This window comes from Nitrospiraceae bacterium (assembly GCA_020632595.1).
Lineage (GTDB): Bacteria > Nitrospirota > Nitrospiria > Nitrospirales > UBA8639 > Nitrospira_E.
In genome coordinates, this window is the sequence record JACKFF010000002.1 from 1 (window position 1) to 115,343 (window position 115,343).

Genomic DNA, 115,343 nt, shown 5'->3' on the forward strand with positions numbered 1-115,343 from the left:
CCTTTCAAAATTTTACAGCCGGTGCAATTATCGTTAGGCTACGCTACAGAATTCGTTTAGCCTTTGTGCCCTCTTTAGGCATGATCTGAAAATGGGCTGTGTTGTGAGCAACTAAAGTCAATGGAGCGTTATCGTGGCTGTTCAATTTCCAGAGCTGAGTGATGAGTTAAGCCAATTTATTAGTGACCAAAAAGTATTTTTTGTGGCCACGGCTGCGCCGGATGGAAGAATCAATCTCTCCCCGAAGGGCCAGGATTCGCTTCGTGTGCTTAACTCTCGCGAGATACTCTGGATGAACTTGACCGGCAGCGGAAACGAAACGGCAGCCCATCTGGCCGAATTCAACCGAATAACCATGATGTGGTGTGCCTTTGACGGGCCGCCACGCATCCTTCGCGTTTACGGGACGGCCCAGGTCTTTCATCCGAGGGATGCTCGTTGGGCGGAGTTTTCGACTCAATTGCCTTCCACGACAGGAACGCGACAATACTTTTTGGTGTCTATCGAATTAGTCCAAACCTCCTGCGGATATGCCGTGCCTTTCATGAACTATGTTGAGGACCGTCGTGTGCTTTCAACGTGGGCTGAGAAGAAGGGCGAGGAAGGGATCTCGGAGTATTGGCAAAAGAGGAACCAGCTCAGTATCGACGGGAAGCCGACAGGGATTCTGGGATCGTAGTGGGGGAAGAGGACGCATGCTTCTCCGAAATTCAAATGAAAGATGAGTGAGAGTTTGCTCTATTATTTGGCCTATGGTTCGAACCTCCACCCTGTGCGGTTGCGGGAACGCGTGCCATCTGCCGAATTGGTTGATGTGGTTGAGTTGAAACACTATCGCCTAACTTTCCAGAAAAGGGGGCAGGATGGGTCGAGTAAGTGCAACCTGGCCCGCACGGGAGAAGCATCGGATGGAGTGTATGGAGCCATCTATCAAATTGATTCAGTCCATAAAGCAATTCTCGACCGTTTCGAGGGGAATGGTTATCATGATAGCCAACTCACGGTAGCATTCCATGGTCAAGAGTACTCCTGTCTTACCTACCTGGCTCGGCCATCCTACATTGAGAATAGCCTAAAGCCCTTTCATTGGTATAAGGAGCTGATTGTCCTGGGCGCCAGGCATTTACGGTTTCCCCATGCCTACGTTCGTTTCATCGAATCGATTGAATCGGTTGAAGATCCGGACGAGGAAAGACAGATCCACAATCAAAGGTTGATCGACCGAATCCTTCAATACTCCAACTCATAACTTAGGAAATTCGACGCCTGCCGTCCGGCCCCATGATCGGGCGCTCTTGTCCCTGACGGGCTTGTTTGAGCGCAGCGAGTTTGCCCGTCTCCCTGCTTCGCGACCGATCAATCCAATGAGGCCGGACGGGGCGTCCATGGTTTTGGGTCCTTTTGCCGAAACAAAAGGACCTCGGCTGCCGGGACGAAACCCGGCAATTTTTAGACAGCACGAAAAGTATTTCAAAACAATACAAGCTTTTTGCTGATGGTAGATCCTACGCTGTATTCTAAAGCCAACGAGACGTTGTCTATTGTGGACTCTTGGACATAGATGAAGGATGACCCTATGACTGATCTATCGAAACCACATCCTCGTGGTGACCAGACAATCATTGGCAAACTGTCCGGAAAATCGATCACCATCCCCGACGTGAATGTCCCGCCCATGCCTGCTCTGGCACCTCCCGGCGTGATTCACAATGGCATTAAAGCCGAAAACTTCGATGAGATCGACCCATCCACCGGATATCCCGATGTGCGGAGTTTTAGACGAAAGTTCGGGCTGATCATTCCTGCCACCAATACCAGCATGGAGCACGAACTGTGGAGCATCATTTTTAAGAATCAGGGACCGGACGGGTTACGTGGGGTCGGCCTTCACACCGCCACCGTCATGACGCCGAGGCCGAGATTGGAAACGGAAGAGGATTTGCGGGCGTATAAAAAACAGTTCCTGGGCGGTTTGAGAGCGGCGGTGGATGTGGCGTCGATGGCGGAGCCCCAATATATGATCATGGGCATGAGCCTGGAACATATCCTGGGCGGCATTGAAGCCATTCGAGCTCCGATGGAGGAGATTGAAGAATACTCCGGTCTTTCCTGGGCCACCTGGCATGATGCCGTTCACACGGCGCTGGGGAAGTTTGGCGCAAAGCGGATCGGCCTCCTGACGCCGTTCGACAAGAAAGGGAATGAGTCTGCGACACAGATGTTCGAAGACCTGGGATACGAAGTGGTGTCAAGCGTGGGGTTTTCCTGCGCGAACGCGCTGCATATCGCGCATGTTCCGGACCCGGCCAAGGAAAGGGCCATTCAGGAGTTGTTGGCGACTGAAGAACATGCATTGGACGCGGTCGTCCAGTGTGGCACGAACATGAGCTTGATCAATGTGACGGAGCAATTGGAGCCGGTGCTAGGGATTCCTATCCTGGGGATTAACGCAGTCACTTTTTGGTATGCGCTCCGGGAAAACGGGTTTGAAGGCCCGTTGGCGGGTGGGGGAAGATTGTTTCAGGAATTCTGATCCGGCCTTCAGCCGCATGACCATTCCCTGCAGCCCACGAGCAATCTGAGTGTTTGTGTCAGTCCCTAGTTTCATGAGCCACGCTTTCAATTGGAACCGAAGTGCCTAAGTCTGCCCCTCAGCCACGGATTCTATCTAGTTCTATAAAAACGTTGTTCCGAAAATAGTAGGGGTAAAAATCGAGGCTGATCGTTCTTAAGTTCCCCTCCTTTGTAAGGAGGGGCGGAGGGGAGGTAGCATCATCGCCTGGAAGTGGTGGTGGAAAACATCAATGCTGTTAGATATTTCAGAGACTCTACCCCACCTAGCCTCCCCTTACAGAGGGGGGGAATCACGAGGAAGCACCCTCTGGCAAATATCTCAGAGGGTAATGGGTGCACACACAGAAAGCTCGGAAGAACCATAAAAAAATACAGGGACAATCCTTAGGAGCGACTTATAGGAAAAGCTCCAGGATGTGTCCAACCCCACATTATGAATGCTGCTTGTCGGGCTTCGCAGAGGATAGAATTTTGGGATGGACGTGAAAGCGCTGCAGAGTCGAATTGAAGGCAAAGTGATGGTGGCAACCGACGCCGGGTACGAACAACTCAGGCGCTCGCTCATTTGGAATCAGCTGACGCCGAAGCGCTATCCGCAGGTGGTCGTGCAGGTGGCGAGTGAACAGGATGTCGTTGAGGCCGTCCGGTTTGCCCGCACGCAGAACATGAATATTGCCGTGCGTGGCGGGGGACATAGTTGGGTGGGATTCCCGCTGTGTAACGGGAGCCTGTTGATCGATCTTGGACGCCTCAATCAAATCTCGGTTGGTCACCAGACTCGCACGGCGTCGGTTCAACCGGCGGTCACCGGGCAGGCCCTCAACCAGCAGTTGGTCCCGCACGGGCTGGCCTTTCCTGTCGGGCATTGCCAGACCGTTCCCATGAGCGGCTATCTGCTGAATGGGGGGCTGGGCTGGAACTGGAACACATGGGGGCCGGCCTGCTTTAGTGTCGAGGCCGCCAATGTCGTGCTGGCTGATGGCAATCTCGTGATTGCCAATCAAGCGCAACACGCTGATCTGCTCTGGGCGATCCGCGGAGCGGGGCCTGGCTTCTTTGGCGTCGTCACACAATATCTTCTCAAGCTGTATCCGATGCCGCGTGCCATCATGACCAGTACCTACTTTTACCCGCTGGAATGCATTGAAGAAGTTGGCGCGTGGGCAGCGGGTGTTGCCGGACAGTTGCCGCAAAAAATAGAGCTGACGATTTTCTGTGCCCAGGCGCCCCCCGCTTTTGTCGAGCGGTGCCGGTCCGGCAACGGCCTTGTCTGTGTCTTGGCGGCGACGGGTTTTTTCGACACACCCGATGAAGCCGTCGCCACACTGAGTCTTCTGGAGACCTGCCCGGTTATTCCTAAATGTCTGGGAAAGGATGTGAATCAGCCCGCCACAATGGACGCCTTGCTCGACATGGGCGGCAGGTTCTGGCCGGAGCACCATCGCTGTCTGGCCGATACGCTGTGGTCAAACTCCTCACCGGGGCGACAACTGGCGGCTGTGCGCAATGCCTTCCTGCAGGCACCCTCACCGAAGTCACTCGCGCTGTGTGCATTTTCCACCGGATTGGAAGGCCGTCTGGCCGTGAGACCCGACGCGGCCTTTTCGATGACAGCCTCCACCTTACTCTTGAGCTATGCCATCTGGGAGCGGCCGGAGGATGACGAAGTGAATGCCGACTGGCATCGGGCGACTGTCGCGGCTCTGGACTCGTTTGCGGTGGGCCATTACGTGGGGGAGTCGGACATTGTCGCGGAACCGGGGCGTGCCGAGCGGTCATTCGCACCTGCCAACTGGCAACGGCTTCAGGCCCTCCGTCGTATCTACGATCCTGGAGGGTTTTTTTATCGTCACGACAGAGGAAGCTGACCACCAGGGTTCTGTCATAGTATTATCCTCCTGCCACTTAGTTGAGGTACAGGGTTATCCTACCATTCAGATGAGCGAATACGTTGCATTTCTCGAAGAGGTGTTCGCGCAATTTGGCCCGATTCATCCACGACGGATGTTCGGTGGCTATGGCCTGTTCCACAAAGGATTGATGTTCGGGCTGGTGGCGGATGATGTGTTGTATCTGAAAGCCGACGAGACCTTGGCTCCATTTTTTGAAGAACGGGGATTAGAGCCGTTCCAATACGAAAAACAGGGCAAGACGTTGAAGATGTCCTACTATATGGCCCCGGAGGAGATCTTTGAGGATCCTGCGGAGGCGAAAGGCTGGGCTAATCGATCATATGAGGCGGCCGTGCGTGCAAAAAAGCCGGTGAAGAAAGCAAAGCAGAGAAACTGATTGTCAGATGGACATCATGACCCGTAGAGCGGGAGAGATGACTGGCTCGGTCTTTATTGCCACAAGCCTGGATGGATTTATTGCCCGCGAGAACGGAGGGATCGACTGGCTTCCCGGGGTGGGAGAGGCCGGGACGGAGGATTACGGATATCACGAATTTATTGATTCCGTTGATGCGATTGTGATGGGGCGAAAATCCTATGAGATGGTATTATCCTTCGGCACCTGGCCCTATGGAAAAATGCCCGTGGTGGTTCTCAGCGGTGGAACCCTAGCTATTAGAAAGGACATCGCAAGTACGGTCGAGCCCATGCATGCCCCACCGCATGAGGTGGTGCAACGCCTGGCCGCGCGTGGATGGAAGCATCTCTATATTGACGGGGGCAAGACCATTCAAGGGTTCCTTCGCGAAGACCTGATTCACCGGATAATTATTACGACGGTTCCGATTCTTCTCGGGACAGGCATTCCGCTGTTCGGACCGCTTTCTCGCGAGATCCACTTGCAGCATCTTGAGACACGACCGTATGCGAATGGGTTGGTGCAAAGCCACTATGCGGTACGACGGCATGTTGTCGAATAGGAGACTGCTTCCGGGTGGGTTGCAGCCAGCCACTCACCAACTTGGTAGGATAGTTTTTTGCTGTCGGCCAAGGCGTGTAACATGTCATGCAAATATTTGACTCACACGAAGGACGCCTCATGCCATATGTGAATATTCAAGTGACGAAGGGTGTTTCCAGAGAGCAGAAGGCGGAATTGGTGAAAGACGTCACGGATTCCCTGGTTCGCGTGTTGGGGAAAAACCCCGACCACATCCATGTGGTGATTCAAGAGATTAATGAAGAAGACTGGGGATTTTCCGGAGTGCTGACGGATGAATGGAACACGCAACAGGGCCGATTGTCCTCGAGCGAATGACGATTGACGATTCGGGGGGTAGTGAAACCTATGAACCTTAGATTACGAAATGGTGGTCCTGCAGATGCAGAAACGTGCGGGTCGATTTGTTTTAACGCGTTTACGGCTATAGCCAAACGGCATAATTTCCCTCCTGATTTTCCCGCCCCGGAGATAGCCGTTCAATTGTTTTCCCACCTGTTCTCGCGTTCTGATATCCATTCCGTTTTGGCCGAAATGGACGGGCGGGTCATCGGGAGCAATTTCCTCTGGGAGCATACCGTCATTGCCGGGGTCGGTCCGATCACCGTGGACCCGGCGGTCCAAAACGGGACTGTGGGCAGACGTTTAATGGAGCATGTGGTGGAACGGGCGCGGGAGAACCATTTCGCCGGCATCCGGCTGGTGCAAGCGGCGTATCATAATCGGTCATTGTCTCTTTATACCAAACTGGGTTTCAACTCCCGTGAACCGCTTTCGACGATTCAAGGACCGGTTCTCGGAATCGGGATACCCGGTCATGACGTCCGTCCGGCGCTTGAAGGGGATATGCCGGACTGCAATCGGCTGTGTATTCAGGTCCATGGCCATGACCGGAAATCCGAGCTGCTGGACGCCATCAGACAACAGACGGCCACCGTGGTCGAATGTGAGGGCCGCATTACCGGATATGCCACCGTGGTTGGTTTTTTCGGCCATGCGGTCGCCAAGGACAATGAAGATCTGAAGGCGCTCATCGGGGCGGCTCCCGCTTTTCCGGGACCGGGTTTCCTGCTGCCCACACGCAATAGTGAGTTGCTGCGCTGGTGTTTGGAGAAAGGCCTGCGCGTGGTTCAGCCGATGACCTTGATGAGTATGGGGCTGTATAACCAACCGGATGGAGCATTTCTGCCTTCTGTGGTGTATTGAACGGCTTCTTTCCCTTCTGAGGGTGATCTGAACATGCTTTCCGTCGTGTCGGAGTCCATGTGAACGAAATCAGCCAATTCGTCTCCCAGTATGGGGGAATCATGCTGTTTGCCATCGTCTTCGCCGAGCAGGTCGGTCTTCCGATTCCGGCAATTCCGGTCTTGTTGGCGGCCGGTGCTCTGGCGGGTGCCGGGCAGATGGATCTGGGTGTCGCCATCGTTCTTTCTCTTGTCGGCTGTTTGGCCGGCGATGTGGTCTGGTACGAGGTGGGCCGGCGTCGAGGCCGGCAGGCTCTCAGTCTTCTCTGCCGCATTTCGTTGGAACCTGATTTTTGCGTGCGGCGGACCGAGAATTTTTTTACCCGTTACGGGATCCGCGCGCTGATTCTCGCCAAGTTCCTGCCGGGCTTGAGCACGCTGGCGCCGGCGATGGCCGGTCTTTTTGGAATCAGGTTCAGTCGTTTTCTCGGCTATGACGGACTGGGTGCCGGGCTCTGGGCTCTGACATTCATATTGCCGGGGTATGTCTTCAGCAACGAGATCGAAGCCATTGCCGCGCAACAGTCCCGCGCGGGCATGTACTTCCTGGTGGCACTGGGTATCGGCCTCGTGGCCTATATCGCCTTCAAGTTTGCCCACCGGCAATGGGTGTTGCGCGAGTTGCGAATGGCCCGCATTACCGTAGACGAGCTGAAAGGAATGATGGACAACGGCCAGGAGGTGTTTGTGTTGGATCTGCGCGGGCCGTTGGATCACGAAGCAGACCCTTACACCATTCCAGGCGCTCTGCGCATGACCGCGGATGAATTAGAACTGCGGCATGGCGATATCCCGCGACAGAGTGACATCATTTTATTCTGTGCCTGCCCGAACGAGGCGACGGCTGCCATGATGGCGTTAATGTTGCGGAGACGGGGAATCAGGAAAGTGCGGCCCCTGGCTGGCGGCCTCGACGCCTGGCGCGAACGGGACTTTCCGCTTGAAGCCATATCGGCCCCCGTCGCCACTGATCTTGTTGCCGGGTGAGTCTGGTTGTCCTGATGATTGAGACGTTATGAAGGAGAGAAGCCTGCAGCGTGATAAATGGTTCTCTTTTCCGATTCATGCACCGCCATGAATAATGCGGACTAGAAGAAAACAGTATGGTCGTCCCTGACTTTACCGCTATGCTGCTGCCTCGCTGCTCTCAAACCGGGATCCGGCCGACGACATCGGCATCCGCCATCTCTTTGCGCAGATGCTCTTTTTGAACTGACGGGTTTTGCTTATCTGCTCAACTGCAAACACAGAACATTCCATTCACATGGTTCTTCGAATTGTCTCGGGAGGGCAAACTGGCGCTGATCGCGCAGCCCTTGATTTCGCATTGCACTTAGGAATCGAGTGTGGCGGATGGGTTCCGAAAGGGCGGATGGCGGAAGACGGCGTCATTCCCGCACATTACCCGAACCTTGTCGAGACAGACTCCGACGATCCGAATATCCGGACTGAGCTCAATGTGCGGGACGCCGACGCGACGATACTGATTACCCGTGGGGCACCGACAGGAGGATCGGCATTCACGGTTGCAGTCGCCATGCGTCTGGGCAAGCCTATTCTTCATGTCGATCTCCTTCGAAAATCGATGGACCAGGTTGTGCCGGAGGTCTGCCGATGGATGCAAGATCTTCACCCGGCAATCCTGAATGTGGCTGGCCCCAGAGCGAGCGACGATCCTGCCATCTATGATCTCACCAAAGTGCTGCTGGAAGAAGCTATCCTTCCCGGGGACAGAAATCGCTAAGGGGATACTGGCTTTATCTTGTGAGTTGCGCCGATGACGGTCAGTGCCCTGGCTTCTGGGAATGCCTTTCATTTCCTCTGAATCGCCAATCGGGATGAGGCTCGAAGATTTCCGGGTGGTCAGTCCGGTGTAAACGTTCTTGTCTTTGCAATGGGTGACGAACCCATCTTCACCTTTTCCTTTCGGGTCTGTTGAAAAAAGCCGCCAGCGGCGTTCTCGCCATTTTCCCGTGCTCACGTACTCAGCGTACGCTCCGCGCGTAAAAACGGCTGCGGCCTTGCTGGACGGACCCTTCGAGAAGACTCAGGGCATGGTTTTTTGAACCGACCCGGAGCCTTTGATGAGAAATCTAATCCTGGGCAATTTTGCCCTTGAACATCCTTATTATTCAACACTCCCCTTTCACAAGTCCCTCAGTCCTTCAGTTCCTTCTGCTCAGGTGGCGTTAATTTGTTTGAAACAGCTTAGGCACACTTTTGTGTTTCATTCTGTGACACTGGGATTCTCGGAAAAAGGAAATTTCCCTGGTCTTAAATGAAAACAAGAGGTTCCGGCCATGAAAAACAAGAGAATTTTCTTAATGATGCCCTTTGGCATAGACCTTGAGTTACTCAAACTACGTCCATTCAATTCTTATGGGAAAAAAACACAGGATCTGTATCCTTTCTTGTCATCATGCACTGGATCATCACCAGACTTGATCGGAGAGAACATTATGAAAAACCGGCAGAATCACTTCATGGTGGCTTGGGTATTCCTCTTTGTGTTTTTAACGGCCCTGGCAGGGTGTTCCAGTAGCAGGACGAAGGTCTCTCCCAATGTTCATTTCCAGGAAGTTGGTGAGGAGCAGGCGGAAAAGGACATTGTCGCCTGTGAAAAACTCGCTGACGACCAGGTCCCTCACTCCAATGCCGGAGAACACGTTGCCGGGCAAACGGCCACTGGCGCGGCCATCGGGGCTGCCGGCGGTGCAGTAATAGGGCTTCTAACCGGCGATGCAGGAATTGGAGCAGCTTTTGGCGCTGCTGCTGGAGCGGCACAGGGATTTGTACGAGGGCTCTTTGGAGCAGCCAGTTCCGAACCAAATCCCGCGTATCAAAATTTTGTGAACCGATGCCTTAAGGAGGCAGGATACGAACCAACCGGATAGCCTTGAATAGCTGGAAATCTTTGAGATGTTGCTGGTTGCCTGCTGCAATCAATTCTTCAGTCTGTAAAATAGGAGGTCAGGAGTTGGAATGTTCTCTTTCATGAATGATTCTGTAAAGTTTTCCGAAACATTCCCGTCTTAGATGACTTTCCAAATCACATTCTACAGGAAGACGACTTTCTTTTCGCTCTCTAAAACGTGCGGTTTTGATGAGGCTCGAACGCGCCTCATCCTCCCGTCGATAGGTTGTCTTCTATTTTTTCATCTTGTCCTCTGGCTGAACCAAAGCCGGAGGACGTTGGGAGACCAAATCGGCATAAAAATCCTTGCCTTCGTGATTGATGACGATGAAGGCCGGAAAATCTTCCACTTCAATTTTCCACACCGCTTCCATCCCGAGATCTTCGAATTCCAGAACCTCCACTTTTTTAATGCTATGCTCGGCCAGCCGTGCGGCGGGGCCGCCGATGGATCCCAGATAAAATCCGCCGTACTTTCCACAGGCCTCGCGCACTTGCTTGGAACGGTTACCTTTGGCCAGCATGACCATGCTGCCGCCAGCTTCCTGAAACTGATCGACGTACGAATCCATCCGTCCGGCCGTGGTGGGGCCGAACGATCCCGATGCATGGCCTTGTGGTTTTTTTGCTGGTCCGGCGTAATAGACCACATGATCTTTCAGGTATTGGGGCAATCCATTTCCAGCATCTAATTGTTCTTTGAGTCGGGCGTGCGCGATATCCCGTGCCACGACGATGGGGCCGGTGAGGGAGAGACGAGTGGCCACGGGATGCTTGCGCAACTCAGCCAGAATTTCCGACATCGGCCGGTTGAGGTCGATCTTGACAACATGCCCTTCCAGATCTTCGTCTGTCACATCTGGAAGGTATTTGGCTGGATTGGTTTCAAGCTGTTCCAGAAAGACCCCCTCCTTGGTGATTTTTCCGAGGATTTGTCGATCGGCTGAACAGGAGACGCCCAAACCGACCGGACAGGAGGCCCCATGTCGTGGCAAGCGGATGACTCGGACATCGTGGGCGAAGTATTTTCCGCCGAATTGGGCGCCGATCCCGGTTTCGGCGCAGAGTTGAAGAATGTGTTTCTCCAGGTCGAGGTCTCGAAAGGCACGCCCCTGGGTGTTGCCTGAGGTGGGCAAATCATCCAGGTAATGACAACTGGCCAGTTTCACGGTTTTTAATGTGAATTCTGCGGATAGTCCACCCACGACAAAGGCCAGATGATAAGGCGGGCAGGCCGAGGTGCCCAGGGTGCGGATTTTTTCCGCCACAAACGCGAGCAGGGACTTGGGATTTAGGAGAGCTTTGGTCTCTTGATAGAGAAAGGTTTTGTTCGCGGAGCCGCCGCCCTTGGCAATGAATAAAAAATGATACTCCGATCCGGGTTTGGCGTAGAGGTCGATTTGTGCAGGAAGATTCGTCCCGGTATTTTTTTCGGTGTACATGTCGAGTGGCGCCATTTGAGAATACCGCAGGTTACGCGTGTTGTAGGCTTCGAAGATACCGCGGGAAAGGGCTTCGGCATCATCACCGGTGGTGAGAACATGTTGCCCTTTGTACCCCATGGCAATGGCTGTTCCGGTATCCTGACAGCCTGGGAGCACGCGGGCGGACGAAATGTTGGCATTTTTGAGCAGTTCTAACGCGACAAACCGGTCATTCTCAGAGGCCTCGGGGTCTTCCAGGATTTTGGCTAGCTGCGCAAGGTGGCTTGGTCGCAACAAGTGGGCAATGTCATCCATGGCTTCTCTCGCCAGAAGTGTGAGAGCCTTGGGTTGGATCTTGAGGAGTTCCCGGCCGTCACAGGTCGTGGTGGAGACATAGTCCGACGTGAGTTTTCGATAGCTGGTCATATCTGCTTGATGTTCAAATATTGCCTGGTACTGGAATTCGCCCATGTTTCTCGTTCCCCTTTTCGTCTATGACCTTAAAGATCTGATGATTGGTCCCAATGGCTGTCCGGTCTGCTTGCGATCTCGTGTTCATTTGAATCTCAATTGTGCGTTTTCTTCCATTGAAACTTCAAGTGAGTCTCGAGTTTTTGGTCTCCCGGACTTTAGAGGATTTCTCCGCGATTTTGAAAGGGACCTGTGAGAGTCACAGCCTGCAGTCATCCCGGTGGCGCGTTGTCTGGAGCAGGTCCTTCCATTTTTCTCCGTACGTTTTTTTTGAAAGGAAGGTGACATCGTATGAATTTTCTTTTAATGTAGCAGGCTGCTGGAAGTCTTCACGATCATAATGGAGTGTCGTTGCCCATGAAAGTCTTGATGTTCACCAATGAATTTCCCCCTTACACCTATGGTGGCGCCGGGGCGCACGTGGAGTATTTGAGTCGGGAATTATCACATCTTCTTCCCATCGAAGTCCGCTGTTTTGGTGACCAACGCCTGGAACAAGGCAATCTGAAGGTGCATGGGATTCCCTTAGGAGACACTCCGTTTACGGCTCCCAAACCCTTGCATTCCGTTCTTGGCGCGGTGCAGCGCTCCTGGCAAATGAATGCCGAAGGGGTGGGCGCGGATCTGATTCATTGCCATACCTGGTATACCCATTTGGGTGGCATTCTGGCCAAGCTCAATTACGGGATTCCGCTGGTCATCACCACGCATTCATTGGAGCCCCTCCGGCCATGGAAACGGGAGCAATTAGCCGGCGGGTATGATTTTTCTCTGTGGGTTGAGAAAACAGCCCTCGAAATGGCCGATGCCATTATTGCCGTTTCCGAAGGCACCAAGAAAGACATTCTCAAATTGTTTCAGGTTCCCGAAGAGCGGGTTCATGTCATTCATAACGGCATCGACCTTCAAGAATTTCGAAATGTCCAAAGCCAGGAGGTGTTAACCCGATATGGAATTCCTGCCGGACAACCCTATGTGTTGTTTGTAGGGAGAATGACCCGGCAGAAGGGTATTACCTATTTGATTCAGGCTCTCTCTTATTTAGATGAGGAGTTTCCTGTGGTGTTGTGCGCCAGCTCCCCTGATACGCCGGCCATGGCCGCTGAAATGAAAGAGGCGCTCGACCAGATTTCAGCCCATCGAAAGCATATTTATTGGATACCCGATATCCTCGACAAGCCGAGTCTCATTGAGTTGTATTCTCATGCCGGGGTTTTTTGTTGTCCGTCCATTTATGAACCGTTCGGGATCATTAATTTAGAGGCCATGGCTTGTGAGGTGCCTGTGGTGGCTTCTGCTGTCGGTGGCATTCCTGAGGTCGTTGTGGAGGATGAGACGGGATTTTTGGTGCCGGTTGACCAATTGGAGGAAGCTCCCTTCAGTCCGAAAGATCCTGAGCGGTTTGCACAGGACTTGGCCGATCGGTTGAATCAACTCATGCGAGACCCTGAATTGCGGGCGCCCATGGGGAAAGCCGGGAGACGGCGGGCGGAAGAACTTTTTGGCTGGGACAAAATTGCTAAACGCACGAAGGCGCTGTATGAAACCGTTCTTGGGGAGAGCTAGGGCGTGGGGCGGTATGGCGGATTCGGATGGAAGAGCATAGAACGGGGCCTAGTGGAGGGAGTAGAACAGGGAGTCCGGGTGAATGGGCATTCCACGTGCACGCGTGGGGGCGTGAACCCGGGTCTCTTACCCGGGATCGTGGCCGGTTTGAAACATGGCCTCAAGGCGCTGCACTTCCTCTTTGCGGCGGTGACGTTCTTCCACCAGCATGGAGATCACGGAATTCCAAAAGGAGACTTCAGCCTGTGACCCGTCGGTTAATCGTTGGTCTCGCCATTCCGTCGCAAATCGGGTATACACTCGAATTTCGCAATCGTTAAAACTTCTGAGCGATTCAAGCAGTTCGTCTTCAGCATGCATAAGTCAACTGGCCTTCCTCAAGTTGGAGATGAAAATAATGATTATTAGTCACAGCGCGCATGAGAATGTGTATCGGCCGTTCTTTACGCGTTCCTTAGTGTAAGAGGAATTCTTGGGAGGAATTTTCTCGATGAAAAACATGTCATCCAGTGTGTGCGCCTGCTCCCGGTGGATCGGGCTTGGTGTGTTGTGTGTCATGGTGTGGGGTTGCGGGGAAGATCCTCGACAATTATTTGAAACGGCCCAGTTTGAGGAGCAACAGCATAATCGCGCCCATGCTCAAGAATTATATGAACGGGTTATTCAACAACATCCTGAGAGTGAATTTGCTGAAAAAGCCCGGAAGCGATTAGAGGCCTGGAAGACAGAGAATCCGGAAGAGGGAACGTGATATGTGTGAACCGTTCAGGGGTTGTGTTCCGGATCCACGCCGGTTCGATACATATATTCTAATCGCTTAATATCCTGGTCCCGCCGCAATCGTTCATCAATACACAGGTTCACGACGGCATTCCAAAAGCCTGCTTCGGCCATGGCGCCGGCTTCCATCCGTTGATCGCGAAATTCGCTGGAGAAACAGGTATAGCGCTGCAAATCACTATCGTCGAATTCCCGAAGGAAATTCGGTAAATCTTCCGAATGAGGCATGGGTTCGTGGCGATGGCTCATGATGGAATCTCTTATGGAAAACATATCGGAGCGGGCCCCCTGAACTCTTGAGGTTTTCGGGAGAATTTCTTGAGAAACCCGATGGGGATTCTGCCATCGACACAGGCTGTCTGGTGGAGTATTTGTTCATTGTGTACCATTCCTGAGCGTTAGTTTCTGCGAGAAGAAGATGCCTCGAATCCACGACAAAATTATGGAAATCCCACCGAAGGAGGCAAGCCGAGGGGGTTTACCGGACGTCCCGGAAAAAAGCAGGAGAAAATGTGGGTAGCCCAAATTCCACATGCAGGATAATCAGGAGGACGCGAATAAAACTTCGCCATATCCCCATTTTGACAAATTTCCGGGAATCGGTGATGACCGTCAACGGCAAAAGACGGGGAGTCGTTTTCCTCAGAAGGGTCTGTCCAAACACGACATCTTCCAGAACGGCTTGCATAGGGAATCCTCCCAATTGGGCGAACAGGCCCTGCCTCACAAATAAGGCCTGATCCCCATAGATGATATGTGAATGTGTGCATCGGAGATTATCCAACCAGGAAATCATCCGTAATCGCCAATCCTTTCCAGAGAAGCGATGGCGGAATCCGCCTGCTTGAGAGGAAGGGTCTGAGGCAAGATGGTGTAATTGCTGGAAGGCCCCGCGAGGGAGTTGGGTGTCTGCATGGAGAAACAGGAGCCAATCATCGGCAGAGGCCTGCTGCTGGATCACAAATCGGGCGCCTGCATTCATTTGTGATGCGCGTCCTTTGGGGGCGGTACACCAAGAAATTTGAGAGGTCTGCCGGAGGACTTCAAGAGTGCGGTCGGTACTTCCTCCATCCACGACGATGACCTGGTAGGGTGTTGATTGCGACAACACGGAGCTGATGGTGTGCGGTAATGCCTTCTCTTCATTGTAGGTGGGAATGATGACCCAAATCATAAGACTATTCTGCGCGCCCCGTTTACCGGTCCATGTGATGACCAATCGGTAGTGAGGAGCTAGCCTGAGAATGTTCTTTTAACCATACGGGAAGGCCGCGTTGAAAGTCTTTCCAATATTCGTGAGGATCTTCCTGAATGCAATGGAAGGAGTCCTGTGCCGAAAACAAAAGCGCTTTTCCCAATTCCAAATATGCGGGGGCTAATTCCCTTAGGTGGTCAATGGATGTGCAACCGTCGTCCAACATCCTCTGCAATGTGCGAAGTCCAAAACCGTGATGGGCCTCTTCCTGTTGGAGGAGTATTTGGCGTAATTTTCGAAATGGGGCGCCTCGTTTAAGAAGACCCGTTTCCAGCCTTTGCAAAATAGCTTGCCCTAACCCCTCCAGAATAATTTGTTCCGCCAGAAGAGATTCCGCAACGTCCCCCTGTGTCAGGGCGGTCATGATGAGCCGGCGGTACTGCTTCATCTGGTGAGGAATGACAAGAGACTGCGGGCTCCGTGGAACCAGCCATCGGATCGCCCATTGAAAGACCACAGCATGTCGTCCCTCCTGCTTGGCCTGGCCGGCGAGAAAACGTTGCAGACTTGGCTCCCTTACCAAGGTGGCCTGCGCTTTCGCACAATCGTGGGCCAATTGTTCGCCCAGAACCATAAATTGGAGTAATTCCGCCAGGTGGGCGTGCTCGCCATATTTCACCAACATGCCGACATTTTCTCCAAACTATTGAGCCCTGCAACATTTAGCCGGACAAAAGCGTTCTGTCCAGAGTTTTCCACTTGGATCAGGCAACGTTTCTTCACTTAGGCAGTCTCCGAGGGGTATTGGATGTTACAGCTCATCAGCAAAATTTCATCGAAAAAGAAGGCCTAGGATGAAATGAGACGGGAATGGACCACCAGAATTTTTATGTAGGGGGGAGAGGAGGGAATCCATTGAGGCTCCAGTCATAGTCGAGAAATTCAATGGTATACGTGTTCCGGCGGATTTCGTTCGCGAGCTCAGGATCTGTGACGAATTGTGCGACATAGCCCAGCAATGAACCTGAATGATTGATGAAATCCTCGGAAAACCAATCGAAGATTTTTGACAGATAGGCGATGTGGCGTTGCCGGTCGAACCGGTTGCGTGTGGGATCGTTCAAAAACTGTCGGGCACTTGCCGTGAGTTGTTGATCGAGTGACTCCGGAGTGTAGGCGGCCGATTGAAGTTTTGGACAGGATTGTGAGGCACAGACAATAGCAAAATGTATCCGGGGTTCTTTGAAGTCGGGAATCAAAATGTGCTGTTCCAGGTCATACAAATTCAACAATTCCCCTCCCACCTGGTATGTCCGGCCGATAAAAAACGTGTATCGCCCGGTCAGCGAGGTTGGAGCATACCCATCAATGATGCCTTTGATGGCAAAAGCATTATAGGCATTAATCCAAAAGGCCAGACGATGGTTGGGAGTCGAAAGTTGCTGGGGGGCGATATGTTGAAGGAGCTGAAGGTAACGAGTCAAGTGTGGATCGTGAGCGAGCTGGGGGTAGTCCACCACGCCGTTCTTTACATGAGCCATGAGTGCTTGATGAAAGTTTTCATGGTTGAAAATCTCCGGAGAAATGGGATGAGAAGGAGTAAAGGTTTTGGGGATAGTCGAGCAGCCCATGGAAAAGACGAAGGAGATGAAAAGAATGAGGGGCAATCTCCCCTGGCTGGAAAATCCCGTGATCCATTGCATAATGTTGGCAGGGTCCGGTTTTTAGATTATTGAAACGATTACCTCTTGCAATCCCGACGCTCCGTCGGGAAATGGCGGATCTTCCTGCGACGATTGTTGTTCCCCTGTTCCATCAGTCGCTCGAGCCAAAATGTGGCAGTCACCGGGTTTTTGCGGTTCCCATGGATAACTCCACATAACCCATGAGTAGGCAGAAAGTGACGGGGCCAGGGTCGCGGCCGCCCAGGATGCCCCTCCGTCGGTGCTGATGTCCACCTGCCGAATCCCCCGGGATCCGGCAAAAGCAAAGCCCTGCATGGTGAATAGGTTTTTGGCGGGCAAGGTATCTCCGGTTTGCGGATCCGTGATCCAGGACTTGGTTTTGACGATGGCCTCATCCGACCAGTCTTTACGTTGATAATAGCCTTTGTAATCCGAGGGCACGAGCTCGATTCCCGTGAGCCACTGGACATGCTTCATGCCGTAATGCCCAGGTACAATCATTCTGGCTGGAAATCCATGTCCCAAAGGCAGGGGCACCCCGTTCATGCGATAGGCAACCATGATGTCATCCATCATGGCCCGTTCCATGGGGAGGCTGTCGGAGTATCCATCGGCGGCGTGAAAGACCACGTCTTGAGTGTGTGAGGTGACCCTGGCCTTATCCAAGAGCGCTTTGAGCCGGACTCCCTGCCATTCAGCCGTGCCGATCGCTTCTCCCGCGACCCCATTGCCGACACATTCCAACGTGACGATTTCTGTGATCGCCGGTTGGGCGAGCAGGTCCCGGTAGGTAAGGGTAAACGGGGATATGACCGTTCCTCGAATTGTCAGCGCCCATCGATCAGCAGGTACAAAGGGAGGAGTACGGTAAGACGTGATATAAAATTCATCATTGGAGGTGATGGGACTTGTGGTGCGTTTGGTGGAACCAAATAGTTGGCTCCACATGCCGGCCCCGGCCGAATGGGTGGCCAAGAATAAGGGAGCCACGGCCAGGGTCCCGCCTAATTGCAGGAACCGGCGGCGGGACATCAATGTCTGGGTGAAGTTTCCCATGTTGGAAATATGGTCTCTTTTTAAATGAAGACGTTACAGTGAAGTCGTGCCGGAAAGATGTTCGAGGTTGATTGGTCCGGTCTGAACAGTGCGAAGGGTCGGGTAATGCGTTCAGGGATTAATGGGGTTGGTTTCTCGAAAAAGCTTCATGGTGCCGGCAATCTATCGGAGAGCAAGGGCCTGCTCGGGGAACTATGGTGAGGAGACGAAACAAAGAAGGCCGATTCCGGATTTCCCTGCTCGCTGTTCCAATGCAAACCGAACATGGTCTGTGAGACAATGAAATCCGGTTCGCGCCTGGGGTTTTTTGAAGGAGATTATCGAAGGAGCAGACGATGAAAGGGCACCGAAAAAAACGATCCAGTAAATCCGGACTGCCGCCCGGGACACCGGTGCATATTGGTGAGCAGAAACTCGAGGAGATGTCCCTGACGGCGTTGACCTACTCAGAGCAGGCATTTCACGAAATTCGAACCCATCGAGTGGAAGAGGTCCTGCCGCTGGCAAACACTGCAGAACATGTCTGGATCACCGTTCAGGGCATCCACCACATCGAAGGGCTTCAGCAATTGGGTGCAGCCTTCGGACTGCATCCTTTGGTCATGGAAGATATCGTCAATACCCATCAGCGACCAAAAATTGAAGACTATGGCGAGTATCTATTTTTAGTCATGAAGGCCGTGTCGAGGAGTGACCCTGCTCAGTCACTTATGGTTGAACAGATCAGCCTGATTGTGGGAAAGAATTTTGTGTTGTGTTTCCTCGAAGGGAAGGACGACCCTTTTGGCGATCTCCGGGGACGTCTGCGCAATGAGAAAGGCCGTTTGCGAAAAATGGGGTGTGATTATCTCACTTATGCCCATCTTGACACGATCGTGGATCAATACTTTCCTTTATTGGAACAGTTGGGTGAGGATATTGAACAGCTTGAAGAACGACTTATCACGCAGGCAGATCGGGAAGCGCTGAGGAGGTTGCATTCCTTTAAACATGAGATGATTCTCCTTCGTCGAGCTATTTGGCCGCTTCGGGAGGTGCTCAGTCATTTGGAACGAGGCGACTCAACGCTGATTCATTCGTCCACGCATATTTATCTTCGGGATGTGTACGATCACGCCATCCAGTTGATCGAGACCACCGAAACCTATCGTGATATGCTGGCGGGAATGATGGATATTTATCTCACCAGTTTAAGTAATAGGCTGAATGAAACCATGAAGGTGCTGACCGTGATCGCGACCATTTTTATTCCATTGACGTTTATCGTGGGGATCTATGGGATGAATTTTGAAGTGATGCCGGAATTGGAGTGGCCCTGGGGCTATCCGCTTGTGATGAGCCTCATGCTCGTTCTTGCGATCGGCATGTTGTGGGCTTTTCGAAAGAAGCATTGGATTTAAGAGCCGGGGACAGACGCCCTATACCCGAACGGTTTGGGAAAAGGCATGAATGACAATCACGCCGGCGATGATCAATCCCATTCCAATGACTGCCGGCGTGTCTGGAATTTCCCGAAAAGCGACTGCACCTACGAGCGCCAGGAGAACGATGCCGACCCCCGACCAAATAGCATAGGCAATGCCGACCGTCATACTTCTCAACACGAGACTTAACAGAAAAAATGCCGCGAAATATCCAATGACCACTAAAAGGCTTGGGCCTAATTTGGTGAAACCGTCGGCGGCCTTGAGTGAACTGGTTGCAATCACTTCTGCCACAATAGCCATAAACAAATACAAATAGGTCATCGTCACAATCCTTTCAATGTCTGCAAGAGGCTTTCTTCCATCAACCGACTTAGCCTGCGAAAATTTTTCCGGCTTGGTAGCCTAACGAAAATGCTGGTGAAACACTATATGGAGCAAACCGTCGAGTGTCGTCAATCAGAAATGTGGAACAGAAGTCCAAATCCCCAGGAAAAACACGTTGCCCATAAAATGTCAATTGCGATAAGGAAGATCTATAATACGATCGCTGGTGCGGTCCCTGAGGATGAGGAGAACTAATAATGGACATTCATAGGCATTCAAAGGTGTTCACGATCCTGGGTATTATGGCTCTGACCGGAATGGGTATGCCCTTCCCGAATCAGGCTTTGGCAGAGTCCGTCCTACTTCAAGAGGGATTAGGGAGACATCACTTTCCGATATCCTCCAATGGAGCGATGGCACAACGGTACTTTGATCAGGGACTCATCTTGTCCTTTGGGTTTAATCATGCCGAAGCAGCCAGGTCTTTCCAGGAAGCTCAAAGACGCGATTCAAACTGCGCCATGTGTTATTGGGGTGAGGCGTTGGTGCTCGGTCCGAATATCAATGCGCCGATGGATCTGTCGGTCGTTCCTCAGGCCTTCTCGGCACTGGAAAAGGCGGTCGCGCTGAAAGACCAGGCCACCGAAAAAGAGGCCGCGCTCATTCAGGCGCTGGCGATGCGCTACTCCAAAAAGGTGATGACCGATCGGTCCCCACTCGACGTGGCCTATGCCGAAGCGATGCGCACTGTCGCACAGCAGTTTCCCGACGACCCGACCATTGGGGCTTTATTCGCTGAAGCGCTGATGGACCTGCATCCCTGGGATTTTTGGAGTAGGGGTGGAGATCCTAAACCCTGGACACCGGAAATTGTATCGAAGTTGGAGTCCGTGTTAGACCAATCTGCCAGTCATCCGTTAGCCAATCATCTCTACATTCATATCATGGAAGCCTCGTCGCATCCCGAGAAGGCTCTTCCCAGTGCGGAACGATTACCAGCCCTTGTCCCTGGCTCAGGACATCTCGTGCATATGCCTGCGCATATCTATATTCGTGTGGGGCGGTACCGAGATGCCGTCTTGGCCAATCAACATGCTGTTAAAGTTGATGAGCACTATTTGAAGCATGCTCACGAGAAAAGTCTGTATACAGCGGCCTATGTTCCCCACAATTCACATTTCCTCTGGGCAGCGGCGATTAAGCTCGGGCAACAGCAATTGGCGATGCAGGCGGCTCTCGATACTGCGGCCTCGGTCAAGCCTGAGATGATGCGCGCTCCCGGCATCGCCGGTACCATCCAACATTTTTGGATTATTCCCCTCTACACCAACATTGCCTTCGGGCAGTGGTCCAACATTCTCGCCGAGCCCCCGCCCCCGGTAGATTTACGGTATCCCACCGCTATCTGGCATTATGCCCGTGGATTAGCATTGGTGCGTCAAGGGAAACTGGAGGCTGCCCAACAGGAATCCATGAAACTCGCGGAGATTGCCCGTGACCCTGCGGTGGCGAAACTGACGATTCTTGATCTGAATAATATTGCCGAAATTCTGGCCATTGCGGAGGCGGTTCTGAGAGGAGAAATGGCGACAGGTCACGGAAATTATGAGGAGGCGGTTCGACAGTTGCAGCGTGCCGTCGAACTTGAAGACGGATTGAATTATACGGAACCGAAAGATTGGTATCTCCCATCGCGCCAGGTGTTGGGTGCGGTGCTCCTGGAGGCCGGGAACGTTGTCGAAGCTGAGCGCATATTTCGAGAAGATCTCCAGGATCATCCTCAAAACGGGTGGGCGCTTTTTGGATTGGAACAGAGTTTACGCGCCCAGGGCAAAACCGATGCAGCTGACAGCGTTCTTCAGTCGTTCCGCCAGGTATGGAGCGATGCCGATGTGACCTTGACGGCTGCCCGTTTTTGAGTTCTTCAGTCTGGGGGCAGGGGTTAGCGTTGTCCGGATTGTGTCGCCTTTTTCGAATTTCAGGTAAGTGTGGCTTTTTAGTATGTGTACCCTCCCTTGATTGTGGTAATTCGGAAGAGGACCGGTATCCGCACCGGCTGTGTGAGCCGCCGGGTGATTGTTCCGAACCGGAATCCGGCTTGAAAAAAGATTCTTCATTGGAAGACTCGTGTTTTCCTTCTTGCATCATGGGGCATAGGCAGGAAATGCTTCAGCCTTCATGGCTCCAGTGCTTTCTGCGGCATCGTGAAAGTTTTCTTCGTCGTCCCCATCTGTTTATTTAAGTTTCTTCTTTCACACTCCGACAACAGTTCAATAAGATCATTCGTAGCGGTAGCGGGGCATCAAGCTCCGTGAGTTGTGGCTCCCTTCCACGCTGTCGGTAGGGGATTTTACATCGCTGCATAACCTGGTCCACGGAGTACACCTTGAGTCGACGATCTATCGGCATTCCTTGTACGACTGTTCCAAAATCCACACAGGGAAATGGTCTATCCCGGCTCCAGGAAATTGCCGACCGGCGATCAATTCCCGGAGTATTGCTTTTCTCGGGATCCGGGGACGTTCTGTTTATGAATGCCGAAGCAGAGACCTTAAGTCGCCAAATCATGGGAGATGCCTATGATGCCGAGGCGCGAGGTGTCTGGCCTGCCGATGTCTTGGAGTTATGTGAATCCCTTCGGACACTATTAGCCAATCCCGAGAACCAGTTGGTGGAGGGCCAGCATGAGTTGAGACGAGTGACAGGTGATGTGAAATCGCCTGTATTACTCAGGGGTTTTCCATTGGCGGCCCATACCGAAAAAGATGAAGCCTGTATGCTTATCATTATGGAGAAAATCGGACGTGAACGGCGGATGGTGTCTACCCAGGCTAAGGAGCAGTATCGGTTGACCAGTCGGGAAGTAGAAATTGTGAAATATATCAGTGAGGGATGGACCAATAAGGAAATTGCTCGACATTTGGAGATTAGTGAACATACGGTCAAAGAACATGTTCGCCATCTTCTCAAGAAAACGAAAACCACTACTCGAACGGGCATCCTTGCCCAAATCTTTCAGGATACTTAACGGATCCAGGCGTTTGCCCGGCTGTCCCTTCTCTCTTTTTCCCTTCTATCCTGCCATCATGTCGCAATCCGGTTGACTGTTCATCTGCAGTGCCTGCCTATTTTTTCCTGTTGGTTCCTTGTGTCGGATAAAAGTATGGATCCGTCATACGAAATTTCTATCGGGGAAACCCTTGATTGTGACTATCAGGCTAAGGATAATTCTCTGGTTTGTGTTTGGCGGATCTTGAAATTTTCTGAGGTTGCTCATTTCTCTCTCTTCCCTCAATGTGCCCGATACGCTCAAACTTGATGAGCCGGGGCTGGTTCGGGCACTTCAATCTGGTGATGACCAGGTGTTCGCGGCTGTGATGAATTGGTATTCCGGTTCGTTATTGCGGTTAGCCATGTCCTATGTCCCAAGCCGGGCTGTAGCCGAAGAAGTCGTCCAGGAAACCTGGATGGGGGTATTTGAAGGCATTCATCGGTTTGAGAGCCGGTCATCCTTTAAAACCTGGCTTTTCCGGATTTTGACGAATCGGGCCAAAACACGAGGAATACGAGAGAGTCGCTATGAGCCGTCCGGGCTGAGCACGGCTTCTCCGGATGCCGATGAGGGGCCTTCTTTGGAAGAATCGCTTTTCGTGGCAGAAGGGTCCAGAATGGGGCATTGGAAAGATCCACCTCACGACTGGGAACCGGATACGCCTGAACGGGTATTATTGTCAAAGGAATGCCGAGCAGCTATTAAAACCGCAATTGAAAACTTGCCGGCTATGCAGCGGCAGGTGATGACTTTGCGTGATATCGAGGGTGTCAGCTCTGAAGAAGTCTGTAACATCCTTGAAATCAGTGAGACCAATCAACGTGTGCTGTTACATCGGGCGCGCACCAGAGTACGCCGCGAGCTTAATCCCTATGTTCACGGAAAGAACACCTAAAGACAATGGATACAAATCTGAAATACAAACTTACGCGGTATTTGGTGGGAAATTTTTCCTGCCAGGAAATATCCCAACTCATCACCGATTACCTGGATGGGGCGCTGACTTTTACGGAGCGAATTCGATTTCAAATGCATTTGGGCCTGTGTTTTGCCTGCCGTAATTATTTACGTCAGATGAAATATACCATTGCGACTTTGCGCCAATTGCCTCCTGAACCCGTTCCCCAACATGTGAAAGATGAGCTGCTTGAGCGGTTTCGAGCCTGGAAACAGCGTTCCCCTCAGTCTTCCGTCAACTCTGAAACCGATTGATTTATTTCAGTGATGACCTGTGGACCTCTTCTCTCTTTCCACCCGATGTGGTAAACAGGACTTCAAATTTTCCGATTGTACTCATTCACGCCAACTCATCGGTCTTAATTAGCCTAAAGGAGTGGATCATGGCCTTGAAAGATTCGACGATGCTCCCGCTGGGGACACCCTTGCCTCACTTTGACCTACCGGATGTTCGGACTGGTCATATGGTGTCCCATGAAAGTTTTGTCGGCAAACAGGCCATTTTGGTGATGTGTATTTGTCGACATTGCCCTTATGTCGTTCATGTGCAAGAGGAATTAGCCAAACTCGGTCGAGATTATCAAAGGAAAAATGTTGGCATTGTGGCGATCAGTAGTAATGATTCGAAACGTTACCCTCAGGATTCTCCTGCAAGACTGAAGGAAATGGCGGAGGAATTGGATTTTCGTTTTCCCTATTGTTATGACGAATCTCAAAAGGTGGCGAAGGCCTTGACTGCGGCTTGTACGCCGGATTTTTTTGTGTTTAATGAAGAAGGCAAACTGGTGTATCGGGGACAATTGGATGATAGCCGACCGGGAAACGGGAAGCCCGTGACCGGCCGGGATTTACGAATGGCGCTGGAGGCCGTTCTGAATAAGAAACCTGTTTCCGTGGTGCAAAAGCCGAGTGCGGGCTGCAGTATTAAATGGAAGCCCGGGAATGAGCCGGATTACTGATATGTCATGCGCGAGGAGGGGACAATTGATGCGTGAGAAGTAAAGTGTAACAATTCCCTCCTGTTGATGGAGTCAAGAAATTTTTCCTTCTGACGTCTTCTTTTCACTCTTTTCCTCTTATTCCTTTGCCGTTTTTTTAAACACAATATCCCCGTAATAGGCGATCGCCGACTCTTTGGTGTTATCCGTGTCGGTCATAATGGCGACTCCTGAGATGGTTGGGGGATCTTCTCCGAAGGCTTTTTTATAATCTTCATAGATATTACGTTCCTCGCTTACCCATTGATTCAATTTGGCACTTCCGCTTTCCGTGACGAACATGTAGACCCGATCGGTATAAGGATTGGGAACCATCGTGCCAATGGGGCTTTTGCTTTCCCAAATATAATTGACAGCTCCAATAGGGGGATATTGCCCATAAAGCAATTTGATGGTTTCAAATTTTGCCTTTTCAAAAAACCCGACTCGACTGCTGTCATACTGGAAGGTAATGTAGAGGCGTGCCGGATAGTCATCTCCTGATTTTTTCGTGACATCCCCTTTCTGAAGAATATTTTCGATTTTCCATCGCCATGAAATCACGGGATATTCCTTGGGGTCAATCGAGATCTCCCGTGTCAGGCCGGAGGATGATTGACGACTGATAGCCTTCATCACGACCTGCTGTTCGTCTTTGACCAGATCATATAGGGTTTGTTCGGGGATGTTGTCAAAGGTCAGCGGCTTCCACCCTTGGGGAAATGGCTCTCCCGGAGTAGCCATGGAGAAGTTGCCGACGACGAGGTGATCGGGGCTTGCGGAGATGACCGGGTTCGAATGGGTCATGTTCAAGAGTCCGAAGACGAGTGTGAGGACAAAGGAGAAAGCGGGTCGGGGTGTGAGACGTGTCATGCCTGATTGCCGATTAAACCTGAGTGGTGTTTGAATCATGTGTTGACCGACTCCGTTTGCCCTGAGCAGGTCAAAGGGCCACAACATACGAGCCTTGGGTGATTGATGGGACATGACATTACCGTGTCCATGCAAAAAGTTTCCGGAGGAAATGTTTTTTTCCTTCGGTCAGTGTGGTTTTTCGCCAGGCATTTGCCGACTTTTTGACGACTTCTGCTTGGGTCGGGTAGGGGTGAATGGTGCCGGCGATGGTGTTGAGACCCAGGCCTCCCTTCATGGCCAACGTGAATTCACTAATGATATCGCCCGCATGGGCGGCTACGATGGTGGCTCCGACTATTGTATCGGTCCCTTTTTTTACATGTACTCTGGCAAAGCCTTGGTCTTCTCCATCAAGAATAGCCCGATCGACCTCATTGAGAGGAAAGGTGAAGGTGTCGATCGGGATGTTCCTATCCTTTGCATCCTGTTCATATAGACCGACATGGGCAATTTCCGGTTGGGTATAGGTCGCCCAGGGAATGACTAGGTGTTCCGTGCTGCCGTACCCGAAGCCGAACGGATGAGGAAACAAAGCGTTCTGAATGACAATCTGTGCTTGTGCATCAGCCGTGTGGGTGAACTTGAATGGGGAGCAAATATCTCCTGCCGCAAAAATCCTGGGGTTGCTGGTTTGAAGCCGGTGGTTGACTTTGACTCCGGTTTTGTCAAATTCGACCCCAACGGCCCCCAGTTCCAAGCCCTCAATGTTGGGACTGCGGCCGACCCCAACCAGAATTGCGTCAACCGGGATGTCATACTGGGTGCCATGTGAATGAACTACAAGGTGCTTGGCGCCATTGGCTGACTGAATATTCAGGTCCTTGCCGCAACAAAGCAGTTGCACGCCGTCCCGTACAATCGATTGTTCCACGATGTCGGCGGCGTCGCGGTCTTCTTTGTGTAGAATCCCATGCATGGCATCGACCAAAAATACCTGGCTGCCGAATCGGGCAAATGATTGGGCCAACTCACAGCCAATGGGACCTGCACCGATGACCCCCAACCTCGGTGGAAGCTCCGTCAGAGAAAAAATGGTTTCATTGGTAAGATATTCGGTGTCTGCCAAACCTGGAATCGATGGGGCGGTGGCGCGGGCTCCTGTGCAGATGACCGCTTTGGCAAATTGCAGTGTCGTTCCATCCACATCGATGGTGCTTGAGCTGGTGAATCTCCCGTTCCCGATAAAGACATCCACGCCAAGCTTGGCATAGCGATGAGCTGAGTCGACATGACTGATCCGGGCCCTGAGTTTTCGCATGCGGGCCATGGCTGCACCGAAATCCTGCTTGACCTCACCGGAAATATGTATACCGAATTGCTCGGCTTCCCTGACGGCATGCCAGGCTTTAGCGGCCCGTATGACGCCTTTGGAGGGCACACATCCTACGTTCAGGCAGTCTCCGCCCATCAGGTGTCGTTCAATTAACGCGACTTTGGCTCCGAGAGCTGACGCAATTGCAGCGGTGACCAACCCGGCAGTGCCGGCTCCGATGATGACGAGGTTATATCGTCCGGATGGCGTAGGATTGCGCCACTGGGGCGGATGCACATTGTTGACCAACTCGTGGTTGTAGTGGTCCTGGGGAAGAACTAAACCGCTATGGGCTGGTGATTGTGGGGTGTCCATCTGAGGCCTCTAGTTTAGGAAAGGGTTCAGTCATTTACGATTTAGGATTGATGATTCCGCTTTGAGTCTTCTTCCATTTCTGATAGGCCACCGGCATGAGGGCTAACAAGCCAAGGAGCGTAAAGGCGAGTAAGACCGGTGGGCTGGCAATTTCGCTCAAGGAATTGATTGTGCCCAATTGGCGGCCCGCAAAGGCAAAAACAAAACTGCCGGGAATAATGCCAATGGACGTCGCCAGCACATAGGTGCCGAGATTGACACGAGTGAGCCCCGAGACCAGGTTCACAAGAAAAAATGGAAAGGCCGGAATAAGTCGAAGCGTCATGAGATAATTAAATGCATTGTTGGCAAATCCTTCTTGGATGGTTCCAAGCCGGTCGCCAAATTTGTGCTCCACCCAATCGTGCAACAGATAGCGGGCGGCCAAAAAGGCGAGCGTGGCTCCGGCGGTGGCTCCGATATTGACGAATAGAGTCCCCATCAGGCTTCCAAATAAGAATCCCCCTGTCAACGTGAGGATCGCGCCGCCGGGAAGTGAGAAGGCTGTTTGGAGAATATAGACGAGAATAAATACTGCCGCTGCGATTTCATAATGCGAAGCGGTGTAGGCTAATAAAGTGTCTCGATTTTCCTTTAATGACTCGAGCGAGAGGTAGTGCCCAAGATCAAAATAGAAAAATGAACCGATGCCCGCTATCAGAATACACCCGATGAGTATCTTGCCAATCAATGGATTGGGTGAGTCGGCTGGGGTGGTAGACGAATGGGACATGTGAGGCTCCATTATGTGGGTTTTCATGTCAATTCTCCAGTTATTGTTTCGGCAACGAATACCGGGTATCGCCAATATTCCAGTTGGTCAGGGATGGAGATTGTTGATTCTCTGGCCGATTGTCTCCTCGCGTATTGGGCAATATTGAGTTGTAGTCCTGATTTGGTGCTATTTGTTACGAGGAAATTTCGAGAGGCAAAGGCGGCAGTTTCCTTCTGATCTGACGACTGTGCGATTAATCTCCGGCACAGGGAAAGATCTTGAATGTGCAATGCCATCTTACATGCGCGGCAACTTCCCAATAAGCTCCTCAGCAGGATAGGTAAGAATTTCGGCGAGAGTGGGATGGTAATGGGGTATGCGGAGAAGATCGTGGACTGTGCCACGAAAATACATGATGGCAATCAGTTCATGGATGAGTTCAGAGGCTTCGGGTCCGACAATATGGCCACCGAGAATCTCACCGGACTGAGGATGGCAGAGCACTTTAACGTGTCCATACGTTTCTCCCAGGCAGAGAGACTTGCCATGATCGTTAAAGGGATAGGAAGCAACAAGATACGGGAGTTGACGGTCCAGACATTCCCGTTCGGACAATCCCACGCTGGCCACCTGGGGATCGGTAAAGACGACCTGAGTTTTGAGGCGATCAGAAAAATGTTTGGGAGGGAGATTGGGATGGACGGCGTTCCATCCGGCAATTTCCCCCTCTTCGATGGCAATATGGACAATTTCATATCCGCCATTGACATCTCCAATAGCAAAAATATGTGGTTGGGATGTTCTCATGTCCTTGTTGACTAAGATGGCATTCGTTTGATGGGCTACCTGAGCGGCTTCTAAGTTAAGTCCGTCGATATTTGGGCGGCGGCCGAGGGCTTGGAGGATTGAGGTGGCGGTGACCTCTTTCTTCTGTCCTTGATGGAGGAAGTGAAGCGTTTTCTGGCCTTTTGACCTATCGACATATTGGATTTGAGTGTTGGTATATATTTTCATGCCTTCGGCCTGAAGGTGTGCTTCAACCGGCCGAACAAGGTCTTCATCCGAGCCCGAGAGAATGTGGGCGCTTCGTTGAATCAGGGTTACCACGACTCCGATACGGGAAAAAAATTGGGCGAGTTCCAATGCGACCGGCCCGCCGCCCAGCACAATCATCGATTCAGGAAGCGTTTCCAGTTCCAATGCCTCATCGCTGGTAAGGTATCCGGCTTCTTCCAATCCTGGAATGGGAATGTATGACACCACAGATCCGGTGGCGATGATGTAAGCCTTTGCGGATAGCCGGTGTGGGCCGGCTTGGATGGTCGTTGGCGAAACAAAATGTGCATGTTCCTGGTAGAGGGCAAATCGAGGGTGCTGGAGTGCTTGAATGCGATCTTTAGCAAATTCCTTGATTAACCGGTTTTTTCGCTCAATGATGGCTGCGAGGTTCACCTGAAGGTTCGTTGAGTGAAGCCCGAATTCCGGAGCTCGACGGATTAGCGCTGCGAGATCGGAGGAGCGGAGAATGGCTTTGGTGGGCATGCATCCTCGTAAGATGCAGAGACCTCCTAACGGACCCTGATCGACGATGCCGACATCGGCTCCTTCCGCTTGGGCTGTGCGAGCGGCCGCATAGCCTGCCGATCCCCCTCCAATAATGATGAGGTCATGAGAATAGGTCATGTGGATGCCTTGCACTTATGGATGAATTGAGAAAATCCGTATGGTCACATTCCGAGTAGGAATATGTAGCATGAACAGTTTTCGGGAAGAAAGGCAGTTGTCGGAGGCGGTCTGCGCTCCGTGTCCTTCGGGGTTGATTGGGGTTATGAAGTGTCTGTGTCGCGACATCCGTGCCTCTGGCTTTCCTGCAAATTCGAACAGGTCCATGGCATTCATTTGACTTCGTCAGGTATTGATTCCAATCGGTCTGGATATGAGATGGAAGCTGTTGAGTCGATTGACTAATCCTTATAGATTGATCCGGATATTTGGGGGACGGCATTTTACTGCCCCATGAGCGCTGCACAGGACGGATCAACATGAGGAAGAGGCTCGACAATTTCGACAGGCAGGAGAGGTGGATTCTCAGAATACGACAATTATCAATTCTGCCTTGTATCGGAAAAATCCGGAACAGTACCCGATGTTTGGACGCCGCCTAAGCGGAGGCAGTCGTTTTCCGCATTCATGCCTGTTGGAAGATGGCGGAGCATGGAGGTGGCATTTCCTACAGACCAGGTTTGTTGGAGGATGTCATTAGTTTCTGTCTGATCTCTTCCACTTTTGCGATGAGTGTTTCCACTTGATAGGGTTTTTGAATGAACGCTGCCATGTTCGGGTTGTCAAATCTTTTCATTGCTTCCTCTTCCGAATATCCACTCGACAGGATCACCGGAATCGTGGCATTAAGTCTTTGAATATGTTCGACGAATTGTTGGCCGTCCATCTTGGGCATGGTGAGATCTAAGAGCACGACCATAATTTCGTGTTGATGCTGCTCGAAGACCTGAATGCCGATTTGTCCATCCGAGGCGACCAAGGTTTGCAATCCCATTTCTTCGAAGATCATCGAACATGCCACCCGCACGTCTTCTTCGTCATCAACCACCAACACCATGGGTTTTTTTGGCAGGGAGGCATGCTGAGTGGGTATGGTGATGACCGGCCCTTTCTTGGTTGAGGGGGAGGGCGTGGTGGCGGGAAAGAGTAACGTAAATTCTGTCCCGACATCTGGTTGACTTCGGACGGCAATGGTGGCGGCATGAGCCTGAGCGAGTCCAAGAAGCGCTGCGAGTCCAAGCCCTCGCCCAGGAAGTTTGGTTGAAAAAAACGGGTCGAAAATTTTTGGGATTGTGTCCGAGGTCATTCCGCACCCAGTGTCCTGAATAGTCAATGCAACACTTCGGTTATCCGGCAGCTCTCCAATCACATACCAACTCTGAAAATTCTCTCTTGTAGGCTCCCATTCGAATGCACGGATGGTGATGACCCCATCTCCTTCTCCATAGGCTTCGGATGCGTTAATCACAATATTCAAGATGATTTGCCGCAATTGAGCTTGGTCGGCTCGAATGGGGGGAAGGGAGGGGGCAAGATCGTATTCGAACGTCAATCGTTTTGAAAGAGTTGCCCGGAGAAAAGGGGTCATGTTCTCGATGAGTTTTGGAAGATTGATGACTTGAAAGTTTAAGCGTGTCTGTCCGGCAAACGCCAACATTTGATTGGCCAATTCTCCACCGCGAAGACCGGCTTTTTCAATGAAGTCCAGGTGTTCTCGAGCCGGGGCGTCAGGCGGAAGAGCCCGAAGGGCGAGGCCGGAGCGGGCTACAATAGTCATCAGGAGATTGTTGAAATCATGAGCGATTCCTCCGGCGAGGACTCCCAGGCTTTCCAGCTTTTGTGAATATTGACGTTCGATTTCATGACGGCGTCGTTCGTCTTCGGCCCTTCGCTGTTCTGTCACATCTCTGAGAGAGGCCAAATAGGCGGGTTCTTCATCCCATTCAATAGGGACAACTCGCATTTCTACTGGAGTAGGCTGTCCGGATTCGGGCATGATGTCGATTTCCGTCGTCTGGTTTGCAGAAACAGCGAAACCAAAGGGGAAACCAGTGAGTTGTTCGGATGTCTTTTGGAAGAGCTGCTCTGCGGCAGGATTAGAATAACGGATCAGTCCGTCATGTCCGACGACAAGGATTCCATCGCTGGATGATTGCAAAATGATGTGGGCCTGACGTTCAAGAGAGCGTATGCGAGGTATGGTGATAACCTGCTCGATTGCTTGTTCTATATGATGCCAGAGAAAATTTTCCGTGAGGGTGTTTTTGTTGAAATACTCTTGAGCCCCCATTCGAATGGCTCGAGCTGCAATTTCCTCATTACCATATCCGGTGAAAAAAATGATGGGAGTATGTGACGGTGCATAGGTTCCTCGTATTTTCGCGAGCCATTCGAATCCGGTCATATCCGGCAATTGGTCATCCACCAGCAGGCAGTGAGGAGGGGAAACTCTGCAGGATTCCCATGCCTGGGTTCCCGTTTCCATTTCCTGAATGTCGAGCCGAAATGAGGCTGTGCGCCGGATCCATCGAATATAGGTGGATCGGTCACTTGGGTTATCACCAACGATAAGAATTCGGAGAGTGGTGAGTCGCGGTTTTTCATCAAGGCTTGACATGGTTGACAACAATCCCATGAATGAAAGTGAATCAACTGATATTGAGAGGAAATACAAAAATGCACTCGTCAATCAATATCACGGTCCTCCCTGTCCCCGCAGAAGTAATCAGTTGGTGTTCTCTGACCAGTTAAGCATAGACGTCAAATGTAAACCGGAATATTTAACTGTACCATGGCTTTTAACGGGTCAATGTTTTCAAGAGTGTCACAATATAACTGGTGGCCTCTTCCAAATTCTAGGCTTTAAACTCCCATTGGTCAGATGAGTGGAGTGGCATGGTGACCATAATCACTTGCAGGGAATACGTCCTTCCAGTACGTTCGGCAAAATTTTCCAACGGTGAGGCCGGGACCTTTCCCGGCTCCAAAATTTTGCGGCCCTGCAATCGCTCCAATATTCGAAAATATGCCGTCCTGGTGGTCTGAGTAATACATCCCATTAAGAGTCGCCGCGGTCATAAAATATAGAGCGTTCCGTTCCGACGCCGGGGGGGTATCTTGAGCATTAGAGGGCCAAGTTTCCCTTGTTACATCGGCCCTCAATCAGGGCTGGTAGGAAAATCTTTATGAAAACAAGAAACTTGAATGATCTGCATTCAAGATAACGTTATCTGATTTCTGAGAGAAGAATCTATTCCGCAAAAACCTCATGAAAAGTGGGTGATGGGAGAATAGGGATGAATGGGAATGCCGGGTACTAAATTGATTGATAGACAACAACTGATTGGGAAATTCAGAGTGAAGATGGAGGACAGAAAATTAGAGAAGGGATGCCCGAAGCGTAAGCCTAGAGAGAGGAAGGTGTGGGCCGCCTGTCCTTATGCCATGTGCACCATGTGCTGGGTGCTTTCATTGGCGGGGAGTGGCGGTGCAATCCAATACCCTTGCATCGCATCGCATCCATATTCTTCCAGGAAATCGACCTGTTCCTGTGATTCCACTCCTTCGGCAATGACTTGTAGCCCAATGGCTTTGGCTAGAGAAATGACGGCCATGACGATAGCGGCGTCGTTAGTGCTGTGTGGGAGATTTTGAATGAGACTTTGGTCGAGTTTGATGCCGTCTATGGGAAATGATTTCAGATATCGAAGCGAGGCATAACCTGCTCCAAAATCATCAATGTACAGGTGTATGCCCATGGCCTTGAGTTCACGGAGCGTCTGGATAGTTTCTTCTGTTTCATGAATCAGAAACGTCTCGGTCAGTTCCAGTTTGAGATGTTCCGGATCTAGATGTGAATGCTTGAGGATATCTTGCATGAGTGCAGGGAGATTCCCCTGATGAATTTGTCTGGCTGAGAGATTTACGGCGACATGAGGAGCCGGAAATCCCTGCTTTTCCCAGTATTTGGCTTGTTTGCTGGCTGTACGTAAAACCCACTCACCTATGGGAATGATCATGCCATTTTCTTCGGCTTGAGGAATGAAATGATTCGGCCCAATGAGGCCTTGGTAGGGGTGATGCCAGCGCAATAAAGCTTCCATGCCAATGACTTGCTTGGTGCACAGATTCATTTGCGGTTGATAGTGGAGGAGAAATTCTTCTTTGGACAAAGCTCGACTGAGTTCCATCTCAAGCGTGGAGCGATCGAGGCCAGCTGTTTTCATGCCGGCCGTGTAAAATTGATGGGTATTGCCTCCCTGAGCTTTGGCTCGATACATCGCGGCATCGGCATGAGATAAAAGTTCCTGGGGATTGGCGCTATCCCAAGGATAGATGGTGATTCCGAGGCTTCCGGTCACATGCAGTTGGTGCTGCTTGATGATGACGGGTTGTGCCAGTAGTTGAAGAATACGTTGTGCAATAGAGGCCACATCTTCAATCGACACAATTTGTTCCAGAAGAACGGCAAATTCATCTCCTCCTAATCGGACACCTGTGTCAATTTCTCTGATACATTTTTTGATCCGTGCGGCCACGGTTTTGAGTAGTGAGTCCCCACAATCATGGCCGAGGGTGTCATTGATATCTTTAAAATGGTCCAAATCTAAAAACATCAGAGCGATCGCCGTGTCGTTCCGATGGCAGCGGGCCACCGCACAATTTAGTCGTTCATAAAAAAGACCTCGATTTGCGAGTCCTGTCAGATGGTCGTAATGAGCCAACTGGGTAATGCGTTGGGTGGCTCTCTGGCGTTCCATGGCATAGCGAACGGCCCGGCAGAGAGTCGAGCTGCTGGTCTGGCCTTTGATTAAATAATCCTGGGCTCCGCTTTTCACGGCTTGAATCGCCTGGTCTTCTTCCTCCACGCTGCTTAAAATCAGAATCGGGGCATCAGGGCAAAACTGAAGGAATTGAGGAATGGATTCAAATGATTTGCCATCGGAAAGATGGGAATCCAGAATAATGGCTTGAAACTGATTTTGTTGAATGAGGTCGAGCGCGTTGCCGAGAGAACGACTATGCGTCAAGGTAAATTGGTTTTGGAGTCCTTCTTTCAGCATATTTTTAATAACCGACGCTTCCTTGGGATTATCTTCAACCAACAAAAGTGAAATCATAATTGCGGCGTTCTCCTCATTTCAGCTCGTTACTGTGTCCAGAGACTTTGTAGATTCGAAAAGAGGGTCCTAATTTATCTTGTCGGACATAACCGTATATTCTTGATAGTTTCTGGATATTTTGCCCATTTCGTAAGGTAGCCCCATCAATCGCTTGCCTGATCGTATCTGTTAGAAAATCCAATAAAAACAATCTGTTGTCTATGATGTGAGGGCCGCAAGATTCGATAAATTTTTTAGATAAGATGATAGGTGCTATGATTTAGGTTAAATTACTATTTACTTGGAAAATTTAGCTTTACTTTACAGGCCAAAATTTTATATAGTGTTATCAAATTGCGCCTTGTATTTTTACCTTCGTTTTTTTTTAACAATAGGTCTTTTTCCTGGTTTCGCCTCAAAGAGGATATCACGTACTTAGTCTATAGGCTGAGGAGCGATTTTTCTCTAAATCTTTATAAAAGATAGCACACCATTCTGCATTCTAATTTGGTCCATTAAGAAAAAGGACGAGAGAAGAGGGACAGGTTCCTCCTATTTATTGCTAGGAACACGCTTTGGTCCAGTTTTAAAAGTGGTATGATTTGGTTTAGCTATTAATCTTGAAGGAGCTATGTTAATGGGGAAGACAGCGTCATTGCCGGAGGTGATTCAGCGATTAATCGAGATTGGCAAGCCCAAAGGGCATGTCACCATAAAAGACCTAACGCACATTCTTCCTGCCGATCAGATTACCTCTGATCAATTACATACGATTTTAAGTGAGTTGCACGAAGTCAATCTTCAAGTCATTGATCCTTCAAAGCGGACGGCCTCGCAGTTGGCAGCGTTGAAAAAGAACGCGGGGCAGGAGGACTCAGATGATTCCGATGAGGAAACGGATTCCTCCCTGGATATTGATTTGACCCCAGGTGAACCTACCCGTATCGATGATCCCGTCAGATTATATTTAAAAGAAATGGGACGGGTCCCATTGCTCACCCGGGAAGGCGAAATTGAACTTGCGAAACACATTGAAGAAGGCAAGCGGGAGTTGGCCTGTGCCGTCTATGGCATGCCGCTAAATATCCATTACCTGGAATCACTCCACGACCAATTAAAGCTTGAGGAGATCCGTGTTCGAGATATCGTGCTCCTTCAGGAGACCCTGGAGGAGGAAGAAGTCGAAGAAGAGACTATGGCCAGTGAACAGGAGGATGAGGAGCTCCGAGCCCGAACGCTGGAGAGCCTGGCAACGGTTCGAAAGCTTGGGCGTGGGTTACTCTCTCTTTACACCCAAAATCGGGACGGGCAAACGACGAAAAATACAAGGACACAACTTGAGAAACGCCGGATTGGCCTGGCCGATCAATTTGTGGATCAAATCGAAGCCCTTAATCTGCATCAGCGGGTTAAAGACCAAATGTTAAGGCGTGTGAAAGACATTGGTCAGGAAATTCGATCAGTCGAAATGATGACTGCCCGTCATACGAAAAGGCTTGGGCTCGCTGGGCAGGATGGTATTCAGGTGATTGGGAAAAAACCACGTGCCACCACAAAGGGGAGTTCCCTGAGGCGCAGACAACAATTGACTCCGGAAGAAATTGAGAAATTAAAACAAGAAGTTGAAGCGGGAAAAGCTACCCTCTTGCGTCTTCAGAATGAAGTGCTGGGGATGCCGATGGAAGAATTTATGGCTGCTTTGACTATCTTGGAGACCGCTGAGGAAAAGGTGAAGAGAGGGAAGGCCCAATTAATCGAGGCTAATTTGCGATTGGTTGTCAGTATTGCACGAAAATATACGAATCGAGGGCTGCAGTTTATCGATTTAATCCAAGAAGGCAATATTGGATTAATGCGGGCTGTCGATAAGTTTGAGTATCAGCGTGGCTATAAATTTAGCACCTATGCAACGTGGTGGATTCGGCAGGGTGTCACACGTGCCATCGCCGATCAGGCCCGCACCATTCGTATCCCGGTACATATGATTGAGGCCAACACTAAATTAGCACGGACGGCAAGGCAGTTGGTGCAACAACTAGGCCGTGAACCTACCCCAGAGGAAATTGCCGAACGTATGGGCTTAACTCCTGAGAAGGTCCGCATGATGTTGGATATTTCCAAGGGAACCATTTCTCTTGAAACGCCGATTGGCGAAAAAGAGGATAGCCAATTAGGGGACTTGATTGAAGACAAAAATGCAGTCTCTCCTATGGATGCCGCAAACCGCTACGATCTGCAGCGTCAGATTGCAAATGCCTTGGGTGTGCTGACTCCTCGCGAAGAGACCGTGATCCGCAAGCGGTTTGGGATTGGTGACAGTACCGACCATACATTAGAGGAAATTGGCCAGGACTTTGACGTGACTCGTGAGCGGATTCGCCAGATCGAGGCGAAAGCCTTAAAAAAACTTCGTCACCCGAGTTGCAGTCACAAACTTCGGAGTCTGGTGGACCATCTCTAATCTAAGTTTATTGTGAATGGATAAGGCCCCGTCATGTAGATGACGGGGCCTTTTTTTTGCCATATCCTTTATTCTCTATTCCTCAATTTGTCTTCCCCTTCTCGGTCCGGGTGTGTAGATGGTATGCTTTTCCTAAGATGCGAATTCTAGTCGTGGAAGATGAACCTAAGGTGGCTTCCTTTATCCGGCGAGCGCTGGAGGAAGAAAGTTATGCGGTCGATGTATGCGCAGATGGGCCAGGAGGGTTGGATTGGGCTCAAGCTGTAAATTATGACTTAATTGTTTTGGATTTAATGTTGCCTGGATTACCTGGATTAGAAGTGCTGAAACGTGCTCGGGCTGCAGGTGTCAAAGCTCCGGTACTTATTTTAACGGCACGTTCAGAAGTGGACCAACGGGTTAAGGGTCTCGATGCGGGGGCTGACGATTATTTGACGAAACCCTTCGCGATCGAAGAATTGCTCGCCAGAGCTCGAGCTCTCCTTCGTCGAGCTGGAGGGGCACCAACCGGAATTCTTCAGGTGGATGATGTGATATTAAATCCTGTTACTCGGGAGGTGACTCGTGCCGGCCAACGTCTTGAGTTCACAACTAAAGAATATGCGCTGTTAGAGTATTTAATGCGAAATGCGGGTCGGGTATTAACCCGATCCATGATTACGGAACATGTGTGGGACTTGGATTTCGATACCTTTACGAATGTGATTGATGTCTATATTAGCTACTTGCGAAACAAAATCGATAAAGGAAGAGAACGAAGTTTAATCCAAACTGTTAGGGGGAGCGGATATATGATGAGGTCGGACGGGTGAAAACGACCTCGATTCGAGTTCGATTAACTTTGTGGTATGGATCTGCATTAGCTCTCATTCTGGTTCTTTTTGCCGTGGCCTTATATTTGGTGATGTCCCGGGCACTTCGGGAACAGGTGGATGCCTCGTTGGATGAGGCTGCCGCTGTGGCGATTCGAACGTTGGGAGAACATCGGTTTGGTCCGTTCTTGATTTTTGAAGATTTATCTCAGGACTTTCCAGAGATTGCGCTTTTGGATAAGTTTTTTCAAATTTTTGGGCCAGCGGGGCAAGTGACGATTCAGTCGGCTAATATTCAAAGCCGAGAGATTCCATTGAGTCAGACATCGTTCCGTGCTTCTCTTGATGGAAAATCAACGTTTGAATCCGTCCAATTTGAAAAAGGGGTTCCACTCCGATTGCTGTCGGTTCCTATTCGTCAAGATGATCAATTAGTGAATATTTTACGCGTGGGGACATCCCTTTACCCTACGGAACGAATGCTGCATCGGCTTTTAGCCGGTCTCTATATCGCCTCTCCTTTGGCCTTGCTTGTGTCTTTGGTCGGAGGGTGGTTTTTGGCAGGACGGGCGTTGCGTCCGGTTCATGCTATTACGCAAGCGGCCCAACGTATCGCGGCCGGGGATTGGACCCAACGAATTCAAACTCCACATTCCAACGATGAAATTGGGCAATTAGCCTCGACATTCAATGACATGATTGGACGTTTGGAAGTGTCGTTTCGGCAAATCCGGCAGTTTAGTGCGGATGCGTCCCATGAACTTCGGACGCCTTTAACCATTACAAAAGGGGAGACTGAGCTGGCATTACGGCGGCCGCGGCAAGCAGAAGATTATCGGGCGGTGCTCGAGAGTAATTTGGAGGAGATCGACCGCATGAGCCGGATTGTGGATGAGCTCTTGTTTTTATCACGAGCCGATCTTGGAGAAATTAAGCTCAAGATGTTTCCAGTTCAGTTGGACGATTTAGTGCGAGAAATCCAGCAACAGGCCCTGGTATTGGGCCAAGAGCGAAATATTCACACAGTGCTCGAAGCCATTGAGCCCGTCGTTGTCCAGGGAGACGACCTGCGTTTGCGGGAATTACTGTTAAATCTGGTCGATAATGCGGTGAAATATTCTCAAGAAGGACAAACGGTTGAACTCTCTTTGGTTGTTGCCGGAAACAAGGGGAAGCTGGTGGTTAAAGACCACGGTATTGGCCTTGCCCCTGAGGATCATGGCAGAATTTTTGATCGGTTCTACCGGACGGACGAAGCGCGTGCTCATGCGGCAAAAGGGACAGGATTGGGTTTGGCGATTTGTAAATGGATTGTGGAAGTTCATCATGGGACCATTGAGGTTCAAAGTGTTGTTCATGGTGGTTCCTGTTTTACGGTTTTCCTTCCTTTGGCTCCCACCGCAGCGAAAGTGTAAGACACAAACACTTCTCGCTCTATTAAAAAGTTTTAATTTTCCCCTAATTTCCCCTTCATCTCTGGATGGTATACCTACCCTACATTGAGCAAATTTTAAGACAGGCGACTCTTGACCAGGCATGACGGAAAGTTAATTTCTGGTCCCCAAAATTGAGTTGGTGGTTGCAGTGAAACTCAAAGTCTGGATCCTTTCGCATCCTGGTTGTTCTGTCTGGACAATTTCATGTACCGGTTAAGTCTCGCTGGCTCTAACCCTTTAATGTTGGGAGGGGGAATCCATGATCACACTTCAGACGGCTTCACCATTCAGCGAAACCCAGAAGAATCACTCATCGTCTTTGCATAAGGGGCGATCTAGAAAGCGGGCTCCGGCAGGGTATCGAAATTCCATAAATCAAGTGGATATGGATCAGGATCAGGAGGAAAGTTCAAAATCCATTGCTGAACCAGGATCGGTAAATTTAGAGTCCATGTATTTTCGAGGGTTTCGTTCGCGCCCGCTTCTGAACGCTCAGGAGGAATTAGCCCTTGCCACGCAGCTGTATCAGGGGACGGCTGATCTTCGCTCATTGTTACAGCAGGCTCTAGAGCTCTCCAGGGGGCTGAGTTCTCACCTGGAAGTTAAGGCGTTTCAAGAAGAATTAACGAAATGCAAAGAGCTAAACGGGTACTCAGCTCCTGTGGTGGACGACATCCTGGAGTGTGTGTCCAACCTCGAGTCTCTCTCGGCGAGGTATGGCAAGGCAGGTCAAAAGCTCAGTCTGCGGTTTGGAGAAATTCGTCGTTCCATTGGTAAAGTCCGAATAGATATCGAAAAACCAAAAGATGCCTTAGTGCAAAGGAATCTTCGTCTGGTTGTCGATGTGGCTAAGCGATACTTAGGGCGAGGGATGAATTTTCTGGACCTTGTGCAAGAAGGAAATATCGGACTGATGAAAGCGGCAGAACGCTTTGATTACACTCGTGGGTTTAAATTCAGTACGTATGCCACGTGGTGGATTCGCCAGGGCATTTCGCGAGCGGTTGCCGATCAAAGCCGGACCATTCGTGTGCCGGTTCATACGAATGAGGCATCCACCAAAATCGCCAAAACTGCGCAGCGTCTCGCGCAGCAACTTAATCGAGAACCCACATTTGAAGAAATTGGACAACATCTGGAGATGAGCGGCGATAGGGTGAAAGAAACCATTGAAGCGTTTCAGGAACCGATATCGCTAGATGCTCCGTCTGTTGATGGAGAGACTGAATTAGGAGAATTAATTCCTGATCTGGCATGCCAATCTCCAGACGAAGAAGTGTCCCGTAAATCAAATGCCCAATGGTTAAATCAGATTTTTCAGGTTTTGACTGCTCGCGAGGAACAAGTTATTCGTTTGCGCTTTGGCATTGGAGTGGATGAAGCTTGGACTTTAGAGCAAGTAGGGCGCTCCATGTCCGTGACTCGTGAACGAATTCGTCAAATCGAGGTTGTGGCCTTAAAAAAGCTTAAGGAGTCCCATGTCAAGGCCATGCTGGCTGAAATTCAGTGAGTTATTTTGGTTGCGAAGTCCAAATTGTACAGGATACAGTTGACCATGCAAATAAAATAAGTTAGAGGTTCAAAGGGTGGAGGTTTTCGAAAAGCAGGAATCTGAAGGTTCCTGCTTTTCTTTTTTTGCCTAAGGCTTTCTCTTTATGGGTTCTCGAACTTCTTTAGGAAATGGCATCATTTCGCGGGGAAATATTTAAGGTAGTGAATATTGAGGGCGTTAAGCTTAGCTTTTAGGAATCAGCTGGGGCTCGGTGTTTTGTGGATATGCCCCGACCGAGGCACAAAGGAAGAAAAACAGATTTGTTTTTGACTGGAACCAGCATGCCAATTGTGATCACTTCCCATCTTTGCATTCCTGATTCCGATGTGCGATTTTCGGCTGCTCGAAGCACAGGTCCTGGTGGTCAGCATGTTAATAAGGTAAATAGTCGGGTCATTTTGGAATTTGATGTTAAGCGTACTACCGTTCTGAGTACCAAGCAAAAACGAAGAATTGCCGAAATGGTTGGACAACGAATGAATCAAGAAGGGATTTTAAGGCTGCAAGCTCAACGGCATCGCTCCCAGTCGGCCAATCGTGCTGATTTATTGGATAAATTTGTGCAAATTCTGCAGGACGCTTTGCGTCCTGAAAAACCCCGGGTTGCGACCCGAGTGCCGAACCGAGTGCGTGAGAAGCGTTTGGAAGAGAAAAAAAATCGTACTCGTGTGAAGCAGGTACGACAAACCCCCAAAAATTTTGACGAAACATAACGAGCTGAAAATTTTGACGATAAGGGAAATTCATGGCGATGCGTCCCTCCCAGTCCAGACCATTGATGCCCGATCCCCCTCGTGCTAAGCGGGTCCCGCACCGGCTAGAACATCACGGTCACGTCCGAATCGACGAGTATTATTGGCTCAGAGACCGTGAAAACCCCGAAGTCTTGGCCTATTTACATGCTGAAAATGAATATGCCGCCATGTTGAGGAGCCATACCAGAGATTTGGAGCAGACACTATTTGAAGAAATTTGTGGACGCATTCAGCCAACGGATTTATCTGTTCCGTTTCGGCTTGGAGATTTTTGGTATTACATTCGATATGAAGAGGGGAAGGAATATGCCCTCTACTGCAGGAAAGAGAAATCCTTAACGAATCCTGAATCCATCATGGTCGATGGCAACGAATTGGCTCGGGGACATGAATATTTTTCTTTGGGGAATTGGGCGGTAAGTCCTGGCCAAGATATCCTGGCCTATGCCATTGATACCCAAGGGCGGCGGATATTTACCATCGGCTTTAAAAATCTGACAACAGGCGAGACAATTGATGAATGTATACCTATGGTGACTGGGAATATGGAGTGGGGAAATGACAATCGTACACTCATTTATTCCAGGCAGGATCCTGAAACGTTGCGATCAAATCGGATTTTTCGTCATCGGTTGGGAACGAATCCGGCCCTGGATACGTTGGTTTATGAGGAAACAGATGAGACCTTCTCGGTTTCTATCGAAAAAACAAAATCCAAACGGTATCTGATGATCGGATCGCATCAGTCCATCACGAGTGAGTACCGGTATGTGAATGCGGATCACCCGGAAAACGATTTTCAAATATTCCAGGCACGGAAACGCGGACATGAATACGATGTGGATCATCTTGGCGACCATTTCTTTATTCGAAGCAATCATGAGGCTAAAAATTTTCGTTTTATGAGGACTGAAACAAATAAGACGAGCCTCGCACAGTGGGAAGAAGTTATTCCTCACCGCCCGGAAGTATTTTTGGAAGGATTCGAGCTATTTGAAAATTTTCTGGTGCTAGAAGAACGAAGGCAGGGGCTCATCCACCTTCGAATGATCCGGACCACGGATGGCTCTGAGCATGAACTGGATTTTGGAGAGCCGGCTTACCTGGCAACCTTGGGGGATAATTTGGAAGCCGATACTTCATACCTACGGTATGGATATACCTCAATGACCACTCCCATGACCATCTATGATTATCACATGGCAACACGGGAAAAAATTCTTCTCAAACAAGAGCCGGTCCTCGGGAATTTTCACATTAGCCACTACCAGACGGAACGTCTTTTCGCTCCAACATTAGATGAAATTTCCATTCCTATATCCCTGGTCTACCGAAAAGGTTTTGACCCGAATGGCACACATCCCCTGTTATTGTATGGCTATGGTTCGTATGGCGCGAGTATGGATGCAAGTTTTAGCTCTCCCCGTCTCAGTTTACTGGATCGTGGATTTGTCTATGCGTTAGCCCACATTCGAGGTGGGGAAGAACTGGGCCGACAATGGTATGAAAACGGTAAGTTATTAAACAAGAAAAATACCTTCACGGATTTTATCGCCTGTGCCGAATTTCTTATTCAGCAAGGGTACGCCGCACCTCAGAAATTATTCGCTCTCGGGGGAAGCGCTGGTGGGTTGTTGATGGGGGCGATTATGAATATGCGGCCTGAATTGTTTCATGGGGTGGTGGCCCAGGTTCCTTTTGTAGATGTGGTGACCACGATGTTAGATCCCAATATCCCATTGACAACCGGAGAATATGATGAATGGGGGGATCCCAACCAACAACAGTTTTATGAGTACATGCTTTCCTATTCGCCTTACGATAATCTTCAGCCCCAGTCCTATCCTCACCTTTTGGTGACTTCAGGTTTGCACGACTCACAAGTACAATTCTGGGAGCCGACAAAATGGGTGGCCAAACTGCGAGCATTGAAGACCGACAATCAACGTCTTTTGCTCCGAACTAATATGGATGCAGGGCATAGCGGAGCCTCAGGTCGATTTAAACGTTATGAGGAAACCGCAATGATCTATGCATTTTTATTGGATCTCGCCGGTTCCCTTGATCTGTGAGGCTCCCATTTTTTTCCGGACTCTCATTAACCTCCACATTGTTCTGAGGCTCCAGACAATAATTCCCAAGGGAGTTAAAGCGAGCGTCAGGAGCATCCGAGTGTTGCGTTCTCTGCCCTGCTGGGAGCTATCCTTTTCATACAGGTTGCGGTGCTGTCTGTGAAGGGGACCTGTGCCTTTGGCAGGATGGAGATAACCTTGATGCTGGGCTCTTGCCAGATCACACAGGATTCTCTACATTCCTAGGCATGACCCCCAGACGATTCCGGGCCAAGGTTCTTCGCGTTCGGCATTTGACTCAAGATGTTCGAGAAATGATCTTGGAGTTAGTCGATATCCGGACCTTAGAGTTTCTACCCGGACAATCAATTTCCCTGACCATCCCGGATGGAGTGTCGGGTCTCTCGTATCTGAGATACTATTCGCTGGCTTCCCTGCCCAGTTCCTCTCATCAGCTCGTACTACTCTTTAATGCCGGAGAAAAAGGAAAGGGCGCGACGTTTGCGTTGGAGCATTCGGTTGGTGAAGAGCTTGACTGTTGCGGTCCTTTCGGTTCATTTCACCTTCATGAGGACCCCGAACGAGATCTGTTGTTTGTTGGGACAGGTACCGGCATTGCGCCACTATGGTCTATGCTGTCCAGTCTCTTTGAGCAATCTTGTTCCCGGTCCGTGACCCTGCTGTGGGGACTTCGGAGTGAGTCGGATATCTATTATTTGGACGAGTTGCAAAAGTGGGCCGATGGCTATAAAAATTTTTCTTTTATCCTGACTCTGTCTCAACCTTCCCATCATTGGAGGGGGAAAAGAGGACGCGTGACGCACTTGCTCCAGGAGTTTCCCCATGTGGATCATCTGGCGGTGTATGTCTGTGGCAATCGAAAAATGGTTGCGGAGGTCACCAGCCTTCTTCAGTGCAAGGGTATGTGTCCTGTCTATCGAGAACGTCATCATGACGGAAAATAGGGTGTTGGTTTCTAATTGCCATATTTGTCCATTTCCGGAGTGGGGCTCCCGTTCTTTATCTTTGCCCGTTCTTCATATTTTCTAGGCGATGGTTCTCGGATGGAATTGGTTGAACCGTAGGTGGAGGTCAAGATGAGATGAGTGTTATGGAGCAGAAATGTGAGTGCTCAGGGGAGCGCAATGGCCTTACCGCCGATCTGGGTATTTATCTCCACGTTCCTTTTTGCAAGAAACGATGTCATTTTTGTGCTTTTTATCTTGTCCTTCATGACAAGCAGCGGGTGGAATCATTTCTACAAGCCATTGAACGAGAAATCTCACTGTATGCAAGCCAACCCGGAATGCGTGAGCGAACCGTGTCTACGGTGTATATCGGGGGGGGAACTCCCACAGTCTTAAGTCCTGGACAGTTGGCAGCAATCTTTTCCCGTATCAGATCCGGATTTTCACTCTCGCAACAGTGTGAAATTACCGTCGAAGCGACACCGGACTCTCTCACGGATCAGTATGCTGATTTTCTTCAGCAGGCGGGCGTGACCCGTGTGAGTATTGGAGTCCAATCCTTTGATCAACAGGAACGGACGATGTTGGGACTTTCAGGAACCGTGGCGGAAGCCATATCCGGTGTACAGATAGCGAAACAGGCCGGATTCACCAATATCAATCTTGACCTCATCTATGGGATCCCGACCCAAACCGTACAGTCATGGGAAATGACTCTGACCCAGGCTCTGGAGTTGGATCCTTCTCATTTGTCCTTGTATGCCCTTTCACTTGAAAAAGGGACTCGATTTTATACCGAATTCCGGCGAGGGCTATTTGAGGTGATGGACCCGGATTATGAGGCGTGTTTTCTGCAGCAGGCTGAAACCCAACTGGAGCCGCTCCAGTTTTCTCGATACGAACTTTCCAATTGGGGGAAGCCGGGGTATGCCTGCCAACATAATCTTCGGTATTGGAAAGGATTGGAGTATTTGGGATTAGGCCCGAGTGCCCAATCGTATGTTTCAGAAAGCCGCTATGGCAATGTGTCCAGTATCGAACATTATTCGAAGCGCCTGGGGGCTGGGCAGCTGCCCATTGCCAATAGAGAAATATTGTCACGGGCTCAGCAAGATAAAGAACGTATTGTGTTCGGATTGCGTCTGCTTGAGGGTGTGCCAATTGATTGGGTTCAGCGGGCATCTCAAGACGATGTATGGGCAAAATCTTTTGAATCTATGGTGAAAGAAAGGTATCTTTTTGAGACGGACACAGGTGTGCATTTAACGCAAAAGGGGCGGCGGTTCGCTGATACGGTTGGAATGCGGCTATTGTAAAACGTGTTGGAATTTGAATCCAAACCTTGAACTGAGAGTTCGGGGTTCTTGAGAAAAAGTGCCTGCTATTAAGGCGTTTTGCTGAGAGGGGCGTAGATGGCGGATTTGGTCGGGTTATAAACAGTCTTATGCAGAGATCTTCCACAGCTTTTGTGGATAAAATACCTTCTTGAATTTTTAAATTGCAATGAATTAAATGTTTATCGGTATGTAAAGTCAAATGCAATTAATGGTAAAAATAATATTGAAAGGTGAAATAAAACAATTAGTTATACGATTGTATGGGGTAATCAACCGCTAGAGATCACTATAGAAATATCGTCTATTGGCGGCTAATAAAAGGTGTTTTTCCACAGGATATGGGGATAAAGATAATCTGTTCAGATGAAATGTGCCGGGGAGGATAAATAGCCAGGCCTGTTGCATGGGATGAAAAATTTGAGCAGTATGCTCTCATCCATGACCCCGAAACCGGGGTGGGGTCAAAAATGCCTAAAAATGACGTTTTAGAACGGAAGATTTCTCTTTATGCTGGCGTGCCGTTGTTAATGCCGTGAACCCAATTTCTCCTATCCCTCTCGTTTCCGGAGCAGAAAAATTGAACCGATCTGTTTCAACGCATCGTTTATCCAAAAGCCGCTTTCTGGCGGGTTTGCAATGTGCCAAGCGGTTATATTTGGAAATCCATTCGCCAGAATTAGCCACTCCGCCCACGCCGGATCGCCGGGCCATCATGGATATGGGTACCGACGTTGGGGTCGTTGCCCGTCAATGTTTTCCTCATGGTGTTCTGGTTGAACAAACACACCGTCAAATTCCTGCAGCGCTCCTTCGCACCAGTGAGCTTGTAAAGGATGAAGCCATCCCCTCACTCTTTGAAGGGGCTTTTGTCTGGGAAGGCATTTTGATTCGGGTCGACATCTTAGAACGAATTGATGCCACACGCTGGCGATTGATTGAAGTGAAGGCGACATCGAAGGTGAAAGCCACGCATCTAGACGATCTGGCCATTCAAGCTGCCGTCCTGGAGGGTGCGGGTATTGAAGTCAGCGGGTGCTTTTTGATGCATCTGAATACTCAGTATTCGTTTCTTGGCGGAGACCTGAATTTAGAAGAAATGTTTGTGTTGGAAAATAAGACCGAGGAAGTGGAAGCGCGTCGGCCATTGATTCAGGCGCAGCTTGAAGATATGTGGATGACATTGGAACAGGCGACGCCACCTCCCATTGCCCCTGATAGCCATTGCCATCAACCGTATGAATGCCCCTTTTGGAACCATTGTACAAAAGAGAAGTCTCAGCGTTGGGTGTTTCATCTTCCTGGCAGCTCGAAATTGCAATCCCTCCTCCTGGAGGAGGGGATTGAAACCATTGATGAGATTCCCGATCATATTCAGTTGTCTGCAACTCAGCAACGAGTAAAGGATAATGTGGAATGGATCTCACCTCGGCTTCGGCCTCGGCTGCAATCGGTCAGGTTCCCGGTTCATCATTTGGATTTTGAGACTTTCATGCCGGCGATCCCGGCCTTTCCTCATACTCGTCCGTATCGGCCCATTCCCTTTCAGTGGTCTAACCATATTGAATATCCTGATGGCACGGTTGTCCATCATCATTATCTGTGCACAGATGGCCGGGACCCTCGAGAAGAAGTGGCCCTGAGTCTGCTGGAAAGCGTAGGAGATGCCGGAACTATTTGTGTCTATTCGGAGTATGAACGATTTCTGCTTTTTGCGCTGGGTGATGTGCTGCCTCACCTGAAGCCCGTCCTCTCGAAGGTGGTTCGCAGGTTGTGGGATCTCCTTTCGGTCATCCAGGAGCATTATTATCATCCGGATTTTCACGGATCCTACTCCATTAAAACCGTCTTGCCGGCTTTGGTGCCTGCCTTGGCTTACGATGATTTAACGATTCAAAATGGAGCGGTGGCTGCCGTCATGTATCAGAAAATGGTCTTTCATGAAACGGACTTAATGGAGCGTGCTCATATTGCGCAAGCATTACATGAATATTGTGGCAGGGACACATGGGCAATGGTTGAGCTGAGACGGGTCCTTCTGGATCGTGCCGGAGGTCGCCTGACTTAGGAAGTAGGTCAAATTCCGTTGACCCATTCATCTGTCGCTGCTAGAATTTCACCCATTCTGTCTTTCCCAGACTCCACCAGTCCAACGGTGCCTGTGTCCTAGATATTCTGAATCCTCGCCAACGAGCTTTATTTATGGAAGATACCTAGTGAATATCCTGGTATTACATGGGCCTAATCTGAATTTACTTGGAACGCGTGAGCCGACCATTTATGGAACCATTACCCTGGAAGAGGTGAATGCGTCACTGAAAAAATTGGGTATGGACTTAGGGGTCTCGGTTGAGACCCGGCAATCCAATCTGGAAGGGGAATTGGTCACCTGGATCCAGGAAGCCAACGCACAATTTGAGGGGTTGGTGTTTAATCCTGCTGCCTATACCCATACCAGTATTGCCCTGCGAGATGCGGTTGTGGGCGTGGCAATTCCTATGGTCGAAGTGCATTTATCGAATATCCATCGCCGGGAAAGTTTTCGTCGCCGGTCCTACCTTGCCCCGGTTTCGCTTGGGCAAATCTCTGGGTTTGGACCACAAAGTTATCTGCTTGGGCTGAGAGCGTTGGTTGATGCGCTTCAGCGGACTATCCCAGCACACCGTTAACATTTCTGTTCACGTTTATTGTAAGAGGAGTTTGATGCCGTGATTACGACTGCAGATTTTCGAAATGGGTCGCGATTGGAGCTAGATGGGCAACCCTATTATATTGTGGAATTTCAACATGTAAAACCCGGTAAAGGCGGAGCCTTTGTTCGAACAAAATTGAAAGGCTATAAAACGGGGAATGTCATTGATCGTACATTTCGTTCAGGAGAAAAATTCGACGAACCCAATCTTGAAGAATGCGAAATGCAGTTTCTCTATAATGCTGGCGAAGAATATGCGTTTATGGATATTAGTAGTTTTGAGCAGTTTACCTATCTTAAAAATCAATTGGGCGAAAACGTCGATTTGCTCAAGGAAAATACCGTCGTCAAAATTTTACTGTATCATGATGAGCCGATCGCGGTAGAGTTGCCCGTGTTTATGGAGTTGAAAGTCGTGGAAACTGATCCCGGTATTCGGGGAGATACGGCATCCGGTGGGACCAAGTTGGCGGTTGTCGAGACCGGGGCCTCGGTAAAAGTGCCTCTCTATCTGGAATCCGGAGAAGTTATTAAAATTGATACCAGGACGCGCACCTATGTAGAACGGGCTCGGTAGGCCGTGATTCCTGTCCTGCAGATATACACGAAATAGGAGATTATGGCTGATTCATCCAGAAGAGAAATCGAAGACCTTGTCGAAGTGTTAAACCGGTACCACCTGACCGAGCTTGAACTCGAAAAAAAGGGAGTGCGAATACGCATTAAACGCGATCATGTGCCGGCTTCTTCCCACTCGGTGGACGTATCAAAGACCGTAGAGGCTGGTTCTCCCCTGGAAAGGCCGGTTCCCCTCCTCTCCTCCGAACCCGCACATTTCTTGACTGTGACCTCGCCTATAGTGGGGACCTTTTATCGCTCCCCTTCTCCTGATACGGATCCCTATGTCGAAGAAGGTGATATCGTCAAAAAAGGGCAGGTGCTCTGCATTGTCGAAGCGATGAAACTGATGAATGAAATTGAGGCAGAAACCGATGGGAAAATCGTCAAAATTCTTGTGGAAAGTACGACTCCGGTTGAGTTCGGCCAACCACTCTATTTAATTGATCCATTGTCAGGATCGTGAGCTCTGGTTTTTTAGGGGAAAACGAAAAGTCGGTTGCTCTTGAGGATTAAGATGGTTCCCTCGAGTCTTTTTATCTAAGGATACGATGTGTTTAAGAAAATATTGATTGCCAATCGTGGAGAAATTGCCCTGCGGGTGAATCGAGCGTGCCGTGAGTTGGGCATTCGCACCGTTGCGATTCATTCCGACGTTGATGCTCATTCACTCCATGTCCGCTATGCAGACGAGCATGTGTGCGTCGGACCTGCCGAAGGCGGACTGAGCTATCGAAATATCCCGAATGTATTGAGTGCTGCCGAAATTACCGGAGTAGATGCGATTCACCCGGGGTACGGGTTTTTAGCTGAAAATGCTCATTTTGCCGAAGTCTGCGAATCGATTGGGATTACCTTTATTGGGCCCACCTCCGAGCATATTGCTTTGCTCAGCGATAAATCAAAAGCCCGGGCCCATATGAAGAAGCGCGGAATTCCTGTATTGCCGGGGAGCGATGGTGAAATAGACGATCCCAAAACCTGTGCCGCTATTGCCAAAAAACTTGGGTTTCCGGTTATTGTGAAAGCCTCAGCCGGTGGCGGAGGGCGTGGCATGCGGGTGGTCTGGCATGAAGAAGAGTTGACCCAGGCAATTGAGTCCGCTCAATTAGAAGCGCAAACAGCGTTTGGCCATGGGGGTGTATATCTTGAGCGTTTTTTTGAAGATCCCCGGCACATTGAATTTCAGATTATGGCGGATAATCATGGGCATGTTGTGCATTTCCATGAACGGGATTGTTCCATCCAGCGGCGCTATCAAAAGGTGCTGGAGGAATCCCCCTCTCCGGCGTTGGACGACACGTTACGACGAAAAATGGGGCAGGTTGCGGTTGAGGCTATCAAGTCGGTGAAGTATCGAAACGCCGGAACTGTTGAGTTTCTCATGGATCAAAGTGGAAAGTTTTATTTCATGGAAGTCAATACCCGAATTCAAGTTGAGCATCCGGTCACCGAAATGGTGACGGGAGTTGACCTGATTAAGGAGCAAATTCGTCTTGCCGCCGGTGAGGAACTTTCCTACCGACAAAAAGATATTCAATTGACCGGACATGCCATCGAATGCCGAATCAATGCCGAATGTCCGGACCGATTTACCCCAAGCCCCGGTGCCATCACCAAATTTTGTCCCCCTGGCGGACCAGGGATACGCGTCGATACCGCCATGGATACAACCGGTATTGTTCATCCCTATTACGACTCGATGATTGCAAAGCTTATCGCTTTTGGGCGAGATCGAAATGAAGCCATAGCTCGAACCAAACGGGCGTTGGATGAATTTGTAATTGACGGAATTAAAACCAGCATTCCTCTCCACCGTCGGATTCTTGACCATCCTGATTTCCAGAAGGGTCCAGTGTCGACTCGATTTTTGGACCGGCTTGTTGCTTTACAATCCCCATGACCGCCGTCCAAACTCCGCGAATGTTTCCTCCTGATATTTTCTCTCGATTCTATCTCATTCTGGATGACAACTGGGCCTCGCGGTGTTCGTTGCTGGAGGTCCTCCAACAGGCTAGCGAAGCAGGGGTCAAGCTGGTGCAATATCGCAATAAAACCGGATCGATGAAACAGGCCTATGATGCGGCCCTTGTCCTTCGAAAGGTGGCGACAGAGAGAGGCATGACTTTTATTGTGAATGATCGTTGTGATTTGGCGCTAGCTCTCGAGGCCGATGGGGTACATCTTGGTCAGGACGACCTTCCTCTGCTTCTTGCCCGGAAAGTCGTGGGATCTAAAATGTTGATTGGAGTTTCGACACACAATCCTGAACAGGTGCGATTGGCTACGGCGGAAGGTGCGGATTATTTAGGGTTTGGCCCTATTTTTTCAACAAGAACCAAAGCGAATCATGAGCCGGTCGTTGGTATTCAAGGCCTGGCTGGTGTTCGAAACCTGACCACTCTTCCCATCATTGCCATTGGAGGCATCGTTCCCGGTTCCGTTCCGGCAATCCAGGGCGCAGGGGCCAATGGGGTGGCGGTGGCTTCGGCCATACTCGATGCGGTTGATCGGCCAAGAGTCCTGGCGCAGTTTATGGTTCATTGTCAATAATATGCCTGGCCAATCGTTGAATTTCAGGATGGGCGGCTAGATTTTCCACTCCGGTTCGCCAATCCTTTTGCATCGTTTGTTGAAACTCCAAGGGGCCAAATACAGGCACTTCCGACCATTCTTGAATCAGGCGAATCGTGGAGGTTCGCTGCTGAATGAAACTCTCGGTATGCGTTGTGGACAGGGGATCGTTCAGGACGATTCCACGGGGCTTTATTCCGGCACGGTTTAGTGCTTCCAAAGTCAGGAGCATATGGTTCACGCTGCCCAGGCTTGTCCGGCCCACTATGAGAACGGGAAGATTCAGCGTCGCGATCAGGTCGCGTATGGTGTGTGTTGGTGAGAGTGGAGTAAGTAAGCCTCCAGCCCCTTCCACAAGATACACGGGGTGCTGTTGCCTGAGGCGATGAAAGGCGTTGGCAATTCGGGCAAGATCAATGGTTGTTCCTGTCGCGCGCGCGCACGTTAAGGGGGCAACGGGTTGAGGGAAGGCATAGAGACAGATTGACGCGAAGGGAGGGGGAGGGGAGAGGAGACTTTGAAGACGGACTGTGTCAGAAGTTTCTGTCTGTTGAGGATCAATACCGGTCTCGACCGGCTTCATGACACCCACTTGAAACCCTTGTTTTTTCAACCTCAGAACCAGAGCCGCTGTGACCGTTGTTTTTCCGACCCCGGTGTCGGTCGCGGTGATGAAAATGGCAAGATGGTCAGGGTGAGTGCTCATGGTTACGGCAAGGCTGCAAAATGAATAGAATCACCAAATCCGGCTGTCCAGATTCCATATTTGTCCAGACGTATCAGGCGATAAGGCCATATGATAGATAGATGTGGCCACATATTGCAGAGAAGGCGTTCTGTGGAGGGTATGGTTGAGGGGCTTCATGGCCGCCTCCCATCCCGGTTCTGATATTGGTGAGAGATGCCAGCCTGGGAATACCATATTCACTCGAATATTGAAGGCCCCCCACTCCTTGGCGACTGTGTGCATCAATCCAACCAGTCCTGCCTTAGATGCCGCATAGGCGGCTTGTCCTGTTACTCCTTGTTGACCAGAAAGAGAGCCAACCAAAATAACTGACCCATTATTTTGTTGCTCAAAGGTGGGGGCTATGGCTTTAAGTACGGTATAGGCACCGGTCAGGTTGGTGTGTAAAATCCGGTTCCATTCCTCAGGGGAGGTTTTGACCAGGAACTTCGAAGAGCCCATCCCCACGGCCCACACTATGACATTCAAAGATTGGTAGGACTGTATGAATTTCCGCAGGACATCCTGAATTTGTGAGGTGTTGGTGACGTCAGCTTGAAACAGATGACTTTCTCCTCCGGCCTTGGTGATCACGGCGGCCGTTTTTTTTGCGACAGTTTGCTGTTGATGGTAATGAAGGCCTACTCTCCAACCCTGGCGTCCGAACACCGTCGCAATGGCTCCACCGATGATTCCGGATCCTCCAAACACCATGACGTTCGAACGGGTATTTACTTTGTCCACAGGTTTTTGGCAAAAAGGGTTCTTCACGTCTGGTCCCCACGTGTCACTGCCATTACATCATACAAAGGTGAAGATGATAGATGAGGGGGAGTGGTATTTGATTGACTTGGTGTCGCCCTGCATTGCATTACCCTTCGGTCTCCCTGGTTTCTAGTACTGCATAGAGAAAAGAAATTGTCAATTCTTGAATAGTCTGTCATGCAAAATTGTGGATTTTCACATTGAATCGGGCCTGTATTGGTTGGTGTCTTGCCGGTTTTAATGATCCTATGGTAGGTTCACATCACTTTCTGCCTATGAAAAATTCATTCACATCATCTGGAATTTTATCCACAGCTGGCGCCTTGGTTTTCCTTGGTCTTTCCCTGGTGTCCCTTCCGGGCCCTGCCCATTCCGCTGATTCTACGAAAATTGTGATAGATAAAAGTCATGAGTATTTTCCTGATCAGTTGGGAAATGAATGGGTGTATCAGGGCACGATGGTCGAAGGGGGCATGGTCCAGATTAAGAATGAGAATACCCGGTTTACGAATGTTTCGAAAGTTATTGGGACCGAAATTTTAGAAGGAGTGAAGGTCACGGTTTTCAATGATACCAATCCTGGGAATCAAGGGCCGTCGGATAGTTATTATTTTCGTGATGTTGCAGGGATTCGCTATTATGGATCTAAGCCCGGCACAACGTTGGAGCGCCAACTGGTGCCCTATCAAATCGTTCGATTTCCTTTAGAGCTACCAAGCTCTTTTGAGCAATTTCACCGGACCGGTTTGGATTTTGGCATGGATGTAGATCGTGATGGAGAAAAAGAAACGGTGGATATTGTGGCAACCGTATCTGTTCAGGGGCAGGATACCGTGATCGTACCTGCTGGCATATATCAGGAAGCCATTCGTCTTGAAGCCAAAATGATCATGAATGTGCATTTGTCTGAGAGCGGGGAGTCAATTCAAGGAACGGATACGATGACGGCCTGGTTTGCTCGAGGAGTGGGATTGCTCAAATATATTGAACGCCAAACCATTCCTTCCGTTCGCAGCCAGAATGAACGAATGGTTGAAGTGATTGAGGAATTAGAAAAGGTGACCCTGGCATCTGATGTCGCTTTATTGAGTCGGAGCGAAGCCACGGCGAAGCGTGTTTTCCGTAATCACCTTTTCCACCATGAATTGCTCAAGATACCCGCTTCCTCCGGCCTTCCGGCCGATTCCTGATAACCGATGCCCTCCAAAGGGTTGCCTACTTACTAATGATCCGGTAATCGGTCGGTTGATATACAAATTCCCCACATCAAATGCATCACGAGCTAGTTGAATATTGGCAGGACTGCGTGAGTATATCCCTCCAGTCAGGGCATAGGGGGAATCATTAGCTAATTCAAGTGCTTCCGAAATTGTGGAGACCTTCAATACAACCATGACCGGGCCAAATATTTCTTCCTGAGCGACCGGATGGGAAGGTGGGAGATTTGCCAGGATCACAGGCCCTTGAAAATACCCAGGCCCCTCCAGTTGGCGATCAAGCAGGCAGGTGCCTTCTATTTTCCCAAGTTGCACAAAGTGCCGAACCCGTTCCAATGCCCGTCGATCAATAAGCGGTCCCATACGGTTTCCAGGGTGTTCCGGTGGACCAATGGGAATGCTTGAAGCCGCTTGTTTGAGCCGTTCAAGAAATTGGGGGTATACGTCTTTTAGAATAAAAACTCTGGAGCAGGCGGAGCATTTTTGCCCTTGGTAGCCTGTTGCACTGGCTAACACTCCAACCACGGCTTCATCCAAATCAGCCGTTTCATCAACAATGATGGCATTTTTGCCGCCCATTTCTGCAATGACATGTTTAATGTGTCGTTGCCCCGCTGATACGTGACTGGCCTCTTGAATAATATTCAATCCCACGGTTTGTGATCCTGTAAAGGCGATGAGGTGTACCTTGGGGTGTTTAACAAGGGCTTGTCCCACGTCAGGCCCACCGGGCAGAAAATGCAAGGCGCCTTCGGGTAATCCTGCTTCCGTGAGCAGCTTGAAGAGGTGATATCCCATCATCGGTGAGCGCTCGGAGGGCTTAAAAAGGACAATATTTCCAGAGACTAAGGCCGCCGAAACAAGACCGGTGGGGATGGCTAATGAAAAATTCCACGGCGAAATCACCACGGCCAGCCCACGTGGCTGGAAAATCCGTTGATTGTGTTCCCCTGGCTCTGTTCCTAGACGCTTCGGAGTGCCCAGGCGAATCATTTCCCGTCCATAAAATTCCAGGAAATCGATGGCTTCAGCAACGTCCGCATCGGCTTCCCGCCATGGCTTTCCGGTTTCCAATATTTCCCAGGCGGCTAAATCAGGTTTGCGTTGTCGCATTAGCTCGGCAGTATGAAATAAAACCTGCGCACGGGTGTGCGAAGGGACTTTTCCCCAGGTGCTCATGTGGGCGCAGGCACGCTGGACAATGGGATCAATTTGTTCAGGAGACAGAGTTGGAAATTTAGCAATGATTTGGTCAGGCAAACTGGGATTAGTCGAGATCAGTTCCGGCCCAAGCCAGGGCATGGGGGTCGGAAGCGGATAGGAATGGGTTTGTCCAAGGAGAGGGGCGATGTGTTCGAGACCGAGAGCGAAATTTCGTTGTATGTTCTGTTGAGAATAATCCGAATGCGGTTCGTTGACGAATTTGGCAGGATTGTCTCCATCGAGTGATGTGGCTTCCGACTGACTTTCCAGAGACATCGCCTCCTCCCCATTCCTGTTCCCGTTCGAGGGTGATAATAGCAGATGATCAAGTGACTCGGCAGTTTCATATTGGCGTCGAATGAAACTTTCATTCGAGGTATTTTCCAATAATCGACGCACGAGATAGGCCATGCCAGGAAGGAGTTCCCCAATGGGGGCATAGACCCTGAGCCGAAATCCTTGTTCCATCACGGCATCGCGTAAAGGCTCGGCCATGCCATACAGCATCTGATATTCAAACGTTCCCGGTGAAAGATTGAGCGAGTCTCCCATCGCCCGGACTACGGCTAAAGTCCGAATATTGTGCGAGCCAAAAGCCGGGCGAATGAAGGCTCGATGTTCCAGAATTCGGTGAGCGAGGTGTTCGTAGTTCGCATCGGTGTCCGGTTTCTTTAGATAGACCGGTATGGGCCAGCCATGTTGTTGATAGCGAATAATTTCAGAGTCCCAGTAGGCGCCCTTGACGAGGCGAATACCGAAGGGAGTGCTTCGTTGTTTTCCCCATGCTAGAAGAGTATCCAGTCTGTCGTTACTGTTTTTGAGATAAGCTTGTATGGCAATGCTTGCATGCGGAAAGTGTTGGTAGGCAGGTTCAGAAAATACACGCATAAAGACGCTAAGAATGATGGGCTCCAATTCGGCCTGCTCCATATCAAACGTGAGAGAGGCCGGCAGGGATTGGGCAAGGTCCAGGATCGAACGGAGGCGGGGAGCAATGCCTGCGTAACTGCCCTCAGGATCAATGGGGTCTAATTGCGAATATAAGGCGGAGAGTTTGATGGAAAGATTAATCCTGGGGAGAGGACCGAGATGGTCGGTTTCTAATAGAGGTTGATGATTCCATTTTGGAATGACTTCTTGTAATCGGGTCAACGCCTGAAGACATCGCGTGTGATAATGATCAGCCTCTTCCTCACTGACAGTGGACTCTCCAAGCAAATCAAGAGAACACGCACTTCCTGCATGCCAAAGCTGTGTGAGTGTGGGGACAGCCTGGCTAACGGTTTCCCCTGCCATAAACGTGTAGGCCATTTTCAGGAACTGGCGCCGCAAGATCCGTGTGCCCACATAGGCCGTAAGGGAATGGTTTGTAAACCGACTAAGTGCCCACTTTAGGGGACCAGGAAGAGACGGTAGGTCTTGAAAGTATTCCTTCAGCATACGCACAAATTGTGCGTCCGTCTGAAGGGAGGGAAGGACGTCAATAAAGCGAAACAGCTGTACCTTGAACTGTTCATCACGGGTTCCCCAATCTAAGAGAAGTGACGTCCACCACCGATGATCCCAGAACCCTGGGGTATGGTGACGAGCATTTTTTGCTAATGTCTGTCCAATACGCCGAATGTCAGATTCTAAGGAACCATGGACGATCATCTTGTTTTCCCTCCTAAGGATATTTTACACCTTCTCGGGGAATGCGGAAGAGAGATAAAGGAGAAACGAACCCTGAGGAAAGGCTAGGGTTGGCAAGTCGACAAACGCTTACCCGAAATGCTGCCATAAGGGCCGAGGGAGTTTTTGAAAGTGCCTTCAAGATGGGAGTCATTGTTGCTGAGGAGCAAACTATCTTCCTGAACTCCTTGTGGGAAGGTCCATTTGAGATAGACCGTGTCTCCATGAATCTCAATGGCGGTTGGGGCAATTTGAGAGGGTGAGGATTGTCCAGGGGGCGAAAAGGTGATGGTCATTTTACGATCCCCATGGTTTTGGTGGTTATGTACTATCCATCGCCAGGTTCCGCACAGCCGAGAGCTGGCGGAATCAGCTTGCTTCTGTTGTTGCCACTGCTGAATTTTTTGCCAGGCCTCCCATGCTGTTCCATACGCCGTGGCTTCCAACTCGCCGGTTTTGGTGAGAAGTGTCATTCGGAACATCGGTAAGAGCCGGGTTTGGATGTAGTGCTGGGTATAGGCCTCATGAATGGGTGGGAGGGGTTGGTGCGGATCGGCCGTGTCATTCGATGTTTGCCAGTACTCGAGTAATCGATCCTCAATACCCTTTTGGCCGTGCTGTGTAAAAAGGCTTATCCAGGATTGGGGGCTTTCATCCCACTCCTGATAAGTTTGGTCGTAATATGAAGCGAACTTGGCAAATTCTCCGTCAGGAGGGCTTGAAAGGGAAGTCGACATGTGAGACCAGGCTGTTATTTGTCTATAGCCATCAATTATGGGTTTCAAGCCTTGAAGGGTCGAGTGTGTCATGATCCATTGCAGTTGCGCTTCGCCGGGGATGATGTCGGAAAGTGATGGGATGCTTGTTGTTGGTTTTACCAGGATCTCGCGAAATAATTGCGCGTGGTTGGTTGCAGCCAGAGATTTTAAATAGCTTGTGAGGAGCTCGACGATCTCTTCTGGGAGGTTCAACTGCATAGGCGCAGATTGTGAATTTATGTAAAGACGAGAGCCTCTGTCCTCTTTAGTGGTTGTGGATTTGAAGAGGGCTATGGCTTCGTCATCAGAGGCAAGCTGAAGAATTTCTGTGCGGTGTTCTTTCAGGAAGGACCAGGGAAATCCGCTTGATTCCTGATTGGCAAAGGCGGGGGAAAGATAACAGACCATGAAAATGTGGACGCCAATAAGCCAGAGAATCAATGCTATATTTCGATTGCCACGCCAAGCCATGAGTTTTCTCAAGGTAAGCGTTAGTGCTCGGAAGGAATGAATTGATGAAACGAGTCGGCCATGGTTTTGGAAAATTACATTGGGGCTTATATGGTTTTGTTGATGATCGCATTGATGAAGTCTATTGAGGTCTGAAGGGCCTCTTCCATATCTGATGCCCGGTAGCTAGGACTGCTGCTTTGCCAGAATTCATCAGAGGCTTCAGGGTAAGATCGAACTTCGATCTTTTTTCCAGCCTCTTTGGCTATGTTGCAAAACTGGTCACGTTCTTCTTCCGAATTGAGAACGCTTTGTCCTGGCGTCTGGAGTAAAAGAGGGCAATACAAGCGTTGAGCCAATTGAAGATCGGATGGCAGAGTGCCACAGATTGCTACTGCGGCCTGCAGGCGACGCCTATGCCCGGCAGTTTTTATTGCCAAGGATCCTCCCATACCAAACCCGATCACTGCATGTGCATTGCGGGTGGTTCTCTCCAATAAGGAGTCTTCTGTGAGATTGGCGTTAAGAAATTCAAAGCTGGCGTTAATATCCTGCAAGGCTTGCTGTTCGTTGACTCGCTCCATTAGGGCGTTAGCCACTTCAGCATTGGCCGTCACCATCCCGCCCTGTCTCACATACAAATTGGGAATTAAGACCACGTACCCTTGGCAGGAGAGACCTTTCGCTAATTCCTGAATGTGGGACGTGAGTCCATAGCGATCATGCAAGAGGACCATAGCCGGTAAGATTTTTTTTGCCTCTTGCGGGGCGAATTGAATGCCCTCCACCTGCGGACCTTTAGGGGTTCGTGTATCGGCATAGGGATCTACCATGTGGTCCTTGTGTGTTTCGAATATTCCTGTACTATTGAATCGCACAAGGGTATATCCAATTTGTTCAATGTCATAGGGGGTGGTGCGTTGGGTCATCAGAATAGCCTTTGGATAAGAATGAACAAAACGGCGCAAAATGGAAATTTCTTTGAAAATACAATGAGGAAAGTCAAATCACTATATCGGTGGTTTCTTTGGCCTGTCAATCAAGCAGCTGTTGTTCAAAGTAGCAAGAGTATTGCGAAGGTTTTTAGTGGATTCGTTTTTAGAGGAACGATTTAATTTGAAAATATTCTTTGCTGAATAGGGGGCAATCACGTCTACATTTTTTCTTACATCAGGACCACTTCAGAAAGATGGGTACCCCTTTTTCAACGGGAGAAAGGCCACCAAAGTCATTCTGAGAAAATAAAGGGCTATTTCGCCTTCATCGAATTTTATAATGTGGCCTCTTGTTTGTAATGTTCCCCAAATTCAGTTTGAGCAAAAGGCCTGTGAATTTTTTATAAAATGTACGTTTCAAAGACTAGAAATGTTCATTAGGGAATATTGCCAATGTTATAGGGTTTAGTGTAAGATGCGGTCTGCAGTGGAATGTCAGAGGGATTGATTTCGGGATAAGGAAAGGAGTTGAGCATGGAGCGGCGAGTCACTTCCCATACGGAAGAAGAAGAGATGAATCAACGCCGTCGCCTTCTCACGCTTGCACGGAAAGGGGATCAAAAGGCGGTTGAATCGTTATTCGAATTGTATCAAGTTCGTGTTTTTTCAGGTGATGCCCTGAAAAAAAAGAAACTCCCCTCGTTCCCATTGCCCACGCCAACAGGATCTTCGGGGAAGGGCGTGAAGAAACTGGGTAAAATCTCTAGAGCCTCTCCAGCGGACGTGATGCCTGTTCCCATACCCCTCAATTCAGGGCAGGAGTCAAAAATAAAGTCGGGATTGCCCACCAAGAAAATTGGAAAAGTCAAAGGGGTAAAGTACCCTGACGGAAAGTCCGTACAAACTGCTCCCAAAGTTGGAAAAAGTAAAAAATCTGTTCCAGTCGCCAAAACCAAAAAAACATCTTCCTTGTCTGCGAGACCGGCCCGCGTGAAGAAAAAATAACCTGGGAAAGTAGGACGATTCTGTCGTGTGGTGTCAGAATTCAGTAGCGGACTTCAACTCGCAAGCCACCTGCTGCCAGCTGCTTTCCAATTACATCAGCGTTTTTAATATCACCCTGAAAGACAATTGCACTTCCGTGGTGATCAATCTGCCAGGCCAATTCAAAGGCTTTTTTCGTGGTCATCCCGGGTATCACTTGACAAAAAAGACTCACGACTTGTTGGTAGGTATGACAATCACAATTGTAGACAACGACTTCGGCTTCGAAATCTTTTCCGGTTCCTAGGTCGGTAATTTCCAGGGTTTCGGGATCTTTTACGATCCCACACACAATAGGGTCAAGCATTCCGCATTGTAGCAATGGAGTAAAGGTCCCTCAAGTGAATGTGGAGTAAGTCGTCATTTTGACGAAAGGCTGATTCCGGGAAATTCAGGGATCAATGATCAGGGATATGCGATTTATCATTGTCCTTGCTTATCAAGCTTGACACGCTGGATGCCGAAAAAATTAAGGCAGATGTGTATCAATTTAAAAGTTAGCGAGAAGATGTACAAAATATGAACCCTCTAAAAAATATATAAGGAGTGTCCGTGGGTAAGACAATATTGGTAACCGGTGCTGCCGGATTTATTGGAAGCCATGCAGTAGAAGCATTGGTTAAACGTGGAGACCAAGTGATTGGTCTTGATAATCTCAATGATTACTATGATCCTGTCCGTAAAGAGAGAAATCTTCGAGAGGTAACCGAGCATGCCAAAACCGGAAAGTGGCCTGGCACGTTTCAGTTTCTCAAAGGAGATATACGTGATCGAGAGTTGGTCGGACATCTTTTTTCTGATCATCGTTTTGACGCTGTCGTCCATTTAGCGGCGATGGCGGGTGTTCGGGTGTCAATTGATGATCCTGCACTGTATTACGATGTCAATGTGATGGGAACGATGGCCTTATTGGATGCGTGTGTGGGGCGGATTGGCTCACAGGGCAAACATTCATCTTCTCCAACGTTTGTGTTTGCATCAACATCTTCGGTGTATGGCAATACCAAAACGATTCCCTTTGTTCCGGAAGATTCCTGTGATAAACCGCTTGCCCCATATGCAGCGAGTAAGCGGGCAAGTGAATTGCTAGGGTATACCTACCACCACTTGTATGGTTTGGATTGCACCGTCTTTCGATTTTTTACCGTCTATGGCCCGCGTGGCCGTCCCGATATGATGGCCTATAAAGTATTAGATAACATATTCACCGGCTTAGAAGTCCCCCTCTATAACAATGGAAACATGCATCGAGATTGGACGTATGTCGAAGATATTGTCAGTGGCCTGGTTGCGGCGGTTGACCGTCCGATGGGGTATGAAATTTTGAATCTTGGACGAGGTGAACCGGTTCTTCTTGTTGACTTTGTAAAAGGCATTGAACAGTTAACAGGGCGCCAGGCACAACTGATTCCCGCACCTATGTTAGATGCCGATATTGCCTACACTTTTGCTGATATCTCTAAGACCCGCAGGCTATTGGGATATGATCCGCAAACCTCCGTGCCGGAGGGAGTCGGTAAATTTTGGGTCTGGTATCAATCGGAAATTTTACAGAATCCAGCCTTAAAGCTCTGACCTCGAATTTCTTATCCCATCGTTATTGCTTCTCAATCGTTCAGGATCTGCCCTTATTCCCCCGGTCCAGCCGGACCGGGGAATTTGTTTTCTAATTCTTTCTTCAGAACGAGCGAGGGACGCTTTGTTCCTGTTTTATACATGTTGTGGTGGTGGATCTTCTGCGTGGTGCTTTCGGTACAGGGCTCAATAGAGGGCCTTATCCCCTGTGATTGATATACGGATCCTTAACTTTTTTGCAAAGCAACCGATAAGGATTGGCACGTGTCTATTGCGGAAGAATGAACAAGATTTAAGCCGATTTCTTCAGAAATCATTCCGTATAGGAGGTTGACGAATTAATCTTCCCCCTAACCTCATGATACACACAGTCACCATTGCACCAGGAGGATCTCATGTGGGTATGTCCAAATTCTAGCAAAATAATAATCGTTGTCATGCTGGGGGTCCTTATGGCTTCGGGATGTAGTAGCCATTCGGTCCGGACCGGGGCCAACTCGGAAGGTGATGGGATGGCTTCAAATGAAGATGGAAATGCAGTCGATCCCAAAAGAAATATGGGCCAGGCCAACGGGTCAGTTGCGGGAAGTGGAAGAAATGGTGGGTTGGTCAATGGAGACAAAGCTTCTCAGTATGTAAATGGTTCCAATTCTCAAGACAGAGCCAATGGGGTGGATCCTAAGTCGAATCCAGGGACAATTCGTGGGGAGGAAGGGACCTTGGGTCAGGTTAGCTCAAACTATGGGCACCAATACCCCGGTGTGGATGGATCTGGCCCTAATCATGGACCTGTGTCTGGATTTGAAAATGGAACAGCTTCCAGTCAAAATCCTGACCCAGAAGCTTGGGCAAATGCCTATTTGGGAAACGGCAAGAATAGCCGGGATTTTTATGGGGATCCGTCAAAGTCCGCGGCTCTCAATGATGACTCTTCTCAAGGAGGAGTGAATCCTGCCACCTGGGCTGAAACCTATAAGAAGGAACATGGCGGTCCCTCTCCGGAGTATGTCGATCCTGACTCAAACATTGCCAATGGCCATAGCCAGCGAGGGCGGGCCTCAGTGGGAATTGGGAGAACCGATACGAATGGTTCGATATTTGAGTCGAATTTTAGTGGTTCCATGGGTGTCCAACACGGGCAGGTGCAGGATATTTACTTTGCTTTTGACAGTTGGAATATTTCCAGCAGTGCGGCTAAGTATCTTGAAGAAGGAGCGCAATGGTTACAAGCCAATCCTGGAAAGGCCTTGACGATTGAGGGGCACTGCGACCAAAGGGGAACACAGGATTATAATCTGGTGCTCGGTCAAAAGCGGGCCGATGCGGCACGGGAGTATTTAGTGAATCTTGGTGTGCAACCGGACCGGATTAAGATTGTTTCCTACGGCAAAGAGCGACCATTTTGTCAAAACGACAGTGAAGATTGTTTCCAGGAGAATCGGCGGAATCATATGGTTGTTCGAGCCAATTAAGAATTCGGCTTTCATAGGACCCGCAGTGGCCCTCGATCAAGAGGATGCGAAGCATTCGCATCCTCTTGTTTTTTGACCTGTACGTCGGTTACCAAAACAAAAGAAAAATGGAAATGGCTAGGAGATGCATGAGGTTATCCTCTACCAATGTTTCTGCCTGAAAATCTTGCACCGGTTTTTAAGGAGTGGTACAGTCTCGTCGCCAATTTGTGCGATGCCGGAGTGGCGGAATAGGCAGACGCAAGGGACTTAAAATCCCTCGGGCTTACCAGCTCGTACCGGTTCGACCCCGGTCTCCGGCACCAATTAAATCAATAGCTTGGAGTGAGTTTTCTGGAGCAAGGGGGGGTTGAGAAGAGGTTTTTTGGGGGTAGTGTTAAATAGGTCAGCGGCCTGAAGGTCAGGCTCTTCTTTTTTATCTGGTTGAGTAGGCCGTTGTTTTATGACCGGAAATGTGCATGATCGTCAAATGATCGACGCCTTCCCGTCGCCAATTGGTGATGGCCGTATGGCGAAAATCATGAGCCCGGAATGCCAGCATTCTGACAAGCAGTCTTGAATACCTCTCCGCTGCATCGAATTGACTATCTTCCCATAAGAATACCAGCGTTAAAATTTGTGGTTTGAAAAATCAGAGCGTTTAAGCTTGAAACGTCTTTGGCCTTTTGATCTGCTCGCCGCCGATTGTCTCCATCACAAAACCGTTTTTAGTTTTGACCTGTTGTTGCTTGCCTCCGATCGTATGCATGGTGAAATTTCGAGCGGTTGAGCTTGGTTCCAGTTGTTCCTTCCTACTAACTCCTTGACCCTCCCATTTATCCACGACAGGAAAAAGCATGTTTCCCCAGTCATTTTTTCAGTTTCATGAGTCGTCCCTTCTTTGTGTGTAAGTTGTTCCAGAAGAGTACTGATACCGACCTCTAGTCTTAACGAGTAATTGTTAGGCCTATCCGGAATAGATTGAATATAACTCTACGCATTCAAACTTCCCATTTTGGTGCACTACAAATTAAGAGGTAGGTTATATGCTCCAAGTCTGCGAAAAACTGAATCACCAATCCACTGTTATCATTTTCACGGGACGGTTTGATCGACAATCAACCATTGGTATCGGAGACCTGATCCTCGGCACCACAGGTATGAGATGTCAACACATTATTCTGGATTTCATGGGAATCACCGGGATAGATTCGGTGGGTCTCGGGCTCTTGTACCTCTGGTACCATAAACTAAGACCCCAACACATTGGACTAAGTATTGTGGGGCCTTCTCCCAGCGTCCGGGCTGCACTGGAAGGCTGTCACCTTCCCGACTGCGTTCCGGTCTATGCCTCTGAGCACGAGGCTGTCCGACAGGAAATCTATGGTTAGAATAACTCTGCTTTTTTCTTTAGGCATGAACCTGATCCTCTGCTTTTTGATCCCCTGGGGCGCTAGGATAAACCGTAAGTAAGCTTTGGATTTGTTTGAAGAAATATGTCGCCTTAGGACTGGCTCGGGTAGGGTATGTATCATATGTCCAGGGTTTAGACTGTCACGAATCCCTATGGATAAATTTACAATAGATTCAGGATGTGATAGCCACCGAAGATGAATATATTCAGGGAGGAAGAAGTTTGTGGAAAGTTTTGAGCATGGCAGAACCGAGCTTCACCTTGGGTAGTAAATTTCGAGCTGTATATATTGGTTATGTGTTTTTTCATTTTCTCACATCAGCACTAACCTTTCCCTTACGGGCTTTCTCTCAAAGAAGCTATTTGACTGAATCTTTCCCAATCGAATGCTAAATTGCTCTGGTTTGTTTCCCTGAAGACCACAAAGATCGGTTGAGGGTATAGATCCTACCTTGAAGCTCTGCCGGAATTAACTAAGGGCAACAGCTAAGTCACGGTGGCAGTCGGAACATTTAGCCCCTTCTTTCGAGACCGCAACCAAACGAATGTAATGTGCACACCACATACAGTAAAGGTATCCTGGCCCATTGAATCGAAACGGATAAGTGGGGGAGAGCTTCCCCCAATTGACCGCTTCTATTGGACACCAGGAGTGTGGATGAGACTGCATTGCCTGCACATCCTTTCTCAATAATTAGTTTTGATGATTACCCCTCTAAATGGAGTTTTGCTAACCACGGTACCAGTGAAGGGAGAAGACTCCCAAAAATGCGATAACCGTTTCGATAATCCATAATGTTGTCCAATCCATAATGGTGTCCTCCTTGTTCCTCCCTGGCCTCTTTTTGGTTCTTGGTTCATGTAAAAAGCAACCTTAATGCCATGCATTCCCGTGCATCCGGCCGACCGGCTTCCAGGCTACTAACTGGTTGTTTTATTGAAAGAAACAGGAAGATTGAAAAAGGGAATTTTCGATCTAACTATGCAGATCGAAGTATCGGAATTAATACAGACCGTATCTTATTCACACAGGGAAGCTGGTCGGACTTTTGTGTTTTATGCATTTTAAAGATGAATGAGGGATATCTCTTATGCATGGCGATAAGATCATTAGTGAAAATGAACGCATTCTCCATTGATGTCATTCCAACTAAAGAATTTATCCCCAAAATCCAGGGAACGGGAAGTTTGCCAGGATCCTTTTCCCCTGCGGAATTCCGTCTGAAATATCACAGCAATTTAAGTGGGTAAGGGTCTCCTAATTTTTAGGATACGGGTTAAGAAAAGGGAGGCCCTCCTCCGGGTCTCTCAAAGAGAGAGGATGAAATTTAGTGGTTAATCGGTGTGAGAAGGGAGGGCAAAACGGATGAACCTGGGTGAGGGAAAATGAATTCTGAAAAACATGAAATCCAATGTATTTATAGGAGGGGAAATAAATTACCTTTTTTGTCTTCCCTTGGGCTTCCCGACTATGAGCGCGTGCACCCCAGTCCTGTCATCGCCCTACTCGCCTGCGGGGGACCACCCATTATTCCACTTTCGCATTACCTTTAGGGCAGGAACCTGCACTGTCCTGGAGAATTCACATGGAACGTTTTTACCCATTGGGTAAGGTCTGCTTAACGGTTGGTAGGCGGTCGAGAGCCTTGCGTCATACTCGGTTCTATACACACCTGTTTTTTGAAGGAAATTTTGATATGAGAAATGCGGAGGCCGGAATATCCCCAACTGTGGGCGTGGCACATCTGTTGCTGATTATCTGGTTTGAAGGATAGCAAAGCAGATGCTATTTAAAATGTGTCACGTATTATAAAGGAGGAGCAAGTGTATGTTGGTACGAGCACGGTGGGAGAATGGAATAAGAATCTTGATGCTTTCTGGTCGATTCGATAAATTCGGACGGGTTCCGGTGGAAACAGCGTTGGCAGCCGGAGAAGGACGATCTTGTCATCACGTCGTCATGGATTTTTCACGAGTATCTTCTATGGATAGTGCAGGCATTGGAAGATTGTTATTGCTCTATCATTCGCTTCGAAGGAAAGGCATAGCCTTGACGGTGATCAATCCAAAGCCCTCTGTTCGGACACTTTTGGATCTGGCGGGTTTAGCCACCATTATTCCGATTATGCAGGAAAAGCCTGAAGTCCGATCGGTTGCCTGATCTCCTGGAATGAGAACTGAATTTTTTAAGTTGCAGAAGAGGAAAACCGAAATGGAAATTATCAAGCCATGATGTCCAGGATGCCTACCCAACCGACTCTCATTGATGATATGCATGTTATTACCTTCGGGACATGCTTTGACGGGGCAGCGGAACCTGCTTTAGAGGCGGCAGTCTTACAAGTCCAGGAATTACAAGGCAAGCACATCATTCTGAATATGGAGTCCCTGGCCACCCTGAATAGTCGTGCCTTGGGCAAATTATTTCTCACCTATCATCACCTCAATCGGAAACACATTCGACTCAGTATGGTCAATCCAAAGCCGGCAGTCCGTGAAATGTTAACATTTGTCAATTTTCCCCAGATCGTGCCTATCTATGATTCGGTTGATGCCGTGGTGGCCTCGGAGCAACGTCAGATGGAATCTTCAACTCTGTCACAACGACCGGGGTGAAAAAGGGTGGATGGGGGGCGAAGGTATCTCAGATGCAAATGGGTGTGCGGTAATTCAACGAGGGAATGAAGTGGCGGAACACTCGTTGGTCGAAAGCAGCGGTCTTTTCCCAATGGAGATGCGGCATGTCTGGTAAAAACAGGACAACTTGCCGTCGAATGGCCATGTCCATGCTTCGCTTTCATGAGTGTACGGACAGTGGGTTGCATGCTGCCATTTATTTGGGAGGACGAGCCAATCGCATTTCTGCACAACCTCTGGAGCCTGGGCCTTTAAGGTAGGCACGTCATGACCAAAACCCGACAGGTCAAAAAGCGGTTTTGCAATTTCTGAAGCGCATGACCGCCTCAAATATTTAAGGCGGACCTCCAGCCATCCCGACCATCGCCATATATTTTTCTAGCACTCCGCTTCACTTCATGGGGTTACAGTGGACATGGGAAGGTCGCTGACCCTGCATTGACTTCCATTTTCCTCCCTTCCTAGAATCGTCACCCTGGCGATTTGTCCAATTTTCCAAAAAGGAATCTCTGGCTCGTGAAGGAAAGCGTAGTCCTTGAGAAGGTTATTAAAACTCATGGCTTCGTGAGGGCGGTGGATCATGTTTCATTGTCTATCCAAAGCGGAGAGTTTTTTTCCATATTGGGGCCGAGTGGGTCGGGGAAAACCACAATCCTTCGATTAATTGCCGGATTAGATCGGCCCGATCAAGGAGCCATCGTGATTCAACAACGTGTCGTCACCCACGATCCCCCGCATAAGCGACCGGTAAATATGGTGTTTCAAAACTATGCGCTTTTCCCGCATCTGTCGGTGTTTGAGAATGTGGCTTTCGGTTTACGCATGAAAGGAGAAGGCCAGGCCAATATTCACAAGTCGGTGAGTCACATATTGGCTCTAGTGCGATTGCAAGGAAAGGAGAAGCGTCTTCCAGGACAATTGTCAGGAGGGGAGCAGCAACGGGTAGCGCTCGCACGAGCCTTAGTGAATCGCCCCGTGGTCCTGCTGTTGGATGAGCCCTTAGCTGCTTTGGACCAGCAGTTGCGTCAGGAGATGCAAGGAGAGCTGAAGCGCTTGCAGCGTGAGGTGCAATCGACATTTATTTGCGTGACTCATCACCAGGATGAAGCACTCATGCTGTCTGATCGAATTGCGGTCATGCAGGCTGGGAAGGTGTTGCAAGTGGGTACGCCTCAGGAGATCTATGATCGCCCCGTATCTTCGATGGTGGCTCAGTTTATCGGTCTTTCCAATGTCTTGTCCGGTACGATTGCCTCCTGTGAAGGTGGGTGGTGCCGGGTTGAACATGAAGTCTTGTCACCTGTTAAGGTCATATGTTCCCCGCATGATTCTTTTCAGGGGGCCGTCACGGTTATGGTTCGCCCGGAGCGGGTTCATGTGTCCTCCGACATGACCGCCAACGGATATGACAATAGACTTCAGGCGATTGTGCACCAAGTCGCCTTTTCCGGTAATGAAGTGGTCTATCATGTTCGGCTTCGAGACGAGGCGATCTGGATGGCTCGTGTGCCAATCGCCGAAGCGCAGGCCAGGCCATTGGCCGTTGGCCAGCCGGTGTATGTGCAATGGCGCGCACAGGAGGGACTGGTCTTGCCCGCCCATCCGGCACCATGCTGAACTATCGTTTTGACACATCTTCCGCTTTTCCTGTCAAGCTGTCCCTCCTATCGGCAAGTCTTTTTTTAGGTCTGTTCTTTTTTCTCCCGCTGATATTGGTTTTTGGTGTAAGTCTGGCGAGTCGGGGAATGTATGGGGGAATTACCTGGATCCCCACCTGGGAAAATTATCAACGTGTCTTCGATCCACTCGTGGGGGTGATATTTTTCCGGTCTCTTTTCTTGGCGGGGTTGACGACTTTCATCTGTGCGGGGGTGGGGTTCCCCTTGGCGTATTGCCTGGCCAGGTCCTCCCGGCCCTGGCAACTCATATTGCTCACGCTTGTGATGATTCCCTTTTGGACGAATTTTTTGGTTCGCACCTATGCCTGGGTGCTGATCCTTCGAGCGGACGGTATTCTGAATGGCCTGTTGATCCGGTTGGGATTGCTGAATGAGCCACTTTCCCTCTTATTCACCGATCTATCGGTATTCCTGGGACTGGTGTATGGCTATCTGCCCTTTATGGTGCTTCCTCTGATGGCCGCCATAGAACGTATTCCTCCGCAATTGGAGGATGCGGCATTTGACTTATATGCGTCCATGGGCGGGATGTTTCGACATGTGCTGCTTCCTCTCAGTACTCCGGGTTTTCTGGCCGGTGGGGTGTTGGTCTTTATTCCTTCCCTCGGGGCTTTTATTACGCCCTATCTATTGGGTGGAGGACAAAACATGATGCTGGGGACGTTCATCCAACAAGAATTCCTGGTCGCACGAGACTGGCCGTTTGGCTCCGCGCTTTCTTTTGGATTAATGGGAACGGTCCTTCTCCTCTGGTTTCTGTTGGGTCGTACGTCCGTTGAGAAGGATCCGTCATGAAACGGATGCCGTCCAGCTTCATTGTGATGAGCCTGCTGGTCATGGTGTTTTTATATTTGCCGGTGGTCATTCTGATCGGGCTATCCTTTAACGCCTCCACGATGGGAGTAGCGTGGAAAGGGTTCACGTTTCAGTGGTATGAAAAGCTGGCGACGGACCAGGCGATTCTGGATGCGACCGTCAATAGCGTGGTCATTGCATTGCTCTCAACCGGAATGGCTCTCATCCTTGGAGTGGGGACTGCCATTGGCCTGGAAACCCGTCAAGGACCGCAAAAATCCTGGGTCAATATGATCCTGGTATTGCCCCTGGTCATACCGGAAATTTTATTGGGTGTGGCCTTATTGATGTTATTTGTCTTGTGTCAGGTCCGTCTGGGGTTTGGTACCATTATTATTGGACATATGGTCTTTAATCTCCCCTTGACCATCGTCATCGTCAGGGCACGACTTCGTAAGCTGGACCCTGCCTGGGAAGACGCGGCCCGTGATTTGGGTGCCACCTCATGGGATGTGCTTACCCGGATTACGCTTCCCTTGTTACGCCCGGCAATCTGGGGGGCAGGCCTGTTAGGCTTTACGGTATCTTTGGATGACTTTGTGGTGACATTTTTTGTGGCCGGTCCCGGCTCGACGACGTTACCACTCAAAGTGTTTTCGATGATAAAAACAGGAATGACTCCGGAGATTAATGCTTTGTCGGCGGTCATGGTGGTGATCTCCATGCTGTGCGTGGGGTTGTCCTGGTTCGTTCAGCAGCGTTCCACTTCGGCCTCGGCTGAATCTTCGTAATGCTGAAAGGCTGCATGTGAGCAATCTGATACCTCTATATGTTGTCCTCTGGATCCTCCTGGTGGCGGGAGGATGTTCGGAATCTTCCACATCCCCGGAATCGCCATCCTCCCAGCACTCTACACTGTATTATTTCACGTGGTCGGATTATGTGGATGCAGCTCTGGTTGCCAAATTTGAAGCGACCCGAGGGGTTCGGGTGGTGATTGACACCTTTAGTAGCAATGAAGAGTTATTAGCCAAAGTGCAGAGCGGCATGACCGGATATGATGTCGTGGTGCCATCTGATTTTATGGCGGGCATTATGGGACGATTGGGATTGCTGGCTGAGTTAGATCCCGCAAAAATTCCACATGTGCAGGATCTGGAGCCTCACCTCCGACAGCTCTCGTTTGATCCCACAAACCGGTTTGCCATTCCCTATTTATGGGGCACCGTTGGAATGGGGTATAATGCTGATGTAGTGACGGAACCCCCAACCAGTTGGGAGGCCTTATGGGATCCCAAATTTTCCGGTCGAATCAGCTTGCTGAATGATGAACGGGAAGTCTTTGGGATGGCACTTCAGACATTAGGTTACTCGCTCAATAGTGTCGATCCCCAGGCCATTCAACAAGCTAAACATAAATTGATGATGCAAAAGCCGTTGGTCAAGGCCTATACGAGTGAACAGTTCGACCAACTCCTCGTGGCCGGGGAAGTCGTGTTAGCACATGCCTGGGGCGGTCCGATTGCCAGGGCGATGCGTGAGCACCCGTCAATCCGGTATGCCCTCCCGCAGGAAGGCGGGATGATGTGGACGGATTGTCTGGCAGTCTTGGCCAGTTCCGGTCAACAAGCGCTGGCGATGGACTTTATTAATTATCTTTTAGATGAAGAGGTGGCGCTTGCCACATCGCAGCGACTATTATTTGCCTCAGCCAATCGCCATGTTCGGGATCGTCTGCCGGCAGAGATTCGCACGAATACGGCTGTCTACCCGCCCAGTGATATGCTTGCCCGAATGGAGTGGCTGGAAGATGTGCAGGAGGCCATTCGCTATTATGATCGAGCCTGGACTGAGCTGAAAGTGCACTAGCTTGGCTTGACCCTTTTAGCCATCTGCTACTAGACTATCTGATTGCTAAGTTTCATATACGTGGATTCACGAAAGGGATGTTCATGACGAAGCGGATCACCATATGGTCACAGACAATATGCTGGGTGGTTGGCGCCTTTTTCCTGGCTGGCGTCCCGCTGTGGGCTCAGGACCGCGGAACAAGTTCTTTCCCCGTCTATCTGGCGCAAATGCCCTATGAGGCTCCTCCGCCGCCAGAATCCACGGGGGTTGAGGCCACGGCACCCCCTGAAACCCTCACGCCCCAGGACCACGAGCGTCTGGAAGCGCTTATCCCCATGCTTGAGGGCCGGCAGGAATTCTGGGCCATGGGAGAGTTTGTCTTTTTTGGGAAACATTCGATCCCATATTTGGTAAAAGCCCTCAAGATGCCGGTGCCCAGAGTCCGGTTCAACGCCGTGGAAACCCTCTCCATGTTGAATGATCCCTCCGCAATCCCGGGCTTACTGGAGGTGGCCATGAATCCGGATGAAGAATCACGAATCCGGTCCCATGCCTTGCGTGTGGCAACACGATTGGACCCCAACCAGGTCATTCCGGCCATAGAGGTGATGGTGAAAGATCCCAATTCCACGATTCGAAACACGGCTGTGTTTGAATCACGGAGGGTGCCTCGAAAGGAAGTGCTGCCTGTTATTATCAGTGCCATTTCAGATCCTGAGCAATATGTGTCGATCACAGCGCGGGATTCTTTCTGGATTCTCACCAGATTCAGTGGCTCAATCCATGATTGGGAAGCGTCGACACCCGAAGACAGAAAGGAATGGGTGAAGGAATGGTGGGCTTGGTGGGAAGAGAATAAAGACCGATTGGGTGTGACGCCGCCATCCGCAGAACCCCCTCGAGCACCGGCAGACCAGAATGTGAGTTAATACCGATCCTTCAATGGCCGGAGGATAGTTGGGCTCGCCGCCGGACGGTGGTCGAAGGAGGGGCATGTTTATGAGTTTACAGACCTAGACGAACGCGAAAAGGAGTAAGGTGTATGGCAGTATTACCTATAGCAAAAATCGGCAACCCCGTTCTCCGGCAACAGGCAACGCCTGTGGACCCTGCATCAATAGGAAGTCGGCGGGTTCAGGCATTCCTTGATGATATGTTCGAGACCATGGTCCAATATGAGGGAATCGGATTGGCAGCCCCGCAGGTCGCACATTCGGAACAGATTGTCGTCATGGAATGTGAGGGCAAGAATGGTTTTCCCAAGACCGTCCTCATTAATCCTAAAATTGTGTTTTATAGTCCCTCACAAAGCGAAATGTGGGAAGGATGTCTCAGTATTGATAATATGCGAGGGAAGGTGATCCGGCCGTCCATGATCCGTGTGCAGGCTTATGATCGACAAGGAATACTCCAAGACTTCGAAGCCAACGGACTCTATGCGGTGTGTATCCAACATGAAATGGACCACCTCATCGGAAAATTGTTCATTGATCGAATGTCTGATATGTCGACCCTGACCCAATTGGAAGAGTTTGATGCCTATTGGCGTGAAGAATCCGCCCCGGTGATTTAATCCCTGCTTGAAAGAGCTGACCGTCGAGCGTTTTCTGCTCATCAATTCTACGAGTGTGTGTCCGTGATTCCTGTCAGAATCACGTCATCTTTCGGCGAAAAAGGTTTCTAAGCTTCCTGTGAAATCGCTCCTCCGAGTTCTGTCCTACATGGCGCCCTATCGCGGGCTTGTGTGCGTCACCTTCTTCTTTGCCGGAGTCACGACGGCATTGGAACTGCTCCCTCCCTGGCTCATCAAGATCGTGATTGATGACGTCATCCCGGCAGAAAATATGGATGTCCTGACCTGGGTGCTGGTCGGATTGTTCCTCGCCTATGGATTGAAGAATCTCTGTAATTCTCTCCGAATCCGTTTCAACAACACCCTTGAGCAACGGGTGGTGCATCGGCTTCGACAACAAGTGTTTGCGGCCCTGCAACGGTTGTCCTTGACCTATTATGAAAACCGATCGACGGGCGAAATCATGTCGCGTGTTGTGAACGATACGGAGCATGTGCAACGAATTTTTATTGACGGGCTTGAGGGCATGTTAACAGCTACGTTGACCCTGGTTGGCATTACCACTATTTTATTCATGCTGAACTGGAAAATGGCCGTTCTCGTGCTGTTGCCGATTCCAATTTTAATCATCGGAGGCGTGGGATTTACCCGCCGGGTCCATCGGTATTATCACGAAATCCGTCAGCAGGCGGCTGAACTCAATGGCTATCTGCAGGATTCCTTGTCCGGGATTCGGGAAACCATGGGATTCAATCGACAACCCTACGAACAGACTCGTTTCAGTGAGATGAGCCACAAATACAGCCAGGCGAATCTGAAAGCGATGTATTTATGGTCGATCTATTCTCCGGGAATGATTTTCATCGGAAGCCTGGGAACTGTTTTGATTGTCTGGTATGGCGCGGGGGAGGTGGTCGCCGGCCGTCTTTCCACCGGTGAATTGGTCATGTTTTTGTCTTACCTCGTGTTGTTTTATACCCCGGTTAATCAAATTCATTCCGTGAATCATTTATTGCAGCATGCCTTGGCCGCCAGTGAACGGGTGTTCGACATCCTCGATGCGGAGCCGGCCGTGCCGGACCGGGGACACCTTCGTCCCGTTCAACCCCGGCTGTCGGGAAAAGTTGAATGGAAGGATATGTCATTTGCCTATCGGCCGGAGATGCCGGTCTATGAACATCTTTCACTGACGGTCGAGCCGGGGGAGCATGTGGCTTTGGTCGGGCCAAGCGGGGTGGGAAAAAGTACGCTCATGAAACTGCTCTTTAGGTATTACGATGTAGGGGCCGGCGCGATTGAACTGGATGGATACGATATTCGTCATCTCCCATTATTCTACCTTCGAGAGCAGATCGGCTTTGTCCAACAAGAGCCATTTTTATTCAATGGCACGGTGCGGGCCAATCTGGCCTATGGAGACTTATTGGCATCGCACGATCAAATAGAAGCCGTGGCGCGCGCTGCCCAAGCGCATGATTTTATTCAAGCGCTTCCTGACGGGTATGACACCTGGATCGGGGAACGGGGGGTGAAATTGTCCGTTGGGCAAAAACAGCGTATCGCCATAGCCAGGGTGCTGCTCAAAAATCCACCCATTGTGGTCATGGATGAAGCCACCTCCAATATTGACACCGAAACCGAAGTCGAAATTCGCATGGCGATGGATGAGTTGATGCGGGGGCGGACAACCTTTATCGTGGCCCATCGGCTGTCGACCCTGCAAACCGTTGATCGGATTGTCGTTTTGGAACATGGACAGATCGTAGAAGAAGGCGATCATGCAACCTTACTGGCGAGAGGGGGCTTGTATGCCGGTTTGTATGAAGCCCAATTTCATGTCTAGCATGGCACTGCACTCAACTGAATTGCTCAGTCTTGCGGTCTATCGGCCTATGAGTGAAGGTGCGAACGAAGATGCCGGGTGTATCGGGAAGGCTGTTGAATCTTTTTCGTATTTTTTCTTTTCATGACTGGATGAGTGACAGAACCTCGCACGGGTCACCCTACGTGAGGGTACAAAAAGCCTCCTCCAGTCCTGCCCCGAGGCCTCTCAAAGGGAGGCTCTCCGCTGTTTTGGGCTGGTAAAGAGTGCGGAGGAGGACGTGAACTCGGCCAAACGGCGAGAAAGCATCGTTATAGGTCCCTCTAAGAATACAACACATGTTTTCCACGCTCCCTCTGGAGGAACGGCATGACCGTGAAATGTCCCATGTGTGGCAACGTGGAACAATGGGAAGGAAATGTCTTTCGACCCTTCTGTTCCAAGCGATGTCAATTGTTGGATTTGGAAGGATGGTTGAGTGAGCGCTATCGCATTCCCGATGCCGAAGACGATGGGTCGGATGAGACGAATTCCGAGGCAAGCCCAACATCTTCCGACTAGACCGTATATGGAGACCAATGTATGCCAAAAATGATTACGGCTAAACGTCATGAGGACGACACGGAAAAAGCCCAGGAGTTTGTCCGGACTAATATCCTGCTTCCTGCCAGTTTGTTGGGGTTGATTTCGGTCGTCGTCGGAGTGATCGCCTTAGGATTTCAGTTCTGGGCAGGAACGTATGGATGGGAAACCTTTACCTACAGCTCGGCACTCATCATCGCCGGCGTTCTTGTGGGAATCGTTCAAACCAAATACCAACAGTATCTTTTGCGGGAGTTTCCCGGACATTTTGCCAGTCGCATGAAAGCCTATAGCCAACGGTCGGTCCGCAAGGCTAAGAAGGCCATCACAGAGCATGACATTGAGCATCGAGGTCGTGGATTGGTTCCGCTCTGGTACTTTCTGGGGATCTTGATGTTTTTTGCTCTTTCCGGCTTAGCTGTGGCCACGGGTTTTATGCAGCCGGTCGCCGCGTTTGCTCTGCCCTGGGCAGGCTATTTTTGGGCAAAGTTATTTTTTTGGAAAGGGGTGGTGTTGCTGCCGGAACGCAAAAAGAGATGAAGCCCCAGGGAGAAATGAAGCCCTACGGCTGCCGGGTCCCGGATCCGCTCTGGCGGATTAGGGCTTTGAGACTGAACGACGTTTGACAGATGGGGACTTAGATGCAGATTGGTCCGTGAGCAGTGATTCAAGATGTTGGACCTGTTTTTGAAGAGTCCGGAGTTCCTTGCGTAATTCGGGGAGTTGGTATTGAAGGACCTGTGACCGTCGCCAGATGCCATGGTCGACCGCCGGCCGACCACCCACGATCTGTCCGGATTTCACATTATTGGTCACCCCCGAGCCGGCCGCAATTTTCACTTGATCACCAATGGTGACATGATCGACCAGGCCGGCCTGGCCACCCACCATGACGTGGCGGCCTAATGTGGTACTGCCCGCAATTCCTACCTGTGCGACGAGAATGCAGTCTTCCCCGATTACCACGTTATGGGCGATCTGCACCTGGTTATCGATTTTTGTCCCGCGCTTAATAACGGTGCTCCCAAAGGTTGCCCGATCCACGGTCACATTGGCCCCGAGCTCCACGTCATCTTCAATGATTACATGACCCAGTTGGGGGATTTTATGATGACGGCCTTCATGTTGCACATAGCCGAACCCGTCGCTTCCGATCACGGTGCCGCTATGGACAATGACGCGATTGCCGATGACACACTTGCTCAGCAGCGAGACATGGGGATACAGGATACATTCGTCCCCGATTATGGCATCGTCGCCAACATGAACCCCGGGATGGATGGTGACCCCGGATCCGATGAGCACGCGGTCTCCAATGGTGACGAGCGCGCCAATTGAAACATCCGGCCCAATGCGCACATCGAGCCCGGAGACGGCACTGGGGTGAATGCCGCGTGGTGGAAGAGGGGGTAGGAAAAATTTCTGGGCCAACGTCGTGACGGCGATCAGCGGATTCTGGACAACTAATTGTGGTCGAGGATCGTCTGGAATAGGCTCTGTCACAATCAAGGCGGCAGCCTGTGATTGACGCGCTGCTTTTTCAAACGAAGGCTTCAGGACAAAGGAGACATCTCCGGAGGAGGCTCCTTCAAGGTGGGAGAGGCCGGATATCAGAATGTCAGAGGATCCGTGAATGGTGGCGTGAATGGCTTGGGCTAATTCCTGGAGAGGAATATTCACGGATCGTGAGGAAGACGATATCGTCATGTGCGGGATTTTTTGGAAGTGGGACGGCTTTTGGGTTTTTTGACAAGTGGAGTCGGGCGTGAATTCTTGGCCAACGGTGTGGCTTGAGGGCGGGAGAGGGCGCTCCCTTGCCCATGTATTCGTTCATCCAGATAAAGGATGACCGCGCCGATGGTCGTCAATCGCCCGAAGTCCTCATCGGGTATTTGAAGATCAAAAGCCGATTCAACTTCATAGACTAATTCGATGGTTTGCAGCGAGTCCAACCCCAAATCATCACGGAGCGAATCTTCCGGATGCAGATTTTTCGGATCGCGTTGAAGGTATTTACCGAGGGTGTGGTAGACCCGTTGACTGAGTTGAGAGGACTTGTTGAAGGAAGGTTTCATGAAAACTTTTTTAAGACCAAGACTGCATTGTTACTTCCGAATCCGAAGGCATTCACCAAGCCCACCCGAACGGGTCTTTTTTGTACCTTAGTAGAAAGTCCCGGCAAGGCACAATGGGGATCTGGGTCATCATAATTCACAGTGGGATGTATTATACCAGTTTGAATGGATAAGGCCGAGACAATTGTTCCGATCGCTCCGGCCGCTCCCAGTGTATGGCCAATGAGCGATTTGGTGGCATTAACCAGGATGGTATTGAGGCGTTTTCCGAATACCGCCCGTAACCCTTTGACTTCGACATCGTCTCCCACCACGGTGGATGTCGCATGGGCATTTACATAATCAACCTGTGAGGGCGAAACCCCCCCGTCTTTCAATGCCAGAGTGACAGTTCGCGCAATATCGGAGCCGTCCTCTCTGGGGATCACCATATGATACGCTTCGCTGGTGGCGGCATATCCGGCCAGTTCCGCATAGATTTTCGCTTTTCGACGGGTCGCATGGCGAAGTGATTCCAGGATCAGGGTGCCGGCCCCTTCGCCCATCACAAATCCGTCCCGCCCTCGATCGAATGGCCTGGAGGCCTGATCGGGGTGGTCATTATATTTGGTGGATAAGGCGCGCAATGAGCAAAATCCGGCAAAGACCAACGGGGTAATGCTGGCATCCGCTCCTGAGGCAATGACGACATCTGCCTGGTTCAGGCGAATGGCCTGCATGGCTTGTCCAATTGAATGAATGCTGGAGGAGCAGGCTGTAGAAATGGTGAGATTCGGGCCCTTTGCCCCAAAAGCCAACGCCAGAATGCCCGAGGCGGAGTTAAGCGTGATGGTCGGGATAAAGTTCGGGTGGACCCGATGTGGCTTACGAGACTGATAGAGGGTGGTGAGTTCACGTTCTCCCATCATCATGCCACCCATGCCCACGCCGGCCATGACTCCTATCCGTTCAGCCGGCTCCTTCTCAAGGTCTAGTCCACTATCCTGGATGGCTTCCCGTGTGGCCGCAAGAGCAAATTGTGCATAGCGGTCCACGCGCGATGAAAATTTATCTTCTGAAGGATCCGGAAGGCGAAAATCGGAAACCTGCCCCCCAACCCTGGAGCGATAGGACTCCATGGGAAAATCCCCGAAAGATGAGATCGCCGTTATCCCCGTTTTGCCCTGAAGGGCGGATTTCCAAAACGTAGGGACGCCAACCCCGATTGGGGAGACGATGCCAAGCCCGGTAATGACCACGCGCGCTGCCATAGCTTGCTCCAAAAAAGAAGACTCTAACCTACCAGAACAGTGTTCAAATAGGGAGGGGGCAGGGAGCTATAAATTCTGTATTTATGCTCTTTTTTCCTCATATCGACCTCTTAAGTCTACGGAGTGGAGGAAGAAAAGGATAAATGAGGCCCATGGGGATTTGAGATGAATAAATCCATGAATTGCCTAAAATGTGAGCATGTTGACTGGGGTGGGTACGCGGAAAATCATTGAGCCGCTGTTAAAGATTTCCCACATTAAAGGAAATACGGCCAGGGCTCATCAGGATCTCTTTGGTACCTCCCGAACCATCCTCGTGCGGGAATGTTGGATTGACACGTCCATATTCACCGCCTAACGTATTGTCGAACATGAGCCAGAAAAGAGTGCCCCAACTTAAGGGAGGCACGCGAATATCAATCATTCAGAGGCTTGAAAGGGGAGAGGGGGAAAATGAGCAAAAATGAACTTGTCGCCCAGTTACTTGCAGCGAAAAAAGCCTCAGGAAAGACCTACGATCAGCTAGCAGCAGCCCTCGGGCTGTGTAATGTCTATGTGGCCCAGTTATTCCGATTGCAGGCGCAACTCAAGAAGGAAACAGAAGTAAAGCTGGTCAAGCTGGTCCCGGGACTCACAGGGAATTTGCTTGAGGCGATGCGGGAGTTTCCCATGCGATCCTATGATCCGTCGGTCCTGCAGGAGCCACATATTTATCGCATGACAGAGGTTTGCGCCCATTATGGTGAGTCCATTCTCGACATCATGCACGAGCAATTCGGTGATGGGATTATGTCGGCGATAGATTTTAAGCTCACTGTCGAAAAGATCAAGGGCGACAAAGGAGAGGACCGTGTTGTCATGACTTGGAATGGAAAGTTTCTGCCACACATCGAACAGACGGCATAACGGGGAGGGACGTGATGCCCTAAAAACAGGGGGTGCAGAACAGGAGCCCATGGTCAATTTTGGTCTATATGAATGTAATGTAATAGTTTAGTTTTAACTTTAAGTTGCTTGGCCGGCGATTCTCTTTAAACAAAGTTTAAAGGGGATTTATTACCATTGGGTGTTCATGGAAATGAATTAAATTATGATCTTAATGAAATGGATAATAACCTTTGTGGTAGCGGCAAATGAAGATTTTTAAAAGTTGGTAGTTAAAGTTAAATGTAATGAATAACTTTAATTTTTATCTCAGCGAAAATGGGGTTGAGATAGAACCTATGTGTTATAAGAAACATGATGATGGGATGATGTATGGTTCAACGTAAACGCTGAGAGTTGGCTGAGGGAAATTAACTACCGGTGGTTTTCTCTTCCCCACACAAACCCATAGGTCGCAAGCGTAAAAAGGACAACGAGGAAGCCAAGCCAAAATTGCATCTCCGGGGTAAGGCCTTGGGGGTAAATGACGGGCAAGACATAATGCTCAAGAAATCCTCCGGTATATCCCGCCTCATCGCCGGCCTGTCGGAGCCGGTTTTCCAGGGGCGTAAGAGGGCAGATCCACCCCCCGAATTCCAAGGCCGCCGCCCAGAGTGCGGCGGGAAGATGAACCCATGGGATCCAGCGCCACCAGATGGTGAGAATTCCCCCGAACAAGACGAAGGCAATGAAGGCGAAGTGGATCAGAAGTACCAATTCAGCAAGGACTTGCCAAAGCATGTTGAGGACCTCGATTGAGATGGTTTCCGGCAAATCTCAGATCAAAAATGGATCGAGCGGTCAGACAAAAACGCCTCCTTGTTTCTGACGGGATGGTCCCATCCTGATTTTCTCAAGAGGGAATAGGGCTCCTTCTGCAGAACAAAAAATGAAAAGGGTCTTCATGATTCGTGGAACGGGAGAAAAACATAACCCCATCATGGGGGTGTAAAGTATCAATTGGAGGCCGGTCTGTCATTGCAGTCAAGACAGCGCAAAGGGAGGAAAAGGTTGTGAAGCATCATAGCGTATTTCCCGGAACCCCGCTCGCTTCGCAGGCATATCGGACGGCAAGCATGGGGCAAGAACTCATTTGTGATCTACGCACCCTTCAGAGGATCGGCCCCCACGCCGGGAGGCGATTCTGGGCGAGTTGCTTTGGAGGGGTTATCCTGGGATTGCTATGGATGGGAGCGGTCATTCCGTTGGCCATGGGCAGCCATAAAGGTGCCGATGAACACCATGTGGTTTCGGATTCCGGAATCGAACAGTCGGTGGGACATGCCATTGCGGGCGCCCCGTTTCAGATTTATCTTTCCGAAGGGGGCGGGACGGATGAACAAGGTAGCCGGAAACAAGCCAGGGTCGATGACGCGCTCCAGACGGTTATTGGGGCGTTCAACCATATGATGGCTCATCGGACCGACTATGCCAGATTTGATGAGGCTCTAAGCAAAGGGGCGCTGCAAAAAGTCATCATTGAACCGAAGGTCGTGAACCGGGATGGCAAAGAGTTTTTGATACTGGTGGTCCGCACCGCACAACCCAATCAGGTCAAGCTCCTCATCAGCGCATCCGGGCTAGAAGAACAAGGCTATCTCAATCATCCGGAACAACTGGTGCCGGTTCTGGCTAGAGAATTTCAATGGGTTGTGAGCAAAAGCGACACGACGCCGAAACGTCAAGCGAAGGAGCTTCCCAGCGACCTTAAGCAGGCCCCGATCAAGACCAATCAAGAGATTGCAGAATTGTCAGGAGAGGAACGTGACCATGTGCTTCAAGCCTTGTTTCGCACCTATTTAACCACTACCGACCGGTATAATAGTTTGGAGGGGCAATCCTATTATGAAACCGGTTCCACCACACGGATTCCCCCGGCCCAACCCGATTCCACCACCAAGTTGTATGACATTCGGGTGCGTGAAGCCCTGCAAAAAATTGTGCGAGAACCATACTTTCAGAAACAGACTCCAAAGGCGGTCAGGAGTCTGCTTAATGGGAAAATATGGAATGTGGCGTTCGCGGACATCCATAATCGCGATTGGGCCACGCGAACCCGGGTGGTCCCCAGAGAGCAGTCCATCACAGTAGGCGAACAGGACAAAACCATTCAACCGGCCATGGTGTTGATCAATATTCACCGATCGGCCTCGCCTGATGATCCTTTTTTTGAAGAGACGAGGGGGCTCCCCATGGGTGCCCTGCCGGCTGAAACCTTGGCACGGGTCATCGCCCGGGAAATCCAGGACAATATCACGGAGAAGTCGATGCGCGGCCATGTAGCCCAGGATGAACTCTCCGCCCCCTAGTGATACGGACGGCGCTCACAATTGTCTTTTTCAATCTTTTCCTGCCCTCTTCGCAGCCTCGTATTATGCAGCCAAATCTCCTCCTTGTTGCGTTCAGCTAAAGTTCCGACGCTGGTGCTCCGATAGAGTATTCGGCGTAACTTCACTTCCATCTGGTACCACCACAAAAAAAAAGTAAAAACGGAGTTCCTGTGACTGGTTATAACAACTGGCAGCTTCCCTATATGAGCCAGGGAATCTCAGTGAAGTGCATCAATCGGAGGAGTGATCGTAGGAAAAAACGAATAAGTCAGGCTTTCACAGGCCTCGCTTGTCGGAGTGAAAACTCTGTGATACCGTAAATCCTATCGTGTAAGACCTCTTTTTTTCCGGGGCGACAGGCCCCTCGCTATGGAAATAGGGACTTACACGATTTTTTTGTGCAAATCCTCCGTGGCCTCCTGAAAGCAGGAACAATCCCACAAGGATCCAGGAGTTGTGTGATAGGGAGTGTTGAGTCATACGTTTTACCAAGGGCAAATGCGCCCATGATCATCTGGGAGATCAGTGTCTTCGGGCCGGTTCAAAAAAGTCCGTCCAGTCCTGTCCTGAGGCCTCTCGAAGGAAAGGCCACAGTCATTTTTGCGAGCGGAGCGTACACGAAGCACGTGAGCACGGAAAAATGGCGCGAACGCCGCTGGCGGCTTTTTTCAACAGGCCCTGATAGGGCAGCAATGGTTGTCGGAATGGGCCGATACCTGAATAGGTTGAATCGTCTGCGTAAATTATTGGTGGTGTTCTCGTGAAAAGAAAGAAGAATACGTGATGGTCAAGATAATAAAAAAAATTGTTGGCAAACTCGGTGAAGGTATCAAGAATGCCTCCGACATTGGCTATCATATTGTGATTCTGTGTCTGAGTGCGGGGATTGCGATGTCGCTCCCGACCGCGGCCAGAAGTTTTCTGACCTATTGGACAAGGGTAGAGAAGGAAAAAATGTCGATCGTGGCCTTGGAAATAGGTGTCGCGGCCTTACTGATTGTGGTGATGACCTATATCCGGAGGAGTTGGCAGGATCGGAAGCTGGCCAAAATGGCCATCGATGCGGGCTTCGTGTCATTTTTCCCCAAACGGGCGCGACGGGCCGAAGATGGGATTCGCAAACTTCGGCAGACCCAGGGGCGTGGCCGGACGGTCCTGGTCATCGGGTCAAGCGGGTATGACACCTTACGTGATCAGGTGGGGGACTTATCGACCATTCTGGATAAATGCCTGGGAGCCAACATCATGCTGGTGAACCCCTTTAGCCAGGGTGCCAGTGCACGAATCCGGGCGATTGCCGATCCGTTGATGTCGATTGAAAAATATCGGGCGGGCGTCAGGCAAAGTATTGAATTGCTCAAACGGCTTCAGGGGGTTGGGAAATCCGTCAAACTGAAGCTCTATTCGGATCCTCCGCTTCTGAAATTGGTCATTCTTGGAGACTATCTCTGGATGCAGCATTACCATACCGATCTGGATATTCAGGAGATGCCGGAATATGTGTTGCGGCACAACGCAAATGATCACGGGCTGTACACGTTGTGTTATCAATATTTCATGCAGCGATGGGAACAGACCGACATACCGGAATACGATCTGGTTACCGATGAGCTGGTCTATCGGGATAAAAATGGCAGAGAAGTCAGAAGAGAGCAATTCTGGTCTGATGATGTCCCGCAGAGCATTGACCAGGGGAAAGAGATCCCCGTGCTGGCCCCAACGCCACACACGCCCATGACCCGTCCGGTTCTGGAACATGCCATGTGTCGAACAACGACTGAAGTTGTACGATCGCATTTCTGACCGTCTGAATAGAAAATCTCCCAGCTCCTCCCAACCAAGGCTCGGACAAAAGACTCGTTTTCTTTCATCCGACGCCTGCCGGCTGGCCCCACGGAGGGACGCTCTTATCTGCTGGCGGGCCTTGTTTGAGCCTGGCGAGTTGGCCCGCCCTGCTCGAGCAATTGTCCCTCCGTTTTAATAGAGCTAGCCGGAGCGAACCCTGGAATTCCCAAGCGCCAAGAAAAAAAGAACGGCATCTTGAAGCGAATGGAAACGTCACGGGGAGAAATGACTGCGTTAACGTGAAGCTTAACTGGGATGACTATCGTGGCAAAACCTAACCACCCCCATGAGATAAGCCGAAGAAATTTCGGCTTCATCGACGAACCCAAAAATTATCAAAGATAGATACCTGACATCTTACCTTAAACTCTTAACAGTAGTTTTGCTTCATTATCGTACTGGAGTGTCAATGAATGATTCCTGACTTTTTTAAGATCCATTTTCTATTTAGAACTGCGCGACTTTTCCAGGCCCCCAATCATCCAGAAAGGGTGCAGATAATTCCGGCGTGGCCACTGTAAGTAAGTGATGCTGCATTCACGTATGGCAATACGCGAGGAGAGATAGTTCTGTGTTTGTTGCGGAAGTGACGCATACCACTCAGGTGAGAGCGCGACGTTCTCGCTATTATCCAAAGCGGCATGGAGGACGGACGACGTCAAATTGCCTGTCTCGAGGACTGACTCGAAGAAGCGATTAGGTGCACTGTTAGCCGAATCTAGCTAAGAGAAGATCGCCGCTCCACCTTGTTGTAGAGGCAATATAGATATAGCCAGATAACTCATCTCGGCCTCGAAGTTTTCGTAGGGTTGTAGCTGATGACCATTCATATCGTGAAAGGGCTGAAAGACAAAGCAGGCTGCGATACTAGGTCGTTTGGGAAAGAGGACGGCATGGTGATGAAACGATCCCAGTTCGCAATGCCCAGATAGGCGTCGAGCTTGGACTTGAAGGCCTCTATTCCTTCAGCGCCTCTGAGAGGCTGCTTGATAAATAAGAATCTCGGGAGTGTAGGCAAATGACTCGGTAATGCCGTGGATCGATCCGATCTGTTCGGGCGTAGGAGGATTCGCATTGCTTTCGCTTGAGATAGCACTCCCGCGGTAGCACGGTAGACGAGGGAAAGAGTTGCTTTCGCGAGAATCGAAATAGCTCGTTCTCGAGGCAGCTGAACAATGCCGCATCGTGTTTTGCGCAGAAGCCGTTAAATACTGAAACGTCACGAAGACCAAGCCGCCTTTATCGGTATCATGTGCATATCAGGCGAAATAGGCCCCATGGAGTCCTGGCATAGACATGACCCCTTTCACTTATTTTTCGCAGGACTGCTTCACGTGACAGGGTGTGAAGCCGCCACAATCCCACCTGCGTGGTCTGGGTATGGGGCCATGCAGACTTTTTGTGCTGAAGCGCCGACGAAAGTCAGCTATAAGGTTTGCTGCAGCCTTCGGGTTGTGAAGGTCGCCAAGGAACATTTGTGAATACGTCTAGCAATCGCCATCAGGGCGGCGGTAACCTCCGTTCGGTTACTTGCAGGCTAAGGGTCTTTGGGCTTTGTCCCATAGAATGTACTTAGGATTGATAGCAATCGCTGAATAGTAACTCGACTGAAGTCTGGAATTCTAGATTGCCCTCCTTATTATTGGTAAGTCCGACGTCGAATGAGGCGATTCTCTCGAGTTACCAAACTTCCCACCATGGTGAGGAGTAGGGCTATTACAAATTCCAACTCTTCAAGCTTGCGGATGTTCTGTAAAACGATTTCGGGCCTTGACTCTTTATGATCTGCCAAATCGATTTTTAAATTAAGCTTCCACTGTAATTGATTTCCATAGAGAGAGTCCTCACGCTCCTCCAAAGTTGAGGATAGTGTCTGGCCTATGCCCATAAGTGTAACAGGTCATGTCAACATCAATGGCGTCGTTAGCCAATTTTGGTTTAGCATTTCTGCCAACTGGCCCAGAAGATAGATGTTCCACGTCCCTGAACGATAGTCCTGTGCCCGAGACATGTGCCAAGCGCACATTTCGCACATTCTCTTGCAGTTCAATTTCTCGTTTAATTTCCTCGATCCAGTCCTTTATTACCTTGTCGGGTGAATTGATTGCTTGAAGCGCTTCGGAGAAACTGACGGATACGAATCCAGGTGAAGCGATCGCTGCGGGGAGGGTGAAAATACTCACCCTTCCCCAGAGTAACGAAGAAGTAAGCTTCACAGGCTGGCCATGCTGAAGCATATCGGATTGTCTGATAGCTTTCCTGCGATGCCCCACTTTCGTAGTCATCAACCTTGACTTCAAATAGTATCTTGGGAACTTTATTCCCATCCTTGTCACAGGTGAGCACCGCAAGATCAACGGAATTCCATTCCCTGTGTGGGATAGGTTCTGATGGAACTGAAGTCCCAAGGGAATGCAGGAAGGATTCGAACGGTTCACGATTCCCCTCTCGATGCAGTTCGCATAGGTAACTGATCATGCCGGTGTGAACCTTCCCAAGTGAATAGCCGAGCGACTGAATGAGATTTGCCACAATTTATCTTTTTTTCACGTAATAATATTTAGGCGGATCCGGATAAGAGCCGGATCCGCCAATTTCTATGCCTATTCAATCTTTTTTTAGCCCTCCAAAGCCCATCAACCGGACCAAAATAATCAAGAGTGATTCTTGGTGAATTGCCGAAATTAGTCAAGTTGATAGCTCTGAAATGACACCTGAATGTGTGGCGAATATTGATGACTGTTTCCCATAAGTGCGAATCTCGGTGAGCATTCATCTCCCCTGACCTGACGCCTGCCGGCTGGCCCACCGGAGGGACGCTCTTATCCGCTGGCGGGCCTTGTTTGAGCCCGGCGAGTTGGTCCGCCTTCCTAGGGATTGGCGTCCCTCCGCTCTTAATGAAGCCAGACGGGGCGTCAATGGTTTTGGCCACTTTTGCCGAAACAAAAGTGGCTCGGCTGCCGGGGCGAAACCCGGCAACATCGAACATTACAATGCCACGAAAATTAGCTATATAAGTAAGATGTGCAAACCTGCTAGCGCTTTTTCCCAGGCATGCCCCAAATTAAATTCCCGATATACATCATCAAACTGTCCAGGTTCATTCCCGGATCACCATCCCTTTCGTTCCTTTGCCGAAACTTTTCAGAGTTCAACTGTCACGCGCAGGAAAGTCGCCGAAATCAACGTGGAATCCTTACGCGTGCTTTGATTTTGACTATTGAACAAATCCTCCAGTTCCTTCTGCAGGTCAGCGGCGCGGCCATTTTTTTCTGCGGCTTCAAATGCATTCATAGTTGGCCCGTAGTATTTTCTGAATTCATCAACGAATGCCGAGGGTGCCATGGGAAAGTTGAACGTAAACGTGTCGCGCGCAAAGGATATCTTCTCGGCTGGAACTCCCGCACCGGCAAATCGTTCGATCACGTGGGTCTCGACCCCCCAGGTCATCGGGCTGACGAAGCCTTCCGGTGGCGGCGGCGTATAGCTGGAGCTGATTTTCAAAATTTGGGCTACCAGGCTCGGATCATTGGGAATCCAATTACCCATCACGATCCGACCGCCCGGCCGGGTCACGCGCACTTTCTCCTTGGCCACCTCAAACGGATTCGGCGCAAACATCGCACCAAAGATACTCACGACGAGGTCAAAGGTCTGATCGGGCAACTGGTGCAGATTGGACGCATCCCCTTCCTGAAACGTGCAATTGGAGAGGCCATGTTCCCTGGCCCGCTTGTTCCCGGCTTCAACCAGGTTCCGCGCGATGTCCACGCCCAACACTTCCGCTCCGAGTTTTGCCGCCGGCAAGGCCGTCGTGCCATCCCCGCATCCGAGGTCCAGAACCTTGAGCCCTCGTGTGATGCCGAGTCGCTGGACGAGTGCCTCACCGCTTTCTCGCATGGTGTCGGCAATGCGCGTAAAGTCCCCTTTTTCCCAAAGTGCTTGATTTGGATTCATTGGTTCATTCCTCTCTATCAACGAAATGGGGCCTAGGTTCGACGCGTTGGTATTTACAATTTTTTAGTGTCCCAATTTCTTTCAGTTCGGGCAGATCAATTTTTGGGCAATGGATGAAATTAGTCAAGGTGGATCGCTCCGCAAAGGTAATTGAATGAGTCGAGAGGTCAGTGGTGGACCAAAGAGTTCTTCCCCTTGGTCCGACGCCTGCCGGCTGGCCCACCGGAGGGGCGCTCTTATCCGCTGGCGGGCCTTGTTTGAGCTCGGCGAGTTGGTCCGCCCTTCTAGAGTTCGCGTCCCTCCACTCTCATGAGGCCAGACGGGGCGTCAATGGTTTTGGGTCCTTTTGCCGAAACAAAAGGACCTCGCCTGCCGGGGGGAAACCCAGCAACATGGAACATCACGCTGTCACCAAAGGAAGGTTTTTACGACGTATGCCCTTACTCCTCGTCGAGACTAGGGCGAAAAAGGTACGGTCCATAGACAAGAGCGAATAGCAGATAGCCGCCGCTCCAGATCATCGCCGACAGGCCAAGCACCAGAGATGTCGAGAGGTCAGTGCCCGGACCATAGATCCGCAGCATCGCACCCAGGTTCACCAGACTGTAGATCATGACCGTCATGGGACCTGCATGCCGTGGACGCCCGGTATGGCCCAGGCTGGCGCGGGTCATAATAGCCAGGGTCATCGAGCCCACGGCTCCGGTCGTGAGCACGTGCACCGCATCCTCCTGGCGCAATCCAAACCCTAGAATGGCCGCTCCCAGGATAAGCAGCGACATGGCTAGCCACCCATAACCCACGTGCAGGATGAGCACCAAGGGTTCACGCCAGGTGATCCAGCCGTACCAGCGCCACAGACGAAAGAGATTCATCAATCCGACTACGACCAGGAGCCAGCCCGTCACCAGTGCCTGTGGCTGGGCCGTCCAGGCGATAGCGGCGATGGCGGCAAGAAGGATCGACGCACCGTCGAACCGGAAAAAGGAGGGAGGTTGTTGGGGCATGCCGCCCTCGCTCAGATAATCGAGTGTAAAATTGGGAATGACCCGCCCACCGATCAGCGCTAACAACATAATGATGACCGAGAGCGCCATACGCTGAGGGAGATCCGTCGCCGCGTCGCTTAGAGCGCGGACGTGAAAAAGCAGATTGGCGATGGCATAAAGACTAATCAACACGCCGATCGGCGAACGATCCCACGCGTTCCCGATCGCAATTTCCCGCCAGACAATGATGGCCAGGATGATGAGAAAGGCGACGTCAATGATGGCGCAGATAAAGGGTGGAGGCCAGGGGATGGCGATGACCAGGCGTCCTGCCAGCCACAATGCCCACAGCACCATCAGCGGTAATCCTTTGATCGGAGGACGGTCCGTCCAATTGGGCATGGCGGTGAAGAGAAAGCCCGCGATTACGGCCGGAAGAAAACCGAAGATCATTTCATGCACATGCCATTCTCGCGGGACATACAGGAAGTTGGTGTTGTCGGCTCCGGAAAGAATCATGGCCCAGATCGGGAGTGCCACGCCGGCAAAGACGGCCGCACTCAGAAAAAAGGGTCGAAATCCATAGGAAAAAAATGCCAGTTTCTGAATGCGGGATTCTTGGTTCGTCGGGTTGCTCATAGGATCGCGTATTCTGAGGGGTTGCTTGTCATAGGGGTGCGGTCATCATGGGTCGCCAAGTAAATTTGTAGCTCATTGGATAGTGGTGGAAGTGAGTCGCGTCGGATGACAGTGAGAGACCCTCAAAATGCGAGAATTGTTCAAACGGTGAAACCCTCGCCAGGTATCATCCCGAGTGCTTCGGCGAAGGGTCTGTGGCCAGGTTAGGGATGTCACGGCTTAGCCAGATTCTTCGTTGCACTCAGAATGACAAGATCTCTCGGGACGTTGGCGTTTTATACCTCGGGCAGTAACCAGATATTGCATGAACACGTCATAACTTAGTACGGCCCATACCAGGTGGTCATCCTGAGCGCTTCAGCGAAGGATCTGTGTCCAGGTTGACGCTGACACCGCTCAACCGGATTCTTTATTTCATTTGGAATGACAACGACTGTTACCTGCAACCTGAGCCAAGCTGTGGTTATCATTTGGGATTCCGCTGGACTAGGATGCCGCTCCCAGGACCTTGGTAATCAGGGCCTGCGCTTCTTCCTGAATCTGCTTGAGATGCGAGTCGCCTCGGAAGCTCTCCGCATATATTTTATAGACATCCTCTGTTCCGGACGGACGGGCGGCAAACCATCCGTTCTCCGTCATGACTTTCAGCCCCCCAATGGCACTGCCGGTTCCCGGGGCCGAGGTCAGAATTCCGGTAATCTTTTCTCCTGCGAGTTCGGAGGCCTGAATCTGCTCTGGCGCGAGTTTTTTCAGAATGGCCTTTTGCGCGGGTGTGGCCGGGGCATCGATTCGCTGGTAGACCGGGACGCCCAGTTCCTTGGTGAGATCAAGGTAGAGTTGGCTTGGATCCCGCCCCGTCCGGGCCAACATTTCTGCCGCTAGGAGATCAAGGATGATGCCGTCCTTATCGGTCGTCCAGACGGATCCGTCATGACGCAAAAAGGATGCGCCGGCACTTTCTTCTCCACCAAATCCGACGGACCCGTCAAGCAGCCCGTCCACAAACCATTTGAACCCGACCGGCACTTCAATCAGACGCCGTCCTATCTTGGCGGCTACCCGATCGATCATGCTGCTACTGACCACCGTCTTCCCGACTGCAGCATCCTTCCGCCAGCCGGAGCGCTGGGTAAAGAGATACGAAATAGCCACTGCGAGATAGTGGTTGGGATTCATCAGCCCCGCTGTGCGCGTGACGATTCCATGCCGGTCATGGTCGGTATCGTTGGCAAAGGCGATATCGAAACGGTCTTTTAAGGCAATTAGTCCGGCCATGGCATAGGGTGAGGAACAATCCATGCGAATCTTCCCATCCCAGTCCAGATTCATGAAGCGAAAGGTCGGATCCACGCCTTCATGCACGACCGTGACCGGGAATCCGTACCGCTCGGTAATGGGTCCCCAATAGTCCACGCCTGCTCCGCCGAGCGGATCCACTCCGATGGACAACCTCGCGTTGCGGATCGCCTCCATGTCGATCACGGCGCCTAGGTCACCTACATAGTTGCCGACATAATCATGTTTGTGCGTGGTCGAGGCCCGGCGCGCGCGCTCATACGGAACGCGTTGGACCCCGCGCAGGTCATCGGCCAGCAACGCGTTCGCCTGCTTCTCGATCCAGGTGGTCACATCGGCATCAGCCGGTCCGCCATGGGGCGGGTTGTATTTGAAGCCACCGTCTTCAGGCGGATTGTGCGAGGGCGTGATGACAATCCCATCGGCCAAACCCGTCTTTCGACCACGATTGTAGGTCAGGATGGCATGGGAAATAACCGGCGTCGGGGTGTATCCGTTGTCGCGGTCTACCATCACGACCACACCATTGGCGGCGAGTACTTCGAGCGTGCTTGCCAGGGCAGGTTCCGAAAGCGCGTGAGTATCCATGCCTAAAAACAGAGGGCCGTCAATATGCTGTTGTTGACGATACAGGCAGATGGCTTGGGTGGTGGCCAGGATATGCGCTTCATTGAAGGACAGCTTCAATGAGGAGCCGCGGTGTCCCGATGTGCCGAAAGCGACCCGTTGCTCCGGCACCGACGGGTCTGGCCGTCCAGTGTAATAGGCGGTGACCAGCCGGGGGATGTTGGCGAGCATGGTTGGCTGGGTAGGGTTTCCTGCAAGGGGACTGACCTTCATGGTGATCGCTCCGCGTTCAGTAATGGATGTATGTGCTATCTCCTGCTTTCAGTGAGAGGAGGCATACCTTACCGAGATTCATCGGAGGATTCAAAGCCTTCATTCTTTCTCATGCCGACCTGCGGTGTCCCGGAATCGGATGAAGACTTCGACTCCGTTTTGGATGTGTTCTGTATGCCATGAATCCTCAACGAAGGCATGGAAATATCAGAAGTCATGGCCGTCTTATCAACATCTTTAAAGAAATTCTGTGGATAAGAAAATCATTGACAGCGTATTCTTTTTCACGGACATCAATGGGCATCGGTATGAAGGCACATGTCAAGAAAAAAATACTTTTTCTACCTTTACTCCTACGCCAAAAAACCTACACCACTTCCTGTGGGGGCATAAAAAAATCTTTATACAATGCTTAAAACAGAGGCAATCTGCTCATTTCCTTTTTATTCCTTAGAAAATCACGCGAGGCACGACAGTATTCACCAGGTTATTCACAAAATTTGGGGATGAAATTTTTTTCTCATGGTCTGCATTTTGCCTGCCCCAAATATCAAAGGTTTTTGTGTGATGACTGCCATTCGCGAGGAGCCCAATGGATGATGGTGCAAATCATCTCAAAAACAATTCCCACCCTTGTTCGTCTCCAACTTTTGCACCAATCCTTAGTACATTCGATAGAAGATAATTGTTGATGTGCTCCAGTTCTGATCATACCTAACATGACAAGTTGGCCACGGCCTTGCCTGGTGGGAGTGGTCTTCAAATGTGCGATTGTCCCATTGAAGGGTTTACCCTGCACGGGTCACGCCTCATTTCTATGAAGAGCTATGCCACAACGATTTACACCATGCCTGTTTACACAATGCACCTCATTGATAGAATAAGCCGTGCCTCGCAATTATTCCTCCGCCCTTTCCTGCTTGCTCGACGCACGGCGTTTCACCGTTTTTTTCCTGCAAACCCGCCGCCAATGCCGTGCCGGAGGTGGGCGTGCCATTGTTGATGAGAATACATTTGAGCCTTTATCACAGATGTTTCCGCTATTGGAGAATCAGCCCCCATGGACTCCTTTGAATCCTTCATAGCGACCGTAGCCGGATGGGTGTGGGGCCCGCCCATGTTGCTTCTGTTGATCGGCACCGGGTTGTATCTGACCATTTTGCTGAAGGGCTTGCAGTTTCGTGTCCTCCCGCATGCTCTGAAGCTAATTTTTCACAAAGAACCGGGTGGCAAGGGAGACATCAGCCATTTCGCCGCGCTCATGACGGCCTTATCAGCCACGGTGGGTATCGGGAATATTGTGGGCGTGGCAGCGGCGATCACGCTCGGCGGACCCGGAGCCGTCTTCTGGATGTGGATGACCGGCCTGGTGGGCATGGCCACCAAGTATGGCGAAGCCGTGCTGGCAGTGAAATATCGTGAGCAGGGGGAATACGGGATGCGTGGCGGGCCCATGTATTATCTAGCTAAGGGTGCCGGGCTGCCCTGGTTAGGCTGGCTCTTTGCCTTGTTCACGGCCTGTGCGGCGTTTGGCATCGGCAACATGACGCAGGCTAATGCCGTGGCCGGCATTCTCGAGTCGACCTTTCAGGTCCAACCCTGGATCACCGGCGTGGTGTTAATGGGAATGACCGGGCTGGTGATATTAGGCGGTATTACATCCATTGGCCGGTTTACCTCGGTGCTGGTGCCATTCATGATCGTGGGGTATGTTACGTCAGCCCTGGTCGTCCTAGCCCTGCATGTGACGGAGATCCCACAAGCCTTGGCCAGTATCGTTTATCACGCGTGGAACCCGATTGCGGCAGGAGGCGGGTTTGCCGGTGCTACGATGGCCGCCGCCATGCGCTATGGGTTGGCGAGAGGCGTGTTTTCGAATGAATCGGGTTTGGGCTCCGCGCCCATTGCCGCCGCTGCTGCCCGGACAGACGATCCGGTCCGGCAGGCCCTGGTCAGTATGACGCAGACCTTTATCGATACCCTGGTTGTCTGCAGTATGACGGCGTTGGTCATTCTGACTGCGACTCCATGGACACAAGGCATCGATGCGGCTCAACTCACCAGCGCCAGTTTCGGTGAAACTCTGGGCCACACGGGAGAACTCGTTGTCACTCTTTCCATCACCCTATTTGCCTATTCGACCTTGATCGGGTGGAATTATTATGGGGAGAAAGCCATTGAGTATCTGATGGGGCCAGGGGTGATTGTGATTTACCGGGTGATCTTTGTGGCGGTGGTGCTGCTCGGCGCCACGTCCAGGTTGGAAGTGGTTTGGAATGTCTCTGATGTCATGAATGGCCTGATGGCCATTCCGAATCTCATCGGATTACTACTTTTGGCAAAGATTATTAAACAGGAAACGGGACGCTATTTTAACCACCGGCCGGTTCTGAAACGAATCCCGGCAACAAAGAGCGATTAAGAGCGACTTTTCGATTTCAACCTCCCACGCGATTCCCGGCAGTGCCTATCGGGTATCCATCTCTCGACGTTCCTTCCAAACCTTTAGGAGCCCGCAATCCATCCCCCAAGCTTGAGTAAGGCATAGGGGGCGAGGTAAAAGGCCAATACCGATACCACCACGCCTGTCACGGCCCCGGACAATCCTTTCACCAACACTCCAGCCAAGGGCAACAAAAACACGATCAGGATCATGGCAAGTGCGATCCCTTTGTGGCGTTCATAGAAAGCGGTGCGTCGATCACGCTTGAGGGAATCGGAAAATGAAAGATGGGGAGTCAGAGCCATTGCGCCAGTATAAAACAAACGTGGACCCATTGGGCTAGTTTTCTTTTCATGTTTGCAGAGAATTTTTTCTTTATCCAAGAGGGAAGCTCCTGGAGGGGAGAGGCTGTTGTTTTCATGGTGGCGGTAAGGGAAGGATAAGAAGAAATAAATCCCGACTATTCATTGGGAGCCTGACCAGTATGAGTGGTGGGGTGGATGGTGACGACGATGGATTTGGATGTCGGCGTGTTGCTTTTGTCTGCCACGCTGTCGATGGGGATGAGCACGTTGGCTTCCGGGAAATAGGTCGCCGTGCAGGTGCGGGGAATAGGGTAGGGAACCACGACAAATTGTGGTGCCGTTCGCGTCCGGCCTTTGTGGTGGCTGATGATGTCCACCAGGTCTCCTTTCGCTAAGTGACGCTCTTCCATATCACGCTCATTCATGAACACCACCCGTCGTCCGGATTTGATGCCCCGGTACCGATCATCCAATCCATAGATGGTGGTGTTGTATTGGTCGTGACTGCGAATGGTCATCATGAGCAATTGATCCGGTGCCAGGCGAATGTCCGGAATCGGGTGGACGGTGAACCGTGCTTTTCCCGACGGAGTGGGAAATTGCCGGGCATCCCGGATCGGATTGGCGAGATAGAAGCCGCCCGGTTTGTTGACGCGTGCTGTGTAGTTATCGTGCCCGGGGACGACCTGGCTGATGAGATGACGAATCTCGTCGTAATCGTGAATAAGCAGGTCCCAGTTGATGTGGTTCCCCGGCCCTTCTTTATTTGCGAAGGTGGCCTTTGCGAGGCTGGCGATAATATCGACTTCACTTTTGAGCAACTCGGATACCGGCTCGAGTCGTCCCTGTGAGGTCTGGACCACCCCCATGGTGTTTTCCGTGGTGACATATTGAGGGATATCATCTTGAAGATCCTTGTCGGTGCGTCCAAGCGCGGGCAGGATCAGGGCCTCGGTTCCGGTGACTAGATGGGCCCGGTTGAGTTTGGTGGAGATGTGGACGGTGAGCCGGCAGCGGGAAAGCGCCTGCGCGGTATAGGCTGTATCCGGCGTGGCCGAGAGAAAATTGCCGCCGAGGGCGATGAAGACCTTGGCCTTTCCTGCATGCATGGCCTTGATGGCTCGCACCGCGTCGTGACCTCTTTTGGTGGGGGGCTGAAAATGGCAGACCTTTTCGAGTCGATCCAAAAATTCCGGAGTGGGGTTTTCGGTGATGCCCATGGTGCGATCCCCCTGCACATTGCTATGCCCACGGACGGGGCAGGGGCCAGCGCCTGGTTTTCCGATGTTGCCGCGCAACAGGAGGAAGTTGATAATTTCCTGCATGTTGGCGACCGCGTTTTTATGTTGGGTCATGCCCATGGCCCAGGTACAGATAATACTCCTGGCTTGTTCAGCGATATCCGCAGCCTTTTGAATGTCTTCGCGTGGAATCCCGCTGCCTTCCTCAATTTTTTCCCAGGGTATGTTCCGTGTGATGGTGGCGAAGTTGTCGAATCCTTCGGTGTATTCCTGTATGAACGGCAGGTCGAGAATGGTGCCCGGATTCTTTTCCTCCCGCATGAGCAGTTCCTTCATGATGCCCTTGAGCAGGGCGACGTCGCCGTTGATTTTGATTGGGAGAAACAACGTGGCGATTGGCGTTCCCTTACCCAGCCAGCGGGTGACTTCCTGGGGATGAATGAACCGGGTGGTCCCGGCTTCGGGAAGTGGATTGATGCTGACAATCTGACATCCTCGCCGGGCGGCCTGCTGAAGAGTGGCGAGCATACGCGGATGGTTGGTGCCCGGATTTTGTCCCAGGATGAAGATGGCGTCGGCCTTGTCGAAATCGTCGAGCGTGACAGTGGCTTTGCCGATGCCGATGACTTCTTTTAACGCCACGCTGCTGGACTCGTGGCACATGTTGGAGGAATCGGGCAGGTTGTTGGTGCCATAAAGCCGCGCGAAAAGTTGATAGAGGAAGGCGGCTTCGTTGCTGGTGCGCCCGGATGTGTAGAAGATGGCTTCGTTGGGATCGTCGAGGTCATTGAGGTGCCCGGCGATGGTGTCAAATGCCGTGGCCCAGGAGACGGGATGATAATGCGTATCCTCGCTCCGCTTGATCATCGGACGGATGAGGCGTCCTTGCTGTCCGAGCCAGTAATCCGATTGTCTGCCCAGTTGCTCCAGAGAAAATCGTTGGAAAAATTCTTTCGTGATGACGTTGGTGGTGGCTTCATGGGCGACAGCTTTGACGCCGTTTTCACAAAACTCAGTGATAGCCCGCGTGCCATCGGGATCAGGCCAGCCACACCCTGGGCAATCAAACCCTTGCTTTTGATTGACCGTGAGAAGGGCCTGGCCACCTCGCAGAATGCCGGGTTCGTGCGTGGTGTGTTTGAGGGACGTGAGAATGGCGGGAATGCCACCGGCGCTCCTGGAGGGCGCGTCAAGTTGAAGGTCGTGAGAATCTTCGATCGGGATTTCCCACGTCGGGATTGAAGGGGCTTCCGGTATGTCGCGTTGTTCGTCCACCTGTCTCCTCTAGTTTTTGAGCCTGGTGAGCTTGAATTCGTCCGGAGTCGTGATAGACCGTCATGCGTTGATGGTCTAAAAACCCCACCAGGGTCATGTTGAATTCTTCTGCCATCTGCACCGCGAGTGTGGAGGGTGCGCCCACGGCGGCAACAAACGGGATGCCGCCCATGGAGGATTTCTGCATGAGTTCGAAGCTGGCCCGACCGCTGACCAGCACCACATGGTGATGCAGGGGAAGCTGATTATTGATCAGGGCCCACCCCAGGACTTTATCCAACGCATTGTGCCGTCCGACATCTTCCCGCACACAGAGCAGAGTGCCTTTCTCATCGAACAGTCCTGAGGCATGACATCCTCCGGTTTTCTGAAAGAGTTGTTGCTCGGCGGCCATGCGTTCCGTCAGACCGAATAACATGTCCAGGGTGACGGAAGGGGAGGAGAGATGTTTAATGGTTCGGCCAAATGGATTGTTGATTTTGAGAGCCTCGATGGAAGTTTTGCCGCAGATCCCGCAACTGGAGGTGGTATAAAAATTCCGGTCCATCGTGGCGGTTGTCACCGACACGTGAGAATGCAGCTTCACTCGCACAATATTGTGAAAATTGTGCCCCTCCACGATTGGTCCACAGGGGCGAATCTGTTTGATATCGTCCCATCCGGCGACAATCCCTTCGGTAAACAGAAATCCCGCGGCCAGTTCCATATCCTGTCCGGGAGTCCGCATGGTGATCGAAACACTTTTCCGTTGGGGCTGGCCGTTGGCCCAATACTCCAGTCGAATTTCAAGTGGTTCTTCGATCGCCAACTGATCTGGTCTGGTGTGCGCAAATGGGCAGGCGGAATCGGGGGAAAAGAGCGTGTGCTGAGTCGAATAGAGTTTGGTTGCCATGCCCCAAACCTCTTTATCGTTTATTGGCCAAACCTCGCTGGTCTCAATGATATATCTCTATTATAGCTCCCTTCCTTCTCCTATGCACGGCGGAATTCTTTCCCGGTCGAAGAAGGCCTGACGTGTAGCATTGTAGGCAAGGATTTAACATCGGCTTTGTGTCCATGAGAGCAGCGAAGCTTTTCGCCATGCTAGGAGAAGCATTCTGTCCTTGATCGTCCCTCACCTCAGCTTCATGCCTTGAATGGCAAGATTGTTCCGGTGCCTTATCCCTCCTATCATTGGATGTCATATTTTCTGATACGCGAGTGAAGGCTCAACAGGGGGGAAATGAAAATTGAAGGTCATATCTGCAAAACATGAATCCGTTTTTGGTGGACCTATCATGATGAGACTGGTAGATTTTTCAGAATCTGGTCAATCGGCTGTGGTGAATTTTCGGGGAGCGGAGTTCGGACAGCAATGGTTTGTGGTGCAGTCTGCGCGAACGAGAGCCTTGACGTGATTTCTTTTCACCATTTCCTCATTGTTCAAATAATTTCTAATGGACGTGGCGACAATTGAATTGCCGAGGCGGGAGAAGTGTCCCCACTTTCCAACCGTGAGTTGATCTGTGGGTAGCGCAGAGTTAAAGGCAACCAATGCATCTAATATGTCTAGAATACGAAATCCTTTTATGTGTAATTGCTCCAACAGTGGTTCATACCGTTTCGCCTGGTGGCTGTGGTGCCTTCTGAAATCGCCAAGGTCTGGAAAGATGACAATGACAGGTAAGGATTCATGCCGGAGTGCGGCACAATAGAACTCCTCAAGCAATCTGGTGGTGAGGAGGAAGCCTTCTGAATGCACGGCATAAGACCCTTCAGGTGTCACCACCGGATTGAGCCTTTCCTTCACACTTCGAGTAGCAATCTTCAGGAGACGCATGGAAGGCAGAAGATCCATTGGTCCCGCCGTATATTTTATTTGATAAAAATAATCATGATTCCCGATTTCTCGGAGCACCACCTCATCGTTTCTGAGAAGACGCCAATAATCGCTGGTGGTTTTTAAAGGGTTGTCGAGGAGTACAAGGCTATCGTTCGCAAGGAGGAAGCGTGGTTTAGTATAGAAATTCGTCGCATAGGAAGAATGGTAGAACGGACGAAACACATTCAAATTTCGATAGATGTTTTCAGACATAAACCCAATGAAGACGATATCAGAATGAAACGAGATTCCGTCCTGCATATACCGCATATACGCCTGATCCAACCCATACGCACCGACGCCGAAATTCAGGACCTCCATGCGAGCATCCTGCTCTTCTAATTGATGCTCCCATGTATCCTCGTTCGCAACTTCCTCTCCAAAGGTGAATGAGTCACCGAATGCCGATGCTCGTACGACTTCCGAATGAATAAAATGAGCAAAATCGTGATCTGCTCTAATGCCTTGAGAGTTAATTCTGACGTCCTTCGAGTGAGAATGCGGTTTGGGTGCCCAGCCCAAAATAGGGTGGTGCCCACTGAGGGGGACTTTGTCCTCAAGGCGTTGTTGAATAAGTTGCTTTTGTGTCTGAGAGAGCCGGGAAGCCAGGGGGTGATAGCTCACTCCCTTGCCTTGGAGGAGCAGTAAGCCGAGGTAGGAAATGCCTTCCATGCTGCCATACACCAAACCCGCCAAAAGGATGTATAGCAATACAGACTTTTGTTTGATCATTGAATCATTGATGTATCGGGACTTCCATCTACCTTATTATAAAGGGTATTTCTCAAAAGACCATGAGAAAAAGTGCATCCACCCATATCCTCGGCGAGTGTTACGCCTGGTCATGACTAAACCTGAAGGGCAAGCCGGAACCTGGGCGATTGAAGGACTTTCAGGCTTTTGGGGGGAGGATGAAGCACGTTTGAAGATGTCATTAGGTTGTCGTCTTCGAAACGGTTCCGTTCAATCGGGAAGGAGTCGGTTTTAGATCCATACGCCATATCTGACGGCTGATGGTTTCGCCTCCCGGGCAATAAGTGGCTCACACGGCTCAGAAGCCCGAGAATTTCTATTTGCTGGAAACTTGTCAGCTCTGCTTGGGGCATTCCCATCTGGAGATGGACCTTTGCACTGTACCAAGGTAAACATCGTCGTCCCGGTATATGTTTGTCCTTAATGGAAACGAGTCAGTACAAGAGGTTCCGTCAAATAGTGTGTAAACAGAGTTAGGCGGCTACCTCAGTTTTCGATTGTTTTCCATCCACAAATTCCACTCCGCGATAGACTTCGGCCATCAACTCCGGATGTTTCACTCGACGAAAGCTCTGTTCCGCGACCATGAGCAGTTTCCAAATCACGGCGGTGGCATTGGCCACTGTCTTGTACCGTTTGGCCGCATCCGTGCGTAAGCGGACGGCGGCAACCGGCGACTCCACTGGATTCGTCGTGCGCAGATGTTGCCCATGCGGCTGTGGAAATTGATAAAAGGTCGTAAGCCGGGCCCAATCCCGCTCCAGACCGGTGGCGGCTTCCCTGTGCCCTGTGGTTCACACCACCGCACAAACTGCTCTTTTCGCCGTTCTGCCTCTCGGCACGTTGGCGCATAGGGAATCTGCCAGAGGAGAACCTTGGCTTCCGGTTGTGCGCGCTTGGGAAGTTTGTCGAGCACATTCAGGCTCTTGTGATTCCAACAGCGCTGTTCCTCGACATCCGGATAGCCATTGCGCAGGCCCGCCCAAATCCCCAGATGGCCATCGCCAATTACCAACCGGGGGGTACGTAACCCACGAGCTTTCAGATCCCGTAACACGGCACTCCAGCTGGCGGTGGATTCTCGGTGGCCTGGCACGACAGCAAGGATGACTTTTGGCCCATTGCTCAACGCCGCCACCACCACGAGGAGGGCGGCCTTGTCTTGCTCTAACCCCGCTTTCACATAGAGGCCGTCTACCCAGAGATAGACGACCTCCAGGTCCTCCAGCGACCGGCTTTGCCAGTTCACGAATTCTGCCTGCCAGTGTGTCTTGAGTCGGGCGATGGTGGAACTCGAGAGCGGCGCGTCTGCGCCGAACAATCCACCAAGAGCCAGATCACAGTCACCCTGAACCAGCCCGTGCAGATATAACTCGGGCAAGAGATGATCTACAGCAGTGCTTTTTCGCTTGAAGAAGGGGAGTACACGACTGATCAAGCGTTCCTCGCACTCGCGGACCCGTGGACGCCGCACCATGCTCGTGCCGCAGCCCAAGGTTAACCGCCGTGGTTGGCCATACCCATTCCGGTACCCAGAGGACCCATCGAGGCCGATACGCCGGACAGATTTCTGTCGGCCAAGCAACTCCGTCACTTCCTCTTCCAAGACGTGTTGAAATTGTTGGACATGACCCCGAATCCAGACCTCTAAGGTCTCCCAGGTTGGGCTTGATTCACCAGTCTGCGTTGTGCTCTGCTTCTTCATGGCGGTGCCTCCTTTTGTTAACCGGATTTTCCCGGTGGGTTTCGTCACCCGAGAGGATACACCGCCTCTCTCCTATTTACACACCTTTTGAAGATACCTCCAGTACAATGAGGATTTCTTCCAATTGGAAGTTAGTGTCAACATTAGGAGAGCGTAACGTATCTTATGCCGCTGCAATCGTTTCATCCGGTCGTGCAGGAATGGTTCATGACCCGGTTGGGTGAGCCGACCGAGGTGCAGCGAGCCAGTTGGCCCGCCATACATTCCGGACAGCATGCGATGATTTCCGCACCCACCGGATCAGGGAAAACCCATGTTTTAAGGCAGAATATCTCTTAGCTCATCATGCATGGATTCGGCCAAGTCAAGCACGGTAGGAATGGCAAGATGATGGTGGTCCCTATAGCCAGTATGACCATTTATTCGTGCAGGGCACTTGTCTTCTGGACAAAGAGTTTTTGAAAAATCCATAAAGTGTACTGTTGGAAAGTCACTGGCTGCTTCTTGGTCAAATGCGAAAAATGTTTGGTTGAGAACTTGAATCTTTGGGTCATCACAGTTTGATAACGGAGTTCCTGTCCAGGCTGCCCGCGAAAGGCAAATTGGAATATCCTGGGAGAAACTTGGGGTGTCTCGTATAATCGCGACTTGGGCCCCTGTTCGTTGAATTGTGGCTAGTGTTTCTTTCATCCCCTGGATCCACCATTCAGGGTTAGAATTCGAATCTTCACCAGTGCCGCTATAACTGCTTGAATTACTCAAGATGACCAACAGCGGACGTTCTTTGGCAATCCGTTCAAGTACAAGTTCCTGCCAGGCTCCACATTCTGTATAGGATCGCCCATACGCTGTGTTATAGGGAATAATGTGCGCGGCAGGGCAGGCTGACTTGGTCAAGGAAACCAGCCTATATCCATGCTGTTTTGAAAATGCCTCAATAGCGGGAAACCATTGTGCGGCATGTGAATCACCAAACAAGACAAGGGTTTTTGGGGAGGAGGGTTCCCCATAACTGCATTCTGAAAATAATATTTCAGCGTAGGAGGCATGGCACCCATCCTGGTAAACCGTTGGGATGAGTGATCGTGCTGCAAGGATATCTTTTTGCAGAGGGGTGTTGAGTTCTGCTTTTGTAAAACTTCTAAGCGTAAAGGTCAGGCTAATACCAAAAATAGTTAACGTGGCGCCGAGTGCTAGCCCTTTAAAAGTGGAACGTGCAAGCTTTTGATTAAACCGTATCGGGTTTTCGATGTATTTGTAGGAAAAATTTCCCAAAGCGAGGGACACGGCTACCAACCCCATTCTTTCCCCTAAGGATAGCTCTCCGGTTAAGGACAGGGGAATCACAATAAGAGGCCAATGCCAGAGGTATAGAGAATATGAGATGTCGCCTAACCACCGGATCCAGGGGATTTGGGATAGATCAACGAACCAGTTTTTTTGATGATCTCCAATGAGAACAAGCAGTGTTCCCGCTGTGGGAAGCAAGGCATAAAGTCCGGGAAAGGGTGTTGACTTGTCATAAAGAATGCCTGCGAGAAGTATGGCCCCAATTCCAACCGATACCCCTAGTGTATGTATTGGCTCAGGCAAGTGTATTTTTCTGTGAACAAGAAGAAAACCGAGCGCCCCGGTGGCAAATTCCCAGGCACGAAATGGAGACCCAAAAAACGCCCAGGGCTGGTAAATTCCTCCCATGATTAAACTGGAAAAAAATGAAATGACAAACACCGATCCGATTAAAATAGTCAGTTTGAAAGATTGGTTGCTTCCAGTCTTTTTGAGGGTGGCCAATAAGATGAGAAAAGGCCAGATGAGGTAAAATTGTTCCTCCACAGATAACGACCATGTGTGAAGAAAAGGGTCAGCATTGGTATCCTCCCCTAGATAATCCGTTGCCTGGAACGCAAACCAGAGATTACTGACGTACAATATAGAGACGAAAAAAGACCGAATAAGATTACTCTGCTCGAGGGGGGAAAAAAGAAAAAAACTAACTAAGGCCGTACCTGCCAGCGCTACTGTCGCCGCAGGAAGAAGTCGTCGTATGCGCCGGGCGTAGAAAGCAAGAAATTTAATACAACCGTGTTTTTCCTGTTCAATAATAAGCAGGCGTGTGATGAGATACCCAGAAATCACAAAGAACACGTCTACACCGATATAGCCCCCTTTTAAAAAAGGAAAGCCTGCGTGAAAAACGAGTACCATGGATATTGCCAGGGCGCGAAGTCCCTGGATGTCATTTCTGATGGGATGAGATGATGGTCCACTCATTTGAAGAGAAGAAACATGGAGATTGGTAACGTTTGATTAGGGATTGGGTTGTCATTGATTTGAGCCTACGTAAGGTTACAGCTCGTAGCTTAGAGAAAACGCCACTACACTACACCACCATCATGTTGCATATCGTGGCAAAGTATTCGGAAAACCTGAAAAGGCAGGAGAAAAAGTCCTTGCAGGACGAACGACCCGAATTCATTAAAATGTTTAATCTCGAATTTAAAACAGTTTTGTTAACACCGGTAAAGAGTATACATACATACTGGGGAGACCGGAAAGTGGCGGTCAATGCTTCTTTGGCGGTAAGAGTAACACGCGTCAGTCGGGCCGACAACGTATTTCGTTGCGCGACGTTGTATGCTAGATGCTAACATGTGTCTGTTCGATTGAGCGTTGGTGAAGTGGGTGCGAAAGTTACCTGTTGCAATTTTGGTATAGTTACAAAAAACTTGGTCGCATTTCTACAATTTCCTGACCTCTAAGCCCGACGCTGTCTCTAGCTTTTCCGAGCAGGCCTGTTTTACGTCCATTGACTCTTGACGTCGGCAACCTGAGAATCTGATTAATCCCATGCCGCTGCAATCGTTTCATCCGGTCGTGCAGGAATGGTTCAGGACCCGGTTGGGTGAGCCGACCGAGGTGCAGCGAGCCAGTTGGCCCGCCATACATTCCGGACAGCATGCGTTGATTTCCGCACCCACCGGCTCCGGTAAAACGCTGGCAGCCTTTCTCATCTGCATTGATCATTTACTACGTCAGGCAATTAGCGGGGAGCTGCAGGATGGCGTGCAGGTTATCTATGTGTCGCCGCTGCGGGCGCTGAGTCATGACATTCACAAAAATTTGGAACTGCCGTTGGCGGAGATTAGCGAGCAGGCCCTGTCTGCCGGGTTTTTGGGACCGAGGATTCGGGTAGCGGTCCGGACCGGGGATACGCCTCCTGCGCAACGCCAGCAACAGCTCAAGCATCCGCCTCACATTCTGGTAACAACGCCCGAGTCGTTGTTTCTTCTGGTGACGGCCAAACGGAGCCGCGAACTCTTGACCGGCGTGCATACGGTGATTGTTGATGAAATCCATGCCCTCGCCCCCAATAAACGTGGAGCACATCTGACGCTGTCTCTTGAGCGGTTGGATGCCGTGACCTCCCGGCGGTTGGTGCGCATCGGCCTGTCCGCTACGCAGCGACCATTGGAAACCGTCGCACAATTTCTATTGGGTGAATCCGTGCATCGCGCGAAAGCTCAGCAACCTTCTCTCTTTGACTCCTCTCATTGCCACATTGTGGATATCGGCCATCGTCGGCAGTTGGATTTGCAAGTTGAAGTCCCGAAGGACGAATTGGGCGCGATTGCGACGAATGCCATTTGGTCGGAAATCTATGATCGGATTGCCGACATCGCCGCGCCGCATCGTTCGACCCTGGTGTTTGTCAATACACGCCGGATGGCAGAACGGGTGGCGCATCATTTGGAGGAACGTTTAGGCGAGAACCAGGTGGCCTCCCATCATGGCAGTTTGTCACGCAAGCTCCGGCTGGATGCGGAAGAGCGGTTAAAGACGGGTCGGATTAAGGTGATGGTGGCGACCGCATCCCTCGAGTTAGGGATCGATATCGGTTGTATTGATGTGGTGTGTCAGATCGGATCGCCTCGCGCGATTGCCACCTGTCTTCAGCGGGTGGGGCGGGCAGGGCATCAGGTGGGGGCGGTTCCGAAGGGACGACTGTTTTGTACGACCCGGGATGAATTAGTCGAATGTGCGGCGGTGGTCCGGGCGATCCGGCAGGGGCAATTGGAAACCATTGAGATTCCATTCGCCCCCCTGGATATTTTGATTCAACAGATCATTGCGGAAGTCTCGGCGCAGGAATGGGAGGCACGTGATCTTTTTGCATTGTGCCGGTCGGCCTATCCGTATCGGGAATTAACGTGGGAGAGCTTTGAGTCCTTGTTGCAGTTGGTGGCCGAAGGATTTGTGCCGGGGCGCAGACGGCTGTATGCGTTGATAAGCTATGACCGTCATGAAGGCCGGCTTCGGCCGAAACGTGGAGGCCGGTTGGCGGCGTTGACCTCCGGCGGAGCGATTCCTGAAACGGCGACCTATCAGGTCGTGGCGGAACCGGATGGAACCGTGGTGGGAACGGTAGACGAAGACTTCGCAATTGAGAGTCTGGCTGGAGATATTATGCTGTTGGGTACGACCTCCTGGCGTATTCGAGGAATTGAAACGGGAAAAGTCCGGGTGGAAGATGCGCATGGCGCCCAGCCCAACATTCCTTTCTGGCGAGGGGAAGCGCCGTCCCGATCGCTGGAACTATCTCAGGCCGTGGCCGACGTGCGAGAGGGGATCTTTCAGTTGCTTCAACAGGGTGCCGCTCCCGGAGATGAGCCCCCACGTCATTGGCTTCATGAAGAATGCGGGGTTGGTGCGGCGGGTGCCGATCAATTGCTGGCCTATGTAGCCGGGGGTACACAGATTCTCGGAGGAGTCCCGACACAGACTTGTGTGATCGCGGAACGGTTCTTTGATGAAGCCGGGGGGATGCAACTGGTGCTGCATGCGCCGTTTGGTGGCAGGCTCAACCGCGCATGGGGGCTGGCGTTACGCAAACGATTTTGTGTGAATTTTGATTTTGAACTGCAGGCCGCGGCTACCGATGACGGGTTGGTGCTGTCGCTTGGTGAGCAGCATAGTTTTCCACTGGAGGCCATTTTTGGATTTGTGCATCCCAACACGGTGCGGGAAGTGCTCATCCAAGCCACGCTGGCGACTCCGCTCTTTCTCACACGCTGGCGATGGAATGTGACCCGTGCCTTGGCTCTGTTGCGGTTTCAACGCGGCAAACGTGTGCCGGTGCATCTTCAACGCATGCGGGCAGAAGATTTATTAGCGGCGGCGTTTCCGATGGCTGCGGCTTGTGGCGATAACCATGTTGGAGATATTCCGGTGCCGGATCATCAGTTGGTCCAGGAAACGCTGAAGGATTGTTTGACGGAGGCCATGGATCTGGCGGGTCTGCGCCGGGTGCTTGAGCGAATCGAGAATCAGGAGATTCAGGTGCGGGTGGTGGAATCACCCGTGCCTTCGTTGTTTGCCCATGAGATTTTAAATGCCAATCCCTATGCATTTCTGGATGATGCTCCTCTGGAAGAACGACGCGCGCGGGCCGTGAATCTTCGGCGGACCTCGCCTTCAGCCTTTGACGGGAACATCGGGACATTGGATGCGGCCGCGATTGAGGGGGTGGTTGAAGAAGCCTGGCCGTTGGTTCGTGATGCCGATGAACTGTTCGACGTGCTTCAGGTTCTGGGATGGTTGCCATCGGCAATGGGGGAGGCGTGGCATGCGTTTGGGGAGGCGTTACGGTCGTGTGGCCGTCTCCTGGTGTTGCGGGTGGCGGTTGAGGGACTTCCGGAAACGATAGCCGTTGAGGGTTGGACCACCAAAGAACATTTGACGTGTCTTCAGGCCTTGTTCCCTGAGGCGACGGTGGTGGCCGGTCTACAGGATTCACGTGCTCTATCTGTGGAGGATGAGTCGTCTACGCCGGTATCTGCTGCACGTGATGTCGTGCAAGGCTGGATGCCGCACGTCGGTCCGGTGACGGCTGATGAATTGTCCCGGAGATTACATATGCCTGCACGACTGGTGCAGCAGGCTCTGCTGCAATTGGAAGGAGAAGGTCAAGTCCTTCGAGGTCGTTTTCGGCCTTCCTCGCGGATTGATTCATTGGGCGGTTCTTTGACGAAAGAAGAAAAGAGAATCGGTACCCATGCAGTTGAAGAAGAATGGTGTGACCGCAGTCTTCTCGCTCGTATTCATCGGCGGACGGTTACGTCTTTGCGCCGGGAAATCGAGCCGGTTGCCGCATCGGATTTTATGCGGTTTCTCTTCCGGTGGCAGCATCGAGCGCCTGGAACCCAATTACACGGAGAAGCCGGGCTCCGTGAGGTGATTCACCAGTTGGCAGGATTTGAAGCGCCGGCTTCGGCGTGGGAGCCGTGGCTCTTCACAACTCGTCTGGCTCACTACAAACCTGAATGGCTGGATCATTTGTGTCTGCGGGGGGAAGTGGCCTGGGGACGTCTGACCCCTCCGGATAGCAAGAGCACCCTCTTACCTCTGGTGGGGCCAGGACAGGGAACAGGCCCTTTTGCCCTAGATGCTGGAGCGGCTGTTCCGGCATTCCGGCCACTGACTCCGACCAGGCTGGCGCCCATTAGTTTTTTGCGCCGGCAGGATGTGAGTTGGATCCTGGGTATGGCCAAACCCGGAACATCTGCAGGGCCGCTTGGAGTGGGGTTGCATTTGAGTGGCGTGGCACAAGCCGTTTGGGATTGCCTGGATCGTCGTGGTGCATGTTTTTTTACGGATCTGACCGGTCGAACAGGACATCTGTCTGCGGAAGTGGAGCAGGCCTTGTGGGAACTGGTGGCCAGCGGGTTGGTGACCGCTGACGGGTTTGATCCCATGCGGGCCCTGCTTGATCCTCGACGCCGGCGAGCCGAGGGCAGGGATCGTGCGCGACGGCCGGGGCACAGCGTCGGGCGTTGGGATCTGTTCCAGGGTGATTCCGGGGTACATGATGAGGAGCCGGGAGTTCGGCCTCATCCACATGAGCAGTGGGCCAGGCAATTGGCGCATCGTTATGGCGTGGTCTTTCGGGATCTGCTTAAACGGGAATCATTGCCGGTAACCTGGCGTGAACTGTTGGTGCAATATCGAAGGCTGGAATGGCGGGGTGAGATGCGGGGTGGCCGTTTTGTGAATGGGTTTACGGGGGAACAGTTCGCATTGCCGGAGGCGGTGGAATCGTTGCGGGCGGTCCGCCGTGATATTCAAGCCGGGGCGCAGGAGATTCGTCTATTGGCCGCCGATCCGTTAAATCTGGTCGGCATCATTTTGCCGGGTGAGCGGATCTCCGCTCACACATCCAAACCGATTGTTTTCCGCAACGGTGTGCCGTCCGCCGACATCGTCTCCGTCGTGAGTCTGGCCTGATCGAGCGTGCTGTGACAGACCAGACAGGCCGGAAATCTAACCAGCGATCCATTGGATCCCGGTTCATGGTCCCTGGTCTGGCACTGGCCCTTGTTGGTTGTATCGCCCTCCTTTGGATTCCGGTTCCCTCACATACCATTCTCCTGAAAGCCTTTTACGATTTTTGTCATTTTCCATTATTTGGTGCCGTGGCCATCCTCCTCTTATATCTGGTACGGCAGCTTGGTGAACCCCGAGGTTGGTCTGTGGGAAGACAATATGGCACGGCTTGTATTGGGGCCGTGACGCTGGGTGCATTGACTGAAGGGGTGCAATCGCTCAGTTCGGGTCGTTTTGCGGAATGGGCGGACCTTTATCGGGATGTTTCAGGAGCTGTGGCTGCACTGGGATTTTCCGTAACGTATGATGCGAGATTTACGGGACGTGTGGCCACATGGCGGTTGGCTCCCAGGAAACACCTGGTTCATGCCGGAGTCGGGTTGCTCGTGGTGATAGCCCTGAGTCCGGTGGTTGCCTGGACGTATGCCTATTGGGACCGGGCTACCAGATTTCCTTCGCTCGTTCAGTTTTCTTCCGCATGGGAAATGGTGTTTGTTAAAGGGAACGACTGTACCATTCAGATTGTTCCTCCACCCTCAAGCTAGGAGAAGTCACGGGTCGATACCGTGGGGCACATGGTGTGTTCTCCGGCACACTATCCGGGTCTTCGCCTTGAGGAGCCCTATCCGGATTGGCGAGGGTATTCGCATTTCCGCGTTGAGGTGTATTCCGAATTGCCCGTCGCGCAATCGCTGACCATTCGAATTGATGATGCGCACCATCACCACGAATATGCGGATCGGTTTAATCGGGCTATCACGATTACGCCAGGCCTCAACCATATTCACATCCTCTTGGATGACATTCGTCATGCCCCGCTTGGACGGGAATTGGATCTCGGCACAATCAGGAATGTGATGCTCTTTGCTATACGTCCACCGGAAGAATTCTCCCTGTACGTGGATAATATCCGGCTCGAATAGAGTCGTCAGTGCGAATGGGAATGGAGCCCCTCGCCTCCATGGAGAGCATCTCAATCACCGGCTGGACCATGTCTGGCATTTGCGGTGGCTTCGAACTCAATAATCCTGGAGGATGGTTGGCTGCAGCTGAGTGAAGGTTGGTTTTGTCATCGTAAGCGGCTAGACAATTGGACGCATGTGGGTACAATACAGGCAGGTCCTGCTGTTTCATGTCCCGATAAAATCGTGAATCTGAAAGGGGCCACGCAAAAAAAAATTGTCCTGCGGGCGATTCTCATCTGGAATCTCAACAAAAAGGTGCATTCTCAATGGTATCTGACATCATGAAATTTTCCTCCGCATTTGCTGCTCGATGGGTTTTCTGGATTGTGGTTTGTTTACAATTGGGGCTGGTTGGTTGCCACGTCACGTTAATTTCTTCTTATGATCCGGAAATGGATCGGACGGCCACATCGCTTCAAAAAAAAATGGATGCTTTTTTAACGAGACTCGAAACCCATGCTGGGGAATCGCAAGCTCACTATTCGTGGGATCAGGTCTTTTATGAGAGCTATCTGGTTGAGCTTCGCTCGTTGCGACTGCGGGCACAGAGTGATCCCGCGAATGAGTTCGCGGCCAAGCAGTTGACTCTCATGATGGATAATTTTGAGCAACTCCGGTTGGCCCATGAAGCGGGGCCCCTTCCGATTCCCACGATACAGGCCACGCGAGATTTATTTAATCAAGGTTGGCAGGCTATTATCGCACAAGAAATTGCTAAGCGGAGAGGAGCGGATCCACAGTGATCGGATCCAGGGACAGGGAACGGGAGTGGGCCGGCGTGAAACCTGTGTGGGAGTGTTGAAAAATGCCGCCAGCGGCGTTCTCGCCGTTTGGCTGTGCTCAAGTACTCCTCCGAACGTTCCGCTTGTCCAAGCGGCGGCGGCCTTTCCTTCGAGAGGCCTCAGGACAGGACTGGACGAGCCTTTTTGAACACTCCTCTATTTTCCCCATGCGGGTTTCTGCCAATCATATGCTGCTGAAAAGTCAAATATGAGAAATATTCAACAGTCCCTGAGTGTCGTGGCTCGAAATGTTGGGTTAGCCAACTTGGGAATGTTCTCATGCTGCGAAGTAATCTTGACCGAACTATAGCCCTTTTCTAAGATTTGTGAATGTCGATTTTGCCATTTTCCACAGGTTCATGGCTAAAATCACGGATAAGCGGTCGGTGTCCGCCCTCTCCTCAGAACCCTTCCAAACCATTTGAATCCCCTCGGGCGTTGTTGCCGTTGTCTTTTGGGACGTGTCAGACTGCCACATCGGCTCAAGAACGCCTTTTGTTAGTGTTTCCCAATGGTTATTTGTACAAATATGTTACTTGCTGAATTTTCTGCAATGTCATGCGTGCCAGCAAATGCGCATAGTTCACAGATTCAGCGGATTTGCGGAGGTATAGAGTGGTCCTTCCGGCGTTGAAGATACTGATCGCCGCTATCGCTGGACTGGCGGCCATGGTCGGAACCTGGGACCCTGTCCAGGCTGAACCTTTGGCAGTTGGAGCACCTCCCAGCTTAAGACCGGCTTTTAACGATATTCTGCCCCTGTTTGAGCGGGAATATGCCGTGGCAGTCAATGTCGTATACACGCCATCGAAAACGCTTCTTCAACAAATCGAAAAGGGCGCGCCGATCGATGTGTTCCTGGCGGCAGGGGTTGCCGAAGTTGAGTACCTGTACAAGAAAGGACTGACTCTCAACGGACGCCCAAGGATCTACGCCCAGACGTCACTTGTTCTTGTGATGTCGTCAAACTCCCCGGCTCTGTTTGTTTCCTTTCATGATGCGCTGTCTAACCAGTCCACACGCATTGCCCTTGGGGATCCCCAGACGTCCTCGTTGGGAGGTGTCACCGCCCGGGTGCTGACAAAATTCTATCCGACCTATAAAAGCCGCCCTCACATTCTCTACGGGGCACATAGCGAAGACATCATGAATTTGATTCGCATGGGCAAGGCCGATGTGGGGCTGGTCTTTCGCGTAGATTCGATCTCTAATGGACATATACGTATCAGCGATGAAAACCCAATAGGGGCGTATGTGCCGATCCCATTCGGGCAAGCAGTCGTGTGGACTTGTCGAGACTCCTTACGTTCTGCCGCAGAACAGTTTTCTGATTTCCTGATGACGCCTCGCATCCAAAAGCTCTTGGTTCTACATGGATTCGACTCTATCCCGCTACCTGTGGGGCTCATGCCCATCGAAAAAAAAGAGAGGATATCATGACCAGCAAATCCTTGACCTGGGCCGCTATTATTGTAACCATCGTACTGGTGGGTGTCCCGAACGTCTTCGCCATCGACAAGAATTCCGGCATGCCGGTGGGTATTCCTCCCAGAACCGTTGCCGACTATTTACGTGCAGTAATCATGGCTCACCGGCACTTTTATACCATCCATATCGTCAACCGACTCGAGAAAGAGCGCATTGTCGATGCCTCGGAAAACTGGCAGGCCACACATTCATTGCCCTTGCCGGTGCAACTTCTGCAGGAGACAAGCGAGATGGTTGAACTGACCAGTCCAAACGTCCGCTACCGCCTGATCAGTCAGTGGCCGATCAATAAGAGCAATGCTCCAGCCAATGAATTTGAGCGGATGGCTCTGAAGGAGGTCCAAATGCATCCCAATAGACCGTATTCCAGTACCATCGGGGCCGGCGAGGGACAGGTGTTCGAAGCGGTCTATGCCGATGTGGCTGTGTCTACGGTGTGCGTCCAATGCCACAATTCCCATCCCAACAGCCCCAAATCCGATTTTAAAATCGGTGACGTCATTGGAGGACTATTGATCAGCTTTCCACTGAGAAGTCAGTAAGAAGCCAGGCTGCTTAGGCAAAAGAGGGACATCTTAAGACGATGTGCGCGGAACATTTCGAAATCAGTTTATTTCTGAATCAGTAAATGTCAAACAGAATTCCTGGCCGCCCCGGCTTCGGAGCAGCCCTGGAAGATGACGAGGGCACCGGTGCCCCTGTTGTCGGCCGCACACTGTTTCCTTTCCTGACTCCCCATAACTCACCTCTTTTGGCGATTCGCGCTTTTTTCGAGGTGTCCATTTCAACTAAACCACTTCACAGCAGTCATTGTCTGTCACATGAAATTGAGACTGCTTCCTTTTCCATTGAAATCTTGACCGAACTATGGCCCTTCGCTAAGATCTGCCTATGCCTAGACCACCATTTCCTACGGGTCCCCGGCCAACGCCACGGATGGGTGGGGCTCGTCCACCGGCGGCTCCCGGCACATCCAAGCAATTCGAATCCCTTCGAGCGTCGTTGCTGTTTTGCCCAAAATGTCAGACCGCCACGCCGGCCCGTGAACGTCTTCTTTTAGTCCTCCCTACCGGCAGTCTCTATGAGTATCTCTGTGCCCATTGCGGGACTTCCACCGGTTCTAAAACCGATCAGGCTCAAAGCGAAGTTCGCCTCATCACTCCTTAAACTCCGGTTGGGGCTTGTTCTTCCCCCCGGGGAATCCTCTGAATATTATTCCAGTATCCCAAATCTATGTTTGGGCTTGTGAATTTGTGGCATGACCGGGTGGAACAGGCAGCCCTTCCTGGGCCATGATCCGGAGGGCATTGGTGGTCGGGCAGGGGCCCGGTCGCAGTCGATAATCGAAATGCAACGTGCCTGCTTCAACCGTTTCCTGAAAGTGGGCATTCCGGATCCGACCGTTTCCACTGGCCAATCCTGTGAGTTCCAAATCATGGGTTGAAATCATTCCCAGTCCACGGCTTTGCTGCAGGGCCTGCACAAAGGCTTCGCTTCCGGCCAGCCGTTCGCGGTTATTGGTGCCCCGATAGATTTCATCAATAAGAAAGAGGACCGGGTGAGGATTGGTGCTTTCCACTGCCTCCAGAATAACTTTTAGACGTTTGACCTCTGCATAAAAATACGACAAGCCTTCGTCCAGGGCATCCGTCACTCGTATGCAACAATAGAGACGCAACCAAGTCCAGGAAAATATGCTGGCGCACACCGGACCACCTGCCTGAGCCAGGCACAAATTGATGCCCACCGTTCGCAGAAAAGTGCTTTTTCCCGACATGTTGGAACCGGTCACCAGAAGGAGATGGCCTTCCCCTCGTAACTCCAGATCATTGGTAACGCGATGGGCACGGACAATAAGCGGGTGGCCGAGGCTGCCTGCCGTCAGTCCTTGTGTGTCCGGGGTGGTATTGGTGGTTTCGAGTTGTGGCCAGAGGTAATCGGGATTCAGATAGGCATAACGCGCAAGGGCACCGGCGGCATCCACTGTCCCAATGGTATCCAGCCAGTTAGGAAGTGTCGTGCGAAGACGCGAGATGAGGCGATTGAGTTTTCCGACAAACCACAGGTCCCATGGAACCAGGGCATTGAGGCCTAAATGGACTAGTGGGTGGGCTTTGACGCTGAGTCCCTGACAGATCCGGCTGAGTTGTTTCAGGCTTTGGGTCGGACGATTCTGTTGAGTCAAAAGGGACTGGCAGACCTGTCGCATCGTTGGTTGATGGAGGAAGGTTGATCGTTCAAGTTTGGTAATCACGCTGACAAGTTTTTCGAGTTCTTCATGGAGGGCGAGCACCCGGCCGAAAAGCGGGTGGATCGATCCAGAGAGGAGAAAATAAGTTCCGATATAGAGAGTCAGGGGAAGCAGCCAAAAATTGGGAGCCCCCGTGAGGAGCGTCCAGAGTCCCAGGACGATGGTGAGACTCGTCAGCGCACATGCTGCGTAGATAATCAGCGGCAAATGCCTGATGGAGACGGGTGCTTCGAGCAAGGAAATAATGCGGCTTCCATTCAGCCGATCGGAGCTAATGAGCCGGTTGGCTAAAAGACAGCGATCTCTCAAACGGGAGAGTGGAGTGAGTTCTCTGACCAATGTCTGCCTGGTTGTCCATGATAGCCCGTCCGATTCGGGAAGATTGGACTGAAAAAGCCAGTTGGCGAGGCGGTGTTGACCTATGGAGGAAAAGGTGGTGTCGATCAAAGCCAGTAAGGAATGCGGACCCGTGAGGTCGAGGTCTATGGCGAATGGATGTCGCTCAGGAGCCCGGTGTTCGTAGGCGGAGATGTGTGGCCAATCTAGTCGGAGTCGAGCCAGGCTGTCTTTTTTGATTTCCAACCAGAGCTGTAATCGATGCAACCGGGATTTCAATCGCTGGTGAAACCAGGATATAGTGAGAAATCCAATGAAGAAGATGAGCAGGAGGCCATTGCCGGTATGAAACCAGGCTTGTTGATACACGCCGATCGTGATGGCGGCCCCCGCTAGGAATGTTCCCATTCTCCACCGGCTGAATTGCCGGCTGACGATGGTGCCTTTCGCCTGCATCCGTTCGGTGCGGTGAATGAGGCGAAGAATCG

Annotated in this window: 97 protein-coding genes, 1 tRNA gene and 1 pseudogene (1 of these 99 running past the window's edge); 62 read left to right on the forward strand and 37 right to left on the reverse strand. The window is 50.9% G+C overall.

Annotation, left to right across the window (positions count from 1 at the left end; genetic code table 11):
• Nucleotides 1-133: 133 nt before the first annotated feature.
• The 11 genes from H6750_05190 to H6750_05240 all read left to right on the forward strand — a co-directional run bounded on the left by H6750_05190 (nucleotide 134) and on the right by H6750_05240 (nucleotide 9,604).
• Complete coding sequence (locus H6750_05190; protein ID MCB9773703.1) at nucleotides 134-679, forward strand: pyridoxamine 5'-phosphate oxidase family protein; 546 nt, start codon at nucleotides 134-136, stop codon at nucleotides 677-679.
• 42 nt (nucleotides 680-721) lie between these two features.
• Nucleotides 722-1,249 (forward strand): gamma-glutamylcyclotransferase, encoded by a 528-nt coding sequence (locus H6750_05195; protein ID MCB9773704.1) that lies wholly within the window; start codon nucleotides 722-724, stop codon nucleotides 1,247-1,249.
• A gap of 327 nt (nucleotides 1,250-1,576) precedes the next feature.
• Nucleotides 1,577-2,533 (forward strand): hypothetical protein, encoded by a 957-nt coding sequence (locus H6750_05200; GenBank protein ID MCB9773705.1) that lies wholly within the window; start codon nucleotides 1,577-1,579, stop codon nucleotides 2,531-2,533.
• A 652-nt stretch (nucleotides 2,534-3,185) separates the two neighbouring features.
• Nucleotides 3,186-4,442, forward strand: coding sequence for an FAD-binding oxidoreductase (locus tag H6750_05205; protein MCB9773706.1), 1,257 nt, complete (start codon nucleotides 3,186-3,188; stop codon nucleotides 4,440-4,442).
• A 70-nt stretch (nucleotides 4,443-4,512) separates the two neighbouring features.
• Nucleotides 4,513-4,863: a TfoX/Sxy family protein gene (locus tag H6750_05210; protein MCB9773707.1), complete on the forward strand. Its 351-nt coding sequence runs from the start codon at nucleotides 4,513-4,515 to the stop codon at nucleotides 4,861-4,863.
• A gap of 37 nt (nucleotides 4,864-4,900) precedes the next feature.
• Nucleotides 4,901-5,446: a dihydrofolate reductase family protein gene (locus tag H6750_05215; protein ID MCB9773708.1), complete on the forward strand. Its 546-nt coding sequence runs from the start codon at nucleotides 4,901-4,903 to the stop codon at nucleotides 5,444-5,446.
• Nucleotides 5,447-5,565: 119 nt separating this feature from the next.
• The gene (locus H6750_05220; GenBank protein ID MCB9773709.1) at nucleotides 5,566-5,784 is read left to right on the forward strand and encodes a 4-oxalocrotonate tautomerase family protein; all 219 of its coding nucleotides are present in this window, start codon (nucleotides 5,566-5,568) and stop codon (nucleotides 5,782-5,784) included.
• A gap of 30 nt (nucleotides 5,785-5,814) precedes the next feature.
• Entirely contained in the window at nucleotides 5,815-6,672 is an 858-nt protein-coding gene (locus H6750_05225; protein MCB9773710.1) for a GNAT family N-acetyltransferase, read from the forward strand.
• A 59-nt stretch (nucleotides 6,673-6,731) separates the two neighbouring features.
• Nucleotides 6,732-7,697 (forward strand): VTT domain-containing protein, encoded by a 966-nt coding sequence (locus tag H6750_05230; protein MCB9773711.1) that lies wholly within the window; start codon nucleotides 6,732-6,734, stop codon nucleotides 7,695-7,697.
• Nucleotides 7,698-7,974: 277 nt separating this feature from the next.
• Complete coding sequence (locus H6750_05235; protein MCB9773712.1) at nucleotides 7,975-8,454, forward strand: putative molybdenum carrier protein; 480 nt, start codon at nucleotides 7,975-7,977, stop codon at nucleotides 8,452-8,454.
• Between the two features lie 739 nt (nucleotides 8,455-9,193).
• Nucleotides 9,194-9,604: a hypothetical protein gene (locus H6750_05240; protein MCB9773713.1), complete on the forward strand. Its 411-nt coding sequence runs from the start codon at nucleotides 9,194-9,196 to the stop codon at nucleotides 9,602-9,604.
• Between the two features lie 253 nt (nucleotides 9,605-9,857).
• On the opposite strand, the gene H6750_05245 is transcribed toward H6750_05240, so the two are convergent.
• Nucleotides 9,858-11,519, reverse strand: coding sequence for a fumarate hydratase (locus H6750_05245; GenBank protein ID MCB9773714.1), 1,662 nt, complete (start codon nucleotides 11,517-11,519; stop codon nucleotides 9,858-9,860).
• Nucleotides 11,520-11,876: 357 nt separating this feature from the next.
• Between H6750_05245 and glgA the strand changes: the two genes are divergently transcribed.
• Nucleotides 11,877-13,085, forward strand: coding sequence for a glycogen synthase (gene glgA / locus H6750_05250; GenBank protein MCB9773715.1), 1,209 nt, complete (start codon nucleotides 11,877-11,879; stop codon nucleotides 13,083-13,085).
• A gap of 126 nt (nucleotides 13,086-13,211) precedes the next feature.
• On the opposite strand, the gene H6750_05255 is transcribed toward glgA, so the two are convergent.
• Nucleotides 13,212-13,445, reverse strand: coding sequence for a hypothetical protein (locus H6750_05255; protein MCB9773716.1), 234 nt, complete (start codon nucleotides 13,443-13,445; stop codon nucleotides 13,212-13,214).
• Between the two features lie 196 nt (nucleotides 13,446-13,641).
• Between H6750_05255 and H6750_05260 the strand changes: the two genes are divergently transcribed.
• Nucleotides 13,642-13,836: a hypothetical protein gene (locus H6750_05260; protein ID MCB9773717.1), complete on the forward strand. Its 195-nt coding sequence runs from the start codon at nucleotides 13,642-13,644 to the stop codon at nucleotides 13,834-13,836.
• A 14-nt stretch (nucleotides 13,837-13,850) separates the two neighbouring features.
• On the opposite strand, the gene H6750_05265 is transcribed toward H6750_05260, so the two are convergent.
• The 5 genes from H6750_05265 to H6750_05285 all read right to left on the reverse strand — a co-directional run bounded on the left by H6750_05265 (nucleotide 13,851) and on the right by H6750_05285 (nucleotide 17,801).
• On the reverse strand, nucleotides 13,851-14,114 hold the full coding sequence (locus H6750_05265; GenBank protein ID MCB9773718.1) for a hypothetical protein: 264 nt from the start codon (nucleotides 14,112-14,114) through the stop codon (nucleotides 13,851-13,853).
• Nucleotides 14,115-14,343: 229 nt separating this feature from the next.
• Entirely contained in the window at nucleotides 14,344-15,039 is a 696-nt protein-coding gene (locus H6750_05270; protein ID MCB9773719.1) for a TIGR04283 family arsenosugar biosynthesis glycosyltransferase, read from the reverse strand.
• Nucleotides 15,040-15,061: 22 nt separating this feature from the next.
• Nucleotides 15,062-15,745 (reverse strand): hypothetical protein, encoded by a 684-nt coding sequence (locus tag H6750_05275; GenBank protein ID MCB9773720.1) that lies wholly within the window; start codon nucleotides 15,743-15,745, stop codon nucleotides 15,062-15,064.
• Nucleotides 15,746-15,947: 202 nt separating this feature from the next.
• The gene (locus H6750_05280; protein MCB9773721.1) at nucleotides 15,948-16,763 is read right to left on the reverse strand and encodes a DUF547 domain-containing protein; all 816 of its coding nucleotides are present in this window, start codon (nucleotides 16,761-16,763) and stop codon (nucleotides 15,948-15,950) included.
• A 21-nt stretch (nucleotides 16,764-16,784) separates the two neighbouring features.
• A complete protein-coding gene (locus H6750_05285; GenBank protein ID MCB9773722.1) occupies nucleotides 16,785-17,801 on the reverse strand; it encodes a molybdopterin-dependent oxidoreductase in 1,017 nt (338 codons plus the stop codon).
• Between the two features lie 335 nt (nucleotides 17,802-18,136).
• Here H6750_05285 and corA point away from each other — a divergent pair, with 335 nt between their 5' ends.
• Nucleotides 18,137-19,201, forward strand: a complete 1,065-nt coding sequence (gene corA / locus H6750_05290) for a magnesium/cobalt transporter CorA (protein MCB9773723.1) — start codon at nucleotides 18,137-18,139, stop codon at nucleotides 19,199-19,201.
• A gap of 18 nt (nucleotides 19,202-19,219) precedes the next feature.
• Here the strand turns inward: corA and H6750_05295 are convergent, their stop codons facing one another.
• Nucleotides 19,220-19,549 carry a multidrug efflux SMR transporter gene (locus H6750_05295; protein MCB9773724.1) on the reverse strand — a complete coding sequence of 110 codons (330 nt, stop codon included), beginning with the start codon at nucleotides 19,547-19,549 and terminating at the stop codon, nucleotides 19,220-19,222.
• Nucleotides 19,550-19,854: 305 nt separating this feature from the next.
• On the opposite strand from H6750_05295, the gene H6750_05300 reads away from it, so the two are divergent.
• From H6750_05300 to H6750_05320, 5 genes are all read left to right on the forward strand, one after another.
• Nucleotides 19,855-21,471, forward strand: a complete 1,617-nt coding sequence (locus H6750_05300; protein MCB9773725.1) for a hypothetical protein — start codon at nucleotides 19,855-19,857, stop codon at nucleotides 21,469-21,471.
• Nucleotides 21,472-22,082: 611 nt separating this feature from the next.
• Nucleotides 22,083-22,580: a response regulator transcription factor gene (locus H6750_05305; GenBank protein MCB9773726.1), complete on the forward strand. Its 498-nt coding sequence runs from the start codon at nucleotides 22,083-22,085 to the stop codon at nucleotides 22,578-22,580.
• Nucleotides 22,581-22,929: 349 nt separating this feature from the next.
• A complete protein-coding gene (locus tag H6750_05310) occupies nucleotides 22,930-23,499 on the forward strand; it encodes a sigma-70 family RNA polymerase sigma factor (GenBank protein ID MCB9773727.1) in 570 nt (189 codons plus the stop codon).
• A gap of 5 nt (nucleotides 23,500-23,504) precedes the next feature.
• Nucleotides 23,505-23,816, forward strand: a complete 312-nt coding sequence (locus H6750_05315) for a zf-HC2 domain-containing protein (protein ID MCB9773728.1) — start codon at nucleotides 23,505-23,507, stop codon at nucleotides 23,814-23,816.
• Between the two features lie 128 nt (nucleotides 23,817-23,944).
• Complete coding sequence (locus H6750_05320; protein MCB9773729.1) at nucleotides 23,945-24,520, forward strand: thioredoxin family protein; 576 nt, start codon at nucleotides 23,945-23,947, stop codon at nucleotides 24,518-24,520.
• 117 nt (nucleotides 24,521-24,637) lie between these two features.
• Here the strand turns inward: H6750_05320 and H6750_05325 are convergent, their stop codons facing one another.
• The 7 genes from H6750_05325 to H6750_05355 form a co-directional block, all read right to left on the reverse strand.
• Complete coding sequence (locus tag H6750_05325; protein ID MCB9773730.1) at nucleotides 24,638-25,345, reverse strand: DUF3047 domain-containing protein; 708 nt, start codon at nucleotides 25,343-25,345, stop codon at nucleotides 24,638-24,640.
• A 184-nt stretch (nucleotides 25,346-25,529) separates the two neighbouring features.
• Nucleotides 25,530-27,080, reverse strand: a complete 1,551-nt coding sequence (locus H6750_05330; GenBank protein ID MCB9773731.1) for a mercuric reductase — start codon at nucleotides 27,078-27,080, stop codon at nucleotides 25,530-25,532.
• Between the two features lie 34 nt (nucleotides 27,081-27,114).
• Complete coding sequence (locus H6750_05335) at nucleotides 27,115-27,852, reverse strand: TVP38/TMEM64 family protein (GenBank protein MCB9773732.1); 738 nt, start codon at nucleotides 27,850-27,852, stop codon at nucleotides 27,115-27,117.
• Nucleotides 27,853-28,131: 279 nt separating this feature from the next.
• A complete protein-coding gene (locus H6750_05340) occupies nucleotides 28,132-29,517 on the reverse strand; it encodes a dihydrolipoyl dehydrogenase (protein MCB9773733.1) in 1,386 nt (461 codons plus the stop codon).
• 547 nt (nucleotides 29,518-30,064) lie between these two features.
• Entirely contained in the window at nucleotides 30,065-32,014 is a 1,950-nt protein-coding gene (locus H6750_05345) for a response regulator (protein ID MCB9773734.1), read from the reverse strand.
• Between the two features lie 238 nt (nucleotides 32,015-32,252).
• Entirely contained in the window at nucleotides 32,253-32,456 is a 204-nt protein-coding gene (locus H6750_05350) for a hypothetical protein (GenBank protein ID MCB9773735.1), read from the reverse strand.
• A gap of 378 nt (nucleotides 32,457-32,834) precedes the next feature.
• Nucleotides 32,835-34,517, reverse strand: a complete 1,683-nt coding sequence (locus H6750_05355; GenBank protein MCB9773736.1) for an EAL domain-containing protein — start codon at nucleotides 34,515-34,517, stop codon at nucleotides 32,835-32,837.
• A 619-nt stretch (nucleotides 34,518-35,136) separates the two neighbouring features.
• Between H6750_05355 and rpoD the strand changes: the two genes are divergently transcribed.
• The 14 genes from rpoD (at nucleotide 35,137) to thiE (ending at nucleotide 51,752) form a co-directional block, all read left to right on the forward strand.
• Nucleotides 35,137-36,960: an RNA polymerase sigma factor RpoD gene (gene rpoD / locus H6750_05360; GenBank protein MCB9773737.1), complete on the forward strand. Its 1,824-nt coding sequence runs from the start codon at nucleotides 35,137-35,139 to the stop codon at nucleotides 36,958-36,960.
• A gap of 137 nt (nucleotides 36,961-37,097) precedes the next feature.
• A complete protein-coding gene (locus H6750_05365; GenBank protein ID MCB9773738.1) occupies nucleotides 37,098-37,772 on the forward strand; it encodes a response regulator transcription factor in 675 nt (224 codons plus the stop codon).
• Nucleotides 37,769-39,187, forward strand: a complete 1,419-nt coding sequence (locus H6750_05370) for a heavy metal sensor histidine kinase (GenBank protein ID MCB9773739.1) — start codon at nucleotides 37,769-37,771, stop codon at nucleotides 39,185-39,187. The genes H6750_05365 and H6750_05370 overlap by 4 nt, the downstream gene beginning before the upstream one ends.
• Before the next feature lie 280 nt (nucleotides 39,188-39,467).
• Nucleotides 39,468-40,718: a sigma-70 family RNA polymerase sigma factor gene (locus H6750_05375; GenBank protein ID MCB9773740.1), complete on the forward strand. Its 1,251-nt coding sequence runs from the start codon at nucleotides 39,468-39,470 to the stop codon at nucleotides 40,716-40,718.
• Nucleotides 40,719-41,041: 323 nt separating this feature from the next.
• Entirely contained in the window at nucleotides 41,042-41,473 is a 432-nt protein-coding gene (arfB, locus tag H6750_05380; protein ID MCB9773741.1) for an aminoacyl-tRNA hydrolase, read from the forward strand.
• Between the two features lie 38 nt (nucleotides 41,474-41,511).
• Nucleotides 41,512-43,587 (forward strand): S9 family peptidase, encoded by a 2,076-nt coding sequence (locus H6750_05385; GenBank protein MCB9773742.1) that lies wholly within the window; start codon nucleotides 41,512-41,514, stop codon nucleotides 43,585-43,587.
• Nucleotides 43,588-43,799: 212 nt separating this feature from the next.
• Nucleotides 43,800-44,552, forward strand: a complete 753-nt coding sequence (locus tag H6750_05390; protein MCB9773743.1) for a hypothetical protein — start codon at nucleotides 43,800-43,802, stop codon at nucleotides 44,550-44,552.
• Nucleotides 44,553-44,698: 146 nt separating this feature from the next.
• Nucleotides 44,699-45,871, forward strand: a complete 1,173-nt coding sequence (gene hemW / locus H6750_05395) for a radical SAM family heme chaperone HemW (GenBank protein MCB9773744.1) — start codon at nucleotides 44,699-44,701, stop codon at nucleotides 45,869-45,871.
• Nucleotides 45,872-46,469: 598 nt separating this feature from the next.
• The gene (locus tag H6750_05400; protein MCB9773745.1) at nucleotides 46,470-47,957 is read left to right on the forward strand and encodes a DUF2779 domain-containing protein; all 1,488 of its coding nucleotides are present in this window, start codon (nucleotides 46,470-46,472) and stop codon (nucleotides 47,955-47,957) included.
• Between the two features lie 148 nt (nucleotides 47,958-48,105).
• The gene (gene aroQ / locus H6750_05405; GenBank protein ID MCB9773746.1) at nucleotides 48,106-48,558 is read left to right on the forward strand and encodes a type II 3-dehydroquinate dehydratase; all 453 of its coding nucleotides are present in this window, start codon (nucleotides 48,106-48,108) and stop codon (nucleotides 48,556-48,558) included.
• A gap of 39 nt (nucleotides 48,559-48,597) precedes the next feature.
• Nucleotides 48,598-49,158, forward strand: a complete 561-nt coding sequence (gene efp, locus H6750_05410) for an elongation factor P (GenBank protein ID MCB9773747.1) — start codon at nucleotides 48,598-48,600, stop codon at nucleotides 49,156-49,158.
• Nucleotides 49,159-49,200: 42 nt separating this feature from the next.
• Complete coding sequence (gene accB, locus H6750_05415; protein ID MCB9773748.1) at nucleotides 49,201-49,665, forward strand: acetyl-CoA carboxylase biotin carboxyl carrier protein; 465 nt, start codon at nucleotides 49,201-49,203, stop codon at nucleotides 49,663-49,665.
• Nucleotides 49,666-49,752: 87 nt separating this feature from the next.
• Nucleotides 49,753-51,102 carry an acetyl-CoA carboxylase biotin carboxylase subunit gene (gene accC, locus H6750_05420; protein ID MCB9773749.1) on the forward strand — a complete coding sequence of 450 codons (1,350 nt, stop codon included), beginning with the start codon at nucleotides 49,753-49,755 and terminating at the stop codon, nucleotides 51,100-51,102.
• Complete coding sequence (gene thiE / locus H6750_05425) at nucleotides 51,099-51,752, forward strand: thiamine phosphate synthase (GenBank protein MCB9773750.1); 654 nt, start codon at nucleotides 51,099-51,101, stop codon at nucleotides 51,750-51,752. Before accC ends, thiE begins: the two co-directional genes overlap by 4 nt.
• Here the strand turns inward: thiE and bioD are convergent.
• Together bioD and H6750_05435 are read right to left on the reverse strand one after the other, a co-directional pair.
• Nucleotides 51,733-52,479, reverse strand: a complete 747-nt coding sequence (gene bioD, locus H6750_05430) for a dethiobiotin synthase (GenBank protein ID MCB9773751.1) — start codon at nucleotides 52,477-52,479, stop codon at nucleotides 51,733-51,735. The two genes, thiE and bioD, sit on opposite strands and share 20 nt — an antisense overlap.
• Before the next feature lie 30 nt (nucleotides 52,480-52,509).
• The gene (locus H6750_05435) at nucleotides 52,510-53,271 is read right to left on the reverse strand and encodes an SDR family oxidoreductase (GenBank protein MCB9773752.1); all 762 of its coding nucleotides are present in this window, start codon (nucleotides 53,269-53,271) and stop codon (nucleotides 52,510-52,512) included.
• Between the two features lie 386 nt (nucleotides 53,272-53,657).
• On the opposite strand from H6750_05435, the gene H6750_05440 reads away from it, so the two are divergent.
• Nucleotides 53,658-54,455 (forward strand): hypothetical protein, encoded by a 798-nt coding sequence (locus tag H6750_05440; GenBank protein MCB9773753.1) that lies wholly within the window; start codon nucleotides 53,658-53,660, stop codon nucleotides 54,453-54,455.
• On the opposite strand, the gene H6750_05445 is transcribed toward H6750_05440, so the two are convergent.
• The 3 genes from H6750_05445 to H6750_05455 all read right to left on the reverse strand — a co-directional run bounded on the left by H6750_05445 (nucleotide 54,348) and on the right by H6750_05455 (nucleotide 59,493).
• Nucleotides 54,348-57,338, reverse strand: coding sequence for a bifunctional proline dehydrogenase/L-glutamate gamma-semialdehyde dehydrogenase (locus tag H6750_05445; GenBank protein ID MCB9773754.1), 2,991 nt, complete (start codon nucleotides 57,336-57,338; stop codon nucleotides 54,348-54,350). The two genes, H6750_05440 and H6750_05445, sit on opposite strands and share 108 nt — an antisense overlap.
• 83 nt (nucleotides 57,339-57,421) lie before the next feature.
• Nucleotides 57,422-58,585, reverse strand: a complete 1,164-nt coding sequence (locus H6750_05450) for a hypothetical protein (protein ID MCB9773755.1) — start codon at nucleotides 58,583-58,585, stop codon at nucleotides 57,422-57,424.
• An 86-nt stretch (nucleotides 58,586-58,671) separates the two neighbouring features.
• Nucleotides 58,672-59,493, reverse strand: coding sequence for a dienelactone hydrolase family protein (locus H6750_05455; protein MCB9773756.1), 822 nt, complete (start codon nucleotides 59,491-59,493; stop codon nucleotides 58,672-58,674).
• Between the two features lie 540 nt (nucleotides 59,494-60,033).
• On the opposite strand from H6750_05455, the gene H6750_05460 reads away from it, so the two are divergent.
• Complete coding sequence (locus tag H6750_05460; GenBank protein ID MCB9773757.1) at nucleotides 60,034-60,504, forward strand: hypothetical protein; 471 nt, start codon at nucleotides 60,034-60,036, stop codon at nucleotides 60,502-60,504.
• Between the two features lie 40 nt (nucleotides 60,505-60,544).
• On the opposite strand, the gene H6750_05465 is transcribed toward H6750_05460, so the two are convergent.
• Nucleotides 60,545-60,850, reverse strand: a complete 306-nt coding sequence (locus H6750_05465) for an ATP-dependent Clp protease adaptor ClpS (GenBank protein MCB9773758.1) — start codon at nucleotides 60,848-60,850, stop codon at nucleotides 60,545-60,547.
• Nucleotides 60,851-61,095: 245 nt separating this feature from the next.
• Here H6750_05465 and H6750_05470 point away from each other — a divergent pair, with 245 nt between their 5' ends.
• From H6750_05470 to H6750_05480, 3 genes are all read left to right on the forward strand, one after another.
• Complete coding sequence (locus H6750_05470) at nucleotides 61,096-62,118, forward strand: GDP-mannose 4,6-dehydratase (protein ID MCB9773759.1); 1,023 nt, start codon at nucleotides 61,096-61,098, stop codon at nucleotides 62,116-62,118.
• A gap of 1,121 nt (nucleotides 62,119-63,239) precedes the next feature.
• Nucleotides 63,240-63,590 (forward strand): peptidoglycan-associated lipoprotein Pal, encoded by a 351-nt coding sequence (pal, locus tag H6750_05475; protein MCB9773760.1) that lies wholly within the window; start codon nucleotides 63,240-63,242, stop codon nucleotides 63,588-63,590.
• A gap of 216 nt (nucleotides 63,591-63,806) precedes the next feature.
• Nucleotides 63,807-63,895 (forward strand) — tRNA-Leu (locus H6750_05480).
• 335 nt (nucleotides 63,896-64,230) lie between these two features.
• On the opposite strand, the gene H6750_05485 is transcribed toward H6750_05480, so the two are convergent.
• Entirely contained in the window at nucleotides 64,231-64,428 is a 198-nt protein-coding gene (locus H6750_05485; protein MCB9773761.1) for a hypothetical protein, read from the reverse strand.
• A gap of 187 nt (nucleotides 64,429-64,615) precedes the next feature.
• On the opposite strand from H6750_05485, the gene H6750_05490 reads away from it, so the two are divergent.
• The 12 genes from H6750_05490 (at nucleotide 64,616) to H6750_05545 (ending at nucleotide 76,462) form a co-directional block, all read left to right on the forward strand.
• Complete coding sequence (locus H6750_05490) at nucleotides 64,616-64,960, forward strand: STAS domain-containing protein (protein MCB9773762.1); 345 nt, start codon at nucleotides 64,616-64,618, stop codon at nucleotides 64,958-64,960.
• A gap of 1,851 nt (nucleotides 64,961-66,811) precedes the next feature.
• Entirely contained in the window at nucleotides 66,812-67,144 is a 333-nt protein-coding gene (locus H6750_05495; GenBank protein MCB9773763.1) for an STAS domain-containing protein, read from the forward strand.
• An 80-nt stretch (nucleotides 67,145-67,224) separates the two neighbouring features.
• On the forward strand, nucleotides 67,225-67,599 hold the full coding sequence (locus H6750_05500; protein ID MCB9773764.1) for an STAS domain-containing protein: 375 nt from the start codon (nucleotides 67,225-67,227) through the stop codon (nucleotides 67,597-67,599).
• A gap of 504 nt (nucleotides 67,600-68,103) precedes the next feature.
• Nucleotides 68,104-69,237, forward strand: a complete 1,134-nt coding sequence (locus H6750_05505) for an ABC transporter ATP-binding protein (GenBank protein MCB9773765.1) — start codon at nucleotides 68,104-68,106, stop codon at nucleotides 69,235-69,237.
• Nucleotides 69,231-70,094 carry an ABC transporter permease gene (locus H6750_05510; GenBank protein MCB9773766.1) on the forward strand — a complete coding sequence of 288 codons (864 nt, stop codon included), beginning with the start codon at nucleotides 69,231-69,233 and terminating at the stop codon, nucleotides 70,092-70,094. Before H6750_05505 ends, H6750_05510 begins: the two co-directional genes overlap by 7 nt.
• Nucleotides 70,091-70,885, forward strand: coding sequence for an ABC transporter permease (locus H6750_05515; GenBank protein MCB9773767.1), 795 nt, complete (start codon nucleotides 70,091-70,093; stop codon nucleotides 70,883-70,885). The genes H6750_05510 and H6750_05515 overlap by 4 nt, the downstream gene beginning before the upstream one ends.
• Nucleotides 70,886-70,901: 16 nt before the next feature.
• Nucleotides 70,902-71,963, forward strand: a complete 1,062-nt coding sequence (locus H6750_05520) for a spermidine/putrescine ABC transporter substrate-binding protein (GenBank protein ID MCB9773768.1) — start codon at nucleotides 70,902-70,904, stop codon at nucleotides 71,961-71,963.
• Between the two features lie 83 nt (nucleotides 71,964-72,046).
• Complete coding sequence (locus H6750_05525) at nucleotides 72,047-72,874, forward strand: HEAT repeat domain-containing protein (GenBank protein MCB9773769.1); 828 nt, start codon at nucleotides 72,047-72,049, stop codon at nucleotides 72,872-72,874.
• 113 nt (nucleotides 72,875-72,987) lie between these two features.
• The gene (gene def, locus H6750_05530) at nucleotides 72,988-73,518 is read left to right on the forward strand and encodes a peptide deformylase (protein ID MCB9773770.1); all 531 of its coding nucleotides are present in this window, start codon (nucleotides 72,988-72,990) and stop codon (nucleotides 73,516-73,518) included.
• 118 nt (nucleotides 73,519-73,636) lie between these two features.
• Nucleotides 73,637-75,361 (forward strand): ABC transporter ATP-binding protein, encoded by a 1,725-nt coding sequence (locus H6750_05535; GenBank protein MCB9773771.1) that lies wholly within the window; start codon nucleotides 73,637-73,639, stop codon nucleotides 75,359-75,361.
• A gap of 348 nt (nucleotides 75,362-75,709) precedes the next feature.
• On the forward strand, nucleotides 75,710-75,901 hold the full coding sequence (gene yacG, locus H6750_05540; protein MCB9773772.1) for a DNA gyrase inhibitor YacG: 192 nt from the start codon (nucleotides 75,710-75,712) through the stop codon (nucleotides 75,899-75,901).
• A gap of 21 nt (nucleotides 75,902-75,922) precedes the next feature.
• Nucleotides 75,923-76,462 (forward strand): hypothetical protein, encoded by a 540-nt coding sequence (locus H6750_05545; GenBank protein MCB9773773.1) that lies wholly within the window; start codon nucleotides 75,923-75,925, stop codon nucleotides 76,460-76,462.
• Between the two features lie 57 nt (nucleotides 76,463-76,519).
• Here the strand turns inward: H6750_05545 and lpxD are convergent, their stop codons facing one another.
• The 3 genes from lpxD to fabF are packed head-to-tail and all read right to left on the reverse strand — an operon-like array spanning nucleotide 76,520 to nucleotide 79,247.
• Nucleotides 76,520-77,629 (reverse strand): UDP-3-O-(3-hydroxymyristoyl)glucosamine N-acyltransferase, encoded by a 1,110-nt coding sequence (gene lpxD, locus H6750_05550; protein MCB9773774.1) that lies wholly within the window; start codon nucleotides 77,627-77,629, stop codon nucleotides 76,520-76,522.
• A complete protein-coding gene (locus H6750_05555; GenBank protein MCB9773775.1) occupies nucleotides 77,626-77,997 on the reverse strand; it encodes an acyl carrier protein in 372 nt (123 codons plus the stop codon). The genes lpxD and H6750_05555 overlap by 4 nt, the downstream gene beginning before the upstream one ends.
• Complete coding sequence (gene fabF / locus H6750_05560) at nucleotides 77,994-79,247, reverse strand: beta-ketoacyl-ACP synthase II (protein ID MCB9773776.1); 1,254 nt, start codon at nucleotides 79,245-79,247, stop codon at nucleotides 77,994-77,996. Before fabF ends, H6750_05555 begins: the two co-directional genes overlap by 4 nt.
• 453 nt (nucleotides 79,248-79,700) lie before the next feature.
• Here fabF and cynS point away from each other — a divergent pair, with 453 nt between their 5' ends.
• Nucleotides 79,701-80,153, forward strand: a complete 453-nt coding sequence (gene cynS, locus H6750_05565; protein ID MCB9773777.1) for a cyanase — start codon at nucleotides 79,701-79,703, stop codon at nucleotides 80,151-80,153.
• Nucleotides 80,154-80,546: 393 nt separating this feature from the next.
• Here the strand turns inward: cynS and H6750_05570 are convergent, their stop codons facing one another.
• Entirely contained in the window at nucleotides 80,547-80,912 is a 366-nt protein-coding gene (locus H6750_05570; GenBank protein ID MCB9773778.1) for a DUF2784 domain-containing protein, read from the reverse strand.
• A 272-nt stretch (nucleotides 80,913-81,184) separates the two neighbouring features.
• Here H6750_05570 and H6750_05575 point away from each other — a divergent pair, with 272 nt between their 5' ends.
• Complete coding sequence (locus H6750_05575; protein ID MCB9773779.1) at nucleotides 81,185-82,480, forward strand: hypothetical protein; 1,296 nt, start codon at nucleotides 81,185-81,187, stop codon at nucleotides 82,478-82,480.
• Nucleotides 82,481-83,284: 804 nt separating this feature from the next.
• Entirely contained in the window at nucleotides 83,285-84,304 is a 1,020-nt protein-coding gene (locus tag H6750_05580) for a hypothetical protein (GenBank protein MCB9773780.1), read from the forward strand.
• 1,886 nt (nucleotides 84,305-86,190) lie between these two features.
• Here H6750_05580 and H6750_05585 read toward each other — a convergent pair.
• From H6750_05585 to H6750_05600, 4 genes are all read right to left on the reverse strand, one after another.
• Nucleotides 86,191-86,631: a hypothetical protein gene (locus H6750_05585; protein ID MCB9773781.1), complete on the reverse strand. Its 441-nt coding sequence runs from the start codon at nucleotides 86,629-86,631 to the stop codon at nucleotides 86,191-86,193.
• An 859-nt stretch (nucleotides 86,632-87,490) separates the two neighbouring features.
• The gene (locus H6750_05590; protein ID MCB9773782.1) at nucleotides 87,491-88,303 is read right to left on the reverse strand and encodes a class I SAM-dependent methyltransferase; all 813 of its coding nucleotides are present in this window, start codon (nucleotides 88,301-88,303) and stop codon (nucleotides 87,491-87,493) included.
• Between the two features lie 440 nt (nucleotides 88,304-88,743).
• Nucleotides 88,744-89,931: an NnrS family protein gene (locus tag H6750_05595; GenBank protein ID MCB9773783.1), complete on the reverse strand. Its 1,188-nt coding sequence runs from the start codon at nucleotides 89,929-89,931 to the stop codon at nucleotides 88,744-88,746.
• A gap of 486 nt (nucleotides 89,932-90,417) precedes the next feature.
• Nucleotides 90,418-92,067: an alpha-D-glucose phosphate-specific phosphoglucomutase gene (locus H6750_05600; GenBank protein ID MCB9773784.1), complete on the reverse strand. Its 1,650-nt coding sequence runs from the start codon at nucleotides 92,065-92,067 to the stop codon at nucleotides 90,418-90,420.
• Nucleotides 92,068-93,127: 1,060 nt separating this feature from the next.
• Here H6750_05600 and H6750_05605 point away from each other — a divergent pair.
• A complete protein-coding gene (locus H6750_05605) occupies nucleotides 93,128-94,489 on the forward strand; it encodes a sodium:alanine symporter family protein (protein MCB9773785.1) in 1,362 nt (453 codons plus the stop codon).
• 83 nt (nucleotides 94,490-94,572) lie between these two features.
• Here H6750_05605 and H6750_05610 read toward each other — a convergent pair whose 3' ends face one another.
• From H6750_05610 to H6750_05630, 5 genes and pseudogenes are all read right to left on the reverse strand, one after another.
• Nucleotides 94,573-94,845 (reverse strand): hypothetical protein, encoded by a 273-nt coding sequence (locus tag H6750_05610; protein ID MCB9773786.1) that lies wholly within the window; start codon nucleotides 94,843-94,845, stop codon nucleotides 94,573-94,575.
• 125 nt (nucleotides 94,846-94,970) lie between these two features.
• Nucleotides 94,971-97,313, reverse strand: a complete 2,343-nt coding sequence (locus H6750_05615) for an FdhF/YdeP family oxidoreductase (GenBank protein MCB9773787.1) — start codon at nucleotides 97,311-97,313, stop codon at nucleotides 94,971-94,973.
• Complete coding sequence (gene fdhD, locus H6750_05620; protein ID MCB9773788.1) at nucleotides 97,246-98,223, reverse strand: formate dehydrogenase accessory sulfurtransferase FdhD; 978 nt, start codon at nucleotides 98,221-98,223, stop codon at nucleotides 97,246-97,248. Before fdhD ends, H6750_05615 begins: the two co-directional genes overlap by 68 nt.
• 417 nt (nucleotides 98,224-98,640) lie before the next feature.
• The gene (locus H6750_05625; protein MCB9773789.1) at nucleotides 98,641-99,924 is read right to left on the reverse strand and encodes an SGNH/GDSL hydrolase family protein; all 1,284 of its coding nucleotides are present in this window, start codon (nucleotides 99,922-99,924) and stop codon (nucleotides 98,641-98,643) included.
• 494 nt (nucleotides 99,925-100,418) lie between these two features.
• Nucleotides 100,419-101,650, reverse strand: a pseudogene (locus H6750_05630) (IS256 family transposase).
• Nucleotides 101,651-101,815: 165 nt separating this feature from the next.
• Here H6750_05630 and H6750_05635 point away from each other — a divergent pair.
• Nucleotides 101,816-101,989, forward strand: a complete 174-nt coding sequence (locus tag H6750_05635; GenBank protein ID MCB9773790.1) for a DEAD/DEAH box helicase — start codon at nucleotides 101,816-101,818, stop codon at nucleotides 101,987-101,989.
• On the opposite strand, the gene H6750_05640 is transcribed toward H6750_05635, so the two are convergent.
• Nucleotides 101,969-103,858 (reverse strand): acyltransferase, encoded by a 1,890-nt coding sequence (locus H6750_05640; GenBank protein MCB9773791.1) that lies wholly within the window; start codon nucleotides 103,856-103,858, stop codon nucleotides 101,969-101,971. The genes H6750_05635 and H6750_05640 overlap by 21 nt on opposite strands.
• Nucleotides 103,859-104,500: 642 nt before the next feature.
• On the opposite strand from H6750_05640, the gene H6750_05645 reads away from it, so the two are divergent.
• From H6750_05645 to H6750_05675, 7 genes are all read left to right on the forward strand, one after another.
• Complete coding sequence (locus H6750_05645; GenBank protein MCB9773792.1) at nucleotides 104,501-108,934, forward strand: DEAD/DEAH box helicase; 4,434 nt, start codon at nucleotides 104,501-104,503, stop codon at nucleotides 108,932-108,934.
• Between the two features lie 65 nt (nucleotides 108,935-108,999).
• Nucleotides 109,000-109,578 carry a hypothetical protein gene (locus H6750_05650; GenBank protein MCB9773793.1) on the forward strand — a complete coding sequence of 193 codons (579 nt, stop codon included), beginning with the start codon at nucleotides 109,000-109,002 and terminating at the stop codon, nucleotides 109,576-109,578.
• Nucleotides 109,579-109,599: 21 nt separating this feature from the next.
• A complete protein-coding gene (locus H6750_05655; GenBank protein ID MCB9773794.1) occupies nucleotides 109,600-109,956 on the forward strand; it encodes a hypothetical protein in 357 nt (118 codons plus the stop codon).
• 323 nt (nucleotides 109,957-110,279) lie between these two features.
• Nucleotides 110,280-110,741, forward strand: a complete 462-nt coding sequence (locus H6750_05660) for a hypothetical protein (GenBank protein ID MCB9773795.1) — start codon at nucleotides 110,280-110,282, stop codon at nucleotides 110,739-110,741.
• A gap of 654 nt (nucleotides 110,742-111,395) precedes the next feature.
• Complete coding sequence (gene modA, locus H6750_05665; GenBank protein MCB9773796.1) at nucleotides 111,396-112,220, forward strand: molybdate ABC transporter substrate-binding protein; 825 nt, start codon at nucleotides 111,396-111,398, stop codon at nucleotides 112,218-112,220.
• On the forward strand, nucleotides 112,217-112,810 hold the full coding sequence (locus tag H6750_05670) for a DUF3365 domain-containing protein (protein ID MCB9773797.1): 594 nt from the start codon (nucleotides 112,217-112,219) through the stop codon (nucleotides 112,808-112,810). The genes modA and H6750_05670 overlap by 4 nt, the downstream gene beginning before the upstream one ends.
• Before the next feature lie 349 nt (nucleotides 112,811-113,159).
• The gene (locus H6750_05675) at nucleotides 113,160-113,435 is read left to right on the forward strand and encodes a cytoplasmic protein (protein MCB9773798.1); all 276 of its coding nucleotides are present in this window, start codon (nucleotides 113,160-113,162) and stop codon (nucleotides 113,433-113,435) included.
• Nucleotides 113,436-113,499: 64 nt separating this feature from the next.
• Here H6750_05675 and H6750_05680 read toward each other — a convergent pair whose 3' ends face one another.
• Nucleotides 113,500-115,343, reverse strand: the 3' portion of a protein-coding gene (locus tag H6750_05680) for a hypothetical protein (GenBank protein ID MCB9773799.1). 34 nt of this gene lie beyond the right edge of the window; the window shows 1,844 of its 1,878 coding nt (coding positions 35-1,878); its start codon lies beyond the right edge, outside the window; its stop codon occupies nucleotides 113,500-113,502.

What these genes read in the sequence shown, in the direction of transcription:
- yacG (MCB9773772.1), top strand. Translation starts at nt 75,710, where the DNA reads ATGACCGTGAAATGTCCCATGTGTGGCAACGTGGAACAATGGGAAGGA.
- H6750_05235 (MCB9773712.1), top strand. Translation starts at nt 7,975, where the DNA reads ATGGTTCTTCGAATTGTCTCGGGAGGGCAAACTGGCGCTGATCGCGCA.
- cynS (MCB9773777.1), top strand. Translation starts at nt 79,701, where the DNA reads ATGAGCAAAAATGAACTTGTCGCCCAGTTACTTGCAGCGAAAAAAGCC.
- H6750_05200 (MCB9773705.1), top strand. Translation starts at nt 1,577, where the DNA reads ATGACTGATCTATCGAAACCACATCCTCGTGGTGACCAGACAATCATT.
- H6750_05260 (MCB9773717.1), top strand. Translation starts at nt 13,642, where the DNA reads ATGGTGTGGGGTTGCGGGGAAGATCCTCGACAATTATTTGAAACGGCC.
- thiE (MCB9773750.1), top strand. Translation starts at nt 51,099, where the DNA reads ATGACCGCCGTCCAAACTCCGCGAATGTTTCCTCCTGATATTTTCTCT.
- H6750_05635 (MCB9773790.1), top strand. Translation starts at nt 101,816, where the DNA reads ATGCCGCTGCAATCGTTTCATCCGGTCGTGCAGGAATGGTTCATGACC.
- bioD (MCB9773751.1), bottom strand. Translation starts at nt 52,479, where the DNA reads ATGAGCACTCACCCTGACCATCTTGCCATTTTCATCACCGCGACCGAC.
- H6750_05570 (MCB9773778.1), bottom strand. Translation starts at nt 80,912, where the DNA reads ATGCTTTGGCAAGTCCTTGCTGAATTGGTACTTCTGATCCACTTCGCC.
- arfB (MCB9773741.1), top strand. Translation starts at nt 41,042, where the DNA reads ATGCCAATTGTGATCACTTCCCATCTTTGCATTCCTGATTCCGATGTG.
- H6750_05285 (MCB9773722.1), bottom strand. Translation starts at nt 17,801, where the DNA reads ATGGGAAACTTCACCCAGACATTGATGTCCCGCCGCCGGTTCCTGCAA.
- H6750_05585 (MCB9773781.1), bottom strand. Translation starts at nt 86,631, where the DNA reads ATGACTACGAAAGTGGGGCATCGCAGGAAAGCTATCAGACAATCCGAT.
- glgA (MCB9773715.1), top strand. Translation starts at nt 11,877, where the DNA reads ATGAAAGTCTTGATGTTCACCAATGAATTTCCCCCTTACACCTATGGT.
- H6750_05600 (MCB9773784.1), bottom strand. Translation starts at nt 92,067, where the DNA reads ATGAAGGTCAGTCCCCTTGCAGGAAACCCTACCCAGCCAACCATGCTC.
- H6750_05580 (MCB9773780.1), top strand. Translation starts at nt 83,285, where the DNA reads ATGGTCAAGATAATAAAAAAAATTGTTGGCAAACTCGGTGAAGGTATC.
- H6750_05500 (MCB9773764.1), top strand. Translation starts at nt 67,225, where the DNA reads ATGCCTACCCAACCGACTCTCATTGATGATATGCATGTTATTACCTTC.
- H6750_05605 (MCB9773785.1), top strand. Translation starts at nt 93,128, where the DNA reads ATGGACTCCTTTGAATCCTTCATAGCGACCGTAGCCGGATGGGTGTGG.
- H6750_05265 (MCB9773718.1), bottom strand. Translation starts at nt 14,114, where the DNA reads ATGAGCCATCGCCACGAACCCATGCCTCATTCGGAAGATTTACCGAAT.
- H6750_05465 (MCB9773758.1), bottom strand. Translation starts at nt 60,850, where the DNA reads ATGCTTGACCCTATTGTGTGTGGGATCGTAAAAGATCCCGAAACCCTG.
- H6750_05320 (MCB9773729.1), top strand. Translation starts at nt 23,945, where the DNA reads ATGGCCTTGAAAGATTCGACGATGCTCCCGCTGGGGACACCCTTGCCT.
- H6750_05545 (MCB9773773.1), top strand. Translation starts at nt 75,923, where the DNA reads ATGCCAAAAATGATTACGGCTAAACGTCATGAGGACGACACGGAAAAA.
- pal (MCB9773760.1), top strand. Translation starts at nt 63,240, where the DNA reads ATGGGTGTCCAACACGGGCAGGTGCAGGATATTTACTTTGCTTTTGAC.
- H6750_05305 (MCB9773726.1), top strand. Translation starts at nt 22,083, where the DNA reads ATGAATGCCGAAGCAGAGACCTTAAGTCGCCAAATCATGGGAGATGCC.
- H6750_05365 (MCB9773738.1), top strand. Translation starts at nt 37,098, where the DNA reads ATGCGAATTCTAGTCGTGGAAGATGAACCTAAGGTGGCTTCCTTTATC.
- hemW (MCB9773744.1), top strand. Translation starts at nt 44,699, where the DNA reads ATGGAGCAGAAATGTGAGTGCTCAGGGGAGCGCAATGGCCTTACCGCC.
- H6750_05240 (MCB9773713.1), top strand. Translation starts at nt 9,194, where the DNA reads ATGGTGGCTTGGGTATTCCTCTTTGTGTTTTTAACGGCCCTGGCAGGG.
- H6750_05650 (MCB9773793.1), top strand. Translation starts at nt 109,000, where the DNA reads ATGGTCCCTGGTCTGGCACTGGCCCTTGTTGGTTGTATCGCCCTCCTT.
- fabF (MCB9773776.1), bottom strand. Translation starts at nt 79,247, where the DNA reads ATGGCAGCGCGCGTGGTCATTACCGGGCTTGGCATCGTCTCCCCAATC.
- H6750_05295 (MCB9773724.1), bottom strand. Translation starts at nt 19,549, where the DNA reads ATGACCTATTTGTATTTGTTTATGGCTATTGTGGCAGAAGTGATTGCA.
- H6750_05640 (MCB9773791.1), bottom strand. Translation starts at nt 103,858, where the DNA reads ATGGTACTCGTTTTTCACGCAGGCTTTCCTTTTTTAAAAGGGGGCTAT.
- rpoD (MCB9773737.1), top strand. Translation starts at nt 35,137, where the DNA reads ATGGGGAAGACAGCGTCATTGCCGGAGGTGATTCAGCGATTAATCGAG.
- H6750_05455 (MCB9773756.1), bottom strand. Translation starts at nt 59,493, where the DNA reads ATGACCCAACGCACCACCCCCTATGACATTGAACAAATTGGATATACC.
- fdhD (MCB9773788.1), bottom strand. Translation starts at nt 98,223, where the DNA reads ATGGCAACCAAACTCTATTCGACTCAGCACACGCTCTTTTCCCCCGAT.
- H6750_05675 (MCB9773798.1), top strand. Translation starts at nt 113,160, where the DNA reads ATGCCTAGACCACCATTTCCTACGGGTCCCCGGCCAACGCCACGGATG.
- H6750_05350 (MCB9773735.1), bottom strand. Translation starts at nt 32,456, where the DNA reads ATGGGATGTATTACTCAGACCACCAGGACGGCATATTTTCGAATATTG.
- H6750_05555 (MCB9773775.1), bottom strand. Translation starts at nt 77,997, where the DNA reads ATGAAACCTTCCTTCAACAAGTCCTCTCAACTCAGTCAACGGGTCTAC.
- H6750_05325 (MCB9773730.1), bottom strand. Translation starts at nt 25,345, where the DNA reads ATGACCCATTCGAACCCGGTCATCTCCGCAAGCCCCGATCACCTCGTC.
- H6750_05450 (MCB9773755.1), bottom strand. Translation starts at nt 58,585, where the DNA reads ATGGCTTGGCGTGGCAATCGAAATATAGCATTGATTCTCTGGCTTATT.
- H6750_05645 (MCB9773792.1), top strand. Translation starts at nt 104,501, where the DNA reads ATGCCGCTGCAATCGTTTCATCCGGTCGTGCAGGAATGGTTCAGGACC.
- H6750_05340 (MCB9773733.1), bottom strand. Translation starts at nt 29,517, where the DNA reads ATGACCTATTCTCATGACCTCATCATTATTGGAGGGGGATCGGCAGGC.
- H6750_05315 (MCB9773728.1), top strand. Translation starts at nt 23,505, where the DNA reads ATGGATACAAATCTGAAATACAAACTTACGCGGTATTTGGTGGGAAAT.
- H6750_05670 (MCB9773797.1), top strand. Translation starts at nt 112,217, where the DNA reads ATGACCAGCAAATCCTTGACCTGGGCCGCTATTATTGTAACCATCGTA.
- H6750_05490 (MCB9773762.1), top strand. Translation starts at nt 64,616, where the DNA reads ATGCTCCAAGTCTGCGAAAAACTGAATCACCAATCCACTGTTATCATT.
- H6750_05460 (MCB9773757.1), top strand. Translation starts at nt 60,034, where the DNA reads ATGGAGCGGCGAGTCACTTCCCATACGGAAGAAGAAGAGATGAATCAA.
- accB (MCB9773748.1), top strand. Translation starts at nt 49,201, where the DNA reads ATGGCTGATTCATCCAGAAGAGAAATCGAAGACCTTGTCGAAGTGTTA.
- H6750_05310 (MCB9773727.1), top strand. Translation starts at nt 22,930, where the DNA reads ATGAATTGGTATTCCGGTTCGTTATTGCGGTTAGCCATGTCCTATGTC.
- H6750_05255 (MCB9773716.1), bottom strand. Translation starts at nt 13,445, where the DNA reads ATGCATGCTGAAGACGAACTGCTTGAATCGCTCAGAAGTTTTAACGAT.
- H6750_05270 (MCB9773719.1), bottom strand. Translation starts at nt 15,039, where the DNA reads ATGATTTGGGTCATCATTCCCACCTACAATGAAGAGAAGGCATTACCG.
- H6750_05245 (MCB9773714.1), bottom strand. Translation starts at nt 11,519, where the DNA reads ATGGGCGAATTCCAGTACCAGGCAATATTTGAACATCAAGCAGATATG.
- H6750_05590 (MCB9773782.1), bottom strand. Translation starts at nt 88,303, where the DNA reads ATGAATCCAAATCAAGCACTTTGGGAAAAAGGGGACTTTACGCGCATT.
- H6750_05385 (MCB9773742.1), top strand. Translation starts at nt 41,512, where the DNA reads ATGCGTCCCTCCCAGTCCAGACCATTGATGCCCGATCCCCCTCGTGCT.
- H6750_05495 (MCB9773763.1), top strand. Translation starts at nt 66,812, where the DNA reads ATGTTGGTACGAGCACGGTGGGAGAATGGAATAAGAATCTTGATGCTT.
- H6750_05485 (MCB9773761.1), bottom strand. Translation starts at nt 64,428, where the DNA reads ATGCTTTTTCCTGTCGTGGATAAATGGGAGGGTCAAGGAGTTAGTAGG.
- H6750_05610 (MCB9773786.1), bottom strand. Translation starts at nt 94,845, where the DNA reads ATGGGTCCACGTTTGTTTTATACTGGCGCAATGGCTCTGACTCCCCAT.
- H6750_05225 (MCB9773710.1), top strand. Translation starts at nt 5,815, where the DNA reads ATGAACCTTAGATTACGAAATGGTGGTCCTGCAGATGCAGAAACGTGC.
- H6750_05330 (MCB9773731.1), bottom strand. Translation starts at nt 27,080, where the DNA reads ATGGACACCCCACAATCACCAGCCCATAGCGGTTTAGTTCTTCCCCAG.
- H6750_05510 (MCB9773766.1), top strand. Translation starts at nt 69,231, where the DNA reads ATGCTGAACTATCGTTTTGACACATCTTCCGCTTTTCCTGTCAAGCTG.
- H6750_05195 (MCB9773704.1), top strand. Translation starts at nt 722, where the DNA reads ATGAGTGAGAGTTTGCTCTATTATTTGGCCTATGGTTCGAACCTCCAC.
- H6750_05625 (MCB9773789.1), bottom strand. Translation starts at nt 99,924, where the DNA reads ATGATCAAACAAAAGTCTGTATTGCTATACATCCTTTTGGCGGGTTTG.
- H6750_05445 (MCB9773754.1), bottom strand. Translation starts at nt 57,338, where the DNA reads ATGATCGTCCATGGTTCCTTAGAATCTGACATTCGGCGTATTGGACAG.
- H6750_05210 (MCB9773707.1), top strand. Translation starts at nt 4,513, where the DNA reads ATGAGCGAATACGTTGCATTTCTCGAAGAGGTGTTCGCGCAATTTGGC.
- H6750_05215 (MCB9773708.1), top strand. Translation starts at nt 4,901, where the DNA reads ATGACTGGCTCGGTCTTTATTGCCACAAGCCTGGATGGATTTATTGCC.
- H6750_05275 (MCB9773720.1), bottom strand. Translation starts at nt 15,745, where the DNA reads ATGTTGGTGAAATATGGCGAGCACGCCCACCTGGCGGAATTACTCCAA.
- H6750_05355 (MCB9773736.1), bottom strand. Translation starts at nt 34,517, where the DNA reads ATGATTTCACTTTTGTTGGTTGAAGATAATCCCAAGGAAGCGTCGGTT.
- lpxD (MCB9773774.1), bottom strand. Translation starts at nt 77,629, where the DNA reads ATGACGATATCGTCTTCCTCACGATCCGTGAATATTCCTCTCCAGGAA.
- H6750_05345 (MCB9773734.1), bottom strand. Translation starts at nt 32,014, where the DNA reads ATGTCAAGCCTTGATGAAAAACCGCGACTCACCACTCTCCGAATTCTT.
- H6750_05335 (MCB9773732.1), bottom strand. Translation starts at nt 27,852, where the DNA reads ATGTCCCATTCGTCTACCACCCCAGCCGACTCACCCAATCCATTGATT.
- H6750_05220 (MCB9773709.1), top strand. Translation starts at nt 5,566, where the DNA reads ATGCCATATGTGAATATTCAAGTGACGAAGGGTGTTTCCAGAGAGCAG.
- H6750_05595 (MCB9773783.1), bottom strand. Translation starts at nt 89,931, where the DNA reads ATGAGCAACCCGACGAACCAAGAATCCCGCATTCAGAAACTGGCATTT.
- H6750_05660 (MCB9773795.1), top strand. Translation starts at nt 110,280, where the DNA reads ATGAAATTTTCCTCCGCATTTGCTGCTCGATGGGTTTTCTGGATTGTG.
- H6750_05280 (MCB9773721.1), bottom strand. Translation starts at nt 16,763, where the DNA reads ATGCAATGGATCACGGGATTTTCCAGCCAGGGGAGATTGCCCCTCATT.
- H6750_05300 (MCB9773725.1), top strand. Translation starts at nt 19,855, where the DNA reads ATGGCTCTGACCGGAATGGGTATGCCCTTCCCGAATCAGGCTTTGGCA.
- H6750_05525 (MCB9773769.1), top strand. Translation starts at nt 72,047, where the DNA reads ATGACGAAGCGGATCACCATATGGTCACAGACAATATGCTGGGTGGTT.
- def (MCB9773770.1), top strand. Translation starts at nt 72,988, where the DNA reads ATGGCAGTATTACCTATAGCAAAAATCGGCAACCCCGTTCTCCGGCAA.
- H6750_05515 (MCB9773767.1), top strand. Translation starts at nt 70,091, where the DNA reads ATGAAACGGATGCCGTCCAGCTTCATTGTGATGAGCCTGCTGGTCATG.
- H6750_05375 (MCB9773740.1), top strand. Translation starts at nt 39,468, where the DNA reads ATGATCACACTTCAGACGGCTTCACCATTCAGCGAAACCCAGAAGAAT.
- corA (MCB9773723.1), top strand. Translation starts at nt 18,137, where the DNA reads ATGAAAGGGCACCGAAAAAAACGATCCAGTAAATCCGGACTGCCGCCC.